Annotated in this window: 101 protein-coding genes, 2 tRNA genes and 1 pseudogene (2 of these 104 running past the window's edge); 58 read left to right on the top strand and 46 right to left on the bottom strand. The window is 61.7% G+C overall.

All coding sequences use genetic code 11. From position 1 onward, the window contains the following. On the bottom strand, window positions 1–99 hold the 5' end (the start) of the coding sequence (locus tag KF757_12135) for a PH domain-containing protein (protein MBX3323728.1). It extends 474 nt beyond the left edge of the window; only the first 99 of its 573 coding nucleotides appear in the window; the start codon lies at window positions 97–99; its stop codon lies beyond the left edge, outside the window. A gap of 40 nt (window positions 100–139) precedes the next feature. After that, window positions 140–937 (bottom strand): thymidylate synthase, encoded by a 798-nt coding sequence (locus tag KF757_12130; GenBank protein MBX3323727.1) that lies wholly within the window; start codon window positions 935–937, stop codon window positions 140–142. 69 nt (window positions 938–1,006) lie between these two features. Between KF757_12130 and KF757_12125 the strand changes: the two genes are divergently transcribed. The 4 genes from KF757_12125 (at window position 1,007) to KF757_12110 (ending at window position 3,031) form a co-directional block, all read left to right on the top strand. Beyond that, window positions 1,007–1,378: a winged helix-turn-helix transcriptional regulator gene (locus KF757_12125; GenBank protein ID MBX3323726.1), complete on the top strand. Its 372-nt coding sequence runs from the start codon at window positions 1,007–1,009 to the stop codon at window positions 1,376–1,378. Beyond that, window positions 1,378–1,827, top strand: coding sequence for an SRPBCC domain-containing protein (locus KF757_12120; protein ID MBX3323725.1), 450 nt, complete (start codon window positions 1,378–1,380; stop codon window positions 1,825–1,827). Before KF757_12125 ends, KF757_12120 begins: the two co-directional genes overlap by 1 nt. Window positions 1,828–1,953: 126 nt before the next feature. Then, entirely contained in the window at window positions 1,954–2,433 is a 480-nt protein-coding gene (locus KF757_12115; protein ID MBX3323724.1) for a DUF1579 domain-containing protein, read from the top strand. Window positions 2,434–2,563: 130 nt separating this feature from the next. After that, window positions 2,564–3,031 carry an SRPBCC family protein gene (locus tag KF757_12110; protein ID MBX3323723.1) on the top strand — a complete coding sequence of 156 codons (468 nt, stop codon included), beginning with the start codon at window positions 2,564–2,566 and terminating at the stop codon, window positions 3,029–3,031. A 90-nt stretch (window positions 3,032–3,121) separates the two neighbouring features. Here the strand turns inward: KF757_12110 and KF757_12105 are convergent. The 3 genes from KF757_12105 to KF757_12095 form a co-directional block, all read right to left on the bottom strand. Beyond that, window positions 3,122–3,209 (bottom strand) — tRNA-Ser (locus tag KF757_12105). Between the two features lie 15 nt (window positions 3,210–3,224). Then, window positions 3,225–3,866, bottom strand: coding sequence for a hypothetical protein (locus KF757_12100; protein ID MBX3323722.1), 642 nt, complete (start codon window positions 3,864–3,866; stop codon window positions 3,225–3,227). Between the two features lie 11 nt (window positions 3,867–3,877). Beyond that, window positions 3,878–4,129 carry a DNA-directed RNA polymerase subunit omega gene (locus KF757_12095; GenBank protein ID MBX3323721.1) on the bottom strand — a complete coding sequence of 84 codons (252 nt, stop codon included), beginning with the start codon at window positions 4,127–4,129 and terminating at the stop codon, window positions 3,878–3,880. 185 nt (window positions 4,130–4,314) lie between these two features. On the opposite strand from KF757_12095, the gene KF757_12090 reads away from it, so the two are divergent. The 5 genes from KF757_12090 (at window position 4,315) to KF757_12070 (ending at window position 8,166) form a co-directional block, all read left to right on the top strand. Beyond that, the gene (locus KF757_12090; GenBank protein ID MBX3323720.1) at window positions 4,315–4,974 is read left to right on the top strand and encodes a DUF3553 domain-containing protein; all 660 of its coding nucleotides are present in this window, start codon (window positions 4,315–4,317) and stop codon (window positions 4,972–4,974) included. 239 nt (window positions 4,975–5,213) lie between these two features. Next, complete coding sequence (locus KF757_12085) at window positions 5,214–5,486, top strand: hypothetical protein (protein MBX3323719.1); 273 nt, start codon at window positions 5,214–5,216, stop codon at window positions 5,484–5,486. A gap of 163 nt (window positions 5,487–5,649) precedes the next feature. Continuing rightward, a tRNA-Ser gene (locus KF757_12080) sits at window positions 5,650–5,738 on the top strand. Between the two features lie 171 nt (window positions 5,739–5,909). Continuing rightward, complete coding sequence (locus KF757_12075) at window positions 5,910–6,485, top strand: rhodanese family protein (protein ID MBX3323718.1); 576 nt, start codon at window positions 5,910–5,912, stop codon at window positions 6,483–6,485. A 100-nt stretch (window positions 6,486–6,585) separates the two neighbouring features. Then, window positions 6,586–8,166, top strand: coding sequence for a hypothetical protein (locus KF757_12070; GenBank protein ID MBX3323717.1), 1,581 nt, complete (start codon window positions 6,586–6,588; stop codon window positions 8,164–8,166). Window positions 8,167–8,181: 15 nt separating this feature from the next. Here KF757_12070 and KF757_12065 read toward each other — a convergent pair whose 3' ends face one another. The 10 genes from KF757_12065 to KF757_12020 all read right to left on the bottom strand — a co-directional run bounded on the left by KF757_12065 (window position 8,182) and on the right by KF757_12020 (window position 20,998). Further along, window positions 8,182–8,520 carry a multidrug efflux SMR transporter gene (locus KF757_12065; GenBank protein ID MBX3323716.1) on the bottom strand — a complete coding sequence of 113 codons (339 nt, stop codon included), beginning with the start codon at window positions 8,518–8,520 and terminating at the stop codon, window positions 8,182–8,184. Between the two features lie 31 nt (window positions 8,521–8,551). Beyond that, window positions 8,552–9,172 carry a hypothetical protein gene (locus tag KF757_12060; protein ID MBX3323715.1) on the bottom strand — a complete coding sequence of 207 codons (621 nt, stop codon included), beginning with the start codon at window positions 9,170–9,172 and terminating at the stop codon, window positions 8,552–8,554. A 154-nt stretch (window positions 9,173–9,326) separates the two neighbouring features. After that, window positions 9,327–10,646: a hypothetical protein gene (locus tag KF757_12055; GenBank protein ID MBX3323714.1), complete on the bottom strand. Its 1,320-nt coding sequence runs from the start codon at window positions 10,644–10,646 to the stop codon at window positions 9,327–9,329. Between the two features lie 35 nt (window positions 10,647–10,681). Continuing rightward, the gene (locus KF757_12050) at window positions 10,682–12,016 is read right to left on the bottom strand and encodes a S1 RNA-binding domain-containing protein (protein ID MBX3323713.1); all 1,335 of its coding nucleotides are present in this window, start codon (window positions 12,014–12,016) and stop codon (window positions 10,682–10,684) included. A gap of 171 nt (window positions 12,017–12,187) precedes the next feature. Further along, entirely contained in the window at window positions 12,188–13,288 is a 1,101-nt protein-coding gene (locus tag KF757_12045; GenBank protein MBX3323712.1) for a Gfo/Idh/MocA family oxidoreductase, read from the bottom strand. Window positions 13,289–13,333: 45 nt separating this feature from the next. Next, on the bottom strand, window positions 13,334–13,666 hold the full coding sequence (trxA, locus tag KF757_12040; GenBank protein MBX3323711.1) for a thioredoxin: 333 nt from the start codon (window positions 13,664–13,666) through the stop codon (window positions 13,334–13,336). Window positions 13,667–13,726: 60 nt separating this feature from the next. After that, window positions 13,727–14,629, bottom strand: coding sequence for a dihydropteroate synthase (gene folP, locus KF757_12035; protein ID MBX3323710.1), 903 nt, complete (start codon window positions 14,627–14,629; stop codon window positions 13,727–13,729). Window positions 14,630–14,698: 69 nt separating this feature from the next. Further along, on the bottom strand, window positions 14,699–16,441 hold the full coding sequence (locus KF757_12030) for a hypothetical protein (GenBank protein ID MBX3323709.1): 1,743 nt from the start codon (window positions 16,439–16,441) through the stop codon (window positions 14,699–14,701). A gap of 148 nt (window positions 16,442–16,589) precedes the next feature. After that, window positions 16,590–19,262 carry a DNA translocase FtsK 4TM domain-containing protein gene (locus KF757_12025; protein ID MBX3323708.1) on the bottom strand — a complete coding sequence of 891 codons (2,673 nt, stop codon included), beginning with the start codon at window positions 19,260–19,262 and terminating at the stop codon, window positions 16,590–16,592. Window positions 19,263–19,348: 86 nt separating this feature from the next. Continuing rightward, window positions 19,349–20,998: an aldehyde dehydrogenase (NADP(+)) gene (locus KF757_12020; protein ID MBX3323707.1), complete on the bottom strand. Its 1,650-nt coding sequence runs from the start codon at window positions 20,996–20,998 to the stop codon at window positions 19,349–19,351. Window positions 20,999–21,113: 115 nt separating this feature from the next. Between KF757_12020 and KF757_12015 the strand changes: the two genes are divergently transcribed. The 3 genes and pseudogenes from KF757_12015 to KF757_12005 all read left to right on the top strand — a co-directional run bounded on the left by KF757_12015 (window position 21,114) and on the right by KF757_12005 (window position 24,462). Then, complete coding sequence (locus KF757_12015; protein MBX3323706.1) at window positions 21,114–22,637, top strand: YifB family Mg chelatase-like AAA ATPase; 1,524 nt, start codon at window positions 21,114–21,116, stop codon at window positions 22,635–22,637. A gap of 129 nt (window positions 22,638–22,766) precedes the next feature. Next, window positions 22,767–22,859, top strand: a pseudogene (locus KF757_12010) (IS1595 family transposase). Window positions 22,860–24,162: 1,303 nt separating this feature from the next. Continuing rightward, entirely contained in the window at window positions 24,163–24,462 is a 300-nt protein-coding gene (locus KF757_12005; protein ID MBX3323705.1) for a hypothetical protein, read from the top strand. Between the two features lie 160 nt (window positions 24,463–24,622). Here KF757_12005 and KF757_12000 read toward each other — a convergent pair whose 3' ends face one another. From KF757_12000 to KF757_11980, 5 genes are all read right to left on the bottom strand, one after another. Next, on the bottom strand, window positions 24,623–25,642 hold the full coding sequence (locus KF757_12000; protein ID MBX3323704.1) for an SUMF1/EgtB/PvdO family nonheme iron enzyme: 1,020 nt from the start codon (window positions 25,640–25,642) through the stop codon (window positions 24,623–24,625). Between the two features lie 165 nt (window positions 25,643–25,807). Then, complete coding sequence (locus KF757_11995; GenBank protein MBX3323703.1) at window positions 25,808–26,587, bottom strand: hypothetical protein; 780 nt, start codon at window positions 26,585–26,587, stop codon at window positions 25,808–25,810. A gap of 400 nt (window positions 26,588–26,987) precedes the next feature. Then, complete coding sequence (locus tag KF757_11990) at window positions 26,988–27,527, bottom strand: hypothetical protein (protein MBX3323702.1); 540 nt, start codon at window positions 27,525–27,527, stop codon at window positions 26,988–26,990. A gap of 203 nt (window positions 27,528–27,730) precedes the next feature. Then, window positions 27,731–28,054, bottom strand: coding sequence for a hypothetical protein (locus KF757_11985; GenBank protein MBX3323701.1), 324 nt, complete (start codon window positions 28,052–28,054; stop codon window positions 27,731–27,733). Window positions 28,055–28,970: 916 nt separating this feature from the next. Then, window positions 28,971–30,224 carry a tRNA-dihydrouridine synthase family protein gene (locus KF757_11980; GenBank protein MBX3323700.1) on the bottom strand — a complete coding sequence of 418 codons (1,254 nt, stop codon included), beginning with the start codon at window positions 30,222–30,224 and terminating at the stop codon, window positions 28,971–28,973. Between the two features lie 18 nt (window positions 30,225–30,242). Between KF757_11980 and KF757_11975 the strand changes: the two genes are divergently transcribed. Genes KF757_11975 through mgtE form a run of 3 tightly spaced genes read left to right on the top strand, consistent with a single transcriptional unit; the run spans window position 30,243 to window position 32,898 of the window. Further along, window positions 30,243–30,671 carry a hypothetical protein gene (locus tag KF757_11975; protein ID MBX3323699.1) on the top strand — a complete coding sequence of 143 codons (429 nt, stop codon included), beginning with the start codon at window positions 30,243–30,245 and terminating at the stop codon, window positions 30,669–30,671. 47 nt (window positions 30,672–30,718) lie between these two features. Further along, window positions 30,719–31,513 (top strand): PIG-L family deacetylase, encoded by a 795-nt coding sequence (locus tag KF757_11970; GenBank protein MBX3323698.1) that lies wholly within the window; start codon window positions 30,719–30,721, stop codon window positions 31,511–31,513. Continuing rightward, window positions 31,510–32,898 (top strand): magnesium transporter, encoded by a 1,389-nt coding sequence (mgtE, locus tag KF757_11965; protein MBX3323697.1) that lies wholly within the window; start codon window positions 31,510–31,512, stop codon window positions 32,896–32,898. The genes KF757_11970 and mgtE overlap by 4 nt, the downstream gene beginning before the upstream one ends. Window positions 32,899–32,976: 78 nt before the next feature. On the opposite strand, the gene KF757_11960 is transcribed toward mgtE, so the two are convergent. Beyond that, window positions 32,977–35,508, bottom strand: a complete 2,532-nt coding sequence (locus KF757_11960) for a matrixin family metalloprotease (GenBank protein ID MBX3323696.1) — start codon at window positions 35,506–35,508, stop codon at window positions 32,977–32,979. 266 nt (window positions 35,509–35,774) lie between these two features. On the opposite strand from KF757_11960, the gene KF757_11955 reads away from it, so the two are divergent. From KF757_11955 to lipB, 6 genes are all read left to right on the top strand, one after another. Continuing rightward, window positions 35,775–37,922 (top strand): excinuclease ABC subunit UvrB, encoded by a 2,148-nt coding sequence (locus KF757_11955; protein ID MBX3323695.1) that lies wholly within the window; start codon window positions 35,775–35,777, stop codon window positions 37,920–37,922. A 58-nt stretch (window positions 37,923–37,980) separates the two neighbouring features. Then, window positions 37,981–38,187, top strand: a complete 207-nt coding sequence (locus KF757_11950) for a hypothetical protein (GenBank protein ID MBX3323694.1) — start codon at window positions 37,981–37,983, stop codon at window positions 38,185–38,187. A gap of 251 nt (window positions 38,188–38,438) precedes the next feature. Next, complete coding sequence (uvrA, locus tag KF757_11945) at window positions 38,439–41,504, top strand: excinuclease ABC subunit UvrA (GenBank protein ID MBX3323693.1); 3,066 nt, start codon at window positions 38,439–38,441, stop codon at window positions 41,502–41,504. Between the two features lie 202 nt (window positions 41,505–41,706). Beyond that, window positions 41,707–42,207, top strand: a complete 501-nt coding sequence (locus KF757_11940; protein ID MBX3323692.1) for a hypothetical protein — start codon at window positions 41,707–41,709, stop codon at window positions 42,205–42,207. A gap of 154 nt (window positions 42,208–42,361) precedes the next feature. Next, window positions 42,362–42,931: an NAD(P)H-dependent oxidoreductase gene (locus tag KF757_11935; GenBank protein MBX3323691.1), complete on the top strand. Its 570-nt coding sequence runs from the start codon at window positions 42,362–42,364 to the stop codon at window positions 42,929–42,931. A gap of 9 nt (window positions 42,932–42,940) precedes the next feature. Then, window positions 42,941–43,645, top strand: coding sequence for a lipoyl(octanoyl) transferase LipB (lipB, locus tag KF757_11930; GenBank protein MBX3323690.1), 705 nt, complete (start codon window positions 42,941–42,943; stop codon window positions 43,643–43,645). Here the strand turns inward: lipB and KF757_11925 are convergent. Beyond that, a complete protein-coding gene (locus KF757_11925; protein MBX3323689.1) occupies window positions 43,636–44,292 on the bottom strand; it encodes an OmpH family outer membrane protein in 657 nt (218 codons plus the stop codon). The two genes, lipB and KF757_11925, sit on opposite strands and share 10 nt — an antisense overlap. Before the next feature lie 82 nt (window positions 44,293–44,374). Between KF757_11925 and KF757_11920 the strand changes: the two genes are divergently transcribed. Beyond that, complete coding sequence (locus KF757_11920; GenBank protein MBX3323688.1) at window positions 44,375–45,511, top strand: aminopeptidase; 1,137 nt, start codon at window positions 44,375–44,377, stop codon at window positions 45,509–45,511. 33 nt (window positions 45,512–45,544) lie between these two features. On the opposite strand, the gene KF757_11915 is transcribed toward KF757_11920, so the two are convergent. The 3 genes from KF757_11915 to ribF are packed head-to-tail and all read right to left on the bottom strand — an operon-like array spanning window position 45,545 to window position 48,341. Then, window positions 45,545–46,342 carry a hypothetical protein gene (locus KF757_11915; GenBank protein MBX3323687.1) on the bottom strand — a complete coding sequence of 266 codons (798 nt, stop codon included), beginning with the start codon at window positions 46,340–46,342 and terminating at the stop codon, window positions 45,545–45,547. Then, window positions 46,339–47,388, bottom strand: coding sequence for a DHH family phosphoesterase (locus KF757_11910; GenBank protein ID MBX3323686.1), 1,050 nt, complete (start codon window positions 47,386–47,388; stop codon window positions 46,339–46,341). The genes KF757_11915 and KF757_11910 overlap by 4 nt, the downstream gene beginning before the upstream one ends. Further along, complete coding sequence (gene ribF / locus KF757_11905) at window positions 47,385–48,341, bottom strand: riboflavin biosynthesis protein RibF (GenBank protein ID MBX3323685.1); 957 nt, start codon at window positions 48,339–48,341, stop codon at window positions 47,385–47,387. Before ribF ends, KF757_11910 begins: the two co-directional genes overlap by 4 nt. Window positions 48,342–48,449: 108 nt before the next feature. Here ribF and KF757_11900 point away from each other — a divergent pair, with 108 nt between their 5' ends. The 8 genes from KF757_11900 (at window position 48,450) to KF757_11865 (ending at window position 58,328) form a co-directional block, all read left to right on the top strand. Next, on the top strand, window positions 48,450–51,527 hold the full coding sequence (locus KF757_11900; GenBank protein ID MBX3323684.1) for a proline dehydrogenase family protein: 3,078 nt from the start codon (window positions 48,450–48,452) through the stop codon (window positions 51,525–51,527). 32 nt (window positions 51,528–51,559) lie between these two features. Then, a complete protein-coding gene (gene fahA / locus KF757_11895) occupies window positions 51,560–52,972 on the top strand; it encodes a fumarylacetoacetase (GenBank protein MBX3323683.1) in 1,413 nt (470 codons plus the stop codon). 178 nt (window positions 52,973–53,150) lie between these two features. After that, window positions 53,151–54,029, top strand: coding sequence for a PilZ domain-containing protein (locus KF757_11890; protein MBX3323682.1), 879 nt, complete (start codon window positions 53,151–53,153; stop codon window positions 54,027–54,029). A gap of 28 nt (window positions 54,030–54,057) precedes the next feature. Further along, window positions 54,058–54,936, top strand: a complete 879-nt coding sequence (locus KF757_11885) for a PilZ domain-containing protein (protein MBX3323681.1) — start codon at window positions 54,058–54,060, stop codon at window positions 54,934–54,936. 47 nt (window positions 54,937–54,983) lie between these two features. Next, window positions 54,984–55,949, top strand: a complete 966-nt coding sequence (gene cyoE / locus KF757_11880) for a heme o synthase (GenBank protein MBX3323680.1) — start codon at window positions 54,984–54,986, stop codon at window positions 55,947–55,949. Continuing rightward, window positions 55,946–56,863 carry an ABC transporter ATP-binding protein gene (locus KF757_11875; protein MBX3323679.1) on the top strand — a complete coding sequence of 306 codons (918 nt, stop codon included), beginning with the start codon at window positions 55,946–55,948 and terminating at the stop codon, window positions 56,861–56,863. The genes cyoE and KF757_11875 overlap by 4 nt, the downstream gene beginning before the upstream one ends. After that, window positions 56,860–57,615, top strand: coding sequence for an ABC transporter permease (locus KF757_11870; protein ID MBX3323678.1), 756 nt, complete (start codon window positions 56,860–56,862; stop codon window positions 57,613–57,615). The genes KF757_11875 and KF757_11870 overlap by 4 nt, the downstream gene beginning before the upstream one ends. 20 nt (window positions 57,616–57,635) lie before the next feature. Continuing rightward, window positions 57,636–58,328: an SCO family protein gene (locus KF757_11865; protein ID MBX3323677.1), complete on the top strand. Its 693-nt coding sequence runs from the start codon at window positions 57,636–57,638 to the stop codon at window positions 58,326–58,328. A gap of 91 nt (window positions 58,329–58,419) precedes the next feature. Here KF757_11865 and KF757_11860 read toward each other — a convergent pair whose 3' ends face one another. Further along, window positions 58,420–59,025: a sigma-70 family RNA polymerase sigma factor gene (locus tag KF757_11860; GenBank protein MBX3323676.1), complete on the bottom strand. Its 606-nt coding sequence runs from the start codon at window positions 59,023–59,025 to the stop codon at window positions 58,420–58,422. A 383-nt stretch (window positions 59,026–59,408) separates the two neighbouring features. Here KF757_11860 and KF757_11855 point away from each other — a divergent pair, with 383 nt between their 5' ends. After that, window positions 59,409–59,819: a hypothetical protein gene (locus tag KF757_11855; protein MBX3323675.1), complete on the top strand. Its 411-nt coding sequence runs from the start codon at window positions 59,409–59,411 to the stop codon at window positions 59,817–59,819. Here KF757_11855 and KF757_11850 read toward each other — a convergent pair. Genes KF757_11850 through tilS form a run of 3 tightly spaced genes read right to left on the bottom strand, consistent with a single transcriptional unit; the run spans window position 59,788 to window position 62,329 of the window. After that, entirely contained in the window at window positions 59,788–61,044 is a 1,257-nt protein-coding gene (locus tag KF757_11850) for an aminopeptidase P family protein (protein MBX3323674.1), read from the bottom strand. The genes KF757_11855 and KF757_11850 overlap by 32 nt on opposite strands. Then, window positions 61,041–61,427, bottom strand: a complete 387-nt coding sequence (locus tag KF757_11845) for a hypothetical protein (protein ID MBX3323673.1) — start codon at window positions 61,425–61,427, stop codon at window positions 61,041–61,043. The genes KF757_11850 and KF757_11845 overlap by 4 nt, the downstream gene beginning before the upstream one ends. Continuing rightward, the gene (gene tilS, locus KF757_11840) at window positions 61,424–62,329 is read right to left on the bottom strand and encodes a tRNA lysidine(34) synthetase TilS (GenBank protein ID MBX3323672.1); all 906 of its coding nucleotides are present in this window, start codon (window positions 62,327–62,329) and stop codon (window positions 61,424–61,426) included. The genes KF757_11845 and tilS overlap by 4 nt, the downstream gene beginning before the upstream one ends. Between tilS and KF757_11835 the strand changes: the two genes are divergently transcribed. Both KF757_11835 and KF757_11830 read left to right on the top strand, forming a co-directional pair. Further along, window positions 62,275–62,430: a hypothetical protein gene (locus KF757_11835; GenBank protein MBX3323671.1), complete on the top strand. Its 156-nt coding sequence runs from the start codon at window positions 62,275–62,277 to the stop codon at window positions 62,428–62,430. The genes tilS and KF757_11835 overlap by 55 nt on opposite strands. Before the next feature lie 28 nt (window positions 62,431–62,458). After that, entirely contained in the window at window positions 62,459–63,007 is a 549-nt protein-coding gene (locus KF757_11830; protein MBX3323670.1) for a hypothetical protein, read from the top strand. Here KF757_11830 and KF757_11825 read toward each other — a convergent pair. Further along, window positions 62,964–63,974, bottom strand: coding sequence for a serine/threonine protein kinase (locus KF757_11825; GenBank protein ID MBX3323669.1), 1,011 nt, complete (start codon window positions 63,972–63,974; stop codon window positions 62,964–62,966). The two genes, KF757_11830 and KF757_11825, sit on opposite strands and share 44 nt — an antisense overlap. Before the next feature lie 63 nt (window positions 63,975–64,037). Here KF757_11825 and KF757_11820 point away from each other — a divergent pair, with 63 nt between their 5' ends. From KF757_11820 to KF757_11775, 10 genes are all read left to right on the top strand, one after another. Then, a complete protein-coding gene (locus tag KF757_11820) occupies window positions 64,038–64,634 on the top strand; it encodes an RlmE family RNA methyltransferase (GenBank protein MBX3323668.1) in 597 nt (198 codons plus the stop codon). Continuing rightward, window positions 64,631–66,559 carry a BatA and WFA domain-containing protein gene (locus tag KF757_11815; GenBank protein ID MBX3323667.1) on the top strand — a complete coding sequence of 643 codons (1,929 nt, stop codon included), beginning with the start codon at window positions 64,631–64,633 and terminating at the stop codon, window positions 66,557–66,559. Before KF757_11820 ends, KF757_11815 begins: the two co-directional genes overlap by 4 nt. Window positions 66,560–66,569: 10 nt before the next feature. Further along, window positions 66,570–67,952, top strand: coding sequence for an alkaline phosphatase (locus KF757_11810; GenBank protein MBX3323666.1), 1,383 nt, complete (start codon window positions 66,570–66,572; stop codon window positions 67,950–67,952). 28 nt (window positions 67,953–67,980) lie between these two features. Then, a complete protein-coding gene (locus KF757_11805; protein MBX3323665.1) occupies window positions 67,981–69,213 on the top strand; it encodes a M20/M25/M40 family metallo-hydrolase in 1,233 nt (410 codons plus the stop codon). After that, a complete protein-coding gene (locus KF757_11800; GenBank protein MBX3323664.1) occupies window positions 69,210–70,640 on the top strand; it encodes an aminotransferase class III-fold pyridoxal phosphate-dependent enzyme in 1,431 nt (476 codons plus the stop codon). The genes KF757_11805 and KF757_11800 overlap by 4 nt, the downstream gene beginning before the upstream one ends. Before the next feature lie 68 nt (window positions 70,641–70,708). Then, entirely contained in the window at window positions 70,709–71,959 is a 1,251-nt protein-coding gene (locus tag KF757_11795; GenBank protein MBX3323663.1) for an arginine N-succinyltransferase, read from the top strand. Further along, a complete protein-coding gene (locus KF757_11790; protein MBX3323662.1) occupies window positions 71,959–73,497 on the top strand; it encodes an aldehyde dehydrogenase family protein in 1,539 nt (512 codons plus the stop codon). Before KF757_11795 ends, KF757_11790 begins: the two co-directional genes overlap by 1 nt. A 131-nt stretch (window positions 73,498–73,628) precedes the next feature. Next, window positions 73,629–74,198 (top strand): hypothetical protein, encoded by a 570-nt coding sequence (locus KF757_11785; protein ID MBX3323661.1) that lies wholly within the window; start codon window positions 73,629–73,631, stop codon window positions 74,196–74,198. 282 nt (window positions 74,199–74,480) lie between these two features. Beyond that, window positions 74,481–75,338, top strand: a complete 858-nt coding sequence (locus KF757_11780) for a hypothetical protein (GenBank protein ID MBX3323660.1) — start codon at window positions 74,481–74,483, stop codon at window positions 75,336–75,338. A gap of 6 nt (window positions 75,339–75,344) precedes the next feature. Then, on the top strand, window positions 75,345–76,487 hold the full coding sequence (locus KF757_11775; GenBank protein MBX3323659.1) for an RluA family pseudouridine synthase: 1,143 nt from the start codon (window positions 75,345–75,347) through the stop codon (window positions 76,485–76,487). A gap of 45 nt (window positions 76,488–76,532) precedes the next feature. On the opposite strand, the gene KF757_11770 is transcribed toward KF757_11775, so the two are convergent. Beyond that, the gene (locus KF757_11770; GenBank protein ID MBX3323658.1) at window positions 76,533–77,777 is read right to left on the bottom strand and encodes a hypothetical protein; all 1,245 of its coding nucleotides are present in this window, start codon (window positions 77,775–77,777) and stop codon (window positions 76,533–76,535) included. 103 nt (window positions 77,778–77,880) lie between these two features. Between KF757_11770 and KF757_11765 the strand changes: the two genes are divergently transcribed. Then, window positions 77,881–79,002, top strand: coding sequence for a hypothetical protein (locus KF757_11765; GenBank protein ID MBX3323657.1), 1,122 nt, complete (start codon window positions 77,881–77,883; stop codon window positions 79,000–79,002). 14 nt (window positions 79,003–79,016) lie between these two features. Here KF757_11765 and KF757_11760 read toward each other — a convergent pair whose 3' ends face one another. Continuing rightward, a complete protein-coding gene (locus tag KF757_11760) occupies window positions 79,017–80,516 on the bottom strand; it encodes a potassium/proton antiporter (protein ID MBX3323656.1) in 1,500 nt (499 codons plus the stop codon). 190 nt (window positions 80,517–80,706) lie between these two features. On the opposite strand from KF757_11760, the gene KF757_11755 reads away from it, so the two are divergent. From KF757_11755 to KF757_11730, 6 genes are all read left to right on the top strand, one after another. Continuing rightward, the gene (locus KF757_11755) at window positions 80,707–81,264 is read left to right on the top strand and encodes a lipid-binding SYLF domain-containing protein (GenBank protein ID MBX3323655.1); all 558 of its coding nucleotides are present in this window, start codon (window positions 80,707–80,709) and stop codon (window positions 81,262–81,264) included. A gap of 90 nt (window positions 81,265–81,354) precedes the next feature. Then, window positions 81,355–81,891, top strand: a complete 537-nt coding sequence (locus KF757_11750; GenBank protein ID MBX3323654.1) for a hypothetical protein — start codon at window positions 81,355–81,357, stop codon at window positions 81,889–81,891. Between the two features lie 98 nt (window positions 81,892–81,989). After that, window positions 81,990–83,387: a TolC family protein gene (locus tag KF757_11745; protein MBX3323653.1), complete on the top strand. Its 1,398-nt coding sequence runs from the start codon at window positions 81,990–81,992 to the stop codon at window positions 83,385–83,387. Between the two features lie 21 nt (window positions 83,388–83,408). After that, entirely contained in the window at window positions 83,409–84,851 is a 1,443-nt protein-coding gene (locus KF757_11740; protein ID MBX3323652.1) for an efflux RND transporter periplasmic adaptor subunit, read from the top strand. A gap of 20 nt (window positions 84,852–84,871) precedes the next feature. Next, window positions 84,872–88,162 carry an efflux RND transporter permease subunit gene (locus KF757_11735; GenBank protein MBX3323651.1) on the top strand — a complete coding sequence of 1,097 codons (3,291 nt, stop codon included), beginning with the start codon at window positions 84,872–84,874 and terminating at the stop codon, window positions 88,160–88,162. A gap of 67 nt (window positions 88,163–88,229) precedes the next feature. Then, a complete protein-coding gene (locus KF757_11730) occupies window positions 88,230–88,775 on the top strand; it encodes a hypothetical protein (protein MBX3323650.1) in 546 nt (181 codons plus the stop codon). Window positions 88,776–88,858: 83 nt separating this feature from the next. Here KF757_11730 and KF757_11725 read toward each other — a convergent pair whose 3' ends face one another. Both KF757_11725 and KF757_11720 read right to left on the bottom strand, forming a co-directional pair. Then, on the bottom strand, window positions 88,859–90,010 hold the full coding sequence (locus KF757_11725; protein MBX3323649.1) for an FAD-binding oxidoreductase: 1,152 nt from the start codon (window positions 90,008–90,010) through the stop codon (window positions 88,859–88,861). A gap of 27 nt (window positions 90,011–90,037) precedes the next feature. Continuing rightward, entirely contained in the window at window positions 90,038–91,162 is a 1,125-nt protein-coding gene (locus KF757_11720) for a PilT/PilU family type 4a pilus ATPase (GenBank protein ID MBX3323648.1), read from the bottom strand. Window positions 91,163–91,296: 134 nt separating this feature from the next. Here KF757_11720 and lhgO point away from each other — a divergent pair, with 134 nt between their 5' ends. Beyond that, a complete protein-coding gene (lhgO, locus tag KF757_11715; GenBank protein ID MBX3323647.1) occupies window positions 91,297–92,511 on the top strand; it encodes an L-2-hydroxyglutarate oxidase in 1,215 nt (404 codons plus the stop codon). A gap of 18 nt (window positions 92,512–92,529) precedes the next feature. Continuing rightward, window positions 92,530–94,053, top strand: coding sequence for a xylulokinase (gene xylB / locus KF757_11710; protein MBX3323646.1), 1,524 nt, complete (start codon window positions 92,530–92,532; stop codon window positions 94,051–94,053). 63 nt (window positions 94,054–94,116) lie between these two features. Here xylB and KF757_11705 read toward each other — a convergent pair whose 3' ends face one another. The 4 genes from KF757_11705 to KF757_11690 all read right to left on the bottom strand — a co-directional run bounded on the left by KF757_11705 (window position 94,117) and on the right by KF757_11690 (window position 98,651). Beyond that, entirely contained in the window at window positions 94,117–94,551 is a 435-nt protein-coding gene (locus tag KF757_11705; protein MBX3323645.1) for an Hsp20/alpha crystallin family protein, read from the bottom strand. Window positions 94,552–94,804: 253 nt separating this feature from the next. Next, complete coding sequence (locus KF757_11700) at window positions 94,805–96,394, bottom strand: sulfotransferase (protein MBX3323644.1); 1,590 nt, start codon at window positions 96,392–96,394, stop codon at window positions 94,805–94,807. Window positions 96,395–96,406: 12 nt separating this feature from the next. Next, entirely contained in the window at window positions 96,407–97,525 is a 1,119-nt protein-coding gene (locus tag KF757_11695; protein ID MBX3323643.1) for a site-2 protease family protein, read from the bottom strand. 31 nt (window positions 97,526–97,556) lie between these two features. After that, window positions 97,557–98,651, bottom strand: coding sequence for a hypothetical protein (locus KF757_11690; protein ID MBX3323642.1), 1,095 nt, complete (start codon window positions 98,649–98,651; stop codon window positions 97,557–97,559). A 169-nt stretch (window positions 98,652–98,820) separates the two neighbouring features. On the opposite strand from KF757_11690, the gene KF757_11685 reads away from it, so the two are divergent. From KF757_11685 to KF757_11670, 4 genes are read left to right on the top strand one after another with little or no spacing between them, the layout of a single operon-like run. Further along, a complete protein-coding gene (locus tag KF757_11685) occupies window positions 98,821–99,588 on the top strand; it encodes a hypothetical protein (GenBank protein ID MBX3323641.1) in 768 nt (255 codons plus the stop codon). Continuing rightward, the gene (locus KF757_11680; GenBank protein ID MBX3323640.1) at window positions 99,585–101,036 is read left to right on the top strand and encodes a RimK family protein; all 1,452 of its coding nucleotides are present in this window, start codon (window positions 99,585–99,587) and stop codon (window positions 101,034–101,036) included. Before KF757_11685 ends, KF757_11680 begins: the two co-directional genes overlap by 4 nt. Further along, a complete protein-coding gene (locus KF757_11675; protein MBX3323639.1) occupies window positions 101,033–102,304 on the top strand; it encodes a hypothetical protein in 1,272 nt (423 codons plus the stop codon). The genes KF757_11680 and KF757_11675 overlap by 4 nt, the downstream gene beginning before the upstream one ends. Then, window positions 102,297–103,010, top strand: coding sequence for an N-formylglutamate amidohydrolase (locus KF757_11670; protein ID MBX3323638.1), 714 nt, complete (start codon window positions 102,297–102,299; stop codon window positions 103,008–103,010). Before KF757_11675 ends, KF757_11670 begins: the two co-directional genes overlap by 8 nt. A gap of 86 nt (window positions 103,011–103,096) precedes the next feature. On the opposite strand, the gene tig is transcribed toward KF757_11670, so the two are convergent. Next, window positions 103,097–104,470, bottom strand: a complete 1,374-nt coding sequence (gene tig, locus KF757_11665) for a trigger factor (protein ID MBX3323637.1) — start codon at window positions 104,468–104,470, stop codon at window positions 103,097–103,099. 87 nt (window positions 104,471–104,557) lie between these two features. Continuing rightward, on the bottom strand, window positions 104,558–105,694 hold the full coding sequence (locus KF757_11660; protein ID MBX3323636.1) for a tetratricopeptide repeat protein: 1,137 nt from the start codon (window positions 105,692–105,694) through the stop codon (window positions 104,558–104,560). A gap of 92 nt (window positions 105,695–105,786) precedes the next feature. Here KF757_11660 and KF757_11655 point away from each other — a divergent pair, with 92 nt between their 5' ends. Both KF757_11655 and KF757_11650 read left to right on the top strand, forming a co-directional pair. After that, window positions 105,787–109,317, top strand: coding sequence for a valine--tRNA ligase (locus KF757_11655; protein ID MBX3323635.1), 3,531 nt, complete (start codon window positions 105,787–105,789; stop codon window positions 109,315–109,317). Then, window positions 109,314–110,252 carry a hypothetical protein gene (locus KF757_11650; GenBank protein ID MBX3323634.1) on the top strand — a complete coding sequence of 313 codons (939 nt, stop codon included), beginning with the start codon at window positions 109,314–109,316 and terminating at the stop codon, window positions 110,250–110,252. The genes KF757_11655 and KF757_11650 overlap by 4 nt, the downstream gene beginning before the upstream one ends. Before the next feature lie 19 nt (window positions 110,253–110,271). Here KF757_11650 and KF757_11645 read toward each other — a convergent pair whose 3' ends face one another. The 6 genes from KF757_11645 to clpX all read right to left on the bottom strand — a co-directional run. Continuing rightward, window positions 110,272–112,305 carry a penicillin-binding protein 2 gene (locus tag KF757_11645; protein ID MBX3323633.1) on the bottom strand — a complete coding sequence of 678 codons (2,034 nt, stop codon included), beginning with the start codon at window positions 112,303–112,305 and terminating at the stop codon, window positions 110,272–110,274. Window positions 112,306–112,352: 47 nt separating this feature from the next. Continuing rightward, entirely contained in the window at window positions 112,353–112,679 is a 327-nt protein-coding gene (locus tag KF757_11640) for a hypothetical protein (protein ID MBX3323632.1), read from the bottom strand. A 15-nt stretch (window positions 112,680–112,694) separates the two neighbouring features. Continuing rightward, a complete protein-coding gene (locus KF757_11635; GenBank protein ID MBX3323631.1) occupies window positions 112,695–113,528 on the bottom strand; it encodes a LysM peptidoglycan-binding domain-containing protein in 834 nt (277 codons plus the stop codon). An 87-nt stretch (window positions 113,529–113,615) separates the two neighbouring features. Further along, entirely contained in the window at window positions 113,616–114,581 is a 966-nt protein-coding gene (gene rsmH, locus KF757_11630) for a 16S rRNA (cytosine(1402)-N(4))-methyltransferase RsmH (protein ID MBX3323630.1), read from the bottom strand. Further along, window positions 114,578–115,024, bottom strand: coding sequence for a cytochrome c (locus KF757_11625; GenBank protein MBX3323629.1), 447 nt, complete (start codon window positions 115,022–115,024; stop codon window positions 114,578–114,580). The genes rsmH and KF757_11625 overlap by 4 nt, the downstream gene beginning before the upstream one ends. Before the next feature lie 73 nt (window positions 115,025–115,097). Beyond that, a protein-coding gene (clpX, locus tag KF757_11620) for an ATP-dependent Clp protease ATP-binding subunit ClpX (protein ID MBX3323628.1) crosses the window boundary here: on the bottom strand, window positions 115,098–115,343 show its 3' end. Its footprint extends 1,158 nt past the window's final position; only the last 246 of its 1,404 coding nucleotides appear in the window; the start codon falls outside the window, past its right edge; the stop codon is at window positions 115,098–115,100.

The raw sequence follows: 115,343 nt of genomic DNA, 5'->3' as shown, positions 1-115,343 counted from the left end.
CACGATCGAGAAGACACAGATGATGACCGTACTCACCATCCAGTAGTTGATAACCTTGTCGTCGAATTGGGCCCGGCGGAGAATGGCGTCCTGTCGCATGCCTGACAGTGTACAAAACCTTCGTTACCCGCGCTTCGGCTCAGACCGCGACGGGAGCCTTGATGTGCGGGTGCGGGTCATAGGCAGCGATCTCGATGTCTTCAAAACGGAACGCAAAGATGTCGCACACTTTGGGGTTGAGTTGAAGGACCGGCAACGGTCGCGGCGTGCGCGAGAGCTGTTCGCGAGCCTGATCGACATGGTTGGCATAGAGATGCGCGTCACCAAGGGTGTGAATGAACTCGCCGGGCGCGAGGCCTGCAACCTGAGCGATCATGTGCGTCAGGAGCGCATAACTGGCAATATTGAAGGGCACTCCAAGGAACACGTCGGCTGATCGTTGATACAACTGGCAGGACAATCGGCCTGCGGCGACGTGAAACTGGAACAAACAGTGACACGGCGGCAGGGCCATGCGCTCGACATCCGCAGGATTCCATGCTGTGACGATGAGACGCCTCGAGTCGGGGTTCGTGCGGATCTGCTCGACGACCCCGGCGATCTGATCGATCGACGCTCCGTCGGGCTTGGCCCAACTTCGCCATTGATGGCCATAGACCGGGCCGAGGTCACCGGTCTGCGGGTCGGCCCACTCGTTCCAGATGGTGACGCCGACATCCTGAAGGGACTTGACGTTGGTCTCGCCTCGCAGGAACCAGAGGAGTTCGTGGATGATCGAGCGTGTGTGGAGTTTCTTGGTGGTGACGAGCGGGAAGCCGGCTGCGAGGTCAAAGCGCATCTGATGGCCGAAGATCGCGAGCGTGCCCGTGCCGGTGCGGTCCTGCTTGCGAACGCCGGTGTCGAGGATGCGCTGGAGGAGTTCGTGGTATTGGTGCATCGTGGGATAGTAGAAGAATTGATGAGAGGCGGGCCTTGACGTATTCCTTTATGGGAATATGATACGATCATGGCCAGATCAGCGACGACATCGGATGTGTTCAACGCCATTGCTGAAGAGCGACGGCGCGACATCATCGAGGTTCTGGCTCGCAGCGGAGAGCAGCCGGTCGGGTTCATTGTGAAGGAACTCGATCTGGCGCAGCCGACGGTCTCGAAGCATCTGTCGGTGCTCCGCGAGGTCGGGATCGTGGCGGCGAGGAAGCGAGGGAGGGAACGGATGTATTCGCTCAATGCGGCAAAACTGAAGGCTGTGCACGAGTGGACGCAGTCATTCGAGCGGTACTGGACCCATCAGACGGATCGGATCAAGTCGCGTGCGGAGATGCTCGCCTTGGAAGAAGCCGGCAAGAAAGCAAAGAAGAGAAAGGGCGGTGAGTGATGACAAGTATGCTCGAAAGCGAGATCAGTACGCTGTGCGTGATGCGTGAACTGGAGATCAAGGCTGAACCCGAAGCAGTGTTCAAAGCCATTCTGGCAGAAGTTGGCCCCGAAGGACAGATGCCGGATGGATCGCCATTTCCGATGGTGCTCGAAGCGTGGCCTGGCGGGCGTTGGTTCAGGGATCTTGGAGAGGGTCGGGGGCACTGGTGGGGACATGTGCAGGTGATCAAGCCTCCGACGCTGCTCGAGATCAGTGGGCCGATGTTCATGTCGTACCCGGCGGTGTCGCATGTGCAGTATCGCGTCAGCAGCATGCCCGGCGGAGCGATGCTGAAACTGACGCACCGGGCGATGGGGCTTATCACGGCTGAGCACCGCGAAGGCGTGCATACTGGCTGGGATTTTGGGCTTGAGCGGGTGCGTCAGATTGCGGAAATGCGTACTTGACATATACCGTACAAATCTCTATTGTGTGCCGGGAACCGAGACAGAGGATGCGCAAGCCTCGCCTGGTTGAAGTCAAATCAGGCAGTCAATCTTGGAGAGTTCTCGAACGGATGAAGGAGTCGAGCGATGATGGAAAGTGCTGTCCGTGAACATGAGTGGCTCAAGCGTTTCGTTGGCAAATGGCGCTACGACAGTGAATGCCCAGCCGAGCCAGGCGGCCCGCCCGTCAAGTTCGATGGGATCGAGACCGTGCGCGCCATCGGCGACTTGTGGGTAGTCGGCGAATCGAAGGGCGAGATGCCCGGCGGCGGCGAGGCGACGATGATCATGACCTGTGGCTTTCACATCGGGTCGGGAAAGTATGTCGGCTCGTGGATCGGCTCGATGATGACGCACATGTGGGTCTACTCAGGATGGCTCGAAGGCGACAACACGCTCGTGCTCGAAGCCGAGGGGCCTCGATTTGACGACCCGAGCAAGAAGACGAAGTACCGCGACATCACCGTGTTCAAGACGCCCGATCATCGCGCGTTTCGCTCGGAGGTACTCGGAGAAGACGGAAAGTGGACGCAGTTGATGTCGATGGACTTCCACCGGGTGAAGTGACGTTGAGCATCGAGTCAGAGGAGAGACCGCGCCCGTTGCGAAAGCAGCGCCTCGCGGTTTGCAGGCGTTGAAGGCGGTCAAGGCTGCTGCAGAGCGATGACAGAGTTGGTCGAGAAACTGGAGGCTAGTCGTGAGTGAATCGGGATCGAATCATGTCGCGGGCAATACGGTTCGGTTGCATCGCGTGCTGCGTGCGCCGCCCGAGCGGGTATATCGCGCGTTTCTTGAACCGGAAGCGATGGTGAAGTGGTTTCCGCCGCATGGTTTTGTGGCGCAAGTGCATCACATGGATGCTCGCGTTGGTGGCGGGTACCGGATGTCGTTCACGAACTTCGGCACCGGACAAAGCCACGCATTTGGCGGCACGTTTGCAGAACTCACGCCCTTTGAGCGCATTCGCTACAACGATCGCTTTGAGGATCCGAATCTGCCTGGCGAAATGCAGGTTACGGTTACGCTGGGATCAGTGATGTGCGGCACGGAACTGACCATCGTGCAGGAAAACGTCCCCACGGCGATTCCGATCGAGTTCTGCTACCTCGGGTGGCAGGAATCGCTTGAGATGCTGGCGAAACTGGTCGAGCCCGAAATACCGTGATTGGGCCTGCGTGTTGGCAAACGCTGAGCCCCGAGAGAGGCGCATTTGCCTGCACCAGGCGAGATGCGCCGCGTTGACGATGTTTCGAAACGGAGAGGGGGGGATTCGAACCCCCGATGACGGAAACCGCCATACCGGATTTCGAATCCGGCGCATTCAACCGCTCTGCCACCTCTCCTGGTGGGGTCTGAGTTTAGGCGTGGTTTGAAACTTTCGGAAGGGCTTCGAGCAAGGCTTGGACGATGTGCTCAGGCTCTGCCATGCGCCCGCTGCCGATGTGGCGACAGGCTTGCCATCCGTCCCCGGGGCCGACAAGCGTGAACCCGTCATCTGCCAGTTGGCGGGCGTTGCGCTGCGTGGCAGGCTGGGCCCACATAACCGAGTTCATGGCAGGCGCGAGCAGAACGGGCGTGCGGGCCCGATCGATGGCTGAGAGAATGAGGCAGACGACATCGCTCGTCAGGCCATTGGCGAGACGGGCCATGCAGTCCATCGTGCATGGGGCGACAATGGCTGCGTCAAGAGAACTCGCAAGTGCGATGTGCTGCGGATCCTTGGATTCCACATGCTCCCAGGCCGAGGTGTAGACATGCCGGGCCGATAGCGCTTGGAACGTCAGCGGCGCGACGAAATGCGTGGCTGCGTCGGTCATGGCCACCGTCACGTTGCAATCGGCCTGCGCGAGACGACTGACGATGGTGCAGGTTTTGTAGGCTGCTATGCCTCCGGTGACGCAAACAAGCACCCGCCTGCCAGCGAGTTTGGGCGCGAGGGTCTTGGGGTCGAGTGATGGGCTCGAAGTGTGGTCCTGCGATTCGGAAGGCTGGGGTTGCACGGGCAGTCGCGTCAGAGGAGGAGGTCATCGTTGGCCGAAGCTGACGTGGTCGAGGTGGCCGCGTGGTTGTCGATGAACTCGAGGGTGATCTTGTCCTGAATAATTTCTTCGATGACGAGTTCGAGGTCGGTACGTCCCTGTCGTTCGACGAGAGGACGTGAGCCATCGAGGATCTGGTTCAGCCTGCGCTGGATGAGTGAGCAAAGTTTGAAGCGGCCACCGACTTTGTTGATAATGTCGTCACTTTTCAATGCTTCGATCATCTGCTACTCTCTTGATTGAGGACTGGGCACCCTTTTCGGGATTCGACCCCCGGACGCTCGAGGGGGCGGTGCCTGTGCCGGTGCAACAGAGACTGTAGGCCGATCGGCGGGTGGAGGCCAGAGGGGTCCTGCCCGCAGCGGGGGTGCAGCGGAAGATCGTGCGGGGTGACACCCAAGGAACGCACATGACCAATGACGTGAAGTGGAAGCCTGGGGACCGGATTGTTCACCGCGGCAAGCCCGAGTGGGGAGTCGGAGCTGTAACCGCTGCTGTCAGTGCCATGCATGAGGGGAAACCGTGTCAGCGCCTGACTGTGCGATTCGAGAACAGCGGCCTCAAAACGCTCACCACGGCTCTGGCACAACTGAAATCGGCCAAGCCCGGTTCCGGTGCGGCTGCGAGTGTTGACGTTGTGAGTCCGCGGCCTGAGGCAGATCTTGCCCGCGCCAACCCCTCGGGAAGCGATGTGGGTGCATTCGAGCAGAACTCCCCAGAATCGGGAGATCCGAGGGAAGACCTTCGCACGCTGCCGGAAGAAGCAACGGATCCGTTTCGGTCGCTTGAATCGAGGATTCTGGCGACGCTCGCGCTCTATCAGTTCGAGGGCAGAGATCGGGGTCTCTTGACCTGGGCTTCGGCACTGACGGGGCTGAGCGACCCACTATCAAGACTGAACCGGCATGAGTTGGAAGTCGCATTCGGCCAGTTTCAGATTTTGCTTGACCGAAATCTGGGGTATTTGCTTCAGCAGGCGGCAAAAAACCGGGTCAATGTCGAGGCCTTGCTCCGCGACGCTCCGCCTCAGGCTCATCAAGCGTTGCAACGAGCCAACCGCAGGCGTTGATTTTCTGCAACATCCGTTAGAAGCCTCCCCCCACTGTTTCTGGGGTGTTTGCGGCTGCGGCACTGACTGTTCCGGCCCTGCCCTTCGTCAGAGCGGTTCTTATAGGACGACCTGATCGCGAGCCTTCCGCGCGTGTGATTGGCCCGTTGGTTGAAGCGCTTGTTGCAGAGACGAGGACAGGTCTGATGGAGTGTCAGACCTGTGAGAGAGAGCAAAACTCGAAGATCAGGAGCCGGAGCATGAACGATCAGGACTTTCAGAGCAAACTCGGAGAACTTCTCGATCAGATCGAGCATCTTCCTGAGAACCAGAGGCCGAAACTCGAAGAACTCGCGCACGAAACCCGGCGCCGGCACGAGCGGATGCGCCAGACGCTGGCGGAGCTTCAGGAGAGCCTGGATTATTTGAGGCTTTCGGTAAAGTACCTCGTTTTCGATCTTGAGGCGACACGTCGTGAAAACAAATATCTGCGCACGCTGCTCAGTCGTGATGATGAACAGCAAGGCGAATGAGTCACACTCCTTCCTGATGCCGGCCTTGGTGGCAGGCTCGAGCGAACCCGCTCTCCGCAGGGAGGGCGGATTCGTTTTTTTGGGTCCGCTTTGAGCGGGCACGCAAGTTGATTTGGGCGGTTTGTTCGCGGGGGGCGCAGGGGCTATCGTCCTGTCCTGATTTGGAACGGTGCCCGAGAGGCTGAAGGGGCCGGATTGCTAATCCGGTGTACGGGGTCACCCGTACCGAGGGTTCGAATCCCTCCCGTTCCGCTTGTTTCCCTGCAAGGCCCCGGGGCTTGTGGGGATGTGTTTTTTTGTTGCATGGCATAAACCTGATCGCACTTGGGTCTGGAGTCGAGTGCCGCTGGCCCGTTTGGCAGTCCGCAGGTAGCACCATGCGATGAGCGCCCCAAGAATCACAGATACACAGAGGGCTCGACCATGATCTCAGAAACATCGAAGCACACCGACCAATCAGGGATCGGACAGGCCTGTACTGAACTTGACCCGCGCACCGCACACGATTGGCACAAGGCGGGCAAGTGCATGATCGTCGATGTCCGCGAGCCCGACGAGCACGCGCACGAACACATCGAGGGTGCGAAGCTGGTTTCGCTGTCCACGTTTGACCCTGCGAAGATCGGCGCCAGGCCCGGTCAGAGCGTTGTGTTTCAATGCCGATCGGGCAAGCGGTCGCAGGATGCGGCACGACTCGCGGCGGGGCTTGCTTCCTCGGGCGTGCAGCTCTTCAACCTCACCGGCGGCATCAACGCGTGGAAAGACGCGCAGTTGCCCGTGTCTACAAACAAAAAGGTGACTGGGATCAGCGTCATGCGGCAGGTACAGATGACGATCGGTGTCGGGGTGCTCGCTGGCTGCGCGCTGACATGGTTCGTACATCCGCTGTTCGTTCTTCTGCCGGCGTTCTTTGGCGCGGGGCTGCTGTTCGCGGGTGCGACGGGCACATGCGGCCTGGCGGCGGTGATCGGCAGGATGCCATGGAATCGGGCTGGGTAGGCTGTGAAGTATCGAATAAAACTCGAAGCCGATAGTGCTTCGAGCATATTTGAGAGGGATACGAGTGACGGACAAGACGCCAAAGGAATTGATGGAGGCGTTGAGTGAATTGTTGCAGCCTCAATTGCAAGCCTCGCCAGCCTTGCGCAAGGTGCTGCGACTTGTCGGAGAACTGTTGATCGCCGAGGCCAATCGCGCCGAGCAGTCGCTTAGCAGACCAGAGACAGGCAGCGCACTTGCGGTTGACAATTCAGTAGAGTTGAAAAAGGCGGCACTCCCGTCGACACCACGGGAACATATCGAAACAGTGCCCTTGCAGATCGGCGACGCTGCGATGCCAGTGGTTGTCACCGGGTCGATGGACGAAATCAAACGCGCAAGACTCGCAGCATCCGAGAATCAGGCCCGCAGGACGGAAGTCGATGGATCGAGGGAGTCATTCCCTGATCTGGCAGAGATCGATTTGGCCCAGATGGAGCGTCGTTGCCGACTCAAGGCCGAATCCTGCCGCTCGTTTGCAGAGTTGAGGCAGGCAGGTCTTCGGACCTCTGAGTATCAATCGGGGTTGCAGCGACGGGCCGAACTGATTGAGCTGGCCAAGACCATGCAGCCTTGCTTTTTGTGGGTCTATATTCCCGGTGCTTCGAACCCGGATGATGAGTCACTCGAGACAATCGCGGGGTGCTATGAAGCATTGGCCGATGTTGCCGCCCTGATTCGTCGCCTCTGCGATCCGGAAAGTAAGGCACGTCGCGAGCAGATGGAATCGGCGATGTCGCTGATGGCTGAGGCCAACTCGGCCCTGCGCGTTGCATTGGAATCGACCTGGCTCACCAAGCCCGACATTGATCAGGATCAAGCCCACCTGTGGCTTCGCCGCGAAACGCAGGAACAACGTGTCTTCATTGCGCGGCATATGAAAGTGGATGACCCTGCCGATCCGCATCAGCATCATGACGTGCGGCAACGTACAGCCGCCCTCGTGGCTGAACTCGAAGCCGCGGCAGGACGAGCCCGGGAAATCTCGAAACTCGAAAAATTGATTCAGTACCACGCCAAGATGATCAATGGCAAGGGAGTCAGTGATCACGATCTGAGGAAAATTGGCGACGCTGCAACTGCTTTGGTCCTTGAAGGAGTTGCGCCAACAGACCGGCGGTGGGCGAACTTGCTGCCGATATCGGCTCTGGAAGTGCTGGCATCGCGTGATGATCTGCCGTCGGCGTTGCGCAGCGCTGTGCTGGCCATTCAATCCAGGCGTGAGGCCAATGAACAAGTCGCTGAACGTTCGACACAAGAGACGCGAAAATCGTACAGCGCTCAGGTGGCGCAGGTGCGTTTGCTGCTTGAAGGCAAGTCGCTGGTGATGATCGGTGGCGAGCCGTATCCGGAGGCGATGGGTCGTATTGCGGAGGCGTTCGGGCTTGAAGAGGTACTCTGGCCGGAGATTACGGAGCACGGTACGAGCGAACCGATGCGTGGGCCGATCTTCAGGCCGGGTGTAGCCATGGTGTGTGTGCTGGTGAAACTTGCGGGGCATCTTCATGCAGCCAATGCGCGCGAGTTTGCGCGCAGTGCCGATAAACCATGTCTGATGTTGACAGGTGGATACAACCCGGAACAGATCGCGCAGGCCGCGCTCGATCAGGCCAGTCAGCGGCTGGCGAACAACGACGAATGATCGCAAGAAACGGCTTCAGATGGGCGCAGGGCCTGGCACGCTGGTGAGTTTGAGACCGACGATCGAGACAAGCAGCAACAGCACGAAACAGACGCGCGCCGGGGGCACAGGTTCGGCATAGAACACGGCCCCGAGGATGACCGCGCCGAGTGCGCCGATGCCAACCCAGATCGCGTATGCGGTGCCGATCGGAATCGAACGAGCAGCGACGGAGAGCAGGAACATGCTGACTGCGATGGCCAGGATGGTCAAGACGCTCGGCCAGAGTCTCGTAAAGCCGTCGGTGGTTTTGAGCCCGATGGCCCAGCCGGCTTCGAGCAGACCGGCCACGACGAGCAGGATCCATGGCGTCATGATGCCGGTTCCAGACGAAGGAAATGAGCGGTCATGACCCGCTGCCGAGGCGATGAGGTGCAAAGACGGTCGGGCCTGCTCGCTGGCCTGTGGTTGGGTCGGTGCCGTACCAGTCCTGGCGCACGGATCCATCGACGCCGATTGTCAGGATCATTTCGTCCATGACGCCATGCTGCCCTTCGCGACGGTTTGAAACGCTGTCAACCTTGAAGTGGTAGACACGCGCGCCATCGACATACTTGACTTCGCGTGCGATCATGCGAGGCTGGTTGCCAGCGGCGCAGTAGTGAGTGATGACGAGGTTCGGGCCATCCATGTGATAGAGGTTGGTCATTTCGTGCGGATGTCCGGGGAACATGACCTCGCGGATGACGGAGTTGCTGCTGGAGACCGCGAACTGATTGGTCAGCAGTGTGGTGCCATTCTCATCTTCCATTCCCCAGTCGCCAGCGAGGGTTTTGAGCGGCTCGAAGAACTCGGCATCGCGAGCCGTGAGCGTCGCGGGCGCAGGCGGAGTCTGGGCAGAGGGATCGCAGCAAGTCTTGTTGTTTGCCGATGCGCAACAGGCCTTCTGGCTGGACTTGCACCCGGTCAGGCCGGCAGCAGCGGTCGTGAGGGCGACGAGAGCAAAGGCGACGCGGCGAGTATGCATGGCAGGCTCCTGATTTTGTATGAAAGTGGGTGTGGTTACCCCGTGGCTTGTCGGTCTGGCAGCCAAAACGATATCAGATCGCATGGGCGGTGGCAAGCCCTGTTTTTCTGGTCAAACGAAACGCCTTGGTCCTTCAGCAGCGACGACACAAGGCTTAGTCGCGTGGTGCAACCACAAGCTCGTGGCGCAACTTCACATGCTCGACATGGAGCACGCCCGACGGAATTGCAGGCGAACCATCCGGATTCCATGCTCGCCCGAATGACAGTGCGGGTCGCGGAGCAAAGCACGCCCAGAGTTCGGCCTCGATCAGTATTGTGCCTTCGACCTCGGAATGAAAAGTAAATTTCGGCGAGGCATGACTGAACTCCGCAGTGTGGGTCGAAGGGTCGAAAGCGTATACGGTCTGGTATCGTTCGATGAGCGAGCCTTCGATGTGCTCGCCTTGAACGCTAAAGCCGGCAAAAATCATGCGCGCATCGATCATGCCAAATGGCGCAGTGCGGTTGAGAGCGTAAACGGTGAACGTCGCCTCCGAACCAAACTCGGTGGTCGCTGGGCCCTCGATGCGGAACACGATCATCTCGACGAAATAGCGGTGGATGAGATCGGGCGCGACAGCGCTGGCGATCACCTGCTGGTCGAGCCAGGCAGCCTCAGCCGCATCGATGTGCCTGCCAGAAGAGCGGAGAGTCACCAACCCTTCGAACAGTTCGGCGGTCTGTTGCGGGCTGAGCGTTCGAGCCATGAGTTCCTGCCATGCGTTGACACCGAATCCGGACGAAGATGACGTGCCATTGGTCACGTTGGCGATCAGGAATTGAGTGGGGATGGCGGGGGTGATCGCGCCGAAGTAAAACGGGCGGAGAATGAGAGCGACCGACAAGACGAGCAGGGAAGCCCCGGCAAAGACCATTGCGGGCGAGCGTTTGACCTCTCCGATGATGGTGCCGCCGCGCCTCTGCCATTGTGAGCCACACTCAGGACAGCGTTCGCCCACAGCCTGTTCATGCGCATACCCGCATGTGGCGCAATGCCTGGTGTCGCCTGCCCTTCGTGTCAGGCCAGTGGTTATCAACACGATGCCCGCAGGAACGAGCGGACTCCAGGCGAGTTGCAGGATGACGATGGCCCGCAGACCCCAGACAGCAAACGCGAACAACCCGACTAAAATCGCCCACACCGTCAGAGCGATCAACCAGGTCAGTCCCCGCTCCCACTCCATTCGACGGCCGAAGCGGCGTGTCAGGACAACACATGGGACGGCCAGAATTGCCGAACCTGCAAAGTAGACCGCCGTGCGAAGACTGAATAAGTCCTGGGCGAAGTGCGATACGCCACGAGCGCCCGAGCCCATCGAGATGAGCAGCACAATCATCACGCCGAAGACGGCAACGCAGACGCCGATGACACCAAAGAGCGCGACTTGAGTCGTGCGCGAGATTGATCTGCTTGAACGGTCGAACTCGAGCATGACTCAATGCAGTCGGGCGCTACGGCGTGCGGGCGTCAACTCAAGCCGCCCTTGAGCCCCCCGCCCTGCTTGAACTTGGCTCGCAGACGGCGCAGTGCCGGCGATTCTTCGAGGATCTGTTCGGGCGTGCGCGGATCGTGGTCAGCGCGGCCTTTGCCGCCTCGCGATGATTGCTCGCGCTCGGGCTGGGGCTTGGTTGCCTTGAGGCTGAGCGAAATCTTGCGTCCGCCCTGATCGATCTTGAGGACTCTGACGCAGATGACTTCGTCCTGGCGAACGACATCATCGACCTTGTTGACGCGTTTCCAGTCGAGTTCGGAGATATGCACGAGGCCTTCGACACCCGGTGCGACTTCGACGAAGCACCCGAATTCGAGAATCTTCGTGACTTTGCCGGTGACTTCAGCGCCTTCCTCGATGGCGGTTGCGGCTGCTGCGAAGGGGTCGGCTTCGAGTTGCTTGAGGCCGAGGCTGATGCGATCGTTCTCCCAGTCGAGTTTGAGAATCTGCACGCGCAGGTGCTGACCCTCGGAGACGTGCTTTGCGATCGCTCGCTCGCCATGCCCGATGCGATCGTGCGTGAGATCGGAGAGGTGGATGAGTCCATCGACACCGCCGAGATCGACAAACGCACCGAAGGGCATGATCTTGCGCACGGTTCCTTCGACGACCATACCTTCAGCGAGCGTTTCGCGCAAGACAGCAGCCTTGGCGGCACGTTCCTTGGCCAGCACATCGCGCCGACTGAGCACGATATTGCCCTTCCCGCGCCGATCGAGTTTCTGGACCCGACAGACCATCTTTTCGCCAATGAACACCGAGAGATCCTTGACGTGGTCGTAGGAGACCTGCCCTGCGGGCATGAAGGCGCGATGCCCAGCGACCTCGAGTTCCAGGCCGCCCTTGTTGACGCCGACCACGCGAGCCTCGACATCCTGCCCGGTTTCGAGCATTTCCCAATCGGCTTTCTGGACTGCACCCGGACGAGCGCAGACAAAGATGCCTTCGTTGGGGTCAAAGCGCGTGACGACGAGTTCGAGCGGTTCACCGACTTTGGGAAGCTTGTCCTCGGGCCAGCCGGCTCGCTCGACGACGCCGAGCTCCTTAGGCCCGAACTCGACGAAGATATCGGTTGGGCCGACCGAGACGACATTGCCGGTACGGTGTTCACGACCTGCCTGCACGACACGCGGGCCTCGGATCGCGCGGCGCTGGCCCGCTCCTTGACCGGCGAAGCCGCTCTCGGCAGCGAGTTCATCCATGGCCGCTTCGATCTCGCGATTCATCTGGTCCGACAGCGTTGGCGCGTGCGCTTCGCTGCTGGTCTGGCCCGATGCTGAATCCGCCCCGGTGTTTGCGTCCGTATGCATTGCTCTTGGCTCGTTGTGCTTTGGAAATGTTCCAAAAGGTTCGTGATCTACCCTCTCGATCCCCGCAGTGTACGCACACTGCGCTTCGAAACCATGAAGTTTGGGTGAGTTCACATAGTTTGGAGTCTGGTCTGCGTGATTGCGGACGAGAACCGTCCGAGAATCTCTCCATCATGTGTTGGCATCGAGCGCCTGCCCGGAACGAATGAAGTCCTTGATCGACGCGACGATGCGTTCGGCTGTGCGCACATTCACAAAACCTGCGGTGGCGTCGATCTCAGGCCTGCGCCCGTCGCGGACGGCACCGAGAAACTCCTCGATCTCAAGGCGAAGAGGTTCGGCGTCATCGATTTCGAGCGGCTCGATGTTCACGAGTTCGGTCCAGTCGAGGCTAGTGAGGTCCATCCCCTCGCGGATCTGCTCCGCGACTTCCCGCAACTGAATCTCGTTCGCAGTTCGCCGGATGATGGTTCCCTTTTTGGCAGCGTAGTCGATCTTGATGTATCCGTTCTCGCCGGTGATACGGGTGACGCGCTCGGTTTTGAGCGCCAGTCGGCTTGCGGTGATGTTTGCCACGCAGCGTCCGCGTTCATCGGGCAGTTCAAACGTCAGCCGAGCATTGCACAGATCCTCGTGTTCCGTGACGACGGCGACTCCTGCTGCCTCCACACGATCCGGTTCGCGCCCGCCCATGAGCATGAGGACCACATCAAGATCGTGGATCATCATGTCCATGACAACGCCAATGTCGACCGAACGAAACGTCATGGGGCTGACACGGTGCACTTCGATGAATCTGGGCACAACCTCGAACCCGCCTCGAGTCGCTCGCTGCATCGCGCGCATGACAGGGTTGAATCGCTCGATGTGCCCAACCATAAGGCACGCACCCTTGGCCTCGGCGAGTTCCTTGAGCGCCTGGGCTGTTGCCGCATCGGGAGCCAGTGGCTTTTCAATCAGGCATGCGATGCCTTCGCGCAGAAACGGACTTGCGCTGCGCTGGTGGCTGGTTGTCGGCACAGCAACACTGACCGCGTCCACTCCCGCTTCGATCAGGTCCTGCTCGGTGGCAAAGGCCCGCGTGTTGTGGCGTTCGGCGATGAGTTTGGCGCGGTCGAAGTCGGCATCGACCACCCCGACGAGTTCAACACCGGGAATCTGCGTATAGACGCGCGCATGGTGCTGGCCCATGCGCCCGACGCCGACAGCCCCGCAGCGGAGAACCTTACTGTGGGAGTTGAGGCCATTGTCGCCCGACTGGGAATGTGGCATGACAGATTTCCGCGAAGTGCCATTCGGAGAAAACGAGAGTCGACCTCAGCCAAGCGCCCTTTCGAGCACGCTGCTCAGATCGGCCTTGTTGCGCAAGCCACTGAACCGATCGACGACCTGACCGCCCTTGAAGATCATGATCGTCGGAATCGCCTGAATCCCATACTGCATCGCGATCTCGCGCGCATTTTCTATGTCAACCTTGCCAACCTTGACACGCCCGGCGAACTCCTCGGCCACGGCGTCAACAGTCGGGCCCAAAATCCGGCAAGGTTGACACCACTCGGCCCAGAAGTCGACCATCACCGGCTGACTCGACTTGAGCACTTCGGTCGCAAAATTCTCTTCCGTCAGTTCAAGCACATGCGGGCTTGCCATGTCAACTCCTTCACAACATCTGGGTGCGTACGCACGCATGCGCGGGCGCCTGGCACCGGGTTACATCCTATCACGCTCGATGCCGATCGGCGAATCCGGCAACCCCGCCGCAGCTGAGAGGGCATGAACATGCTCCTGCACATCGTGAACCCGAAAGATGCGGGCACCACAAAACCAGTGTGCCACGCTCAATGCGATGCTCCCGATCAGCCGTTCGCTCGGCTCGCTGTCACGACCGAGCGCGATTCGGCCGACAAAACTCTTGCGACTCAGCGCGCTCAACACACCCGAACCCAGATCCGCAAACCTTGCCGAATGTCGCAGCAACTCCATGTTCTGAGACACTGATTTTCCGAACCCCAACCCCGGATCAACAACGATACTGCCTGGTCTTATTCCCGCTGCGCAAGCAGCACGGACACGCTCGGTGAGGAACGTGTGAACCTCGGTCACGATGTCGTCAGAAACCGGATCCTGCGCATACTGATCGGAATACGAGTCGAGAGCAGGCTCGACGCGCCGGTGCATGAGAATCACACCCAGATCACGTTCTGAAGCCATTGCGAGCAGCGACGGGTCTTCGACCCCTGCCGAGACATCGTTGACAACAGCGACATCGGGCGACGCGGCGAGCGCTGCTTCGAGCACCGAAGCGTGGGTTGTGTCGATGCTGATCGGAGCCTCGACCCCTGCGCGATGAATCCCTTTGAGCACGGGCACGAGCCTGTCGATCTGAATCTGCGCCGGCACACTGACTGCGCCTGGTCGCGTACTCTGGGCACCGATATCAAGCAGATCCGCGCCGTCCTCGACCGCCTTTCGTGCAGCGTGCACAGCCATTTCGACGCTCGACAGTCTTCCACCATCAAAAAAACTGTCAGGCGTGATGTTGAGGATCGCCATGATGCGCGGGCGATCGAGGGCGAGGCGTCGCGAAGTGCCGATGAGCCATTGCTGCGTCATGAAAAAGTCGTCGTGCGAGTTCTCGCGCGACGACTGTGTGTAATTCGATCCAGCGCTCGGGCGCGGCTTCTAGAACCTCGGGCGGCCGCCGGCAGCGGGCTCGTCGTCGAAGCCGGCGTTCTGCATGTCATTGGCGATCTTCATCACGCCCTTGATGACATCGAGCGGCATGTGAATGCTCGTCTGCATGCCATTGTTGCCCAAGCTCATTCCCAATCCGATCGGAGCCATAGCCGGCATCGGCTCAAACGCGGGCAGCACCCCGAAGGTTGCGGCCATCGGACCTGCGGTGTTCATGATCTGGTCAATGCCGATGTACACCTCGAACACGCGATTCTCTGGGAGTTTCGCGGTGACCGCGCGAAGTGCGGCGTTGGAACCGATTCCCCCACCTTTGCGTGCTGATTCAATGGCTTTCTCCATCAGAGGCGTGTTCTGGCTCATCGTCTGGATGATCGTGCCATCGACGATCGCCATGAAACCATTGGGCCCACCCGACGGTCCAAAGAGCACGGGCAACACCATGGCTGCGGGCCCGAAGGCGTCGCCGCCGGTGCCGTCGGGCTGCATCGCTACACCGTAGCGTGAGATATCGACGCCTGCGACGCTCGAAGCCTTGTCTTCCCACGTAATCGCGTACTTCATGCCTTCGATGGACTGTCCGTCCATGTCGGTCATCAGCTTCTTCATGTTGGCAAGGACAGACTTCGCATCGTTGGACTGCGTGAGCGTGATGGTGTTGCTGAACAGGCCCGCCCCCATCATCGGGACGGTACCTACCGCCCCAGCCATGCCTTTGCTGTTGGCAATCATCGAAGCAATGTCCATCCCGCCCATGCCGGGCATTGTCTGCGAGATCTTGGCCACATCGGCAAACATCTTCTGAAGGCTCGCGTTGCCTGCGTCGAGGGCATAGGCGAAGAGGAAGTTGGTTCCCGGAACCTTGTCGAGCATGGATCCGGTGCTGCCTGAGTTCGAGAAGAACGTCGCTGCACCGCTTCCTTCCTTGAAGTTCAGGCCGGTGTGGAATGTGAGGCCTGACGTATCCATCTGAGCACCAAATGCAATCGACTTGCCGTCATTGGCCAGGGCCGTCATGGCGCCATTCATCATGTCGAGCATCGGGCGCATCTGGGCTGCCTGATCACCAGCCATCATCATGATCATGTCCATCTGCTGGCGCATCTGCTCTGCGCCTTCGCGAATCTGGGGTGCCATCTGCTCGAGATTGACAATGACTGTGAAGTCGCTGTCGGCAAGGACCCGCTCTCCGTTGCGGCCGAGCATTGAGGTGTGTGTCCCAAGATTGCCGGCCGTGCCGCTGAACTCCTGGACCAGTTCGGCAAACGGACCAACCGCCATAAATCCGCCCCCAAGGTCACGCATGTAGACCGGGTTGTTGTTGATGTCGGCTTCGAGGACCGTGCCGGTGCCGGTCGCGCCGAGCGCTTCGCGGACCTGCTTGAAATCCGTCACCGGAAGGACAACGACAACGGGCGGACCAAAGAACGCGTCCTGATCGTTTGTATGAATCACCGCAACCGCCGAGCCATTGGCGTTCATGCCGGGCATGTCAAGGAAGGTCTGTGCCAAGGCCAGACCCATGTTCATCTGAAGCACCTGATCGGGGGGGAGGATACTGCGCCCAAACGACTTGGTTTCGTTCAGAAACTCCTGGAGGTTCGAGATCACGATCGTGACCGGGGCGTCGGCGGGGACGCGATCAAGGGCGGGTGGCGGGGCTGCGAAGACCAACGAGACGCACGCCGAACCACTACAAACCATCATCATGAGTTGCTGACAAACGCGCATGTGCTTCCTTTCCATACCTTGAAGAACCATCGCCCCGCCGCCATCGGGACGGGTATCCCTGTACATTCGGATTTTCACCCCAACCCATTGCGAATTTCAAGCCTCTGGGCTTGGATCCCGTCTGGGGCGGTCTCACTGTAGGACGATATCAACCCTCGTCAGACGCAGAATCCTGACGGGAAGTTCGGGCGAAGTCGTCATCTTCGTCGTCGATATCCCCCGATTCCGGGTGTTCGTCGCCCCCGTCCGGGTGCTCCGCGCTGTCTTGAGTCGGGAAGAGTTGCCCGCCCTGGACTGCGGCCAGTTCGCCCGCCATGCGCTTGATCTCGACCCATTCTTCAGGCGTGATCATCACTTCGCGGGCGACGGAACCCTTGTGGTCGCCGATGATCCCGGCGATGCCCATGAGGTCGATGAGACGGCTGGCCCGCGTGTACCCGATGGCGAGGCGTCGCTGGAGCAGACTGACGCTTCCGCGCTTGGTTTCGAGGACGATCTCGACCGCCCGGTCGAACATCGGGTCTTCCTGAGCGGCGGCCAGTGAGGCAGAGGAGTTGTTCTGGCTCTGGAGGATGCGATCCTCGTCGGACCCCTCGGCTGCGGAGCGCAGCTGCACAAGTTGTCGTTCAAAGCTGGGGGCTGCGATGGACTTCATGAACTTGACGACCCGACGGATTTCGAGGTCATCAACGAGGGTGCCCTGCGCGCGCATGACTTTGTGGCTCTGCGGGCTGAGGTAGAGCATGTCGCCCTGGCCAAGCAGCAGTTCGCCGCCGCGCTGGTCGAGCACGACGCGGCTGTCGAGGTTGCTGGCGACCTTGAACGTGATGCGACAGGGCATGTTGGACTTGATAAGGCCAGTGACAACATTGGCCTGTGGTCGCTGCGTGGCGAGGATCAGATGGATGCCGACAGCGCGAGCCTTCTGGGCGATGCGAATGATCGAACTCTCGACTTCCTTGTTGGTCATCATGAGGTCGGCCAGTTCGTCGATGATGAAGACCATGTACGGAAGTTTGCGTGGGATTTTGGCTTCTTCCTGCTCGGAGCGAGGGTTGAAGCGTTCCTTGAGTTCCTCCCATTCGAGGTTGTTGTACGCCGTGATATCGCGGCAGCCGGCTTCGGCGAGCAGTTCGTAGCGTTCGTCCATTTTCTGGCATGCCCATTCGAGAATGGCAGCGGCCTTGTGCATCTCGGTCACAACTGGGCACATCAGGTGCGGAATATCGCGGAACTGACTCATCTCGACCATCTTCGGATCGACCAGCACGAGTTTGAGTTCGTTGGGTTTCTTCGTATAGAGGAAACTCATGATGATCGTGTTCATGCACACGCTCTTACCCGAGCCGGTGGTCCCGGCAATGAGCATGTGGGGCATCTTGGTCAGGTCGGTGATGAGCGGGTCGCCCGCTGCGTCCTTGCCGAGGAACATCGGGAGTTTCATGCTCGCGAACAGATCGCGATTGCTCATGAGTTCCTTGAGGCGGACCTTTTCCTTGTTGGGATTCGGGACTTCGATGCCGACGGTGTCGCGTCCCTCGATGTTCGAGACGATGCGAATGTTGACCGCGCGGAGCGAGCGGGCCAGATCGCTGGAGATGGTGTTGAGCTGCGCGACCTTGGTGCCGGGTGCGAGGCGGACGTGAAAGAGCGTGATGACCGGGCCGGACTCGATATCGACAACCTCGCCGTTGATGCGGTACTGCTGAAGTGCGGATTCGAGCGATTCGGCCTGTTCGCGCACGAGCGATTCGAGTGTGTCGTTGAAGCCTTCTTCAGGCTCTTCGAGCAGGTCCAGACCTGGGAATCGGTAGCCTTCGAGTTCGATGGCGTTCTGGATGTCTTCGAGATCTTCGTCGGTCGCGCTCGACTTCTCTGAGCCGGAGAAACGCACATTGAGGGCTGCGATCTTTTCCTTGAGTTTCTCGCGGTCAAAGACCTGGGGTGCACCGGGCAGATCGTCGTCCTCGGCGTCATCATCATTCTGGGCGACAGCCTCGTCGTCATCATCCTCCATCTCGTCGAGGGGTTCCGCCTCGATGCGCCTGGGCACGGGCACGACGGTGACGCGGCGCTTGGAGCGAGGTGTGACAGCGACCTCGATCGGGTCGTCGATGTCGTTGAGCCTGACTTCTTCGACCTTGGTGCGGCGGCGCTTGAGGCGGGCGATGAATCGCGCGAAGACACCTCTCGAACCTTCGCGTGTGGCTTCGGTCGCGGCAGCGGCGACGGTGCGCGTCGTCGCGGCAGCGGGAACGAGCCCGCGCCAGATCAGTCTGGGCAGGGCGAACATGAGTCGATCGGCCGCGACGACCATGCCGATCAGACCCACCAACCCCAGCCAGAGCACGGACCCGACGCTTCCAAATCGGGGGATCATGAGCGTCTCGGCGATCAGGAGCCCGAGGGTTCCGCCGGGCAGACCCGGCAACAGGCCCCCCTGCGGCCGAAGCACGGCAAACAGGCCTGCGATCCCCGCCGAGACCAGGACCACGCCAAAGAACCGAAGGAGCGGATGGTCAAGCCGGCGCTTCCACCCTGTCTGAACCAGTGCGGCGGCAGCAAACACAATCGGGATAAGAACCGCCCAGCCGAGAAGTCGCAGGAGCGTGTACGCGGTGGCAGCACCAACCGGGCCTCCCCAGTTTGCCGGCGTGTCATTTTGCGGCCAGGTGACGTGCCCGGGGGCGTCGGCGCCGTTGTAACTGACGAGACTGACCACGACGAAGCCGAAGACGGCGGCCACTGCGAGCCAGACGGGGACTTTCCAGATCCTCCCGGACATCGGCACTTCGGGTTTTGATCGAGGCTTCTTGCTCATCGTGTCGCGTCGCGCTCAAGCCTTGCACGTGGCCTGTTCGTTGGGACAGGAACGCTCCATCCGTGGATCTCCTGTCGCGATAGACATTATCCGGGTGTCGGGACAGAAGCGCGTTGCCCGCGCCGGATGGCTTCCTTTGTGCGCACAGAGCCGATGATGCGCTCGACGCCCAGCGGGTTGGCGTCGCGCAGTTCGGGCGGCAGGATCGCATCGGGCGCGTTCTGGTAGCACACCGGGCGGCACCAGCGCTCCATGGCCATGATCCCCTGGGCGGTCGAATGCGGCGCTGAGGAGGCCGGGTAGGGACCGCCATGGATCATCGCAGCGTTGACTTCGACGCCCGTCGGCACGCTGTTGAACACGATCCGCCCGACGCGCTGTTCGAGCATCGGCACGGCCCGCGTTGCGAACGCAGCGTCGTACGGACCCGCGAAGATCGTGCCGGTCAGGCTCCCCGAGATGGCACTGAGGCAGGCGAAGAGTTCTTCTTCGTGCTCACAGACGACCAGCACCGTGCTGGGGCCGAAGACTTCGTTGCGCAGGATCGGCTCGCGCAGGAAGACCGTTGCGCGTGTGCGCAGCAGGACTCCGGTCGCGGTCGCGGCGATCTGGCTTGACGCCATGCTCGGGACAGCGCCGGCGATGGCGTCAACGCCTTCGATCCGCAGCAGTTCTTCGATCCCCAGGACAAAGGCATCGCGCAGGCGCGTGCCAAGCATGATTCCCGGCTCAGCCGCGTTGAAGGCTGCGGACAGTTCGCGTGTGAAGGCGTCGGTGTGCTTGTCGCGCAGGGCCAGCAGCAGCCCCGGGCAGGTGCACATCTGGCCGCAGGCGTTGATGACGGACTGGGCGATGCGGGTGGCGATGGCGGGCCCCTGCGTCTCGAGTGCGTGCTTGAAGAGAACGACAGGGTTGATCGAGCCCATCTCGGCAAAGACAGGGATCGGATCGGGGCGGGCGCGGGCTCGGTTGGTCAGCGCCATACCACCGACGTGCGAGCCGGTGAATCCGGCGGCCCGGATGCAGGGGTGGTCGATGAGTTCCTCGCCCACCGTCCGCTCGCGGGCTCCGCCGGCCTGGAGAAAACTGAAGGTCCCGGGCGGGAAAGAGTGCTCACGCACGCAGTCGGCCAGCACCGAGGCGAGCAGTTCGCCAGTGGCCGGGTGCAGCGGGTGGCTCTTGACGACGACCGGGCAGCCGGCCGCCAGAGCCGAGGCGGTATCGCCGCCCGCTGCGCCGTAGGCCAGTGGAAAGTTGCTCGCCCCAAACACCGCTGCGGGCCCGAGCGGGCGGAGCATGCGGCGAAGATCGGGCTTGGGGTTTGGCCGACGGGCGGCGTCGCCGGGCTCGATGCAAGCGCGGCTCCACGAGCCTTCACGCACCACCTCGGCGAACATGCGAAACACTCCGGCCATGCGCTCGCGTTCGGAGATGACGCGCGTCGAACTCAGCCCGGTCTCGGCCGAGACGGTGTCGGTCAGCGTTCCCCCGAGCGTCGCCAGCCGACCGGCGATGTCGTCGAGCAGGTCGGCGCGGGCTGCGGCGGGCGTGGTCTGCATCGCATGAAAGGCGTTCCAGGCTTCAATGCAAGCCTGATTCACGTCGGCGGGCGAGGCGGCTGCGAACTCGGTCGGTCGTTCGCGGCCTGTGGAAGGATCGATCGCGCGGAACAGCACGGACGCGGCGTCGGCCTGAGCGACGCGGCCTGCAATGATCGAACGGCCATGAACTTGCACGGTTTTCTCCGGGGTGGTCTCACCCTCAACATCGGTCCCCCCGCCCGAAATCAATCAACGGCGAAATGAGAATTCGCTCGACATGATCGCTTCGCGTTCGGTATGCTTGTGCCGCATGATCGCTCGCGTCCAGAGTTTCCTGCTGACCGGCATCGACGCCTCGCCCTGCGAGGTCGAGATCGACTTCGACCAGAACGGGATCGATCGCCAGACGCTGGTGGGCCTGCCTGATATCGCGGTGAAGGAATCGCTCGAGCGCGTGCGTTCGGCTCTGGGCAACACGGGCTATCTGTTTCCGGTCGGGCGATTGCTGATCAATCTTGCCCCGGCCGATGTGCGCAAGGAAGGGCCGATGTACGACCTGCCCATCGCCGTCGGGCTGCTGCTGGCCCAGGGGGTGGTGCGTCCGGCGCCGGGGGCGATGGATCCGAAGCGGACGATGTTTGCGGGCGAACTGGCGCTTGATGGGCGGGTGCGGCCGGTGCGCGGGGCGATCGCGATGGCGCTGCTGGCGCGGCAGCAGAAGATGAGCGCGATCGTCGTGCCCGCCGAGAACGCGGCCGAGGCGGCGGTGGTGGCGAGCGTGCCGGTCTTTGGCGTGCGCACGATCGCGGAACTGGTGGGCCTGCTGGCGGGTGAACTTGATCTCGAGCCGTTCCCCGCGCCCGATGTCGAGGATCTTTTGCGGCGAGCCGAGCCGGAGATCGACTTTGCCGATGTGCGCGGGCAGGAATCGGTCAAGCGTGCGATTGTCGTCGCGGCGGCGGGCGGGCACAACCTGGTGATGCTCGGGCCGGCGGGCACGGGCAAGACGATGATGGCCAAGGCGCTGCCGGGCGTGCTGCCGCCGCTTTCGGCCGAGGAAGCCCTCGAAATCACGCGGATCTATTCGGCGGCGGGGCTGCTGCCGCTGGGTCAGGGGCTGGTGACGGCGCGCCCGGTGCGCACGCCGCACCACACGGCATCGTCGCCCGCGATCGTCGGGGGCGGGGCGACGCCCAAGGCCGGGGAGATTTCGCTGGCCCACCGCGGCGTGCTGTTTCTCGATGAACTGCCCGAGTTTCCGCGGCCGGTGCTCGAGACGCTGCGCCAGCCGCTCGAGGATCATGTTGTCACGATTGCGCGCGCAAGCGGCACGATCCGCTTCCCGGCCAGTTTCATGCTCGTCGCGGCGATGAACCCGACGCCCAAGGGGGACATCGCGCCCGGCGCGGCGGGCCAGCGCGACATGGACCGTTACCTGTCGCGCTTGAGCGGGCCGTTGCTTGATCGCATTGATATTCATGTCGAGGCGCCGGCGGTGCCGTTCAAGGAACTGCGCAGCGCCCCGATCGGCACGAGCACGGCACAGATGCGCGAACTGGTCGAGCGTGCTCGGGCGCTCCAGCACGCGCGGCAGGGGGCGCTGACGCCCAACGCGCGCCTCTCGGGCCGCCAGCTCGATCGCTTCGCACCGCTCGAAGAGCGGGCCGAATCGCTGCTCGGGGCGGCGCTGACGGAACTGAAACTCTCTGCCCGCGCGTACGACAAGATCCGCCGCCTCTCGCGCACGATCGCGGACCTCGATGGAGCGGAGGCCATCGGGGTGTCGCACGTGAGCGAGGCGATCAGTTATCGTCTGCTGGATCGGAAGATCTGAGCGGCGAGCTCGGCGAATCTGGAGTGATAAAACCCGACTCGCGGAACATACCCCGGGCAACAAGAAACGTATGAAAGATCAGAACATGAGCCGTCCTCAAGGAGGATGCACCCGGACACCATCCTGTTCCATCTCAAGGAGTGCGAGTTTCGATTCAATCACCGGCATGAAAACCTCTACCAGGTTCTGCTCACACTGAGCCGAGAGAACCCGCTCAACTAGTCATGACCCTTCTGCCTTTATGGTGCCAATATATGCCAATCCTCCTCCCCTCCATTTCTTATACATAAGAACAAAATCATCTTGTGAAATGATATTCGAGAAACCAATGCCTCCACAGGGCAGGGTATTGCCTCTTCTGATTGACTCTATCGTGCCTCCTTCATGACGCGGACCAGCACACAGATATCGATATTCAGTGTCACAGTAAATGATGGGGTGGTCGAGCAATATCAAGGCCATTCCTCCTTGATCGCCATTGACCAATCGAACCAACTCGCCGTGCAAAGGTTGCCAGTGCGAACTCTCGCCAAGTTCCCATGGGTCACTAACTGTAATAATTGCGCGCACTTTACTTTATTTCTCAATACTCATGAACATTGAGGATGCGTATTGGTACGCTACCTGTCGCCGTCCGTTCCATTCCACCGCCGGGCATGGAGCAAAGCCTGTCCGCAAACTGACGCATGATCAGTCCCACATCCAGATCACAAACCTATCGGGAGCTATTCTCGAAACATATCGGCCATAGGATACACTCCCCGGTCCATCTGGATTGCGTAGCCGTGTCATCACAGAGAGACGATGATCACCTGGAAAACTGGAGTCACATTTGTGATAAATCCGCAGTTCTGGCCAACATTCGTCACGCATGGAGTTGAAATCTCGTGTAATATGTTGAACGAGTAGATGAAATGCTTCCGAAAACGGCGCTTCAACAGCTGCATCACGCCTCCGGAGGTGTTTCCGTTTGACCCCTCGCTCTCGAGAGTTGTATTCAAGGCCCAAAAGACACTCTCGCAATTTCAGCCAAAGTACTTCGTCGATATCATAGAAAGAATATTCTGGCATTGCTTACCACATGTAATTGCGGCGGGGTGGCACCGACCACCGTTTGTTCCACGCTCTCTGTGCCACCGATCCGCGGCTTTGAGCGGTCGGTGTGTCTTTGTCCTTTCCAGCACATCCGTCACCAACGTTCTCTGCCCCATCTTCACCGCCCGCATCGCTCCCGGCTGCTGCTCCGCATTCTGCCAGCCTACCGATTCCACGCCCGCGCGTCAACAGCATCGCGGCCGGCGGGATGGGTGGGGTGTGCGGGGATCCGGGGGGGTCCGCCTCACGCGGCGCCCGTGACATTCGCACCACTGCGCGACCTGGGCACAAGGGTTACTGTACGCGATTGGTGGCCATCCCTACGGCGATTCTCCTGCTCGACAGAATTATGGATAGCATGGGTTCACAGCCACGGATACACGGAATTCCGTTGAATCAAGTGCGAGGAATCAAGTGTCAGGGAGGCAAGATGGGAAGGAAACTAACGCCCAAGGAACGCGAGCTCTACAAGAGGTGCGGTGAAGTCCTCCATTACATCTGGGACCCTATCGGCGTTGCAGGCGTTCCCGGCGCCCGGGACGAATACGATTCGTACGTGCCACAACTCTTCAAGCTTCTTCGCGACGGGGCCGGGGAGAGTTGGATTGTCGACTACCTTTGCAGGATCGAGAACGACATGATGGGGATGTCGCTCAACCGTGCTGGGGCCAAGAACGCAGCAGCCGTTCTTCTGGAATGGCGTGAGTGGCTTGCGGGCGAGACTCCCTAGCAAGCCATTGCAGGCTGAGGGCGGACGTGTACTGTGGTCATGTCTCTCCATGACTACGGCGGGTGACACCGATGATTTTTTGTCTATGCCACCTCTATGAAGGCTTGTTGAAAGTCATTGGGTCGGTGCCGCCTGCCCTTTCTGGTTGACTCTCTCCTCTTCAATCTGAAACTGGTTGTCCTGCCAGCCGAAGCCCTGTAAACGGCCGGGTGCCCGGACGCTCGGACGCAATGCCGAGCACACTGTCTGCACTCGTCATGATCTCGCCATACAGGGGTCCGCCCGCGCGATTTCCTTCAACCCCGCGCCAACGACTTTCGATGGTCTCTTCCGTCCATTCTCTCGTTCCGCCGCTGACGTCGTAGAGTCCCCAGGGCGAGGTTGATTCGTAAGCTCCGAGCGGGATGAAGTACGGGCAATACGGAATGATGTCTTCACAGCCCTGCACGCCTGCACTGGTATCGCCCGCGCCCGGAAGCCCGGTGACGGGAAATCGTCCGTCGCGCGTGGGCCACTTGTACCATCGCCTTGCCTGCGGATCGTAATGTGCCGCCTTGAGCCACTCGTCCCACGAGGGGATCCAGAAACGGGCGCCCTCGCTGCGGGTCACCTGGTCGGTGAACGTCCAGCCGTCGGGCTCGTAGCCGAACGTGCTCGTGTCGTACGCCCCGCTTTCAAGCGATATTGGATCCGATGATTTATCATTGTGCAGCCAGTTGCAGAACCTCGCCGCGTCATGCCACACTATGCCGAAGACCGGCATCATTTCGGCACCGGGCAAGTCAAGCAGCACGTAGCGCACCCCCGGGCCGTTATAGGTGAAATCAACATCCGCGCCCCACCATTCGGGCCGTGCGAACCATCGGAACTCGTCGCCCTGCGGGCCGAAGGTGTTGAGAAACTCCAGCCATTGTGCGGTGGTCACTTCGTATTTGCCGATGCGATAGACGTACGGCACAGAGCCGCGCCCGACCACCGGCCAGGTCCAGCCGGGCGAGAGCGTCACGGGCGGATTATCAACATCATCGATGATGATCCACTCAATGCCCCCGCCGGCATCAACAGGCAGCCTCGCCGGCTCGCCGACGTGCGAGCCCGGCATCGCACCACCCTGGGTGCTCACTTGGGCACAAGGCATCACGCTTATCATTCCAACCAGAACGAAAACATACACCAGCATGACCGGTCTCCTTGCGTCATCTCTCTGCTTTGGCAGTATACAAACTTCGGCACCAACCAGAGCGGGCGAGTTCGTTCTGCAAGCGCAGACAAACTCCGCCTCTCCGTGCGAGACGGAGCCTGTGCTGGTTGAAACCGAGTGGTAAGGCCGGGCAGCGGAGTGATGTCAGCGGCGGCGGCGCATCGCGAGCAGGCCCCCGAGCGCCATGAGGCAGGCTGACGACGGAGCGGGGATGCGGATCGTCCAGGTTGAGTCAAACTCTGTTGGAAGGATGAGCGTTTCGGTGAGGCGATCCCAACTGAAACTCCACTCCTCGCTGAGGCCGCCGCCGGCGAGCTGGATCAGGTGCGTGCCCTGCGGGAGGCAGCCGCTCCACGATTCCCACGTGCCATCGGGCGTCGCTTCGAAATCGACTTCGAAGATGTTGGCGGGGAGGCACACGCTGCAATCATCGACAACGACTTCGAGGAGAAAATCGGTTCCGGCACCAAGTTTGCCGCTGAACGAATCAACATTGTTTGCGACCAGCCACGCGACATCGGGCTGGATGTTGTAAAGAGTGCCATTGATGTCGGCGATGCCGAGGTTGACCCGTGCGTTCATGGTAATATCGAGTTTGCCGCAGGCGGGGCTGTTGAATGCGAGTGTGGCCTCGGCCCACGGCACGACTGAGGCATTGTTCGGGCCGAAGGTGCCGTAGAAATATTCGACGCGCGCGGTGCCCGATGCGCTGCCGAGCCCGACCGGAGGCGGAGCGAGCGTGGCTGTGTCGGTGCCGAACCAGATCGACGGGCCGGCCTGGCTGGGGTTGTCCCACAACTGGCCTCCTGCGGCGGCATAGCCATTGAGCAGGCGGAAACCAGTCTGGGCTTCAGCGCTGTGCGTGCAGAGCGCGGCGGTGCAGGCAGCAGCAACAAGGGCCAGTGAGGGGCGAGCGGGTGTCATGTGAGTCTCCTTTTCAAAGCGGGGAAAGCAGTGAGCGGCGGCGGCACGTTGCAGACGCCTCCTGCCCGTCTTCTGCTCGAAAAGGCGAAATCTCTCAGCGGTGGAAGAAGTTTTTTTGGCTTCGCATCAGGGTTGCGGGCGAGGTTGTGCGGATGTGCTGCGTCGCGCGAGCTCGATGCTGTGGCCCAGCCTTGCCGCTGCCGCTTGCCTTCCGCCTTCTTTGCGTGCCCGAGGTCCGAACTTGACGCGAAACAGCCGATTCAGTATGCTGGCTCCGTGACCGATCGCGTTCTCGTGCTGCCATCGCCCCGCGCTTCCGGGCTCCACCACGCACCGAAGCAGCCAAGCCGCCTTTGGTGGCACGGCGGAAGAGGATTTCGGTGCCAACCCGCCCGCTCTCTCAGAATATGCCGATTAACGCTCGTATCTTCTCGTCCAAGGCCAGGCGCGCTTGCGCGATCTTGTTTTGCAGCAAAGAACGCCCATATTGTCGCTTCTGGACATCTAGGCCGGTGCGAGCATCATCCAGCGCATAGCCTGTATCTTTGTACAGGTTCCATATCTCGTCAAACGATGCGATGGTGGTCTTGTTAAACAAGAAACTGCTGCGCTGCCATTTCATGCGGAAGGCGTTGGCTGCGCTCTGGAAAACTCGCTCTCGTCGCGCAGCTTCATCCCCGGCGGCGTCTGGGCTGGCGAAGTCCTGCAGCGCATCATGCATATCCTGAAGTGCAGCGTAGACGGCCGATAGGACTTTGATGCGCTGCTCATCGATTCGCCGAAGCGACTCGGTCTTGCGGCTAAGTTTTGCCTGGACGACGAGTGTGACTGCTGCGCCGACCGCAGCTCCGAGAGTACCGCCGAGTCCAAGGAGTTCAATTGCGTCAAGCCAAAACTCTTGCCATGACATAGCGGATGCTATGCCGGACGCAATGCCCATGGACGATTTCTCATGTAGGCTTGATTCTGAGGTCATGGCTTTGCATGACCATGACTGACATCCGCTACGGCCATGTCGGAATCCGAGTCAATCAAGACCGGGTGCCTTGCCCCGGCTTTGCCACTGATCGTGGCCATGCAGAGCCATGTCCACGGCACCCGGCTTCTTGACGAACCCCTTGATTCACTGGCAGTTCTGAGTCTTCATGGACAATTCTTGGCAGTCTTGAGTTCCTGCAACTGTTCGCGCCGTTCTCGGGCGCTCTTCTCAGCGGCATTGCGTTCCATTGCGTTGCCGATACCGAAGTCGCCGAGGAAGCCGAGGACCGACCGACCGTCGATCTTGGCGTTCTCTGAAATCTGATCGAGAAAGGCATCGACTTTGGCCAGTTCAAGATTGATCTCGCGGCAGGTGAGTTCCCGTTTCTCAGCCTCGCTCAGGAAGGTCATGCGACCGTGGTTCTTGGTCGAGCAGCCTCCAATAGTGATGACTCCGACACACGAGATCAATGCAACAATTCGGTTCAAGGTTCAACTCCTTTCCAAGGCCTAGTGAAAAATCACGCCTGAGGGTGTTTCCCATGCATGATAGTCATACAGGGTGTTTTCTTCCCCACAATTCGTCCACTCCTTGACAACGGCCTGTTCATTGACGCGCGGGTGGCACCGACCGCCACCGTTGATACATGCCACCCGTGCTGCCGACCACGGCTTTGAGTGGTCGGTGTGCCTTGGTTCTTTTCCAACCGAACCACCATTCTGCGTTCCACCGCTCACCGGTTCCTCCGGCGAGCGGTGGCACGGCCTCTCGCAGACGCGCGAATAGATCCCGCACCAAAACCGATCATGGCATTTCTTCTCGGGCCTTTGGATGTTTGCGTTCTGTTCTTTTTGACCCGGGCCGGAGAGTGCCGCGATGGAGGGGGGGTCCGCTGGGTCCCCTTTTGGAGTGTGGTCCGTGAAAAACTGCGTTTGTGCGCCGCGAGGCGCGATTCATGGGCTTGAGTGCGTCGAGTTCGGGCTCGAGCGCGGCCGTCAACGTCCGGATGTGGCGAATTTGACACGATCTTACATGCGTGCAACAGAGTCTTACATCGATGAAACCTTCTGTTTGATCGATCACACCGCGCCTTTCATCGTTGCAACCGGATCTTTCACGCATCAAAAGTCCTGTTGTAGCGGTCAAACAGCCTCTTGGATCGATCAAACCTCCTCTCGCATCGATCAAACCTTCTCTTTGATCGATCTAACCTTCTGTTACATCGATGCAATTGAATGTTGAATCGATGCAAGCAGCCCCCGAACGCACCAAAACTCGTCTCAGACGACCCAAACAGAGCCGCGCAGCGAGCAACGACTCGCCCGCCCGCCCAATAATCCAGAATTGGCGACCCGAACAATCACTCACGCGGGACCTGTCAATCCTTTTCGTCCCCACGATCGGTCAGGCGTACTGCGCCTCAAGCACCGCGCGCCAGTCGTCGATGCTCTTGCAGGCGATGAATGCGCGGCGGACTGTGTCGGCGCTGGGGTGGTGCTCGCTGAAGCGGACGCCGAACTTGCGCATCATTTTGGCGGTCTGGATATCGGGGTCGCGCATGCGGCGGTTGACGGCCAGCGCAAGGGCGTAGTGCTCCTCGAGCACGGCGCGCTGCTCGGCGAGGGTCGGGGCGGCTGGCGCAGCGCCAGCGAGGATCTGCCGCGCCTGGCGGAAGATCCACGGGTTACCGATGCACCCGCGCGCGACGCTGACGGCGCTGACGCCGGTGTAGGCGAGCATGCGAAAGATGTCGGCGACGTTCCAGACATCGCCCGAGCCGAAGACGAGGCGCTCGCGACAGCGGCCGGGATGGCGACGCTGGACAATCTCGCGCAGCAGATCCCAGCGGCTCGGGCCGATGTATTTCTGCTCGACCGTGCGGGCGTGGACCGTGACCCACGCGACACCGAGGTCGTAAGCCGCGTCGAAGATGCGCAAGAAGTTGTCACGCATCGCGGGCGTGTCGTCGAAGGAGCGGCGCATCTTGACCGTGACGGGGATCGACGCGGGCAGTGCATCGCGCACGGCCTCGAGCATCGCGATCGCGCCGTCGGGCTCGGCGAGCCAGTGCCCGCCGCGGGCCTTGCGGGCGATCTTCTTGACCGGACAGGCAAGGTTGATGTCGATCGCGGCGAAGGTGCGCTCGGCGTGCGACTCGACCGCGATGGGCCCTGCACCCGCCCCGACCAGCGCGCGGTAGGCCTTCTCGCGGCGCGCGCCCTGTTCGATCATCTTGACCGCGGCAGCAGCCATCTCGGCAGGATCCGAGCCCATGATCTGCCCGACGAGCGGGTGATCGTCGGGCCCGCCCGGGATATTCTGGTCGATGTCGCCCAGATCGGCCTTGGCAAACCCGCGGCCTCCGGCGAGCAGGGTGCGGTCGAGCAGGGCTTCGGTGACGCACAGCGGGCAGCCGTGGCGGCGGGCGATGAGGCGCATGGCGGCATCGGAATACCCGGCCAGCCCCGCCTGGACAAAGGGGGCATCGAAGCCCGGGACGAGAGCGGGCAGGCGCGGATCGACGCTTTGGCCGTCGAAGGTGTGAATAATCGAGTCGGCGATGCGACGCGGGTCGAGTTCGTGCGCGCCCGGATCTGGCCCGAGGCGCGGAGCAATGGCGGGAGATGGCGGCGTCGCGTTGTTGCCGTCGCAGGACATGACATGGACGATAGGAACATGATGAGAATGATCGTGCCTTGCTGCGTCGGGATTGTGCTCGCGGGCCTGCTTGCGGGGTGCGCCGGATCGCGCAGCACGCTGAGTGCGGAACAGACACGCCCATATCCGACCGAACTGGCACGCCAGGAGACTGCACCCATCCAGGTGATCCGTCGGACAACGCACATCGAGTTGACCAACACGACCGCGCAGAACTTCGGGCCTTCGACCGTGTGGCTCAATGGCCGATTCTCGAATGCGATCGAGGGATTCGAGGTCGGGCAGACGCTGCTGCTGGACCTGCGCGAGTTTCATGACCAGTGGGGCGACCGGTTCCGGGCGGGCGGGTTCTTCGCGACGCGCGACCCGGACGCGCTGGTGCTCGTGGAGATCGAGTCGCAGGGCGTGCTGACCGGGCTGGTGATGGTCGGCAACGTGTACGAATAGCCCGCGATGGTCTCCGATGGCCGATGCCTTCGCCCCTACGCTCAGGCATGAGAATACTGGTTGTTGGGCCTCATCCGGATGATCAGGAACTGGGCATGGGCGGCACGATTGCGCGCTTCGCCCGGCAGGGGCACGATGTGCTGCTGCTCGATGTCACCAACGGTGAGCCGACGCCGTTTGGTGATGAAGCGACGCGCAAGGCCGAGGCACAGGCAGCGTTGAAAGTGCTCAGCCCTGACCCGCAGGCGTTCCCGGGAAGCAAACCGGTGCAACGCCTGCTGCTCGGCCTGCCCAATCGGTTCGTGGAGCACACGATCGAAGCGCGGCATGCCGTCGCGGGCGTGATTCGGGCGCATCAGGCCGAGGTGATCTTCGTGCCATATCCGGAAGACGCGCACCCGGACCACCGGGCGGTGACACGCATCGCCGAGGATGCCCGCTTCGATGCGAAACTGAGCAAGGTCGAGATGCCCGCGCCGGTGGATGGCTGGACGGGCCGGAGGTTTGAAGTCGGGCCTCCGATCTACCCCAGGTGGATGTTCTACTACTACGCGACGCACCTGCGATGGGTGGCTGACCCGAGTTTCGTGATTGATGTATCGGGGCTGCTGGATCTCAAGATCGACTCGATTCGTGCGTATCACACGCAGTTCGTGCTGCCGGAGAAGAACCGCGCAGTGGTCGAGTGGGTGGCGGCGGCGGCGCGCTACTTCGGCAGCCGCATCGGAGTCGAGTCGGGCGAGGCGTTTCATACCAGGGAACCCATCGGGCTCTGGAGCCTTGATTCGCTGGTTGCAGACCGACAGGATGGGGTCAAGGTGGGCTACCCTCCGGTGTCATGACCAGCCCGATGACACATCTTCTGGTGCCTGACATCAAGGAACTGCTCGAGGCCGGGGAGTATCGCGAGGTGCGCGAAGGGCTTCGGTCGCTTGCGGCGGCGGATGCTGCGGAACTGATCGAAGAACTTGATGGCCCGCACGCGGCACTTGCGTTTCGGGTGCTCCCTCGCGATGAGGCGGCGCTGGTTTTTGCGGAGCTCTCGCCGGACCATCAGGAGCATTTGATCGAACTGCTCGGCGATGAGCGTTCGGCGCGCGTGATCGAGGAGATGGAGCCCGACGACCGGGCGAGACTGCTCGATGAACTTCCGGCAGAAGTGGCGCAGCAGATCCTGCAGAGGCTCGATCCTGAGACGCGGCGCGTGACGCAGACCATTCTCGGCTACCCGGCCGAGAGCGTCGGGCGACTGATGACGCCGGATTATGTGAGAGTGCGCCCGGAGTGGACGGTCGCGCGGACGCTCGACCACATCAGGGAATGGGGCCAGCACGCAGAAACTGTGAACTGGGTGTTTGTGATCGATCGAGGAAGCCGATTGATCGACGACATCAAAATCCGTGACATTCTGCTCGCTAGGCCCGAGGACACCATCGAATCGCTGATGGACGACGAATATGTCGCGCTCAATGCGACCCATGACCGCGAGGAAGCGGTTCGGCTGATGGGCCGGTATGACCGGACCGCCCTGCCGGTGGTCGATTCGCGAGGCGTCCTGGTCGGAATCGTGACCTTCGACGACGTCGCGGACGTGGCCGAAGAAGAGTTCACGGAAGACGTGCACAAGCTGGGCGGTCTGGCGGCGCTCGATGAGCCGTACATGAACGTCGGCTACCGCACGATGATTCGCAAACGTGGCGGATGGCTGTCGCTGCTGTTTGTGATGCAGGTCGGCACAATCGGGGTGATCAATATCTTCGAGGATCAACTGAACAAGGCGATTGTGTTGGCCTCGTTTATTCCGCTGGTGATCAGTTGCGGCGGCAACACGGGCAGCCAGGCTGCGACGATCCTTGTGCGGGCACTGTCGCTTGGCGAAGTGGGCGTTTCGGATTGGTGGCACGTAGTAAGGCGAGAGTTGCTTACAGGTCTGGGACTCGGGTTTTCGCTGGCGGTGCTTGGATTTGTGACCGTGGCGGTTGCCAGCGCGTTCGGTTTTGTGACCACAACGGAAGCCACGGCCATTGGTGCCACCGTGGGGCTCTCGGTGTTGCTGATCGTGTCGTGGGCAACGATTGTGGGTTCGATGCTGCCCATTCTTTTGCGGCGGGTGGGGCTTGACCCGGCGACTTCGAGCACGCCACTCGTGGCGACGCTGATGGATGTGAGCGGACTCACGATTTACTTCGCCGTGGCCATGCTGCTGTTGCGAGGCACGGTGCTCTGAGGTGAGTGCAGAGTTGAGCGCATGAAAAAGCCCCCACGAAGGGGGCTTGAAGGTCGATTGATCTGAAGTTTCAAAACATCACGGACAACCGGCTGCGAAGATGCCCAGGAAGATCTGCACGTCGAAGAAGTCGAACTTCTGATCGCCATTGAGATCGGCAGCGGGCTGCTGGGCCGTGAACGCACCCAGGAAAGCCTGAACGTCGAAGAAGTCAACTTCGCCATCACCATTGAAATCTGCCGGGCAGTCATCCTGCTCGCAGGTGGTTGCAGCCAGACTGATGCCGTCGACTCCCGCTTCGACGACCGATCCGCCGCCATTGTCGCAAGCGATGAAGCGAACGCGGAACTGGTTGGTCGATGCGACAAAGTCAGCGACACGGAAGGACTTGTAGAACCAGCCTCCACCAGATTCAGACGTTGCGGGGCCGACGATTTCGAGAGTGGTCCATGTGGAGCCGTTGTTGCTGGAGACTTCGACGGTCATGGTGTCCTGATTGGGGTTGGCGCCGAAGTTGTTGGAGAACCAGCGCCAGTATGAGAGCACTGCTTCGGGGTTGGATGCGTCGAGAACGGGGCTGGTCAGGACTGTGCATCCGTTGTCAATATCGCTGTCCCCTGCGCGATTTGCGGTGAGCCAGCACGCGCCTGAACCATCTGCATCAGTTGGTGGATCGCCGCGGGTGCCGCCTCCGACGGGTACGCCGCGCTCCCAAGCGCCGTCCGTGACCGAGCCGCTGACAGTCCAGCCGGGGTTGGTTTCGCCGTTGTCATTGAAGACGAGGTCGACGACGCCGACGAAGAGACCGAGCGGATTCGTGGCCCCGTTGTCGGGAGCAGTCACAACGAACCCGCCAGAACCAGTCGCCTGGACATAGAACTCGGGCTGATCGTCGCAGTTGAACGCGGGAAGTTGCGCGAGGTATGCCCCGCCACCAAGATCGGTCAGGTTTGTCGCCTGATACGAACCGCCATTGACGCGCGTGAAGAGTTGCGCCGAGGCGACCGTCTGCGAGACGCTGGTGATCTGAACATCGAATGATGCACTCACGCCAGGGGCAACGAGGTCCGGCGTGCCGTTGGGAATAGTGAGCAGCAACGGGGGCGCGGGCAAGAGATTGATCGAGATGTCATAGAGCTGGATGCTGTTGGTGTTGTCGCCCGCGACGCGAACGTAGTAGGTTCCTGGTGTGGAGACGAGAACTGTTGCTGTTTCGGAACCTCCCGCGGGATTGTCGTTGACGTTCGCAAGCACCGTGGTTCCGTCGGAAGCGATGATCTGAAGGCTGAGGTTGTGGATATTGTTGTAGTTGGTCAAAGTGCCGGTATTGCAGGCCTGGGTCTGCGTGCCCTGCTGGTATTCACCGCCGCGGGGCGTGATGAGCACGAAGAGTTGCGCCGGCACATTGGCCTGCACCGCGAAGTAGTCGATATCGGAGTTGTCGTCGATGCTGATGTTCTGAATAAGCGTGCCAAACGCAGGCGGGGTGCCGATGTTCGTGGCGGTTGCGATGGTGTCGTTGTGCTCGTACGGGTCGCCGTAGTGGCGCTGGCCATTGAGAATGTCGTCAATCTGAGGCCCGACGTATGCGGTGCTGACAAACGGCTCCATGAGTTTGGTGCCATTGGCGGGGCAGACGTGAAGCATGCCCAGGCCGTGACCGTGCTCGTGAGAGATGACATTGCGAAGGCGAAGCGAGTTGCTGCCGGTGTTGTTGTAAAAGGTGTCAAAGGCGTCAAAGACCATGTCGCCGTCTTGCGGGAAGTTGTTGTAGGCAAGAACACCGCCATTGCCGTCGTTCTGAAAATCGAAGGCACCGATGCGGACATCGCCGCGAACGCCTTGAACACCGGCATTCTGATTCATGTTGACGCCGTCGTCATTGGGTTCGTAGACATACGAGAGGCCGGTGAGTTGTGCCCAGCGGTCAAAGACGCCGTGAAAGTGAGGGAGCCAGACCGATGAGTTCCCGTAGATTCCGTTGAGCCATGCATTGAGAGTGTTGGGCCCGCTGCCGACCCCGACGCCGATGTTTGGAATAAACGTGCCGTCAGGAGGGAACGAGTAGGAAATGATGGTGGGTGTGCCCTGCGAGAGTCCGCCCCCGCTGTATGCGGTGCTGGTCCAGCGACCGGTCTGCTGAAAGCGGGCATTGTCGCCAAAGAGTGCGAGGCTGAATGCCCAGGCTTCTTCTTCTGTGACACTGCCCGGCTCGAAGCAGAGGGCCATTGGAGGCATGCCATCGATGGCCCGGCGGACGGAACTGGCGAGCATGAATCGACGGCCGACCGGCATGCCCTCATAACCAGCTTGACTGATGTACCCTCGCACGTGCTCGTAGCGGACATCGGCAGGCTCGGCGTCATCGGGCAGACGCTCACAAACAGCTGAGGGCGATGCCGTCAGGATCGCCGCCTGATGGTCGCGTGGCAACATTGAGAACAGCTGACGCTCGAGTTCTGCGGTCAGAAGATCAGTGAACTGATCAGCCTCGTGCTCGCAGGCAATCGTGCAGGCGGGCGCGGGTTCGAGCAGTTGCGCGCACGCTATTGGAGCAGCCAACCCTGCATACAGGGCGACCGCCGGGAACAAAGACGTCCGATAATGCATAAGACTTCCCCTTCAAGCGATGAAACGAGACAGATTCCGCCCACTGACCAGATCCCCCTCGGATCGTGCGTCGGTAGAAACGGAATCGACAGAATCCCTCAACAAGCGCGCTTGATGCGTGCTCCCCTGCCACACATTCGAAACTATCGGGCTGGCGGATCCGCGACAACCCGAAGAACGTGAGTGATGGGCAGAACCTGACTACCGTAGACACGATGGAGCCCGCGACGCACAGTTTGTACCGCTTGGAGAGCCCGTTTCGCCCGATGGGGGATCAACCCGAGGCGATTGCTCGGATCGTGCAACGTGTGCGCTCGGGAGCGCAGGCTTCGTGTCTGCTTGGCGCGACGGGCACAGGCAAGACCTTCACGATGGCGAACGTGATTGCGGAGCTTGGCAAGCCGGCGTTGATCGTCAGTCACAACAAGACGTTGGCAGCGCAGTTGTTTGAGGAGTTGCGGGCGTTCTTTCCGCACAACAGCGTCAACTATTTCGTAAGTTACTACGACTTCTACCAGCCCGAGGCCTACATCGCGGCGCGCGACATCTATATCGAAAAGGACTCGAGCCGCAACGATGATCTTGACCAACTTCGCCTTGCTGCCACGAGCAACCTGCTGAGTCGGCGCGACACGATTGTGGTGGCGAGTGTCTCGTGCATTTTCGGCCTCGGTTCGCCGCTGGCGTACTCACAGAAAGTCATGACGATCACGCGAGGATCGGCGATTGATCGCCGCGAGTTCTTTCTGTCACTCAGCGCGATGCAGTATCAGCGCTCCGAGATCGAATGGAAGCGCGGGCAGTTTCGCGTGCGGGGCGACACGGTCGATGTGTGGCCTGCATACGAAAAGTTCGCGATCCGCCTCGAGCTCTTTGGTGACGAGATCGAAAAGATCGAACTCATCAACCCCGTTTCGGGCGAGTTGCTGGCTGAAGAAAAGCAGGTTTTCCTCTTTCCGGCGGTGCATTATGTGATGCCCGAGGACCAGTTGGGAGCCGCGATTGAGGGCATTCGCGCTGAGCTCGATCAACGTGTGATGGAGCTTCGCAGCCAGGGCAAGTTGCTCGAAGCTCAACGGCTGCTGGCGCGTACGAAGTACGACCTCGAGATGATTCAGGAGATGGGATTCTGCTCGGGGATCGAGAATTACAGTCGATACATGGATGGACGCGAGGCGGGCGAGAGGCCATACACGCTGATGGACTACTTCGACTTTGCGCCGCCAGCATCCGCGCCGATGGTCGGCGCTCCGGTGATCGAGGGCGGAGATATCGTCCGGCCGGGTGCGTCGCTCGATCTGCGTCGAAACTACAAGGACTGGCTGCTGATCATCGACGAATCGCACGTTACGCTGCCGCAGGTACGTGCGATGTACAACGGCGATCGGGCGCGCAAAGTGGTGCTCATCGAGCATGGGTTTCGGCTGCCTTCGGCGCTGGACAATCGGCCGCTGCGATTCGAGGAGTTTGAGTCGATTGTGCCTCAGGTGTTGTATGTCAGCGCGACGCCTGGCCCGTACGAACTGGAGCGCGTGGGGGGTGAGATCGCCGAGCAGGTGATCCGTCCGACGGGGCTCATTGATCCACGCGTGGAAATTCACCCTGCACGCGGGCAAGTTGCGGATCTGCTGTCGCGGTGTCGCGAGCGGGCCCAGCGCGGCGAGCGCGTCCTGGTGACGGCACTGACGAAACGGTTGTGCGAAGATCTGACGAACTATCTCGACAAGAACGGCGTGCGCGTGCGGTATCTGCACTCGGAGATCGAGACGCTCGAACGGGTTGAGATTCTGACGGACCTGCGCGAAGGCGAGTTTGATGTGCTCGTGGGTGTAAACCTGCTGCGCGAGGGGCTCGACCTGCCGGAGGTTTCGCTGGTGTGTGTGCTTGATGCCGACAAGGAAGGGTTTCTGCGCAGCGCGACGAGTCTGATCCAGCAAATGGGACGAGCAGCACGCAACGTCAACTCGATGGTGGTGATGTATGCCGACAATATGACCCCCGCGATGCGGGCTGCGATCGAGGAAACCGAACGCCGGCGTGCGAAGCAGATCGCCTACAACGAGCAGCACGGGATTACACCCAGGACAATCGAGAAATCGATCCGCCGCGGTATCGAAGCAGAACTGAAGGCTCGCAAGACTGCGCGGGCGGCTGTCGATTCGGACGAGCCTTTGCTCGAAGCGTCGATCCTGCTTGCAGAACTGGAAGCCGAGATGCTCGAAGCGGCCGAATCGCTCGAGTTCGAAAAGGCGGCGTCGCTGCGCGATCAGACCGGGATCGTGCGAGAGTTGATCGGACAGGCGCAGGCTGAGGAAGGCTCGCTCATGCTGCGTCGATCGCAGGTGGTCGAGTCGCTCAAGCGTGTCTCGCAGGGTGGAAAGCGACCGAGGCGTCCGAAGAAGAGGCCGCATTGAGCGGACTCGTTCTGGAGGAGGCAATGCTCGCGAGGCAGGAAAGGGGCTAATCTTGAGCATGACCACTGCACCACCTCAGGAATCCGGGGGCTTCTTGCGACGCCTGGGGTACTACGCGCTTGGCATCGCGGTCGGGCTGATGCTACTGGGGATGTTCCAGGCGAAGAAGCAGATGGCGTTGCGGGCGCAGGAGGCTGAGTCGCGACAGATCGAACAGCGCGAGGATTCGACCGGGTCTACGCCTTCGGTCGAGCAAGGCCCCTGAAGACCACCCCGACAATGCCAAGAATGAGAGCCGGCGCAGCTAGCAAAATGATCGCGATCAGGCTGCGGTATGCGATTGAAAGATATCGCGCAGCGTGCTGACTAACGACTATTGGCTCGAAGAATTGAGAGTGCCCGGGCATTGTGAAACTCCTTGGCTAGTGTTTGCTAGCTGGGATTGTGTTGCATTTGGTTTCACCCACTCGCCCTCCCCGACCAACGACCTACCCTCAGCGTCGAGGAGATCCGTGCATGACCACGCGAACCACTTCGCGAACCAAGCGACAAGCAACCCAAGCCATGATTGAACCCAAACCGGTTGAACCCATGCCCGCACCCGCGCTGGTGCCCACCCAGAGCGAGCGGTTCATTCATGTGCGCGGCGCACGCGAGCACAACCTGGCCAACATCGACGTGACGATCCCGCGCGATCGGCTGGTGGTCATCACTGGGCTCTCGGGATCAGGCAAGAGCTCGCTGGCGTTCGACACGATCTTCGCTGAGGGGCAGAGGAAGTACATGGAGTCGCTGTCGGCCTACGCGCGGCAGTTTCTCGATCAGCTCAAGAAGCCCGATGTCGATGAGGTCGAGGGCATCCCCCCCACCATCGCCATCGAGCAGCGTTCGAGTGCGCACAACCCGCGATCGACCGTCGCGACGACGACGGAGATCTATGACTATCTGCGGTTGCTATTCGCACGCTGCGGCGTGCCACGCAGTTGGGCGGTGACCAAGACAAAGAAGGACGGGACAGTTGTCGAGCGTTCGGGGCGGCTCATCGAAGCGACGAGCGCTTCGCAGATCGTGGACGCGGTGATGCGCCTGGCTGAAGGGACGCGACTGATGGTGCTTGCGCCCGTCGTGCGCGGGCGCAAGGGATTGCATCGCGATGTGCTCGAAGACCTGTTCAAGCAGGGGTGGACGCGTGCGCGAGTCAACGGAGACATCGTGGACCTGCGCGAAGTGCTCAAAAACGAGAACGAGAACCCGCTGAATCTGCATCGGCACAAGAAACACGATGTTGATGCAGTTGTGGATCGCATCACGATCAAGGCCGATGCACGCCAGCGGCTGGCCGAGTCGATTGAAGCAGCGATCAAGCTGGCTGCGGGCACTGTTGTGATCGCGACCGAAGCCGCCGCCGAGAGTGAAAAAAACGGGTGGACAGACCAGACCTATTCAACGAACTTTGCAGACCCGGATCATCCGGAGATATCGCTCGATGAACTCAGCCCGCGGCTGTTCAGTTTCAACAGCCCGTTCGGCGCATGCCCGACCTGTCACGGACTTGGTTCGATTCTGGAGTTTGATGAAGATCTCGTGGTCCCGGATATGGACAAGGGGCTGCTTTCGGGAGCGATCGCGCCGTGGAAGAAGAATGGCCCGGGCGGGATGATCTACCCCCGCGCGCTCAAGCGCTTCTGCCGGGCGCACGGCGTGCATGGCTCGACACCGATCGGGCAGCTCGAACCCGCAACCTACGAAGTGCTGATGCGCGGCGGCAAGGGCTGGGACGGCGTGATGCCGATGCTCGATGCGTGGTTCCACAAGACAGAATCGACGTGGGTGAAGGAGCATCTGCACCAGTTTCAGGCTGAGCATGTCTGCCCTGAGTGCAACGGTGACCGGCTCAAGATCGAGGCGCTGCATGTGCTGGTTCGGTCGAAGCATGGTGCGGATACGAGCCGTGCTCTGAGCGCGAGTGTGATCGGCAGGCCGAAGCACGACGGACATGAACTGAATATCGCGGAACTGAGCCGACTGAACATCGATGATGCCATTGCGTTCATTGATGGGCTTGAACTCTCGACAGAGCAAATGGTGATCGCGGAACCGATCGTGCGCGAAGTCGGCAATCGTCTGCGGTTTCTGACGAGTGTCGGGCTCGAGTACCTGTCGTTGGATCGGCGCACGGCGACGCTCTCGGGCGGCGAGGCCCAGCGGATCCGGCTGGCGACGCAGGTCGGCAGCGGGCTGGTCGGCGCGTGCTACGTGCTTGACGAGCCGACGATCGGGCTGCACCAGCGCGACAATGACCGCCTGATCCGCACGCTGCGTCACTTGACCGACATCGGCAACACGGTGCTGGTGGTCGAGCACGACGAGGACATGATCCGCGCGGCCGACTGGGTGCTGGACATCGGCCCGGGGCCAGGTGTGCATGGCGGGCGCGTGGTGGCGCAGGGAAGCGTGTCAGATGTGTGCGCGACGCCGGGCAGCATCACCGGCGACTATCTGAGCGGCCGGCGCCACATCGCGGTGCCCGCGCAGCGGCGAACGCTGAGTGAGAAAAAGGCCGTCGTCATCAAGGGCGCGCGCCACAACAACCTCAAGGGCATCGATGTCGCGTTTCCGCTGGGCGGGATCGTGTGCGTGACCGGCGTGTCGGGCTCGGGCAAGTCCACGCTCGTCAATGACATTCTGCTCGCGGGCGTGCGACAGAGCCTGCTGGGCGGCTCGCACAAGCCGGGGGCGCACAGTCGCATCACGGGCCTGGCGCAGGTCGATCGCGTGATCGAGGTCGATCAATCGCCGATCGGCCGCACGCCGCGCTCGAACCCCGCGACCTACACCGGCATCTTCGACGAGATCCGCAAGGTCTTCAGCCAGACCAAAGAGTCTAAGATCCGCGCCTATCAGCCGGGGCGGTTCAGTTTCAACGTGGCGGCCAAGAGCGGCGGCGGGCGATGCGAAGCCTGCCAGGGGCAGGGGCTCAAGAAGATCGAGATGCACTTTCTGCCCGATGTGTACGTCGAGTGCGAAGTCTGCCGCGGCAAGCGCTACAACCGCGAGACGCTCGACGTGCTCTACCGCGGCAAGTCGATCGCGGACGTGCTGGCGATGACGGTCGAAACCGCGTGCGAGTTCTTCGAGAACCATCCGAAGATCCTGCGCTTCACGCAGTGTCTGCGCGACGTGGGGCTCGAGTACATCACGCTCGGACAGCCTTCGACGCAACTCTCCGGCGGCGAGGCTCAGCGTGTCAAGCTCGCGACCGAACTGGGCAAGGGCACACGCCACGACGGCACGCCCGGCGTCGAGCACACGCTCTACATTCTCGACGAGCCGACCACGGGGCTGCACTTCGAGGACATCCGCAAGCTGCTGGAAGTGTTTGGACGACTCGCCTCAGCGGGCAACACGCTGGTGGTGATCGAGCACAATCTCGATGTCATCAAGTGTGCGGACTGGATTGTCGATCTCGGCCCCGAGGGCGGGGACAAGGGCGGCACCGTGATCGCGACGGGAACTCCCGAAACGGTCGCGCGCACGCGCGGCAGCTACACCGGGCAGTATCTCAAGGCAATGTTGCGCTGAGGCGCGCGACCTCAACCCCGGCCCTCTGCTCGAACGACCATTGCCACAGCGCCTTGTCGAGCCGGCGCATGTCCATCCCGGCGCGGTGCGACACATCGCGGCAGTGTGTACACATGCGGCTGCTCGCTGCCGACCCGGGAGCGAGCTCGACCTCACCGCACTGAGCATCGCTGCTGCGGCGCGCGGCTTATCATTGCGGCTCATGCACAACGCCATCAGCAACCGGCTCGAACGCATCCGACGCGGCGACGACCCGCAAGTGCTCGCGCGCCTGACCAGCGGCTGGGCGATCCTCGCTAACGCCCAGCCGCTCGCCCTGCGCGGCTGCTGCATGCTCATCCCCGACCCCGTCGTGCCCGCACTCAACGATCTGGCGCCCGCGGCGCGGGCCGCGTTCCTGACGGATCTGGCGCTCGTCGGCGATGCGGTGCTCGCGGCGACCGGGGCCGAACGCATCAACTATCTGATTCTGTGCAACCAGGTGCCGCAGCTGCACGGCCACGTCGTGCCGCGCTTCGCCGCTGAAGAATCGCTCAAGCGCAGGCTCGGCCCGTTCGAGGCCTACGACTTTGCGGGAGCCCCCCAGGCCGATGCGCGCGGTGCCGACCGCGCCCTGTTCGAATTGCTGCGCGCCGCGCTCGAGCGCGCGCTCGCGCAGGCCGCACCTCTCGTCGATCGCCAGCACAACCCGGCGCAAGCATGATCGGCGCGCGGCGTGTGCGGCGCACGCGCGACATTGGCGCCCCGCGCCCGCGGATCACGCCCCCTCGCCGCAGCCAGCGCGCCCGGCCCGCCGTAGCGGAATACTGTTGCAACAGACACGCCTGACCCCCGCACTCTCACCCAAGGAGCACGCCATGGGACATATCCTCGCTTTTGCGGGCAGCAACCGCAAGGACTCGTTCAACCGCAAACTGCTCGCAGTCGCCGCCGCCGGAGCCGAGAAGGCCGGAGCGAAGGTCACGCTCGTACACCTGGCCGACTACCCGATGCCGATGTTCGATGAAGATGCCGAAGCCGAAGAAGGGTTGCCCAAGCCCGCACAGGCGTTTCGCGACCTGATGCACGCGGCCGACGGCTTCCTTATCGCCAGCCCCGAATACAACAGTTCGTTCAGCCCGCTGCTCAAGAACGTCATCGACTGGGCCTCGCGGCCGAGAGTCGGCGAAGCGCCGCTGGCATGTTTCAAGGGCAAGGTCGCCGGGCTGCTCGCCGCGTCGCCCGGTTACTTCGGCGGCTACCGCGGACTGCAGCAGGTGCGCTACGTGCTGGGCAACATCGGCACCATCGTCCTGCCCGATATGTTCAGCCTGCCCCAGGCCCACGAAGCTTTCAACGCCGACGGCTCCATGAAAGACGACAAGAAAGCCGCCGCAGCAGCAGCGATCGGCGCGGGCCTGGCCCAGTTCCTGGCGCAGAAGCGATAGACTTCGGACGTGACCACATCGTCAGACCTGCTGCCCTTGCGCGTGATCGAGTGTGGCCGCGTCGAATACCAGCGCGGTCTGACGCTCCAGCGCCAGCACCACGCGGCCGTGCTCGCAGCCCGAGCCAGCGCAGCACCCGAGATCGGTCGCCTGCTGCTCGTCGAGCACGACCCCGTCGTCACCGTCACGCGGCGGCCCGGCGCGGCCGAGCATGTGCTGCTCGCGCCCGAACTGCTCGCAGCCCGAGGCATCGCGGTCGCTCAGACAGACCGGGGCGGGGACGTGACCTTCCACGGCCCGGGGCAGATCGTGGCGTATCCGATCGTGGACCTCAACGCCATCGGCCTGCGCCTGCACGAGTACATGCGCACGCTCGAAGAGGCCGTCATCGCGACACTGCGCGGCTTTGGGATCGAAACCGGCCGCGAAGCCTCAGCAACCGGTGTCTGGACCAAGGCGACCGGCGAGCGCGACGCGGCCAAGATCTGCGCCATGGGCGTACGCGTGCAGCGATGGATCACGCTCCACGGCCTGGCGCTCAACGTGACGACCAACCTCGATGACTTCGCCGTCATCGTGCCGTGCGGTCTCGCGGGCAGGCCTGTGACCAGCATGGCATCCGAACTCGGTGCGCACTGTCCACCGATCGACGCCGTGCGAACGGCACTGGCGTCCGAACTCGTCGCGGCACTGTCGCCCAAGGCTCAGGGCTGATCGGGCTGGCCGACGTTCCCCTCCGCAGCCCCCGGCTCGCTCTGGCCCGGAGCCTGACTCACCGGAATCGCAAGACGCTCGCGAACCTTGTCAGTCAGATCGTCCGCCGCCGGGAACAGGATCGCCGGACGCGCCAGCAACCCCTGGATCACCGCGGGCAGAGAGTCCGTGTCCTCGATGGCTGCACCATCGCGCGACGCCAGCACATGCGTGTATCCGGCCGCAAGCGCGACCGCCGTCGCGGCCTCGTGGATCCTGGCGTAGACCTCGGCGGCCTGCTGACCGCTGAGCGCCTGAAACTCGGCCGATCGACGCTGCGCCGCATCGCGGTAGTTCGCCTGCCGCTGCTGAAGATCAGAATACAACCTCTGCCCGCGCGCCTGGTCGGCAGGAGTCAGCATGCGCAGCTCAGCGTCGATGCGACGCATCTCGTCTTCCATCTCCGCGAGCTCGGCCACCGAAGTATTGCGGTTGGCATCGCGCGGCTCGGCATACTGCGGCGTCTGCAGCATGTCCTGGAGCAACTCGACAACATCGACCGTCGCGATCTTCGTCGTCTCGGCACGTCCCTTGCCCGCTCCGGCCAGTAGCCCGACACCCAGAGCCGCAGCCACCACCGTCACCACCGCCAAACGCGATGCATTCATCTCAGACTCCGATCTAAAAAAGAGGATGCGTTCACCCGCGAGAGTGTAGCGGGGTATCCTCTGTTTCGACTGGAGGCCCACTATGCGCGATCAACGCCTTGACCGACTCGCAGACGTCCTCGTGCGCTATTCGACACGTGTCAAGCCCGGCGACCTTGTCTGCATCGCCTCGGACCCGATCGGCTACCCGCTTGTCGAAGCCGTCTACGAGAAGGTTCTGGCCGCAGGAGCCAACCCGTACTGGCACGTCCGCTGCGAATCACTCATCGAAACGCTGCTGCTCAATGGCACCGAAGAACAGCTGCGCTACCTCTCGCCGCTCGACAACGCCCGCGTCGAAAATATTGATGTCCAGATCGGCTTCTGGGCCGAAACCAACACCAAGGCGCTCGGGCAGATCGACCCTGCCCGCATCGCCATGCGGCGTCAAGGCCTTCAGCCGTACAACAAGCGATTCCTCGATCGCGCAGCCAGGGGCGAACTCCGGTGGGTTGGAACCATGTACCCCACCGCTTCTTCGGCCCAGGACGCCGAAATGAGCCTTGCCCAGTATGAACAGTTTGTCTTCGCTGCCGGTCTACTGCATCTTCCAGACCCGGTCAAGGCGTGGGAAGAAATCCACCATCGGCAGGAGCGCGTGCGCGAGTACCTTCAGGGCAAGAAGGACATCCACTTCCGCGTTCCGCCAACAGCCGACCACGACGGCACTGACCTGCACGTCAATGTCGAAGGCTCGACATGGATCAACTGCGCAGGACGCGAGAACTTCCCCGATGGCGAAGTCTTCACCGGACCAAAAAACGCCGAAGGGCACGTCAACTACACGTTCCCGGCTGTGTACAACGGCCGCGAGGTTGAAGGCGTGCGACTGGTCTTCAAGGAAGGCCGCGTTGTGGATGCGTTCGCCAAGAAAAACGAAGAGTTCCTCATCGCCATGCTCGATCAGGACGCCGGCGCACGCGTCATGGGCGAGATCGCCATCGGCACGAACTATTCGATCAAGGAATTTTCACGCAACACGCTCTTTGATGAAAAGATCGGGGGCACTTTCCACGCAGCTTGCGGTGCGGGATACCCCGAGAGCGGCAACTCCAACGAGAGCGCCCTGCACTGGGACATGGTCTGCGATCTGCGCAGCGGCGGGACTATCTCGGCCGATGGCGAAGTCTTCCACCGCAACGGCCGCTTCACACGCGAAGGTTGGCCGGGCAATGCCTGAAATGGCCCAAGCCACAGCACATGCTGGCGGTGCTCACGCCTTCTTCATGATGAACAGATAGTTGAACCCTCGCAGGAAGAAGTTTTCCTCTTCCGCAGCCTTGTGCCAGTTGCCGCGCGAGAGTTTGGCGTTCTGACGCACGACGGTAATGATGTCCACCGGCTCGAAGCGCTTGCGCAGCCGGGTGAACAGTTCAAACCCGATCGGCATGAAGACTCGCTTGACCTTGGTCTTGCGAAAGGAATCGCTGACATAGAGCGCCATGTAACGCTTGGGCCTCAGGACGCGATGAATCTGACCGATGACGGCCTCCATCGCCTCGTAGTACGCCTCACCAGCATCATCACCACTCGCGTCGAGCTTGCCGATGCAGCGTGGGTCGTCGGAATACTTCACATGGGTCGAATATGGCGGATCGATGAACACAAAATCCACGCTTCGGCCTTCCATTGGTAGCTGACGCGCATCCGCCTGACCAATATCGCCGCGCGAAGGCGCGAGATCGAACCCGATGCCCTTGCGCTCAAGATCTCGCGCAACGTCAAGAGTTGTCCCGCTCCCGCACATAGGGTCGAGAACGGTGTCGCCCGCTCGGGTGTACCGCTGAAGCAATTGCCAGACCACCCAGCTCGGTGTCGCGCCGACATAGTCGCGATCGCCTTGCATCGTGCCCGATTTCTCACTGTCGTAGTGCTGACTCGGGTACTCCCACAGCGTGGTCGTGTTCAGTCGCATCGGTGGCTTTTTGGGGCGCTGCTTGCGCGCAGGCTCGGGTGGCATGTTCTTGACCGCCTTGGCGATGCGTCGTTCGATGTCGGACTTAGGCTTCATGACATGACCTCGATGAGTTTCGCCTTAGCCTGGGCTAGTGATAGATTGGTCCGTGCGCCAGCCGCCTGCGCGTGACCCCCGCCACCGAATGCTCGACTCACCACATTCACATCAATCATGCCCGGCCCACCCTTGCTGCGCATGCTGATCTTGGTCAGTGGCTCGCCCGTGCTGCGCTGCTCAGTGAGCAATGCCGAGACTCGCACGCTCTCGACACAGCGCGGCAGATCGACGATCCCGCCGACATCCTGCGGTGCAGCACCAGTTTCCTCAAAGTCCTTCTGCGTGAGAGTCATAATCGCTGCCGCACCGCCCAAGGCGAACTCCAGCGAAGTCAGCGCTCGCGCCATGAGCCCCAGCCGAGCCGCGCGGTCGCGCTGCTCGATGTTCTGGAACAGCTGCTCATGTTGTACACCGGCCTCGACCAGATCTCCCGCGAGTCGAAAGACCGCAGGCGAAACATTCGAATGTCGAAACCAGCCCGTATCAGTCGCAAGACCGAGATACAAAGGCTCGGCAATCGACTCATTCAGCCGCGCCGGGCTTGCGACGTTCAAGAGCCTCGTGCACACTCCCGCGACCGGCTCACACGCCGCAGCAGCGCCGGTGTCGATATAACGCATGGCCGCGACATCCGCATCCCCGGCAAGATGGTGATCGATCACGATCACATCCCCTTCGAACGCGCGCACCCAGTCCGCCAGCCGATCCAGTTGCGTCCATGAGCCAGTGTCAACGATCACCACGAGATCCGGCTCGTGAGGCGGCAGTTGATCTCCGCCATCGAGCGACCGCATGCGTGTCTGACGTTGCACAGAGCCGAACCAGATCGGCATCGGCCCCGTGTACCAAGCCTCGGCCGGACTCGCTACCGAACTGGCCGACGTGTGCCGGCTTGCAGCAATCGCCCGCACAAGCGCCAGCGACGAACCGATCGCATCGCCATCGGGTTTGGTATGTGTGAGAACAGCCGTGTTAGGCGATCGCGCGATCCGGGCTGCGATGTCGTCGAGCGTGCAGTTGGTTGACCAGGTCTGGCGTGTCACGCAATCGCTCCCAAAGGGCTGTTCACAATGCGGCGCACGCACTCCACGTCGCGCCGAATCTGATCCGTCAGGGCATCAAGCCCGGCGAATCGCACCTGATCGCGCATCCACGCAACCAGATCGAGTTCGAGTCCCCAACCATACTCCGGCTGACCGGGCACAGGTTGCCATCCCTCACCGCGCATCGTCGGCATGTCGATCAGGTGCGCCTCGACAGTTCTTCGCAAACAATCAACCGTCGGCCGCGTCCCCACGTTAACCGCTGCCGGGCACAACGCACCATGCGAAAGATGTGCAATCGCGGCATACACCCCGTCGGCAGGGAGCATGTTCTGCGTTTGAAGATTGGCTGTTGGAAAACCGATCGTGCGCCCACGCCGATCGCCACGCACCACGACTCCGCAGAGTCGATACGGACGCCCAAGCACCGCACGCGCATCGATCACTCTTCCGTGTGCGATCAGCCACCGTGCAATAGTGCTCGACGCCCGCACAACCGTGTGATCCACCAACGTCACATCGACGGGCGGCACAACAACGAGATCAAAGCCCAACACCTTGCCAGCTGCCCGCAAGAACGCCACATCGCCAAGCCTCCCGCGCCCGAATCGAAAATCAGGCCCCTCCACCACCACCGCCGGGCTGAATTGATCCACCAGGGCATCGACAAAAGCGTGCGGACTCATCGACAGCAACTGCCTCGTTGGCTCAAGCCTGACAACTTCATCAGCGCCAGCAGCACGCAAAAGTGCCGCCCGCTCATCGAGCGTGGTCATTGCAGCCGGCACCTCGCGACCGTCAATCAGCGATGCCGGGTGAGGATGGAACGCAACCACCACCACCCGGCCTTCCGGCCCCACACGATCCCGCGCAGCCCGCAGCAGCGACACGTGCCCGACGTGCACGCCATCGAAGTTTCCGATCGAAACCGCCACTGGGCCTTGGCTCGCCATGCACCGACGGTAGCCGCTGCAAGCGCGAGCGGCGCGAACGGGAGTCTCCGCGACGCCCGGACTATGATCGCCCGGCCGATGCCCAACCCGGCCCCACAGGACACATCCATGGCCATTTTTGCCCGAAAGAACAAGCCCGCCACCACCGCCACGCCCACGCCGCCCCCCTCCCAGGACGGCTCAGACGAACAGCGCATCCTCTCCCTCGGCCGAGACATGCTCGACCGCGCCGCCAAGCACCGCGCAGGGCTGCTCAGCGCCAAGTTCTATCAGGACAAACTCATGGATTGGTCCATGAAGGACCACGCATTCAAGGTCCAACTTTTCCGCTTCGTCGATGCTTTCCCCGTCCTGAACACGCCCGACATGGTCCACGACCACCTCGTCGACTACCTCACCCAACCCGGCGTCAAGACCCCCCCCGGCATGGACCTCGCCCTCAAAGCTGGCGGCGTCGCAAAAGGCATTGCCGCAAAGACCATCTCAAGTCAGATCAAAGGCATGGCCTCCAACTTCATCGCCGGTATCGACGCCAAAAGCGCACTCCCCGGTCTGCGAGATCTCTGGAAGGATGGCATCGCTTTCTCTGTCGATCTTCTCGGCGAAGCCTGCGTTTCCGATGCCGAAGCCGACGCATATCTCGAAAAGTATCGCGATCTGATTGTCAACCTTCCGAGCCATGTCGCACAATGGCCCGCGAACAACACCCTCGAAACCGACCACCTCGGCCCAATCCCGCGCACCAACGTCTCGATCAAGGTCTCCAGCCTCTCCGCACGCCTCGACCCGATCGATCACGATGGTTCAATTACCGATCTCATGGCCCGACTTGTGCCGCTGCTCGAAGCAGCCCGCGATCGCGGCGTCTTCGTCAATTTCGACATGGAACAATTCGCCGTCAAAGATCTCACACTCGACCTGTTCATGCGATGCTGCGAGAAAGTCGATTTCCACGCGGGCATCGCCATGCAGGCCTACCTCAAGTCCGGACCCGCCGACGCCAAACGCATCAGCGACTGGGCACGCCGCACCGGTCGCATCGTCACTGTCCGCCTGGTCAAGGGCGCCTATTGGGACTACGAAACCATTCACGCCGAACAGCAAGGCTGGCCATGCCCGGTCTGGAATGAAAAGTGGGAAACTGATCGCTCTTTCGAGGACATGACCGAAACTTTCCTCGACGCTTGCCCACGCAATGACTCCCCCACGCCCGCATCCCCACTCACTCGGCTCGATCCCGGTCGCGGAGGCATCAAACTCGCGCTCGGATCGCACAACGTCCGCTCCATCGCAAAAGCCCTCGCAGGGCTCGAACGCCGCAACCTCCCCAAGAACGCGCTCGAGCTTCAGATGCTCCACGGCATGGCCGACCAGCTCAAGCACGCCGCCAAAGAAATGGGCCTGCGCGTGCGCGAGTACGTCCCCGTCGGCGAGATGATCCCCGGCATGGCGTATCTCGTCCGCCGTCTGCTCGAGAACACATCCAACGAATCCTGGCTCAAGGCCGGATTCCTCGACAACGCCTCCCCTGAGCGACTCCTCGCCGCCCCCGCTGCACCAGCCGGTTCGACACGCAAGGAAGACCTCTACAAACTCGCGCCCGAACGCCACGCTCTCACACCGAGCGCCAATGGTGTTGGCAACGGCCGCCCGTTCTTCTCCGAACCGATGCGCGACTTCTCGCACAGCGATGTCCGCAACACCTTCGCCAAAGCCACGACCGCTGCTGCTGTGCCTCAGATCGCCAACGACACCAGCGTTGATGCCGCGATGAAGATGCTCGACGCCGCGCACCGCGCATTCCCCGCGTGGCGAGACTTCAGCCCGCTCGGGCGTGCCGACGTGCTCGTTCGCGTTGCAGCCGCGATGCGTACTCGCCGCGATGAACTCTCGGGCGTCATCATCAAGGAATCGGGCAAGCCCTGGCGCGAAGCCGACGCCGATGTCTGCGAAGCCATCGATTTCTGCGAGTATTACGCGCGCCTCGCCGTGCCGATGTTCCAGCGCACGCGCCTCGGGCGATTCATCGGCGAACTCGACGAACTCTGGTATCAGCCTCGTGGCGTGACCGTTGTCATCAGCCCATGGAACTTCCCCCTCGCGATCTGCGCCGGCATGGTCACCGCCGCCCTCGTCACCGGCAACACCGTCATCATCAAGCCCGCAGAGCAGACTCCCGGCATTGCAAAAATCTTCTTCGACATGCTCGCAACTGCCCTGCGCGATGTCGGGGCACCGGCCAACGTAGCTTGCTTCTGCCCCGCGCCCGGCGAAACCACCGGGGCCGCGCTCGTCCGCGACCCGCGCGTCGCCATCATCGCCTTCACCGGTTCCAAAGCCGTCGGGCTGAACATTCTCGAAGCTGCCGGCCGCACACCAGAAGGTCAGGAACACGTCAAGAAAGTTGTCTGCGAAATGGGCGGCAAAAACGCCATCATCATCGACTCCTCAGCCGATCTCGATGAAGCCGTACTCGGCGTTCGCTACTCGGCGTTCGGTTTTCAGGGGCAGAAATGCTCCGCATGTTCGCGTTGTATCGTCGTTGATCCCCAAGGACCGCAAGGGCCGCACATCACGACCTTCGTCCGCAGACTTGTCGAAGCTGCTCGCGCGCTGGTCGTGACCGACCCTCAGAACCCTGGTGCCGACATGGGCCCTGTCATCGACGACGAAGCCGCAGCCAAAATCCGCCGCGCCATCTCCGATGCGCAGGCTCAGGGCTGCACGCTCGCCCTCGGCGACGCAGACTTCCCGCTCCAGCACGCCACTGACTCCGGACGAGGCACAAAGCCGCGAAACTACATCTGCCCACACATCTTCACCGGCGTCACCACCGACCATCACATCTACTGGGACGAAATCTTCGGCCCCGTCCTGGCCGTCATTCACGCTCGCGACTTCGATCACGCCCTCGAACTCGCAAACAATCACACCTACAAACTCACCGGCGGCGTCTTCACACGCAAACCCATGCACATCGAACGCGCCAAGCAGCACTTCCGCGTCGGCAACCTCTATATCAATCGAGGCTGCACCGGCGCCCTCGTCGGTCGTCAACCCTTCGGCGGATTCGGGCTTTCGGGCGTCGGTTCCAAAGCCGGTGGCCCCGACTATCTCGCACAGTTCGTCGAACCTCGCGCTTCATGCGAGAACACCATGCGCCGCGGCTTTGCGCCCGAACTCTGAACCTCTCTTCCGCCAACACCCAGGAGCCGACCATGCACTACCCAATCGACGAAACGCACGACCCTTCCCTCGAATCCTGGGTCGAAAGCGCAAACTCCCCCGATGCCGAGTTTCCAATCCAGAACCTCCCGCTTGGCTTGGCCGCACTCCCCCTCGATGAAGACGACGAAATCTGGCTCGAACAAGTTGTCGTGCCCATTGGTGATCGACTGCTCAACATCAGCGGATGTGTTCAAACTGGCCTCCTCGGGCGCGACGGCCCGTACGCCGAGGACTTCCACACATACATCGGCGAAGCCGGGCGACTCAACGCGCTCGGTGACCCCGACGTCACGCCGGGCTTTCGCGCCGAACTTCGTCGCGCCATCAGCGCCCTACTCCGCAAGGACAACCCGCTCCTGCGCGACAATGCCGAACTGCGCGAACTTCTCTTCCTCGATCCGCAGGCGGTAGCCCTGATCCCTCCGATGGATACCTACGACTACACCGATTTCTACGCCTCTGTCTTCCACGCTACCAACGTCGGCTCAATGTTCCGCCCCGACAATCCTCTGCTGCCCAACTACAAGTGGCTCCCTGTCGGATATCACGGCCGGGCCTCATCTATCGTGCTCTCAGGCGCCGAAATCCGCCGCCCTATGGGTCAGCAGACTCCCGCCGATGACTCTTCCCCGCCATCCTTTGGTCCGTCACGCATGCTCGACTACGAACTCGAACTCGGGATCGTCATGGGCAGCGGCAATCCGCTCGGCGATCCCATCGATCTCGATGACGCCGAATCACACGTCCTGGGCATCTGTCTCCTCAACGACTGGTCCGCACGCGATATTCAAAAGTGGGAGTATCAGCCCCTCGGCCCATTTCTCGCAAAAAACTTCGCCACCACCATCAGCCCCTACATCGTCACGATGGAAGCACTCGCACCATTTCGCTGCCCGGCCATGAAACGCAGCCCCGGCGAGCCGCACCCACTTGCGCACCTCGACAGCCCCCACAACCGCGATCACGGCGGACTCGACATCACACTCGAAGTCTTCATCTCAACCCCCGCAATGCGAGAGAAGGGAATCTCGCCCGCTCGCCTCAGCCGCGGCACATTCCGCGACATGTACTGGACCATCGCCCAACTCGTCACACATCACGCATCCAACGGTTGCAATCTCCAGCCCGGCGACATTCTCGGCTCGGGGACCATCTCCGGCCCGACACGCGAATCACGCGGATGCATGCTCGAACTCACATGGGACGGCGATCCATTCGCTGCGCCCCCCAAAGTCGTGCCCGGTACACAACGAACGCCCATCACACTCCCGACCGGCGAGAAACGCACATTCCTGCAGGACGGCGACGAAATCATCCTCAAGGGCTATTGCGAGCGATCCGGATTCAGGCGAATAAGCCTCGGCGAAGCTCGTGGCATCATTCTGCCTTCACACGCAGTCTGATAATTATCAAGGTACGTCCTTCAAAATTTACGCTCACGTCCAATATCCAAATACAAATTTCCCCCAACCAACCCAACCGTACGGCTACCGGTGACGCGCACCCGCTGCTTATGCATATGCCGTCATCACTGCCCGATCATCTATTGGACGGGCGTTCGCCGCACACGGGGGAAGCGGAATGGATATCAAGGACACGCTTCGCATCGACGCTGCGACATATCAGCGCATTGTCGATGAACTCTCATCTCAGCCGCCTGGCGGCTTTGACATCGATCGTCGCAAGTCCGAACGCTTCGTGTTCTTCTCCGGAGCGCCCTCAGTCGCGATCATCAACTATCGCAGTCGCAGCCAGCGCATCGCCGTCGCCGTCAGACCCGTCGATGTCTCCGAGCAAGGCATCGCATTCCTCCACGGCGGATTCGTCTATCGCGGCACCCCAACCATCCTCCTCATTCGGGATCGTAACGGAACAACTCACAAGATCATGGGCAAGGTCGCATGCTCACGACTCATTTTCGGGCGAGTTCACGCCATCGGCCTCCACCTCGATGCCCCGATCAATGCGTCACTCTTCGCTCGATCGGCAAGCGACGGCGACAGCGAGTCCGCAGTCTCCCTCGCTGACAAAAGTTGGACCGACCTCCTCAACATCACCGACGACGAAATCGAGGACGTCTTCTGTGAACTCGAAGAACGCGAAAGCCACTCCACCGGAATTCGACGGCGCACCGCCGACCGCGCCGCCTATCGAGAAGGTGCCATCATCGTCACAATCCACCCCGAAGACCGCCAGCAGCGCCACCGTTACCGCGTCATTCCCACCAACATCTCCGAAACCGGCATCGGCTTCCTCCACGGCGCGTTTCTCTACCCCGGCACGCATTGCAACGTCCACTTGACCAAGATCAATGGCCAGACCGAGATCGTCCGGGGCACCATCGCACGCTGCGAGTTCGTGCAACGCAAAGTTCACGAAGTCGGAGTCCGCTTCACCAAATCCATCGTCGTTGACGACTACCTCGCTCCCCGCAAGTTGGACTCCAGCGATGCCGCCTGATACGCCAATCTCTGCGAGGAAATAAACCATGGACTGCAAAGATCTCCTCCGCATCGATGACGCAACTTACCGACGCATTCTCGCTGAGATTCACTCCCGCAGTTCGTGCGGCACCCACAGCGGCAAACGCATGGCCGAACGCTTCGGGCTCGCCGTCGAAAAACCCTTCATCGCCGTCTTCAACTACATGAAACGTGCGAACCGCGAAGCCTTTGTCGTACGTCCATTCGATGTCTCCGCCTCGGGGATGGGTTTCCTCCACGGACGCATGGAGTACACCAGCACCCCCGTCCTTGTGCTCGCCCGCGATCTCGAAGGAATCATGCACAAGATCGAAGGAAAGGTCGCACACACTCGCCTCGTTGCCGGCCGCATTCATGCAGTTGGCATCACAATTTCCCAAAGCATCAACCCGCTCCAGTTTGCTCAGGACTCCACCACATCCCATCGCGACCGCCTCCAGTCGTCCTGGCAGATGAAATGGACCGATCTCCTCCAGATCTCCACCGAAGAAGTCGACGAGATCATCGCCGACATTCACCTCGGCGATGACCCCCGCCGCAAATGCCGACGCAAGGATATTGATCGCGTCGAGTTCCGCGAGGGTGCCGTGCTCATCGTCACGCATCCCGACGAACCCGACCGACGCCATCGCTATCGCGTCATTCCCATGAACCTCTCCGAAACCGGCTTCGGCTTTCTCCACGGCATGTTCCTCCACCCGGGAACTCCCTGCGACATGATGCTCATGACACTCTCCGGATCGCTCGAAGTCATCCGAGGCAAGGTCGTCCGCTGCGAACACGTACGGGGGAAAGTCCATCAGGTCGGGCTCCAGTTTACCAGAACCATCGACCTCACCTCCTTCATCGCAAGCGGATCGTCCTCTCACGATGCCGCTGCCTGAACAGTCCAAATCCGGGCTAGAATCCTGCCACGTCGGAGCCGTTCCCGTTGAGCAGGACTACCGCGATTCCAAACCCCGCACTCGATACGCGCGCCTCCGGGCTTGCATGGTTTCGTGCGCTCATCGAGACCACCAAACCCGGTATCACACGCCTCGTCACGATCACCGCTGTTGTCGGATTCCTCCTCGGTGTTCTTGCCCGTGAACAATCCACCGTCGGGCTCGCGCTTTCCGTCGGCCTCATCGTCACCCTCGGCACCGCCTTCTCCGCTGCAGGCGCCAACGCACTCAACCAATGGTGGGAAGCCGAACGCGATGCACGCATGGCCAGAACTCAGCGCCGCCCTCTCCCCGCTCTCAAACTCGCTCAGTCAACCGTAGTCAAACTCGGCATCCTCCTGACTCTTCTCGGCACCGGCATCCTCTTCCTCGCAGGACCCGTCCCTGCACTCATCGGCCTTTCGTGCACACTCACCTACGTCCTCCTCTACACCCCACTCAAAACCTGCTCCGCATGGTGCACGCTCGTCGGTGCCATCCCGGGCGCCCTGCCCCCACTCATCGGCTGGACCGCTGCGCACAGCGACGCCGGCATCGCTGCCGCTTTCGAACCAGGCGCGCAGTCCCTCTTCTGGCTCATGATGGTCTGGCAGATCCCCCACTTCATGGCCATCGCGTGGATGTATCGCGACGACTACCAAAAGGGCGGAATGCGCATGCTCCCCGTCATCGATCGCAACGGCAAGGGAACCGCATTCGTCGTGCTCTTCACCGCTATCCTGCTCATTCCAGCAACCCTCTGGCCCGCTATCACCATGCACAATCTGATCGGCATGGTCTACCCCATTGTCGCTCTGGTCAGTGGCTTCATCTTCCTCTGGCTGTGCATTCAACTCGCTCGCTCGCGAACCATTCCCGTGGCTCGCAAAGTCTTCTTCGCCTCCATCATGCACCTCCCGCTCCTTCTCCTTGTCATGGTCGCAGAAGCCTTCGTCCGGGTCGTCGTGCTATGACCACAGCGCCCGCACACCACACATCTCCTGCGATCGAAATCTCCAGCCTCGAAATCTCCTACAGCAGGCACGCACCCAACCTCGCCCTGACTCCAACAACACTTGCTGTTGACGCTGGTCAATGGCTCGCGCTGCTAGGCCCGAATGGATCCGGAAAGTCGTCTCTCCTTCGCGCTGTGGCAACACTCACCAGGCCTACTGCAGGCTCCATTCGCATCTTCGGCCACGATCCCGCAACTTCTCCTGATGCCCAAGGCCGAGCGCGCGCCGCGATGGGCATTATCTTCCAATCCACCGCACTCGACGCGCTCCTCACCGTACACGAAAATCTCGCACTTGCTGCTGCGGCGTATGGTGTATCCAAGGCTCAAGGCCGCATCCGCGACGTCGCCACCTCGCTTGGCATCGCCGATCGCCTCGATGACCGCATCGGCACACTCTCCGGAGGCCTCGCACGCCGGGCAGATCTCGCGCGGGCCTTGCTCCATCGCCCGCGCCTCCTCTTGCTCGATGAACCCACAACCGGTCTCGATCTCGAATCGCGCCTCCGATTCCTCGATACGCTCACAGCCCTTCACCACCGCGATGGACTCTCCATTGTCTACGCCACTCATCACATGGACGAGGCCGAACATGCCGATCGCGTCATCATGTTGTCCCGAGGCTCCGTCGTCGCTGATGACTCACCAGAAGCACTCACAAACCGACACACAGGCGTCCGCATCCATTGCGACGATCCAGTCTCACCCGAACTCGCATCGCGACTCAAGAACGCACCCATCGCACACCCTGACGAACTCCAGCAGCTGGTAGCAGAACTTCTCCACGCAGGCGCACGCTTCCGCGTCGGCCCCGCAACGCTTGCCGATGCATACCTCGATCTCACCGGGACGCCACTGGAGCAGCCCTCGTGAACCTCCTGGCCATCCAACTTCTGGTTCGGCGAGATCTCGTGCGATTGGTGCGCCAGCCCGCGCGCATCGTCGCCACCATCGCCACGCCACTCCTCCTGGGTTTGTTCCTCGCCAGCGGATTCGCACGCGCAGCCTCTCCACTCGGAGCCGACTATGGCCAATACCTCCTCGCCGGCATGCTTGTCCTTGTCGTCATGTTCAGTTCAATCTTCAGCGCCATCTCACTGATCGACGATCGTGAGCGTGGCGTCCTACAAGGACTCTTGGTCAGCCCGCTGCCATGGCGTTCCATCGCTCTGGCACGCCTCATCGGTGCTGCAATCGCCGCATTGGCGCAGGCTTGTGTTCTGCTGCTCGTGGCCGTCGCGTTTGGTCTGGCCGAATTCAGTTCGCGTCTGATGCTCGCCTTGCTCGCGCTCACACTCGTTTCCATTGGAACCACCGGCCTCGGACTCACCATGGCGTGGTTTGTTCGTTCCAAAGAAGGCTTTCACGGCATCATGAACCTCGTCCTCATGCCCATGTGGCTTCTCAGCGGCGCATTCTTCGACACCGACTCCGCGGCACCCTTCCTCAGCGCGATCATGTCGCTCAATCCGCTTATGCACGCCACCGAAGCCCTCCGCGCCTCCACTCTTCACAATGCCGATGCATCGGCCATCAACTGGATCATCGCCGGCGTCTACGCTCTTGTCGGGTTTGGCCTGGCGATGCAATCCATCGGCCGACCCACGCGGCCCGGAACCATCTGATTCAAACGGAGAACCCACGCATGTCCAAACAACGCGCACCAATCGGAATCATCGCTGCCTGTGCTGTCGTTGTTGCAAGTGCCGCCACTGCCGTCGTCATCCTGCTCGGCCCTTCGCGCCACCGTAGCACCGAGGTCATTCTCGATGCCGCGATCATCCCGGGCCAGACCCCTGACCTCCTTCAAGGCATGGAGATTCCGCCCTTCAATCTCATCGATCAGAATGGCAACCCGGTCGACCAAACCATGTTCGAAGGCAAACTCACTATCGTGGACTTCTTCTTCACGCGTTGCCCAGGGCCATGCCCGATGATGACGCAGCAGATGCGGCGCCTTCAACAGGCACTTGCAGGCACCAGTGTCCAGTTTGCCAGTTTCAGCGTCGATAGCCAGAACGAGCCGCCCGAAGTCCTCGCCGCATACGCCCGCGCAAACGGTGCCGACACCTCCAACTGGACATTCATCACCGGCGACGATGCACAAATCTATCGCATTGCCACCGAAGGGCTCTACTTCGCTCTCGAACGCGACCCGTCAATTCAGATTGATATCGGCGGAGGACAGACGACCGACAACATCATCCATCCCACACACCTCATTCTCATCGGCCCCGGCCGCGAAGTCTGGGCGCTAGCCGGGTTCACCAACGAGGAGCACATCCAACTGCTCATCGATCGAACGCGGACGCTCGCAAAACGAATCGAGCGCCGCTAGAACGCCCGGCAGAAGTGCGTCCGCAGCCTCGCGAGAGCGCAAAGTCGGCGCCGGCGACATGCGCACCATCAATGTATCCAGAAGTCTTCGCCTAGCCCGCTCTTTGGCCAAACCGGACTCGACCTGACTGATCTCGCTCTGTGCTGTTTCGTCCCTTGCCATCCGCACTCCGCCCCGGCTTATCTTCTAGCGGACCCGCATGATGCTTCATGCGTTGCAGCCCGCGAAACTTCCAGTTGTTCACCGACGATGTGTTGACACCCAGCGACGCCGCTGCCTCCTCATAACTCAGGCCACGCAGCACAATCAGCCGCACCGCCTCCTGCTCCCGCTCGCTCAGGGTGTGCATCTTCTCGCGAACCGATTCCCCCAGATCAAGGCGATCACACTCGGGCTCCTGAGGATCAATACCAAACGCCCCGCGAGCAATTCTCTGATCATTCACATGCCGCTCGAACTGCTGTCGGCGGCGGTACGAACGCTTGATCAGATTGTCCGCGATCTTGAGAAGATAACTCACTTCCACCACGCGCGTTTCAAGATCCACAACATCGAGCAATCGAACGAACACTTCCTGCGCCACATCCTCGGCTGCCGAAGCATCCACCGATCTTCGGGCAAAGCAGTACACACGCTCGTAGAACTTCTCGAACAGTTTGAGTACCAGAAGCGCCTGAGACTCCGAAGCAAACGCCATGGATTCCTCCCTGCTGCAGTGGCGACGCCCAACTCGTCACCCTCGGCCTGATCCACTCGCCCAGAACAGGCATGTCCGAAAAACGAACCAGTCGGATACACAGACAGGGTCGCACAATGAATCCTCGGCAATGTCCGCTTCCCACTTGATACTCAAGACATATGCCGACAATATGGACAATACTCGATAAGCGGATCCTTTTCTACGCTTTGTCATTCCCTCGTACATCAATCCCGCAAATTGAGGCTTTTTCCGAGAAAGATCCAAGAACCGGTTCGATTGTTCTAACAGAGATTCACTTCGCTTGTCAAGTCACACCTGACTTCTTCACGCCCACATCTCGGTTGGTGGACAACTCAGACATGAACATTCCGGATGACGAAATGTCAAATCACGGACGCGCACCGAACCTGAGCGCAAAAACTGCCGACACCCCCCTTGTCGCCTGGGCACGATCCCTCAGCACATCGCGACGCGCGAGCCTCATCAGTGAAATTGTCCGCTCCGCTGCCACGATTGTGCGCGACTCGCGTGTGCGGCAACGCGTCGATGGCAACGAATCGGCCCTCGCGGTTTCGCTCTTCTTCGCCTATGCCCGCGCGCACAATCTCGGCCCAGCCGAAGTCGAAGCCCTGCTCGAACGCCCCGGAAGCGACGGCATCGAAGCCCTCGAAGTCCTCGGCATGTCGCGCAAACCACTCGCCTCGCCGGGTCGGTCTGCCTCTCGCGTGGACGCTCGTGATGCTTCTGGCAGCCGCTGCACTACGCCCGGGCGGAGCGAGAACGTGAACTGAGCGCACGCCGAGCGGACTTCATCGCCGCCTCAACCTCGTCAGCCGTGCGCGCAATCTCGCGCGTCAGATTCACCCGCCCATTCGAGGTGACCAGAACATCATCTTCGATCCGGATGCCGATGCGCTGGTCCTTCAGGTAAATTCCGGGCTCGACTGTCAAGATCATCCCCGGTTCGAGTTTGCCATTGGTCTGCGGATCATGCACATCGATGCCGATGTGGTGTCCGATCCCGTGGATGAACGCATCACCAAGCCCGGCGTGCTCGATCACGTCGCGGCTGGCGCGATCGACATCGACGAAACTCGCCCCGGGACGGACAGCACGAATGCCGGCATCGAGCGCGCGCAGAACGATGTCGTACATCGCGCGCTGCTCCTTGGTGAATCGGCCGCTGACGGGAATAACCCGTGTCACGTCGGCGCAATACCCGCCGAACTCCGCACCAGCGTCGATCAGGAGCAACTCCCCGTCGCTGAGCGTTGCATCGTTGTCGTGGTAGTGAAGCACAGTGGCGTTGAGCCCCGACCCCACGATTGAGTTGTATGCGGGGCGCGAGGCACCTCCAGCGACAAACCCCTCTTCGAGTGCCCGTTGCACATCGCGCTCATTCGCGCCGGGAGCGATCGTGCGCATTGCGGCTTCGTAGCCGACCTGAGTTGCGTGCACAGCCTTGCGCACAAGAGTCTGCTCTGCGCGCGATTTAACAGCACGCATCGCTGGAAGTACATCCGTGCGGTCCTCAATCGCGAGGCCCGGCACCCGCTCGGCCACCTTACGGAAGATCGTGAGGTCCGATGTCGGCGGCGCGTCGTACACCGCAAATGGGTGGAGGCAAGCGGCACGCTTGGTACGCGTCAATGCCTGCGTCAGGAGCGTCGGGAGCGACGTTGTGCGCATCACGGTCTCGAACCCGAGACCCTCGCGCATGTCCTCACCGATCATCTCCCGATAGCCGTCCCAGCGTTCGAACTCGGGGTCGATGGGCTTGAGAAACAGGATCACCCGCCGCTTCGGATTCGGGTTGGTGCCATCAAAAAGGATCGAAGCACCAGATTCACTGCGAATCCCGGTCAGGTAGTAGAAGAAGGAGTCGGCTTCCCATATTCCTCGCAGAGGCGGAGCGCCGTTGCCCGACTGGACCAATCCGACGGCGCCTTTGAGCGAGCGAAGCACGCTAGCCCTCCGCGATTGAAACTCTTCGACTTTGATGGGGCTGTTGATCATGCTTTCTCCGTTTGGATAGCACTGCGTATGCGCTCTTTGGTTTGAGGTGAACGAAGGGTGCTTTTGCCAATTCCTGGCAACGCGCCGCGCTCTATGGCCTGCTGCTGGGCGTCAGCAAAGTTGCTGACGAGCATGACGCGTGCCTGAGGCGAAGCGGTGACTACTGAATCGATCAGGTCGAGTCCGCTCGTGTTCGAGAAATTGCCATCAAGTACGCGGTTGATGAGCAGGAGGTCTGCCCGGTCGACTGCAGCGTGGACATCGGCATCAGTTGTGACTGAGACGAATTCCGCTTCAGGCACCGCAGTTCGAACGGCGGACTTGAGCATGGAGGAGTCCGCACTGCAATGCCCGATGAGGACGATGCGTGGAGTCTGACTCACGGTTCATTCCCCTTGATGATCACACGTTCACGGTCAATGACGATTGTAACGGCTCCGACCTGAAAACTTCGAACACCACCCACTGTATCCTGGATAGCGGACACGACCCGATCCGTCACGGCGGTTCCGATTCGGTCGAGCCGAGCACCTGCCGAGTGTGTGCTGATTGCGCGGCGTACGAGTTCACCGACAATCCACGGATTGGCGTCGCGCAAAGCAGCTCGATCCCATGCATAGGGGGCGTTGCCCGATTCCTGCGCAGTTGACATCAGGCTGCGAATCTGCGGCTCGATCAGGTTCGTGAGGCGACGAACCTGCTCGGCGGTGCGGCCAGCACCGGCCAGTACGCGCGAGTCGATCTGTTTGAGGGCGGGCACAACGCTCGCACGAATGGCTGCGCGTGTGTGAGCAGGATCCATGTTGGTCAAATCAACCCGCCAGACATAACCACAGGCGGCGCACAGGTTCTCGCACTCGGCCCGCGAGAGCCCGAGCATGGGCCTCACGAGCGTGGACCCATTCATAGACCGCGTTGGAAGAATGCCGCGCAGCCCCCGCAGGCCGGAACCGCGAGCCAGGCGCATGAGGATAGTTTCGAGTTGATCATCGGCCTGATGGGCGGTGGCAACGAATGGACAGCCCGATGCCTGCGCCAAGTCGTTCAGGGCGCGATAACGAGCCGCTCGTGCTGTGGCTTCGCAGTTGCCGGGCAAATTCCGCACTTGGACTTGCGAGTGCACGAAGGGGAGGCCGAGCGAACGCGCAAAATCTGCGGTGGCATCGCGATCGGCCATCGCTTGTGGTTGTTCACGCAGATCATGGACGATGTGTGCAACGACGATCGGGCGTGAAGCAAGTGCCAGGACCAGTGCGGCAGAATCTGCGCCCCCTGAACATGCCACCAGAGTTGCACGTTCAGAGTCTCGAACTGCCGAACCACCTGTCAGGCATCGCCACGCCTGACGCACCCGCCGAACGAATGGATGACGTGGCGAAGGGGTAGTCACAAGGTCGGAGGACGACATCGCACGATGATAGGTCAGGAGCTCCAACATACTGAACTGATTCCGACAGCCGTCGATGGAGAAGCAAAGAGCGAAAGCCAACTTCTGCCCACCATGCTGCTGGCGTTCGGAACGCTCATTCTGGTGATCACGATCACGAGGCTGCTGCGCAAGGCGACAAACCGGCAGCGCACGCAAGTCGCGGAGTCGCCTCGCGAAGTCATCACCCGGGTGCGTACCGAAGCGACTGCCTCGCGCGAGCCCCTGTCAACGATGATGGCCGAGGCGAGCGAACTGAGCAGGACTTTGGCCAAGACGCTTGATGCCAAGGCGGCGCGATTGGAGTTGCTGATCGAACAGGCGGACGAGCGGTTGCAGACTCTGCGTGAACTCGTCGCCAGTGCGCAAGCGCATGAGACAGGGCCATCCGCATCAGGACAACTTGATCGGCAGGTGGTGAACATGGCTGACGAAGGATGCGATGCCATTCAAATTGCTCGTAAACTGCATTGCAGTATCGGCGAGGTTGAACTCATTCTCGCTCTGCGTCAGTCGACGTATCGGAGCGGCGGATGAGGTTGCGCAGCCTCGCCCCAAGCCCCGGGCGGGGGGGTTCATCGGTGGGCAAGCGCACAACCGTGCCTCGAATCGGCTGGCCGGCGATGAGCCGACGTACTTCGTCCGCGAGGTCCGCAGCATTTTTGTAGCGATGTGCACGATTCGGAGACATCGCAACGAGCATGACGCGTCGATGATCTTCGGTAAGGTCGCCCTCGAGCGATGGAAAGTTTGGCTCGCCCTGGCGAATCTGTTGCAACAGATCGGCGGCTGCCTTCTTTGAGCTGTCGTATGGCAACTGTCCGAAGATAAGCTGATAGAGCACCACGCCGAGGGCGTAGACGTCGGCGGAGGCATCGAGCTGGCCGTGCAGGCCGAGGATCTGCTCGGGCGGCATGTACTGCACTGTGCCGAGCATTTGTCCATCCTGGGTGTGCATGGTTGAGGTGCCGTCGGCGGTGAGACGTGCGACGCCGAAGTCGAGAATCTTTGGCCCGCCTCCCATCTCGATAACGATGTTCTGAGGCTTGAGGTCGCGGTGCAAAACTCCCTGCCCATGCGCGTAGGCCATTCCATCGCACACGCGCGCGAAGAGTTCAACCTTGAGTTTGACAGTAAGGTCGTTGATCTCGGCGTGTCGAACGAGGTGGTAGCCCGGGACATACTCCATGGCGTAATAGTGACACGGCGCGATGCCGAGGGTTGCAACGCCAGCGTCGTAGATCTTCGCGATCGCGGGATGCTCGAGTCGCTGAAGAATCTCGATTTCCTGCACGAAGCGACGACCTGCACTTGCGGATTCAAGACCCGGGCGCAGGACCTTGAGGGCCGCGACCTGATTGGTGTCGCGATGCTCGACAAGGTAGACGATGCCCATTCCGCCCGATCCGATACGTGCTGCCACGTTCCATGGTCCGATGGAGGTGGGATCGAATGCCTTGGATCGCTTTCTGGCGGCTGCGGCCTGGGTTCGCGCGGCGTGCACGGCATCGGATTGTCCCGAGTCGGGTTGATCCACGGTTTGAACTCTCGCTCCTACAGTGCTTCGATGCCTCAAAAGCGGCAACTTCACGATAGGTTCTTTCGGCAGGCCAAGAGTGAGGGTTATGTCGCGCGTTCTGCGTACAAGCTCATCGAGATTGATGACAAGTTCAAACTGCTGGGCAAGGCGAGGAAGGTTCTGGATCTTGGGTGTGCTCCAGGCTCGTGGCTGCAGGTTCTGGCCGAGCGGTGCGGGCCGAAAGCCGAGATTCTGGGGATTGATCTCAAAGCGATCGAGGCCTCGGTGCCGACGCATGTGCGCACATTGATCGGCGATGTGACGAAAATTGATGCCGTAACGCTGCCGATCGCTCCGCCATTCGATGTGATCATCTCGGACATGGCTCCTAACACGACGGGTGCGGGGGATGATCTGCGGTCGGCAGCGTTGTGTCGCGAGGTGCTGAGACTGTGCCCGGCGCTGATGCGGACGGGCGGATCGCTGGTGATGAAGATTCTGGAGGGCGCCGAGACGGCCGAGGTGCTGCGTGAGGCGCGAGGCATGTTCGAGCAGGCCCGGATGTTCAAGCCGCAGGCGAGCCGCGATGTCTCGCGCGAGACGTTTCTGATCGCGCAGCGATTTCGGGCACAGGATCAGGCATGACGCTGCTTGCGCCTATTCCAGCGTTGATTGCTTTGGCTGTGACACTGCCCGTGCTGATCGGGCTTTATCTGCTCAAGCTTCGACGGCGGCCGATGACGATCAGTTCGACTTTGCTGTGGGAGCAGGCGGCGCATGATGTGCAGGTGAATGTGCCCCTGCGTTGGATTCCTCCATCGCTGCTGTTGTTGTTGCATGCGTTGATTCTGCTGTTGTTTCTGGTTGCACTGGCTCGGCCTGCGATCGAGGGTTCATCGGCGGCGGTCGCGCGATGTTTTCTTCTGGTTGATTGCTCAGCCTCGATGAGCGCGACCGATGGAGTCGGCGGGCAGTCGCGGCTTGATGCGGCCAAGGAAGACGCGGTCGCGTTCGCGCGGGATCTGCTCTCGTCAAGCGGTCAGGTCAGTGTGAGTGTCGTGTCGTTTGCGCATGAGGCGGCGGTGGTAGGGCGGCCGGTAATGACGCTTGGCGAGGTACGTGCCGCTCTTGCAATGATCGAACCGACAGATCAGCCAGGACGCATGGCACCGGCGCTGCGGATGATCGAGACCCTCTTGCAACACTCAGCACAAGAGGAGAGCCTGGATGAGTCACCGCTGGTTGTGGTGTTTTCGGATGGGGGCTCAAATGATGAAGGGCCGCTGGCAATCGCGGGAGCACAGGTGAGTTTCTCGGCTGTGAAGACAGCGCGCGATGCGATTGACAACGTCGCGATTGTCAGTTGTTCGGCCATGCGCAGCGATGAGGATCCGGCTAGCGTGACGATGTTCGTCCAGTTGCAATCGACAAGCATGGAGGCGATCACGGTGCCCGTGTCGCTGCTGCTTGATGGGCGGGAAGTTGCACAACATGCGATGCGGGTGCCGGCCGCATCGCGAGAGGAACCTGCCCAGACGGGACAGAGTTTCAGACTGCGCGTACCTGGCAATGGGCTCATCACTGTTGTGATTGGGCGAGCCGATGTGCTTGAGGCCGACAATGTTGCCAGCGTGTACCTGATGACCCCAACGAGGCCAAGGGTTTTGTTGGTGCATCCGGATGCAAGGGCGGGGAATCCGTTTCTTGTCGATGCACTTGGGGAGTTGCCGCTTCGATCGTTGCGGGTGATTCCTGAGTCACAGTTCGAGGCTTTTGCGGCGTCGGGGGCTGATGCGTTTGATCTGGTCGTGTTCGAGGGTGTGGCAAGACGCACTCTGGGAGGTATTCCGACACTTTCATTTGGCGAGCCGCGCGATGGGGTGGCGATGCGTAATGGTGGATTCGTACTGTCGTGGGATCGTCGTTCGCCGGTGCTTCGCCATGTGGCGCTGGATGCGATTCAAGTCGGGCGTTGGGCTGGGCCTCCGGACGCGGAGGAGCTTGCCCGAGTTGGTCGCGTGTCGGATATTGCGCTGCTGTCGGACGGCCCTGCCATGCAGGTTGTTGAAGGATCGGGCGGGCGGCACCTGGTCGTTTCGTTTGGGTTAGAGCAGTCGAACTGGCCTCTGCATCACAGTTTCCCGATCTTTCTTTTCAACGCGGTCGAGTTTCTGACCGACGCGGAACGTGGCCGGACATCGACGAGCTGGAGCACGACCGAGCCGGTGATTGTCGGGACACGGGGCACGCGCGGGGATGTGCGAGTGCAGGGACCGATCAACGTGCAACTGTCGCGGCCCGAGCATGCTGGCGCGATGTCTCTGGGCGTGCTGCCCAAGGCTGGGGTGTATCGTGTGGAAGGGGCCGATGTTCCTGTTCTGGCGATCAACATGTTTGACGCTCGTGAGAGCAGGCTTGATCGGCGTGAGCGATTGACGATCAGTGGCGTCGAAGCGGTCCCGCTCGACGAGGTGCAAGGATTGCGCGAAATCTGGATGTGGTTTGTTGCTGCTGCGGGTGTGCTGCTCATCATCGAGTGGTTCGTGTATGCTGTTCGGGTGAGGCTGTAGGAGGAATGACATGAGACATGGACTGGGGCGTCGTGAGTTTCTGGGCATTGGTGCAGCCGGCGGGCTGCTGGCTGTGGGGCCTGCGCTTGGTCGCGCCCCGACGGTGCGACCTGCGCGAGCGGGAACTGCGCGAAATGTGATCTTCATGGTTTCGGACGGCATGAGCCAGGGCACGCTGACGATTGCCGATGTGATGCTGCGGCGGGTTCATGGCCGAGGATCGCACTGGGCTGAACTCTGGTTGCGCGAGGGTTCGCGGCGGTCGGTGATGCAGACGTATTCGGCGGATGCGCTGGTGACGGATTCGGCAGCTGCGGGTTCGGCCTGGGGGATCGGAGAGCACGTTCATAACGGCGCGATCAATGTCACGCCGGATGGACGCAAGCCCGAGCCCCTGCTTGTGACCGCTTCAAAGGCCGGCAAGGCGACAGGATTGGTCACGACCACGCGTGTGACGCACGCGACGCCAGCGTCGTTCATCGCCAATGTCGCATCCCGCAGCAGCGAACAGGAGATCGCAGATCAGATCATCGAACGCAAAGTGGATGTTGTGCTTGGTGGTGGAGCGCAGTACTTCGCGGACTCGGTCATCGCACGCGACCCGGATTTGCGCGTGGTGCGCACGGCCAAGGAACTTGCCGACATGCCAAAGGAAGGTCGCGTGCTTGGGCTTTTCCAGAACAGTCACATGAGTTACACGCTGGATCGTGAGGCGCACGAGCCGACGCTGGCCGATATGACGCGCGAGGCTCTTGAGCGTCTGGGTTCGCGAGCAGGTGGGTTTGTGCTTCAGGTTGAAGGCGGGCGTGTGGACCATGCTGCACACAGCAACGACGCGTGCGCGCTCATTCATGACCAGATCGCGTTTGACGACGCGATTGGAGAAGCTGTCAGATTCGCTTCTTCACGCGATGACACGCTGCTCATCGTGACCACGGATCACGGCAACGCTAACCCGGGATTCACGCTCGGCAGGAGCGCGTGCAACCGTGGACTTGAGCGAATCGCCCAAGCCAAGCACTCGCTCGACTGGGTTTCTGCGCAGGTGTCGAGCGGGCCACAGGATGAAGCGGGGCTCGTGAGTACAGCGGCCCAAGCCCTGCACGCGGCGACCGGAGCGACACTGACCAAGGATGAAGAGGCCTGGGTGAGCCGAACGATCATCGAAAAGGCGCGCGTCGACGGGTTTAACGCGGCCAACGGCACAACCGGTTCGATCGGAGCCTTGCTCGCCAATCATCTCGCGGTTGCCTTTCTCAGCCCGAACCACACGTCGGACATGTGCGAGGTGACGGCCTTGGGACCGGGTGCGGAGCTGGTCAAACCATTCATCGACAACATCGATCTGCACACGATTGCATTACAGGCGTTGGCGCTGGCTGAGCGGCCGTGAATTTCGAGATCCGGCCTACAGTGTCTGCATGACGCTTTCGGCTCGGGAACAGCAACTGTGTCGGGTGATCGAGTCTCGCCGCGGTGCGCTGCTTGATGATCTGCAATTGCACGTTTCGATCCCGACCGGAGGGTTCAACACGAGCGCTCTGGATGAGACACGAGAGCGGTTTTCGACGCGGTTGTCGGCGCTTGGCGCGCGATGTCGCCATGTAGCGGGTGACCCGAAACCCGAATGGCTCCCGGGCGGCACATCAACGCAAATACCCCCCACGGCCATCGCGGATCGCACACGGCCCGAACTCCCGACGCGAGTTCTGATCGCCGGACACCTCGACACGGTTCACGATCCTGGTGGAACTTTTCGCACTTTGTCCGTGAGTCCTGACGGTTTGACCGCGACAGGGCCGGGATGTGTGGACATGAAGGGCGGGCTGGTGATCGCGGTCGCTGCGCTCGAGGCACTGGAAGAGGCAGGGCTTGAAGCGTCGTGGTCGTTCCTGATGAACTCGGATGAAGAAACGGGAAGTTACCATTCGGAAACTGCATTGCGGGCTGAAGCGGCGCGGCACGATGTGGGGCTCGCGATCGAGCCTGCGCTCCCGGGCGGTGCGCTGGCGATCGAGCGGATGGGTTCCGGGCAGTTCATGATCGAAGCGCGAGGGCGGGCTGCCCACGTCGGGCGCGAGTTCTGGTCGGGAGTGTCGGCGGTGAATGCGCTGGCGCGGGCGATTGTGGCGATCGGTGAGATGCCCGACGAGCGCGCGGGGCGGATTGTGAACGTTGGTCCCCTGCAGGGCGGAACTGCGACCAATGTCGTGGCGGACCTGGCCCGGGCGTGGGGGAACGTGCGTTTTCCGAATCAGGGCGTCGCGGATGAACTGGGTACCATGATGGACGCACTGGCGACGGGACCCGATGTCCTGCCGAGTTTGAAAGTGTTTCGAAGTTTCAATCGTCCCGCCAAGCCCGAAACAGGGGGGGTCTCGGCTTTGGCGAGCCTCGCGCGCACAGCGGCGGCGGATCTGGGGCAGGCGTTACCCTTTGCGAAAACGGGTGGAGTGTGCGATGGGAATATACTCCAGGACGCCGGCCTGCCGACGATCGATACGCTGGGGGTGCGAGGCGGTGGGCTGCATACCCCCACCGAATGGATTGAAATCCCCAGCCTGGTGGAACGGTGTCAGTTGCTGGCGATCGTGATTCATCGCCTGTCGATCGGGTTGCCGATGTCTGGCATGAACGGAAGGAAACCTGAATGACTACGACAGTGATGAGTTCGATGTGTTCTCTGCGCGATGATCCGGCGGTTCGTTCGGCGATCGATGCGCTGGTGGCGAAGGCTACGGCAGCGGGCGCGAGGCTCACGGATGCGAAGGGTGCGGACCCTGCGCTGGTTGAGGACTACAAGGCGGCACTGGCCGACGCGGGCGCGGTGAAGGGTCGGGGCCTGTTGTACCCTTATATCGGTTCGGGAGTGGGTCATGGGCCGCTTGTTCAACTGGCGGACGGGTCGGTGAAGTGGGACATGATCTCGGGAATCGGGGTGCACTTTTTCGGGCATTCTCATCCGGAGATGATCCGTGCTGCGCTGCTGGGAAGTCTTGAAGATACGACCAAGCATGGAAATCTTCAGTCGGGTGCGGACGCGTATGGCTTTGGGAAGAAACTGGTGGATCTGGCGAGCCGGAGTTCGCGGCTCAAGCATGCGTTCGTGACGACCTCGGGCGCGATGGCCAACGAGAGCGCGCTGAAGGTGTGCTATCAGAAGCATGTGCCGGCGTCGCGGGTGATTGCGTTCAATGACTGCTTCATGGGACGAAGCATCACGATGTGTCAGATCGGCGATTCGGCTGCCGGTCGGCAGGGCATTCCGCTGAGCACGCTGGTCGATTACATGCCGTTCTATAGCGAGGCCGAGGCTCGCCGCATGGGCGGGACGACCGCATTCATCGATCGTGCGTGCAAGGAGCTTGAACATCTGATCGAGCGTTACCCGAAGCAGCATGCGTGCTTCATTTTCGAACTGATCCAGGGCGAAGGCGGGTTCAACGTCGCGAATCGAGACTACTTCAAGGCACTCATGGACATCTGCAGGGCCAATGGCATTGCGGTGTGGGATGATGAGATCCAGAGTTTCGGACGTACGGAGTCGATGTTCGCGTACGAGATGTACGACCTCGGGGAATATGTGGACGTGTTCTGCGTGGGCAAGATGACTCAGGCGTGCGCAACGCTGTTTACTGAAGAGTACAACCCCAAGGCCGGGCTTTTGAGCGGGACGTTTACGGGATCGACGACAGACTTTACGGTCGGGCTTCGCGTGCTGGAGATGCTGGAGCAATCGGACTTTTATGGTCGCGATGGGCGTTTTGCGCAGCAGCACGCCGAGTTTCGCAATCAGGTCAAGGGGCTGATGGAGCGCAATCCGTCATGGTTCCCGCCTGCACCGGATGTTGTGGAGTTGGCGGGCGGCATCGGCGGCATGATGCGGTTCACGCCATTCGGCGGCAACAAGGACAAGGTGACCAAGGCATGCCGGACGTGTTTTGACGAGGGCGTCGTGCTGTTTTACTGCGGGCACGGACCGTACCACCTGAGGCTGCTGCCGCCACTGCCGGTGATGGAGCCTGAGCATTGGGGCAAGGTGTTTGCGTGCATTGAGCGTGGACTTGCGAAGGTGTCGTGAACGTCGTCGGGTAAGGGGTCAAGGCGTCCCCATCAAAGACGCACGGGTTGGTCTGCGGAGAGTGTGACGTGTTCTACATCCGACGCGCGGTGATTGAAGATCTGGGGACTCTTCTCAAACTTGGGAAGATGGTGCACTTCATCAATCTTCCGGCCGATCGCGACATCATCTCGCAGAAGGTTCTGCGCAGCCGGAACTCGTTCAAGGCGGTGGCAGAAGGAACGGCGGCGTGTGCGGACGATGTTTCGCCTTCCAAGCCGAGTCGCATGACGAAGGGTGCGGGGCTTGGGGATGTGACGGCCTCGGCGGAAATGTTCATGTTTGTGCTGGCCGAGACGGAAAACCCCGGATGTCTGGGTACAAGCCAGATCATCAGCCGCATGGGCGGACCGGGAAATCCGAGTGTGTGTTTCAAGCTCGAGCGGCGTGAGATGTTCAGCCCTGGCCTGCAGACGGGAACCAGCCACACGGTTGCGAGGCTGTATCTTGATGATTCGGCGCCGACGGAGATCGGGGGGCTGATCCTTCAGCCTTCGTATCGCGGGCACTCGCAGAAACTCGGGCGGTTCATCAGCCTCGTGCGGTTTCACTTCATGGGTTTGTATCCGCATGTGTTCCGCGACACGGTGCTGGCCGAGATGATGGCGCAGATTACTCCGGACGGGCACAACCTTTTCTGGGATTATTTCGGGCGGCGTTTTATTCCGTTGTCGTACACCGAGGCGGATCGGCTGTGTCAATACTCGCGCGAGTTCATGACGTCGCTGTTGCCCAAGGATGACATTTATTTGTCGCTGCTGCCGCCCGAGGCCCGCGCTGGTGTCGGGCAGGTGGGCGTGGAGACGGTTCCTGCGCGGCGGATGCTGGAGAATCTGGGGTTCGAGTATCGGGGGTTTGTCGATCCGTTCGACGGCGGGCCGTATCTGCATGCCAAGAGCGCGGATATCTCGATTGTGAAGCAGACGCGGCGGGCCAGACTTGGGCCTGCGGTGGCGGCGAGCAAGTGCACGACGCCGGGGATCGTGAGTTTCCTGCGCGATGACGGCGACTTTTTCGCGGTGAATCAGCCTTTCTTTGTCAACGCCGCCGGGCAGGTGTGTCTGACGCGCGAGGCGACGCAGACGCTGCAGGCCGAGGTGGGTGATCAGATCGGGGTCACGGACCTAAGCGAAAAAGCCGAGCAGGCGGCGAGCACCTCGCGCGAACACGCGGGTGCGGGTGTGAGGCGCAAGAAGACTGCGAAAGGTGAGGCACGCGCCCCGAGTGCGGGTGCTCGCAAGGGAACCAAGCGCACAGGCAAGGGCAGGAGTGCGAAGTGATGCACGCATCACTGACGAAGGTGCCTTCGAATCTTGTTGGGGGATCGTGGATCGCGCTGGACGCTGGAGAGTTGCGCTCGATCAACCCGGCCAGGCCGAGCCAGATCGTGTGGCATGGTCGAGGCGAGGTCGGGCATGTGCGGCAGGCGGTGGACGCGGCGCGTACAGCGTTTGAGGCATTTCGCGATGTAACATTCGAGAGACGAGCCGCTCTGCTGCGCAAGTACGCGGAGCTTTGCAAGGTGCATGCCGAGCGCATTGCGGCAATTATCACCGACGAAACCGGCAAGACGCTGTGGGAGTCGCGGGCCGAAGCGGCAGCATTGGCCGCCAAGGTGGAGATTACGCTTGATGCGGGCGCACACAGCGGTCTGTCGCGCGTGTCACCATTCTCGTTTGATCTTGCGCCGACGCGGGCGGGGTGGTGCGTGTTCCGGCCTCACGGCGTGATGGCGATCATCGGGCCGTACAACTTCCCGGCGCATCTTCCCAACGGGCACTTTGTGCCGGCGCTGGCGATGGGCAACACGGTGGTGTTCAAGCCTTCGGATAAGGCGCCGGGAGTCGGCCAATTGCTCGGCGAGATCATGCTCGAAGCGCTCGAGGCCGAGGGCTTGCCGCCGGGGGTGTTCAACGTCGTACAGGGCGGGGCGGCGGTCGCGCAGGCGCTGGTGACGCACGACGACATCGACGGGATTCTCTTTACCGGGTCGTGGCCGGTGGGGCGAAAGATCCTCGAGGCGAATCTTGACCGGCCGGGGCGGATTGTCGCGCTCGAGATGGGCGGGAATAACCCGGCGGTGGTCCTGGCCGATGCCGATCTCAAGCAGGCGGCGATCGAGATCGCGCGATCGGCGTTCGTGACCACCGGGCAGCGCTGCACCTGCACGCGGCGGGTGATCGCGCACGAGGCGATCGCGGACCGGCTGTTTGCGGGCGTGGCGAAGATCGCGTCGAACCTTCTCGTCGGCGACCCGCGGGCCGAGCATCCGGTTTTCTATGGGCCGATCATCAGCCAGGCATCGCGGCAGGCGGTGCTTGAGTTTCAGTCGCGTGCTGCGCGCAGCGGTTCGCGTGTGTGGGTCGAGTCGAGCGCGATGAGCGGCGAAGGGTTTTATGTGACGCCCTCGATGATCGAGGTCGAACGCTTCAGCGCGACCGACGGTGACGATGCGGGCTGCGATGTCGAGGTCTTCGGGCCGCTGCTGCGCGTGACACGCTGCGGCGACCTTGACGAGGCAATCGCGCAGGCCAATGCGACGCGCTACGGGTTGGCGGCGTCGATCTTCACGCGCGACCAGCGTGCGGCCGAGCGGTTTGTGTCGCGGGCCCGCGCCGGGTGCATCAATGTCAACACGGGCACGGCGGGGGCGAGCAGCAAACTGCCGTTCGGCGGGCTGGGGCTCAGCGGCAACCACCGCCCGGCGGGCTCGTTCAGCCTCGACTACTGCGCGATGCCGATTGCGCAGATGATCGAGCGCGGCGATGGGGCGTCGCTTGCGCCGGGCATGACGTTTGAACCCTCGTGGCTTGGCTGAGCGAAGTTGAAACCGGACCGTTGCGGTTCCCAAGAATGACTTGGCCCGGCTGCCGATCTGGTTCGAGAGCAGAGCGTCGGGATTGACCAACGGCCAGAGACGGAGCGACAACCAAAGAAGGAAGGATTGCCATGACCAGACGCAAGACGATTTCAGCTGCTGCCTTGTTGTTGACCGCGGCGGTTGCCACGGGGTTCAGTGCGATGGCGAACAAGCCGCTTGCCCAGCAGGAGGCTGCCACCGGGGTGCCGCAGGACGACATGGGCAGGATGCTCATCGAAGGTCTCAAAGCGACTCCTGGCTGCCTTGGCGTCGACACGGCCCAGACCGGTTCGAAGAAACTGGTCATCATCGCCTGGTTCAAGGATGCGCGTGCGGCGCGGAAGTGGTATTACAGCCCGGTGCACGAGCGCATGGTAAAGATGGCTGGCGGCGATGTGATGGAGAGCAAGCCGCTCGAGCATGTTGCCGACAACGTGCCGGTGATGGTGCTGGCGTCGCTCACGCCGAGCGACCGACCGGAAGTCGAGGGCATTCCGATGCCGATCAGCCAGATCTCGATCGAGCTGTACACGCCGCTGCCGGGCGGGGCGGCGGTGGGCGGACGGCTCGCACCGGACAAGTTCCCGGTCAGGCACATGAACGGGTATCCGGAGCCTGAAGTAGAAGTGGAGGCGGCGGAGGCGGCGAAGATCCCATAATTGCTGCGGCCAGAGGGTCGCACACGCACATCGGTGGCTGGACGGGGGCCGCCCGCAGATTGCGGGAAGCCGCCCGCAAGCCTCAGGGAGCCGCCCGCAGACTGCGGGGAGTCGCCCGCACACCTCGGGGAGCTGCCCACAGACTTCGGGGAGTCGCCCGCATACCTCAGGGAGCAGCCCCTGCTGCACAGAGGGCCGCACCGGCTGAGCGGCCAAGGGTCTTCGAGCGCACTAGACTTCCCTTCGCCCTGCGCCCGGCAGCGGCAGGCTGGAGCATCGCCCATGGACGATCGGATCAAGGACCTCAAGGAAGGTGCGGGCCGCGAGGAGTCGCGGCTCAATCAGGACTTTATCGATTTCCTGCAGAAGTGGAGTTCGCCGGTGCTGCTGCTCATCGCGGGCGTGGCGGTGGCCTACTGGGGCTGGGGGCAGTACAAGACGATGCAGGTGGCCAAGGTCAACGAGGCCAGCCGCGAGTACGCGTCGGCGTCCGAGACGGGGAATCCTGACCGCCTCGGGCCGGTGGCTGAGAAGTACAAGAACGTGCGGAGTTTCGGCCTGCTTGCCAAGCTTGATCTGGCGGATGTGTACCTGCTCAGCGCCCAGCGCGGGCTGGCGCCCGGGCTGGTGTATCTGGGCACGGAGAATCTGATGGAGGGCGACGTGCTCGACGAGGACGCGCGGCGGTCGAATCTCGACAAGGCTGCGCGGCTCTACCGCGAAGTTCTTGATGCGGCGGGCAAGGGACGCGAGCAGCTGGGTGTCGAGGCGGCGTTCGGGCTGGCGGCGGTGGCCGAATCGCTCGATGATGTGGACGGCGCGCGGCGGCACCTGGACAAGGCGCGCGAGATTGCGACGTCGATCGGGTATGACGCGCTGGCGCTGGCGGCCTCGGCGCGGATGGACCGGCTGGCGTCGCTGGCCGAGCGACCCCGGCTCTATGACGCGGCCTCGCTGCCGACGCTGCCGACGCCCAAGGCGCCCGAGATTCGGTTGCCCGACGGCACGGACTTTCTGCTTTCGCCTGACCTGGACACCGAGCCGGGCGACCAGCCGGCCGACGATGCTGAAGCGAGCGATGGTGGCGGTGAGTCCGGCGACGGGGGCGACGGGGGCGGCGCTGACGACGACGGGCGGTGAGGCGGCATGAGCGAGCTGATCGGTCCCGGCGGCAAGGTCGATCCCGAGGCGGTGCGGCTGGCCTATGAGCAGGCGGGCGAGGCTGATGACGCGGCGGCGCTGGGGCGCGTGCGCTTCGAGCTGCAGCGCGACACGCAGGGCAGGCTCGACAAGTATCTCACGAGCCGCATCACGTTCATGAGCCGCACACGGCTGGCGGCACTGATCGACGAGGGCGGCGTGAGCGTCAACGGCCGCGCCGCCAAGGCCTCGACGAAGCTGCGCGTGGGCGATGTGGTCGAGGTCGTGATCCCCCCGCCGCCATCTTCAGACATCGCGCCCGAGGCGATGCCGCTCGAGGTGCTCTACGAGGATGACGACCTGATCGTGGTCAACAAGCAGGCCGACCTGATCGTCCACCCGGCGCGGAGCGAACTGAGCGGCACGCTGATCAATGGCCTGGCGCATCACTTTGCGGGGTCGTCGGGCGGGGGGCTGTCGCGCGTCGGGCAGGAGTTCGCGCGGCCCGGCGTCATCCACCGGCTCGACCGCAACACGACCGGGTGCATTGTGGTTGCCAAGACCGACGAGGCGCACTGGAAGATCGCCCGCCAGTTCGAGCAGCGCACCACCGACAAGCGCTACCTCGCCCTCGTGCATGGGCATGTGAGGCCTGACTGCGTGGTGTTTGATCAACCGCTCGGCCCGCATCCGTCGCGCGAGAAGGGCTACCGCGAGAAGGTGGTCGTGCGGCACGACGACCTGGGCAAGCCGAGCCTGACGATCGCGCGGGTGCGTGAGCGCTACCGCGACCACGCGCGGCCCGTGGGGAATCAGGAGTTTTCGCTGGTCGAACTCGAACTCAAGACAGGGCGCACGCACCAGATCCGCGTGCATCTGTCGCACGCCGGCTGGCCGATCGTCGGCGACGACATGTACGGCGGACGGGCGCTCGAGGCGGCGGGCGGGCGCGCGATCATCGCGCGTCAGGCGCTGCACGCGGCGCTGCTGGCCTTTGAGCATCCGCGGCGGACGGGCGAGGCGATGGTGCTGGTCGCCCCGCTGCCCGCAGACCTGATCGCGGCGGTGTCGCTGCTGCGCGCGAGCAGCGCGGTCGAAGCGGTCGAGGTGGGCGGCACGGTGTCGATGAAGCGGCTGGGGCTGGGGTGAGGCGAGCGGCCAGTGTCGTCCGCCGGGCCTCGCGCTGACTCGCGTTCAACCGGCCGGGGTCAGGTGCGCCACTTCGGCGGCGCGGGTGTTGAGCACGCTGATGAGGCGCGACAGATCCTGCTGGTTGAATCGCCGCGTCTGGAGTGTCTTGACGACTTTCCATGCCGCGGCAACGAGCATGAGCACCAGCAGGCCCACGATCCAGTGCATGGCGATGCCGACGCCGATGGCGATCAGCCAGCCGGGCAGGAACAGCGGCGCGACGAATCCGTCTGACACCTGCTGAACCTGCGTCGTGTGGTTGATCAGCAGCAGGTGGTCGCGCGTCTTGCGGCCTTTCTCTGGCCAGGCGCACGACACGACGTGCCCGTCGCCGACGAGCAGATTCGAGTTGCGCAGGTGAAAGGGGTACGCGCGTTCGGCGGTGTGCACGACGAACTCGCGGTGCGAGGTGTGGACATCGTGCGAGCGGACGACATCGGGGCGATGGTCGTTGAAGCGCTCGCGGGTGGTGTGGCGGGTGGTGGTGGTGTAGACGCGCGAGTCGGTGGTCAATCCGGTGCAGGCGGCCAGCGTCCAGCCCGCGCGGCGGCCGGTGACGATGAACGGATCGCGCGCGTCAAGGCGCGTCGAACGCCAGGTCAGAATGGTCCAGCCGATGCCCGCCAGCATCACGACCAGGCCCAGCGCGATGCGCAGCATGGCCTCGCGCCGGCGCTGTGCGGCGGCCTCGCGGCTGCGCTGGGCGTTGGCGTTGAGCAGGTCGAGGCCCTGCTGCATCTGGGCGCGGGCCGCCTCGGCCTGCTGGGTCTCGCGGGCCACCAGCGGCTCGTACCACTGCTCGACCCACGCCTGGCCCATGGCGAGCGTGAAGACTTCGCGCTGGAACGTGCGGCTGTTGCGATAGCGATATTCGAGATCGGCAAACGGCGTGCTCGGACGATTGCGTCCCAGTTCTTCGAGGCGCTCGGGCGACAGGCCGCGGTTGAGGTGAGCGGCGTAGTCCAGGCTGAACGACTGGTAGAACGCGCCGTACGACTCGAGCAGGGCCGACTCGCGCGCGCTCAGGCGCGGCGGGTTGCGGAACTCGTTGCCGCTCATGCGCAGGATCAGCTGCGTGATCGCGTAGAGCGCGGCGCCCTGTCGCGACTTGGTGTCGAGCTCGCTGTCACCCGAGATCTTCTCGATCGCGCGCTGCGGCTCGGGGATCGCGTCGATCCACGCTCCGCCCGACTGACCCAGGGCCTGCGAGACCAGCACACACAGCACACAACACAGCACACGCACCATATTTTCTCCCCTCCCTCTGCACGGCCACAAGCGTAGACGCGATGCGGGGTTGTTGTCGCGACGGAGCCGGGCCTGTGGCGATCGAGCCCGTCTCACTCGGGCGATGGCCTGGTCTGTTGAGCAGCGGGACCGTTGGTGCGCTGCGCGATGCCCGTGCGGCCCCGACCGCCCGCACGGCTGGCGGAGAGCCGGGTCGGCGCACTCGATGGGTGTGGCGCGAGCGGGTGCGGATGCGTACGGCGCGGGCGCGGTTTCATGCCGCGCGGGCGCGATGCCGGACGGCCCGCAAGCGCATCCACCCGGCGCGGGCGCGCAGCCGGGTCGCGCGGGAGCTCTTCCGCGGCGCGCGGGCGCGATTCCGGGCTGCGGTGTTGCGCTTCCCAACGACAGGGAAGCGTTCAAAACGCCGTTTGACCCCTCCATACACCGGACAGTCGCGCATTTTCTGCGCTGTGCGGGCCCGGCGCGCGGCGGCAGGAACGGGCGTGAGCGCCATCAGGCCGCCCGGCCGATCGAAGATGCAGGAGCACCGATCATGAATGTTCTGCCGCGCACCGATCGTGAACTGATCACCTGGGTCCGGGCCCGTCTGGACACCTGGGAGAACGAAGCCGCCGCCATCGGGTTGCGTGAAGAAGATCTCAGCGAGCTGTCGGCACGACTCGTCGCGGCGACGGAGGCCTATGAGGCGATTCTCAGCGCGCGGGCGCACGCGAAGAATGCGACTGTCGGCTGGCGGTTTGCGGGCGGCGCGCTGCGCGAGCTGGCGGGCGCGCTGGTCGCGAGCATCAAGGCCCAGGCCGAGCGCACCGGCAACCGCAGCGTGTACACCGACGCGCTGATCCCGCCCGCGCGGCGGCGCAGCGCTCTGGGGCGGCCACCGATGCCGCTGATGCGCGGGCTGTCGATGCCGCACTCGGGGATCATGGAGCTGCGCTGGACGGGGACGCGCCGCGGCGGGACGATGTTTCTGATCTACCGCGGGCTGCACTCGGCGGGCGCTTCGACGCTTCTGAATCCGACGCTGCTCGACTCGACGACGAGGTTTGTCTACCGCGACCGCACGCTCCCGCCGGGGACGCTGAGCGTGTCGTATTACATCGTCGCCCAGCGCGCCGGCGGCCGCAGCGAGCCATCGGGCACGTCCAGCTTCACCTTCAGCCACGAGCCGGTCGCGGTGGGCGAGGTTTCACGGCACGCGGAGACCCGCAGCGCGGCGGCGTAGAACGGGGGAACCGCTCAGGCCTCGATGTTCTCGCCGAAGAGCAGGCCCACGCGCCCCTCATCGCCGTGGGCGCAGAAGACATAGACAAAGTCGCCCGGCGCCAGGCGCGTTGAACCGCGCGCGGGGATGAGTGTGTCGCCGCGGATGACCAGCAGCACCGAGACGCCCTCGGGGAACTCGATCTCGCGCAGATGCGCCCCGCTGACCGCGACCGTCTCGTGGATGCGGTAGATGTGGATGTCGCCGTTGAGCCGCCGCAGCGAGTGCATCTCGAGCATGGCCGCGGGCGGGGGCGGCGTGCGGGTTTCGAGCCTGAGCATGCGCGTCAGCGGCACGATGCTCGCGCCCGGCACCAGCGCGCTGACGACGACGATGAAAAAGACGATGTCGAACACGCGGTCGCCGCCGGGGATGCCCGCCATGATCGGGATCGTCGCCAGCACGATCGGCACCGCCCCGCGAATGCCCACCCACGATGTGAACAGAACATGCCTCAGCGGCCAGCGGAACGGCAGCAGGCAGGCGGCCGCGACCATCGGCCGCGCCACCACCGCCAGCAGCAGCCCGAGCATGAGCCCGACGCCGGCGACATCGAGCAGGCGGCTGGGGAAGACGAGCAGGCCGAGCATGAGAAACATCGAGACCTGCGCGAACCAGGCGATGGCGTCGTGGACGCGCGTCAGTCCCATCTTGTAGGGCAGCGGGCCGTTGCCGAGCACCGCCGCCGTCGCGAACACCGACAGAAAGCCGCTGCCGTAACTAACCGTCGCCACGCCGAAGGAAAGGAACGCGATGGCCAGCGTCGCCACGGGATAGAGGCCGGTGGTCGAGAGGATCGCGCGGTTGAGCAGCCAGCGGCCGCCGATACCGATGCCGACGCCGACCACCGCACCGATGAGCAACTGGAGCGGCACGGTCAGGGCCAGGTGCCACGTCAGACCGCCGCCCAGTGCCGGCCCCAGCGTGCTGACGACCGTCATCGTCAGGATCACGGCCATCGGATCGTTGACGCACGACTCGAGTTCGAGGGTGCTGCGGACGGGCTCCTTGACGCGCAGGCTCCCGCCGCGCAGGACGGCAAAGACCGCGGCGGCGTCGGTCGAACTGACAATCGCGCCGATCAGCAGCGCCTGGGCCCACGACAGCCCCATCAGGCGGGCCAGCACCGCGACCATGCCTGCCGTGCCCAGCACTCCGGCCGTCGCCAGCAGCGAAGCGGGAGCCAGACTGCGCCGGATCGACGAATGAGCGGTGTTGAGTCCGCCATCGAAGAGAATCAGGACCAGGGCGATCGTGCCGAAGCGGAAGGCCAGTTCGTAATCGTCAAAGACAATGCCGCCCAGGCCCTCGGACCCGCCGAGCATGCCCAGCACGAGAAAGAGCAACACGACGGGGATGCCCATGCGATCGAGCGCGCGCGTGAAGAGCACGCTGAAGGCGATGAGCAGGCCAAAGACCAGCAGCAGCAGGCCCGTGGCCATGGGTTCGGTGATGGCGAGTGAGAGCGATGGCATGGCAGGGGAGAGTGTATCGCGGCGCTGCGCGAGGCAAGCCTATGACGCCGCGGGCAGCGCGCAGTGCCGTGTATTCAAGACCTGCGGGTCCGCCGATCTGAAATCGCAGCGCAGTTTCGAGGGATCGCGGACTACCATTGTGCAGTTCACCGCCCGTTTGCCGGGCTGACACAACAAGGGAGGATCAACCATGCAACGCCTGACACTGCTTGCCGTGCTCGTGGGGCTGACGTGCCTGTTCCTGCTGACCATCGTGCCGGGTTGTTCGACCGCGCCGCGCACCGTCGGCGGGCGCTACGACCTCGAGCGCGATGCGGCCCGCACGCTCAGCATCGCCAAGCGCAACGATTCATCGTTGTCGAAGTTTCTTACCGACGCGCGAGGCTACGCGGTGTTCCCGACCGTGGGCAAGGGGGCCATCGGCGTCGGCGGGGCCTACGGACGCGGCGTGCTCTATGAGGGCGGCAAGATTGTCGGGTACTGCGACCTGACGCAGGGGACGATCGGGCTCCAACTCGGCGGACAGGCCTACAGCCAGATCATCGCCTTCGAGACGCAGGACGCGGTCGATATCTTCAAGAGCGGCAACTTCGCCTTCAGCGCGCAGGCGACAGCGGTGGCGCTGCGGTCGGGCGCGGGCGCCAACGCCAAATACGCCGACGGCGTGGCTGTGTTCACGATGGACGAGGCCGGGCTGATGTTCGAAGCGGCCCTGGGCGGGCAGAAGTTCAGTTACGAGCCCAAGTGAATGCGGCGGGGCGCACCTCGACGGCCGCGACCGGGAGGCCATACACTCTTGCGACCGATGGCGTGTCGAAATCAACAGTCTGCGCCTGGTGTGCGCCGGATCCTGCGGTCTGGCGTTATGCACGCGCTGGTGCTCGCGGCCATGGTGCCGCTGTTGCTGCTGAGCCCGCTGTGCGGCATCACGATCGTGGCCCACGCTCACCATGAGCACGGGATGCATGTGCATACGGCGGCCACGGATCAAGCGGCCCTGCACGCGGCTGAGCAGCATGTGCGGCGTCACAATGACCGCACCCTTGAGTGCCCCGATCAAACGTTCGGCAGCGCCGCTGCCACCGACTGTCAGACCCGCCACCACCATCACCCCGATTCGAGTCAGGCCCCGGGGGAACTGGCGATCACGATCCCTGACCTCGAGCCGATGGCTGGACGCGGGATAGTGATGCTGGCCCCGCTGAAGATCGCGCAGGGGCCCTACATCCAAGCGTGTCGGCTCTGGGCACCAGTTGATGTCACGCTCGAGCGCGAGGCTCCGGGCGGCACGGGCACCAGCACGCGACCGTGTCATCTGAGCATGCTGTGCGCGGTGGAACGACTCGTGCGCACCAGCGGCGCGCTGCTGCTCTAGAAGACGGAGCCCTGATCGCTGCGCCACCAACGAGTGGCCGTGTGTCTGGTCGGCTGGCCCGGGTGCGCCCAGCGCCCATCTTGCATGAGGAATGACCTGTGAACGATCAACCGTGCCCTTCTGCGCGCCGGCGCAGAGGCCATCGCGACGTGAGCGAGGGTGTGCTCATCGCCGCACTGCTGCTGAGCATTGCAGCTGCGTTCGGCTGCGAACGCTACGAACGACGCCCGCTTGATCTCGACGCTGCGCGCAGCGACTGGCTGGAGCGCAGCCTCGTCGAGGCGAGCGTGCTGTCGTACGAGAAGGAGACTGGAGTGTTCGACCCGAGCGACGGGCTGTCGCTGGCCGAGGCCGAGGCGGTGCTGCTCGTGTTCAACGCGCCGCTGCGGCTGGCGCGGCTCGAAGCGGGCGTCGCGCGGGCAACGGCCAAGCACGCCGGCCAGTGGGTGGACCCGGTGCTGGGCGTGGATCTCGAACGCATCGTCTCGGGCGGCGGGGGCGGATGGGTGACGGGAACGGTTTTGGGGTTGACGATCCCGATCTCCGGACGGCTCGAAGCCGAGAAAGCACTGGCCGGGGCCGAACTGGCCGTCGCGCTCGATCGGCTCGCGGCGCTCGAGTGGGCGACGCGCGCGGCCCTGCGCGAACGATGGATCGAGTGGTCGGCCGCGCGCCTTGAGGCCGACCTACTGGCCGAACTGATCGAGCGACTGGGCGAGGCCGCGTCGCTGGCCGAGAGACAGCTCGAGGCAGGTGCAATGACGCGCGTGTCGGCCCGGCTGTTTCGCGTGGAACTGGCCGGGCGCGAGGCCGACCTGATCTCGCTGCAGGCGCATGTGTTGGAACTTGAACTGCACCTGCGCGACATGCTCGGACTGGTGCCGCACAGTCCGCTGACGCTTGTGCCCAGTGTGTCGTTCGCGGCGCGCGCGACCGAGGCGGACACGCTGCGTGAGTTGCTGGAAACATCCAACCCCGAACTGGCCGCGGTGCGCGGCGCGTATGAAGTGGCCGAACGCGCACTGCGCACCGAGGTGCGGCGGCAGTACCCGGACGTGACGATCGGGCCGGGTTATGGCTCGGATCAGGGGGACAGGCGGATCCTGCTGGGACTGTCGGTACCGGTGCCGCTGGTCAATCGCAATCAGCAGGGTATTGCGATGGCGCAGGCCCGCCGCGAAGTTGAACGCGGCCGCTTCGCGACGACATATGAGCATCTTTCGTCGCAACTGGCCATTGCGTTGATGCGGCTGGAGGCGGGCCGCGCTCAGCGATCCGCGGTGGAGACAAGCGTCATTCCACTCGCGGGCGAACAGGAAGCCGACGTGCGTCGCGCAGCGTCGCTGGGTCGCGTGGAGCCGTTGCTGCTGCTCGAAGCGCTCAAGTCGCAGCACGATGCACAAGTCCGGTTCGTTCAGGCTCGAGCGGCCGAGGCCCTCGGTGCGATCAGGCTTGATGAACTCATTGGACCACCCTCGCACAGGTCTGCCGACTGAATGTCGATTGAAAGGACTCCGATGCCCGACACTGCTGCACTCCGTTGCTTCCCGCCAGACTTCAAGGCTGCTCTGGCGGTGGCCCTGCTTCTGCTCGGTGGCTGCACGCCAAGGCCCGACACCCCACCTCCTGCGGCTGGCCAGGGCGACGCAGACCGGCCGACCAATCGCGTGGACATCAACGCGAGTGTGCGGCAGAACCTTGGGATCACGTTTGCGTCCGTCGAGCGTCGCAACGTTGCGAGCACGCTGCGCGTGCCTGGGCGCTTCGAGCTGCTGCCGACGGCGCAGCGCGAGTATCGCTCGGCGGCTTCGGGCACGGTTGAACTGCTCGTCGAGCAGTATCAGGCCGTCGAAGCGGGGACGCCGCTTTACAAGCTCGACGCGCCCCGCTGGCGCGAGATGCAGAGCGAACTGGTCGATGCCGAGGCCGCAGAGAGGCTTGCGCAAGCCGCAGTGGACAGTATCGGGCCGCTGCTGGATGCTCATCATCATCATCACCACGAGATCCAGAACATCGTCGATCTGTGGTCAGCGCGAGTGACCACGCTTGAACAGCTTCAGGCCAGCGGCGGCGCGCTGAGTGAAGAAGTGGCGCAGGCCCGTGCGGCCATGGCGACCGCCCGCGCCGACCTGGCCGAGACACTCGAGACCGAAGCCGAGCTGCTCGCTCGCCGCAGTCAGTCAGATGCTCAACTCGAGGCGGCCAGAGCGCGACTCGACTTTCTGTACGAAGCTGCGGGAACGCTGGTGGGCATGAGTGCCAGCGATCTTCGCGCACCTTCGGCGTCCAATGCGAGCGTGCCCAGATGGCGCACCGTCGGAGCCATCGAAGTCCGAGCCCTGGCACCCGGAGTCGTCGAGAGCGTGCATGTGGTTTCGGGAGGCGTGATAGACCAGCAGGCCCGGGTGCTCTCGACGGTCGAGCCGCAAAGGGTGCGGTTCCGGGCCGTGGCGCTGCAGAGCGATCTGCCTCGGCTGGCCGACGGGCAGAGGGCCAGCGTGGTCCCGGCGCAGGCGACGAGTGTTTCCCATCCGTTCGCGGGTACGCTGCGTTTGGCACCGACAGCCGACCCTGAACGGCGAACAGTGGATCTGATACTGGTGTCTGATGATGGCGTAGCGGCGCCGCTGTGGGCCAGAGCGGGTGTGTCGGCGTTTCTCGAAATCGTCCTCAGCGGAACAACCCATAAAGAACTGGCGATCCCGCTGCGTTGTGTGGCGCGCGATGGCACGCAGGCGATCGTCTTCCGTCGCGACCCTGCCGATCCTGACAAGGCAATCCGCCTCGAGGCGGATCTTGGTCTTGATGACGGCCGCTGGGTGGTGATCAAGAGCGGGGTCGCGGAAGGCAATGAAATCGTACTTGACGGTGTCTACCAGCTGATGGTGGCCACCAGCGGCAGCATCACCAGAGGGGGGCACTTTCATCCTGATGGTACGTTCCACGAAGGCGACGACTGAACCGACACGAAGGACCCGCGATGCTCAGGCACCTGATTGCATTTTCGCTCAAACAATCGTCGCTCGTGCTGCTCTGCGCTGCGGCGATGCTCGTCTACACGGTGGCGCGACTGCCGACGATGCCGGTCGACGTGTTCCCTGAACTCAACGCCCCCACCGTCGTGATTCTGACGGAGGCTGGAGGTCTGGCAGCAGACGAGGTGGAGCAGTTCGTCACATTTCCGCTCGAGTCAGCAGTCAATGGGCTGCCTGGAGTACGGCGGGTGCGCAGCGCGTCGGCCATTTCGCTTTCGTTGATCTGGGTCGAGTTCGACTGGAACACCGACATCTACCGCGCGCGGCAACTGGTGGGCGAACGCATGGCCGGAGTACGCGGTGCGCTGCCTCCTGGCGTCGAGCCGACCATGACACCGATTGCGAGCATCACGGGCGAGATCATGCTGCTCGCGCTGTCCTCGCCCGATGGCAGCGTGAGCCCGCTGGATCTGCGGGCGTATGCCGAGTTTGAACTGCGGAGCAAGCTGCTGGCGATCTCGGGCGTGTCTCAGGTCTCGGCGATCGGGGGCGAACTGCCTGAATATCAGATCAACGTCAGACAGGATCTTCTGACGCTCTATGGCCTGACGATCGCGGATGTGGTCAAGGCCGCCCGCGAGGCGCACAGCACCGCGAGCGCCGGATATCTCTCGGATGTGGACCGGGCGGAGCTGCCGATGCGACAGGCGGCGCGCGTGAGCAGCGTGCGGGATATTGCGGCGACGATGGTGACGATGAACAACGGCCTGCCTATTACCATCGGTGAAATTGCGGATGTGACGCTGGGGGGTGCACCAAAGCGCGGCACGGCTGCCAATCGGGGTGTTCCCGCGGTCGTGATGTCGATCCAGAAGTCTCCGGGCACCAACACGCTGAAGCTGACGCAGACGATCGATGAAGCACTGGCGCAGATCGAACGGACCCTTCCGCCCGGCATGATGGTCGACAAGGACGTCTTCAGGCAAAGCCACTTCATCGAGCGATCGGTCAACAACCTGATGCATGTTCTGCGTGATGCGACGATCATCGTTGCTGTGATTCTGATTCTGTTCCTGCTCAACGTGCGCACGACGATCATCACGCTGACGGCCCTTCCGCTCTCGCTTGCGGCGGCGCTGCTCACGCTCGACGGCCTCGGACTGACACTCAACGTCATGACGCTCGGCGGACTTGCGGTGGCGATCGGCGAACTGGTTGACGATGCGATTATCGATGTCGAAAACGTGCACCGTCGCCTGCATGAGAACGCGCAGCTGCCCGAAGCGGAGCGCAAGGGCCGCGTCGAAGTGATTTACGCTGCGAGCAACGAGATTCGTTCGTCGGTGGTGTGGGCTACGGTCCTGATCTGCATTGTGTTCCTGCCGCTGATTCTTCTTGAGGGTCTTGAAGGGCGGTTTTTCAAGCCGCTAGCGATCACATACATCGTTTCAATCTTGGCGTCTCTTGTCGTCGCACTGACGGTGACGCCAGCATTGTGCAAAATTCTGCTGCGGCCGCGTAATTCTGCAGGTGGAGCCGGGAACCAGAGCCCGGTGAAGCGCGCTCACGGCGACCGGTTTCTCGTGCGCTGGCTCAAGCGTTTCTATGAACCCTCGCTGCGGTGGTCGCTCCATCACCGCGTGCTGGTGCTGGGAACGGCTCTTGCCGCCACGGGGCTGTCCCTGCTGCTTGCTCGTTCGTTTGGAACGTCGTTCCTGCCGGAGTTCAACGAGGGTTCGTTCACGGTTTTTGTGTCATCGCCACCGGGAACTTCGCTCGAAGAGAGCCATCGCGCGGCCATGGCGATCGAGCAGCGGCTGATCCTGATTCCCGGTGTGCACAGCGTGACGCGACGCACCGGGCGGGCCGAGCGCGACGAACACGCTGAGCCCGTCAGCAACAGCGAACTGGACATACTCGTGGCTTCCGATGGCAACATGATTGCCATTCGCAAAGAGATCGCTGCGATTGCAAAAGCTGTTCCGGGCGTGACAGTGCAGATCGGCCAGCCCATCGAGCATCGACTTTCGCACATTCTCTCGGGCACGCCGGCTGCTATTGCAATTAACGTCTATGGCGAGGATCTTTCCACACTTCGCACCCTGGCCCGGCAGATCGAAACCGAACTCAAGAGCATCCCCGGGGCGCGCGATGTGGCCGCCAACCGCGAGGTCCTCATCACCAGCCTTCCGATCCGGTACCGGCATCAGGATCTCGCAGCCGCCGGGCTCACGCCTGCGAGCGCTGCTGAGCAGGTGCAGATGGCTCTCTATGGCGAAGTGGTCGCCGAGGTAAACCAAGGCATGCGGCGGTACGCGATGGTCGTCCGGCTCGACACGATTGAACGCGAAAGCATCGATCATGTTCGCAATCTGATGCTTCGCGGAACGGCGGAGGATGGCAAGCCTGGGCCGACTGTCCGGCTGCGTGATGTGGCCGACATCGGCCTCGAAAAGTCCCCCAACATCATCACCCGCGAAAACGCTCAGCGCAAGGCGGTGATTTCCTGCAATGTGGCCGACGGATCGAACCTCGGCGATCTCGTCGCGCAAGTGAAGCGCCGCGTCGAGCCAATTGTGCAGCGTTCGGGTTATCATGTTGAGTTTGGGGGTCAGTTTGAGGCCCAGCAGTCGGCCAGTCGTACGTTGCTGCTCGCGGGCGGTGGCATCGCGCTCGTCATGCTCCTGCTGTTGCAGATCGCGACGGGTTCACTCAAGGTTGCTGTTCTGGTGATGATCAATCTGCCGCTGGCGACCATAGGCGGGATCGCAGCGATCTTCATCACCGACTCGCTGATGCACACAGGACTCATCAGAAACACCATGAGCCTGTTTGGAGCGGGCTCAGCGCTGTATGTCGCACCGGTGCTGTCGATCGCTAGTCTTGTCGGCTTCATTACGCTTTTCGGCATCGCGGTCCGCAATGGAATCCTGCTGGTCAACCATTATCGTCACCTCATTGAAATCGACAGGAAGCCCATTGCCGAAGCAATCGTGCAAGGTTCAATGGAGCGGCTGGTGCCGATCCTCATGACCGCACTCTCGGCAGCGCTTGCTCTGGTGCCACTCGCGCTAGCTTCTGGAAAACCCGGAAGTGAACTGCTCGCGCCGCTGGCGGTGGTGGTGCTGGGTGGCCTGCTGACGTCGACGTTCCTGAATCTCATCGTTGTGCCGGCGGGCTATGCGCTTGTCCATCGTGTGGCCATGTCGTCCTCGCCTGATCTATCCAAATCACCGAAGGAGGTATCGCCGACCAAGATCGTCGTGAAGGAAAACCAAAATGACGTCGCAGTGTGATGCGAGCAGCACGGTTGCTGTCTCAAGATGTACTTAATAAATTTATTCCAAGAATGAAGGAGACCCAATGCGATCGAACATGATTCTGATCGGCGCTCTGACCTTCGCCCCGATTGCGACCATTTCCACTTTCACAGGCTGTGAAGAGAACAAGTCTGCACATCGCTCGACTCAAGGTGGTGCTTCATCAGCAGACAATGGCCATGGACATGACCGCGGCCCAGGCGGTGAGCACTTCGACGAGAAGCCAACCTCTCATGGTCATGGCGGCACTGTCATTGATCTGGGAGAAGCGACGTTTGGTTCGTTCCTTACCAAAGCCACACGCGACGAGGGCCTGATCGTCGCGGGCAAGGACGCGCCGATTGATGTCACCGTTACGCCAGTCCCGGGTTCAAGTGTGAAGGTGATCGCTGTACGATTTTGGATCGGTACCGAAGACGCAAGGGGCTCGGTCAAAACCCGAGCCGAGATCGAAAGCGCCAATGACCCGAACCGATGGCACACGCACGCTGAGATCCCGAATCCGCTTCCAGTTGGAAGCCGACTCTGGATCGAGATCGAGGATGATCAGGGAGAAACAACGGTCGGGAGTATGGATCTGAAGATGTGAATCAGCTTCGGCCAGGGTTCAAGACCACCTGCAGACACTGGTTCGGTCGGCTCCATATCGCATGATGCAACCACTGCACACACTCAACAGGCATAACCGATCCGGGTCATATCGAAGAGCGACGGCACGCCATCAACGATTGCGCCGACCGCGGTGCGTGCGGTTTTCTGCGCCATGCTCATGCCGTGGCCGGTGAATCCGCCGCAGAACCAGACGCCGGGGCGGACCTGCCCCACGAGCGGCTGACCATCCGGCGAGAAGCCCATGATGCCCGCCCATCGCGCGACGACGTGGTAGTCGTCGGCGATCCATTGCCGCGCGTACTGCTCGATACGGCCTTGGACGTCGTTGTTTGGTTCATCGACGAGCGAGCGCTCGGCAGCCTCGAAGTGCCGCCGCGCGCCGCCGATGATGACCAGTCCATCGGGCCCCTCGCGCAGATACTCACCGCCTCGATTGACGTAGTAGGCATGATTGAGTCGCACTCTGCCCGCCGGCCGCAGCGCAAGCATCTGCCCGCGATTGGGCACTACCACACCAGCAAGTTCAGGCAGCAGATTCGCTGCAAAAGCATTGAGGCACACGAGCACCGCACCCGCCTCGATCGTGCATGTCGATGAATGCACGCGCATTGCGCCAGCAGCCTGCTCGATCGCGAACACTTCCTCACCCGGGCAGACTATTTCTTCGGGCAGTTTGGAGGCAAGAAGCCCGAGCAAATCAACAGGGTTGATCACGGCGTCGTGAGGATTGATGAGCCCGACTCGAGGCTTAGCACGCGTCCAGAGTGTGTCGTCGATTGCGCCGGGCTCGACCAGTTCGACATCGAACCCATCATCTCGAAGCAGCGTTGCGCTTTGGCGCAGTTCCGATTCCTCGACTTCATCGAGTGCGACAAGGCACGAGGGCCTGGCTGCATATGAAGGCAGACCAGCGATCCCCAGCATCCGAAGTTCTTCGATATTCTCTTCGTTGAAGCGCCACAGCGCCCTGGCCCGCTCGCGCCCCCACAACCCGCAAGCCACCGCGTAGTTGTCGGCTGCACCTCGCATCAGAAACCCCGCGTTGCGGCCGCTCGCGCCACTGCCGGGTCGGCCGCGTTCAAGGACAATTGCGCTGCAACCGCGCGCCCGCGCGTCTATTGCTGCTGACAACCCTGCGATCCCGCCGCCGATGATCGCCAGATCGCATGAACGAGTTCGGGTTGCCCGCCTCTGCCACAGACTCACACTCATGCGCGTATAGCTCCGGTCTTGATTGCCTCACTTCTGGCGGATGCGCCCCACGAGCGAAGCCCCGCGCACTTCGAGCCCGCGAATCTTACTCTGCAATGCCTCGCGGTTTGGGGCGTGGTCCATGGCTGTCTGCATGTCGATCCACTCCGCCTTGACGAGTTCTGCAAGGGAGTGGGTGAAGCTGTGCATGCCTTCGCCTGTGCTCTGATCGATGATCGCCGGCAGGTCTTCATCACCCCCTTCGCGGATACGGTCTCGCATGACGGGGTTGTTGAGCAGCACTTCAGTCGCGGGCACCACGCCAACTTCGAATCCACTGACCGCGGGCAACAGCCGCTGCGCACAGATCGCACGCAGACTCGTCGAAAGGCTGCTGCGTACGAAATCGCGCTCATGCTCCGGGAAGAACTCGAGCATGCGCCCAAGCGCCTGCATGGTATCGGCGGTATGCAGCGTCGCAAAGACAAGATGCCCCGTCTCGGCAGCCTGAATCGCAGCCAGCACCGTTTCATGGTCGCGCATCTCGCCGATGAAGATGACATCCGGATCCTGCCTCACCACCGACCGCAGCGCGACTGCAAAGCTCTCGACATCAATGCCGATCTCGCGTTGCGAGACAATCGACTTGCCGTGGCCGAAGCGATACTCAACCGGGTCTTCAATCGTGATGATATTGACAGCCTGCGTGTGGTTGATCTGATCGATCATCGCCGCGATCGTGCTCGATTTGCCCGAGCCCGTCACGCCGACGACGAGCACGAGCCCTTCGCCTGTCTCGCTCACGAGTTTCTCATAGATCGGCGGCAGATGCAGGTCGGCATAGTTGGGGATCTCAGCCTTGACGCGCCGAACGGCCGCGTGCAGGTGGCCGCCTGCACGAAAAATGTTGATCCGGAACCGATCCCCATCAGGCAGATGGTACGAAAAATCGAGCGCCCCATTGCGATTAAAGCGCTCGGCTTGCTCAGGCTTCAAGAGCGAATCAAAAAGATGATCTGTCTCATCTTCGCCCAATGGCGGAGCATCCACCGCCTTGAGCCGGCCCGCAATTCGATACGTTGGCGGAGTACCGATCTTGATATGCAGGTCGGAGGCATCGAGCCTCTTCATCGCCGACAGCAATTTCTCAATCGTAAGTGTGCCCGTGAACATGGCTCGGTTCTCCGCTATAAGCGACCCGATCCCGGCAAGAGATCATAGCGGCTCTCGAAGCCCGCTTCGACGCCGAGTGATGCTCTGGATCATTTGCATTTCCTACACTTTCGCCGCAAACTCGGAGCGCACGTGTGGAAACTTCAGACATTGTCATCATCGGAGGCGGCATCGTCGGGCTTGCGACCGCACTCCAAACCTTGCGTCGCATGCCGGGCGTGTCGCTGACCGTGCTCGAAAAAGAACCCGCGATTGCCCATCATCAGACCGGACACAACTCGGGCGTCATTCATTCCGGCATCTACTACAAGCCGGGTTCACTCAAGGCTGTCAACTGCCGCCGCGGGCGCGACATGCTCATCGAGTTCTGTCAATCGACCGGCGTTCCCTTCGACATGTGCGGCAAGGTCATCGTCGCGATTGATGACAGCGAGCGGCAAGCACTTGCTCGCATCTTCGAGCGAGGGAAGTCCAATGGTGTCGAGTGTGAGATCATCGGACGCGAGCGACTGGTCGAGATTGAGCCTCACGCAGCAGGCGTCGAAGCCATCATCGTCAGAGATGCAGGAATTGTGTCATACCCGCACGTATGCCAGGCCATGGCACGCGAAATCGAGCGCCTTGGCGGCCGCATCATGTGTGACACTGTCGTCACCCACAGCCGACCGGAACAGGAATTTCGCGTGCTCGCGACGAGCCAGGGTGACTTTTCCGCAAGGCTCATCGTCAACTGCGCCGGACTTCAGTCGGATCGAGTCGCGCGGGCGCTGGGCGCATCGCCCGGACTCAAGATCGTGCCCTTTCGTGGCGAGTATTACGAGCTCGCGCCCGCTGCCCGTTCGTTGTGTCGCAATCTGATCTATCCAGTGCCCGACGCAAAGTTCCCGTTCCTCGGGGTTCACTTCACACGCATGATCGAAGGCGGTGTCGAATGCGGTCCCAACGCCGTGCTTGCACTCGGGCGTGAAGCGTACAGCCGAGGCGATGTGAACATCACCGATCTTGTCGAAACACTCGGATATCCTGCATTCTGGAAACTCTCCGCCAAACACTGGAAAACCGGCGCAGCCGAGATCTGGCGCTCGATCTCCAAACCCGCGTTTGTGCGAGCACTCCAGCGTCTCATGCCGGAAATTCTCAGCGAGCACCTCACGCCGGCACCCGCGGGAATTCGCGCTCAGGCGCTCGCCACAGACGGCACGCTGCTCGACGATTTCGCAATCATTGACGCCGAGCATGCCATTCATGTGTGCAATGCGCCGTCACCGGCTGCAACTTCGTCCCTCTCAATCGGGCTCACGATCAGTGAGCGCATCGAGGCAAGGCTGCCCTCGCGGGCGACGTTCTGAACACAGGAGTAAGGTTGCGTGTTCATCGGACTCGATATCGGAACCAGTTCAACCAAAGGCGTGCTCGTAGACACGGAGGGAACTGTCATCGCGACAGCCGTCAGCACGTATGACTTTGATCGCCCGAAACCAGGCTGGAGCGAACAGGATCCTGTGGCGTGGTGGCAGGCAACCCGCGAAGTCCTGCGAAACTTGTGCAGCCAGACCGATGCTCGGCAAATCCGGGGGCTCGGGCTCAGTGGACAGATGCACGGCTGCGTGCTGCTCGATGCTGCTTCTCTTCGCGATGCTGGTTCACGTCAAGTTAACGCACTTCGTCCTGCATTGATGTGGAACGACCAGAGAACCGCTAAGCAGTGTGCCGAGATTCTCGATCGCATGGGCGGTGCCCAACGCCTTATTACGCTGACTGGAAACACGGCCCTCACCGGCTTTACACTGCCAAAGTTGCTCTGGGTGCGCGAGCACGAACCCGAAGTTTATGACCGCGCTCGCTGCATGATGATGCCAAAGGACTACGTGCGCCTGTGTCTCTGCAGCGAGGCTGCGACCGATGTCGGCGACGCCGCGGGAACACTGCTCTTTGACGTCGAGCGCCGAGTGTGGTGCCGCGAGGTGGTTGACGCGGTGCAAATTTGTGACGATCTTTTGCCACGCGTGCACGAGTCAGGCGCGATCGCTGGCCACATCACGAAATGGGCAGCTGCGGAAACCGGCCTCCCTGTTGGCACACCGATCACAGCCGGATCGGGAGACAACCAATGCGGCGGCATCGGCGCAGGGGCCGCCTCTGCAGGCGCCATTGTGCTGACGCTCGGAACCAGTGGGGTCGTGTTTGCGCACACTGATGCGTGCCTCCGTGATCTCGACCCACACACCCCAGGCCGTGTTCACACCATGTGCAGCGCAACAGGCAATGAAACACGCATGGGTGCATGGACCATCACAGGCTGCATGCTCTCGGCTGCCGGCTCGCTCGAGTGGGCGCGCAGCGTGCTTGCACCAACTGTGTCATTCGACGAACTCATCACCGAGGCAAGCACGATCGCTCCGGGATGCGACGGGCTCATGTTCCTGCCACATCTCACGGGTGAACGTTGCCCGCACCCCGATCCGCACGCTCGCGGCGCGTGGGTCGGTCTCTCTCGCAGCCACACACGCGGCCACCTTGTGCGTGCGGTCCTCGAAGGTGTTTCATTTACCCTCGCTCAAGTTCTCGAACTTGTACTCAGCCTCGGCATCGAAGCCCGCGAAGTGCGCATCGGTGGCGGCGGCGCCCGCTCGATGCTCTGGCGACAAATCACTGCCGACATCATCGGCAGGCCCATCGTGACTCTGGCCAACGATGAGGGACCGGCACACGGCGCTTCGCTTCTTGCAGCTGTCTCTGGCGGCGCGTTTTCGTCAATTCCGGAAGCATGCAACCGCGCAGTTCGTGCAGCCGCCTCCACTAATCCCAGCCAGAATTCGCCCCACTACGCTTCGCTCCACGAGCGTTACGCCAGTCTCTATCCGGCACTGGCCGATTACATGCACCAATAGCTCTGCATCTCTCGGTAATCTCGGGCCATGCCACAGTCGGGCATGACCCGCTGCTTCGTCCATTCAGTTCACACTGATACGCTTTGGTGAGTCCTTTCTGCTCTTGGGCAATTTCAGCACGAGCACACCTTCATTGAGCTCGGCACTCGCCTCGTCTTCGCTCACTGCGGTCGGCAATGCGACCCTACGGCTCACTGATCCCATGCGCCGCTCGCGACGATAGAACTTCTCATCGCTCGTCTCGCTCGTTTCGTCGCGGGTAGCACTGATCGTCAGCACGCCATCATGCACTTCGACATTCACATCTTCCTTCTTGAATCCTGGCAGTGAAGCTCGCACCACAAGATGCTCAGGAGTTTCGGAAATGTCCATGGCCAGCGTACCTTCCTCAATCGTCGGCAAATCTGCAATCGTCGGGTCGGCGAAGATCCTGCTCATGATCTTCTCCACTGGCATAAACATCTCGAACGGGTCTCGACGGACAATTTGACGGGTCATGACATTCTCCTTTCAATAAGCCTGAAATACCGTCAGGCTCTCGCCGGGAGAAATTGCAAACAGCGTGCCGCGCTAGCGGCGCTGCCATCCCCCACTTCGTGCTGAGCCAGTGTCAGTGCGACATGAGACCCAAGGAATAGTTGTCAATTTGGCAGACTCCAGTCCACGAGATCGCGCCACACAAACGACGTCTGGAATCTGTTTGCAATTAAAGCCTTGCAGATGCGAGGCGCGGGGGCCGTTGTGGCAATGCTTATGCGTTATAACCCAGTGCGACCGCGATTCTTTCCAGACCAGGCAACGCCGGGGCCAGATAATCAGCATACTGCTCCCAACGCCTCACGGCTCGAGTATGCACCGCCTCACGCACATCGGCGTAGGTCGGGCTTCGCACTACGCGCTGACTCCGCACCTGCTGGAATCGCTCCTGCTCCTCAGCCCACGGCAGACCCAGCAGTTCAACAGCCGGCGTAACCGAGCACTGAAGATCGCTCACCAGATCTTCATACCGCACCTCAACCCAGTTTCCAATCATCTCTCGCAGTTTAAGCCATCCACCCATAATGATCTCGTAGAACGCGCCCCCGCGCGCGACATCGAGAAATGCCACATTCATGGCACTGACCTCAAACGGCTGCATGAGGTTGCTCAGCACCACATCACGCGGATCGCGCAATGCGACCAACACCGACGCGCCCGGTATCACACGCCTGAGCATCGGCACCATGAGCGTCCGCAACGGGTTTTTGTCGAGCAGCAAACACGAAGCTCGCTCCGCCCCGACGTGAGACCTCAAGGCAGAAAGGTACGATTCGCGAATCTTGAGCATCGTCGCGCGATCGACCTGATCGAGTGCTTGGGCAAACGATTCGTGCCCGCCTTGGGAACGCAGAATACCCGACACGATCAGCGACGACCAGTACGACGTTTCCTCAACACTGGCGATCTGCGGATGCGCGTCGAGCACTTGCTCGAGCAAGGTGGTTCCTGATCGGGGGAATCCAACCAAGGCAGCCACTCTGGCACCTGGAAAGTCGGCGCTTCGCTGCTCCCACTGACCAACACGCTCGGCAGTAATTTCCTGTATGAAGCGGCGCAGCGTGTACTGTGCTTCGTTCCCCGGCTGTTGCCACCTGCGAGCATCGGGCGCCAGCAAGGCTTTGGCTGCGTGAAGATCCTCAACGGCGGCTGCGTACTGCGCTGTACGATCGCGCACTGCAGCCCGCTCATAGTGCAGATTCGATCGCGTGACCGTGTTCGTGCTCGCAGACGCTGCGATAGCATCGCCAAGCAAACGCTCTGCTTCCTCAAACCGTTCGCGCCGCTTCAGCACACGTGCGCGGATCAGCATCGCCTCCGCACAGGCTTCATCGCGAGCAGCAGCCTCATCGCACAATGCGTCGGCCTCGTCAAGCAGCGACAATCGCTCTGCTGCCGATGCAGCACGAGACAGTGCCACCGCATCATCCTTGGCCAGTGTGGCTGCCCGTCGATACACCTTGATCGCGCGTTCAAACTCACCGAGCCTCGCGAACTGCCTTGCGACTTCGCTCAGCACGAGCGGGTCAGCACGCCCGATTTCGGCTGCGCGTTGCAACTCCTCGCTCGCCTCGGTCAGTTTGCCCGTCGCAGCCACAGCGCGAGCCAACCCGATGCGTGCACTCACATGCTTCCAGTCCGCCTGCGTTGCGGCACGAAACAGGCGCTCGGCTTCATCGGGCTGTTCCGCAAGCATCGCTGCGGCAGCGTTCCGCACGAGATCTTCCACAGGCGAGGTCTTGGGGCCCGCCACCGCCCGCTTGCCTGCACCGCCAGACTTTGATGGTCGTCGCTTTGGGTCCATGAGGCTCAGAGTCTAGACCACACGCGCCGATCGACGAGGCCCGCTGCTGTGTGGAGTCGCCATGGCCGAACGCACCATCATCAGTTCATGAATGTTCTCAAGCGTCAAGAGTCCCATTACTCGATCGTGCTCGACCACCATCGCTGCTCTGCACCGACTCTCGACCAGTACAGCAAGCGCATCGCGAAGCGAATCCTGCGGGCTGAAAATCGGGCACTCGGGGATCGTCCAATCCGTGACCGGAGTCTGGGCCTTTCCGTCAGCAAGAGCTTCGATCATGCGATCACGCGAGAGTAGCCCGATCGGCTTGCCCTCGGCCACGATCGGAAACTCAGTCTGCGAACCCGCCAGCAACAACTTCGCGGCATGAGCAACCGTATCCGACGGCGCAAGAACCATGAAGTCACGCATGGTCGCATCACGGACGCGCAAGCCGGCAACTGCGCTACGGGCTTCGACCGCATTGGCCTCCTGCTGCGCAGCAATGAACACGAAGACCGCAATCAGCACCAGAAACGGATGCGCCAGCCAGAGCCCGAGCAGCCCGAATCCCACCGCGCACACTTGACCCACCCTCGCCGCGATGCGAGTCGCACTCACCATCGGCATCTGCATCGCCAGCAGCGACCGAAGCACACGCCCGCCGTCCATCGGAAACGCCGGAATCATGTTGAAAGCAACGAGGAGCACATTGACCGCCATCAGTTTGAACAGAAATCTGATGTTCGCAAACTCGACATTCTCGAGCTTCGGCCAGTCACCGAGCACCGTCAGCACCACCGCGAGCACGCCGGCAATCACGACATTCACCGCAGGACCAGCCAGCGCAACGACGAGTTCCTGCGCAGGTTTCTCGGGCATGCGATCCAACCTCGCGACGCCTCCGATTGGAAGCAGCGTGATGTCGCGCGTCCCGATGCCGTACCGCCGTGCTGCCAGAGCGTGCCCGAGTTCATGCAGTACCACACAGGCAAAAATCGCTAGAATCAGCCCCACAGCTTCGACCGCAACTGCTACATTGTTCTGAATGCTGAGGTTGATATAGAACACCCACGCCACAAGCAGCCAGAACGTCCAGTGGATATAGATGCCAATTCCAAAGGCAGTCGCGATTCGAATGGACCAACGCATGGCAGGATACCTCTCTAGTCCTGTAAGACGCTCAATAAATCTTGCCGAATGGCAGGAACGGCAACACGATCGAAACCGCGATCAAGACGATGATGATGATCTCCAGAACTTCCATGCGCCGGATTGACACCGCATCCGAAAGTTTCTGATACACGCTGTCTGTCGCTGCCAGTTTCCGCTGCACGCTGCTGTGCCACGCCGGAAGATCCAGACGCCCCGCTGCCAGTCGATACACGCGCGCCAGGTACTGATTGCCGAGTAGTTTGATCGCGTTATTCACCCCCTCAAACGTGACAACTGCATCTGTTTGTACCGATGCAAACTCTCGCAAAAGTCGAGGTTCGACCAGCACCGGCCACGCACGACGCCGCGAAAGTTTCGCAAGAGTCTCATCCGCACGTTCGAGCAACTTGTCGAGTTCCTGATCGAGAATCCTCAGCTCAAGCAACTCTACGTTCGCATGCGCAAGAAGCGCCACAATGTCGCCCGGCTCAGCATCAAACAAAACAGCACCGTTCCAGTCCACGATCGCCAGGTCATTCGGTCCGTAACTCAATCGTGGCTCCAGCGTCCGCCGCACCTGCTCGGGCGAGAGCGAATCTGTCTCTCCTTCGACTGCCTGTGCGAAAAACTGCGCGCACGCCTCGACAAGTGATTCGGGCGAGACCCCATCGGCCCATCGCTCGATCGCGAAGACCACATAGTCTTCAACAACATCACGCAGACAGGGTCTCTCGATTGCGGCCTCGATGCCTTGCAGGAACCGGCCTACTGCTTCCTCCGCCTTGCGTCTGAGAATCTGATTGTTCAGGAGAAGTTCGCCAAGGCCCGGCAATTGCTCCGCCTCGACCCGCATCGGAAAGCGAAAGCTTGCAATGACCGCCCCGAAGTCGTACATCACGATCTCGATGCCAGGCTCGCTCCGCAGCGGACCCACAGCCACCGGCTCGGATTCCACCACCTGACCTAACGGAAGTGGATCAAAGTCGAACCACCCCGGACTTGGCCTCCCCGCCCGCTTGAGACCCACCGGCGACGCCCCCGCCAGCAGCGAACCCGCCTTGGGCAAATCAATCTGAAACCCCACATCAAAGGCAAACAAAGCGACACAGGTTCCCTCAAGCATCTCGTGCTCCAGTACCAAAGCGTAGTGCGATTTGATCAGTGGCAGACCACCGGTTTCCCCGCTCCCCGGCAAGTCCGTGCATGCGTCTCGACAATCCCCCAGGCACGCGGATACGCTCATGTTCCCGGATGGGTCGCGCACGCGCCCTCACCGGTTCACAGGTGACTCTATGGACCCCGTAGAACTGGGCGTCGACATCCAATGGCAACCCAATGACATCACGTGCGGCCCAACGTGCCTGCACGCTGTCTACCGATTCTTCGCCGATCCGGTGTCGCTCGAGGAAGTCGTCGCTTCAGCGCGTGCTCTCCCCGGAGAACAACTCGGACGCGGAACTCTCGCCGTCATGCTCGGTATCGACGCTCTCAGGCGCGGCTACACCGCGCATTTGATCACCTTCAACCTTCAAGTCTTCGACCCAACCTGGTTTGATCGCACCACGGGCGAAGCCGATGAACACCTGGTGTCAGCCCGCCTCACTGAGCAACTCGCTGCAAAACGCAGCCTCGGACCAAAGTTCGCTTTGGCGACCGAAGCCTACCTCGAATTTCTTTCCCTCGGCGGCACCATCGCAACGCAGGATCTGACAATCTCACTCTTGGCCAGATACCTCACTAAGGGACTCCCGATCCTCACAGGACTCAGCTCAACCTACCTCTACAAGTGTGCTCGCGAGTATGGCGATAACGACGACTATGACGATGTTCGAGGCATGCCGCAAGGGCACTTCGTTATCCTCCATGGGCTCAATCGTGCACGCAGACTCGTCTCCGTCGCCGATCCCCTCGGCGATAACCCCGGATTTGGTGCCGCTGACTACAAGGTCCCTATGTCACGCCTCACATGCGCCATTCTGCTTGGCGTCTTGACCTATGACGGAAATCTGCTCGTCATCGAACCCAAATCCGGACACATACTCAAGGAACACTCCGCATGAATGCCCTGGTTGTTGTCGACAATCCCAAACGCTGGCCACTTCGCATGGCTGGTACGGATGTCGTCGCGGCACGCGAATACCTCGAAGATCCTCAGTTCGCAGTTGAACCGGGAACAAAAGTCTTCAATCTCTGCCGCTCATACAAGTATCAGTCCGCAGGTTACTACGTCTCGCTCCTGGCAGAGGCACGTGGACACAGGCCGCTGCCCTCCGTTTCGGTTATGCAGGATCTGAAAATGTCCTCGGTCGTGCGCCTCGCCAGCGATGAACTCGACGATCTGATTCAGTCGAGCCTCAGCGCGATCAAGTCCGACGAGTTCGTGCTCAGCATCTACTTTGGACGCAACCTCTCGCCCAAGTACGAAAGACTCTCGCTCGCCATCTTCAACGCATTCAGCGCCCCGTTGCTCCGCGCGTCATTCGAACGCGATGGCAAATGGCGCTTGACAGGCCTGCGCGCCATCGGCGTCGGCGAAGTCCCCGAAAACCACCGCCCATTCATCACCGAGCAAGCCGAGCGATACCTCAAACGCAAACCCAGCCGAGGTAAGACGAAGAAGCCTGCTCGCTTCGATCTGGCGATCCTCTACGACCCAAAGGAGGCACTCCCGCCTTCGGACATGCCAACGCTTCATAAAATGTGCGACGCCGGTGAGGAGCTCGGCATCGACTGCGAACTCATCACCAAGGACGCCTATGGCCAGATTGCCGAGTATGACGGCCTGTTCATCCGAGAGACGACCAGCGTCAACCACCACACCTATCGCTTCGCCCGCCGTGCTGCAGCGATGGGTCTCTTCGTCATCGATGACCCAGTTTCGATCGTGCGCTGTTCCAACAAGGTCTTTCTGGCTGAACAGTTGACTCGTCACAAGATCCCCATGCCGCACACCGTCACATTCGGGCGCGAAGGTGCGCCCACAGTGCCAGAACGCACTGGTCTGCCGTGCGTCATCAAGAAGCCCGACAGTTCTTTTTCCGTCGGTGTCATCAAGGCCGAGTCGCTCGAAGAATTCGAACGCGTCACCAATGAACTCTTCGAAACAACCGATCTCCTCGTGGCACAGGAATTCGTTCCAACCGATTTCGACTGGCGTGTCGGCGTGCTTGGGGGTAAGCCCCTTTTCGTCTGCCGTTATTTCATGGCTCCATCGCACTGGCAGATCCTCAAGCACGAAGAGGACGGACACAAGTTCGGCAAAGTCGAGACCATCCCGGTCGAACGCGCACCAAAGGACGTCGTTCGCTGCGCCGTCCGAGCGGCAGGCCTCATTGGCAACGGTCTCTATGGCGTGGATCTCAAAGTCGTCCGCGGCGCAGCAATGGTCATGGAAGTTAATGACAACCCGAACATTGACTGCGAAGTCGAAGATCGTATTCTGGGCGATGCGCTCTATGAAGCGATCATGCGACACTTCCTCAAAGGCATGGAGGCCCGTCGCCAGTGACTCAAAATGACCCAAATCCGTCGCCAAAGCACTATCACTATCCGCGAGGACAACTCAGCGCAACAGGCATCGAACTTGAGTATATGGTCGTCGATCGTGACACTCTCGATGTGCGACCAATCGTCGACCAGCTCATGCACGATGTCACCGGAGAGTACCGATCAGACTTCGACCCACACGGCCACGACACCATCATCGGCTGGTCAAACGAACTCGCACTCCATGTCGTCGAACTCAAGACCAACGAACCTGTAGCATCGCTCGAAGGCGTCGATCTACTCTTCGCCACGGAAGTCGAATCAATCAATCGCTCGCTCGAAGCACGCAACGCCATGCTCATGCCCACAGCGATGCACCCATGGATGGACCCGTTCCTCGAAATGAAACTCTGGCCGCACGAATACAACGCGGTCTACGAAGCGTTCAACCGCATCTTCGACTGTCGCGGCCACGGCTGGGCCAACCTGCAAAGCACACACATCAACCTCCCCTTCGCCAACGACGACGAATTCGGCCGCCTCCACGCAGCCATCCGGCTCGTCCTGCCATTGCTCCCCGCGCTCGCAGCCAGTTCGCCAATCCACGACGGTCGTATCACTGGCTACATCGACAGCCGCCTCGAGGTCTATCGCTCGAATGCTCGCCGCATCCCCGAACTCTCCGGGCTGGTCATTCCTGAGCCCATTTTTACACGCCGCGACTACGAACACGAAGTCCTCGGCTCGGTCTATCGCGCGCTCGCGCCCTTCGACCCCGATGGAATTCTTCGCCACGAATGGGCCAACAGTCGAGGCTGTATCGCTCGCTTCGATCGAGGCTCCATCGAGATCCGCGTCATCGATGTTCAGGAATCACCCGCAGCCGATCTTGCTGTCGTCGCCCTGACTGTCGCTGCCGTGCGATCATTGATCGAAGAACGGTGGATGGGGCTCGCAGCCCAGCAATCCACCGACACTGAATCACTTCATTCCACCCTGCTCGACACCATTCGCCATGGCGAACTTGCCCGCATCACGCATCCTCAACTACTCTCAGCCTTCGGTCTCTGCTCTCCTACTTCCGCTGCAGAACTCTGGCGGCACATTGCCTCCCACACCATCGCAAGCGATGCTCCCCACGCGGCGACCATCGCGCGTTTGCTCCGTGCCGGCACGCTCTCGACCCGCATCATCAAAGCGCTAGGCAGCGACACAACCAGGCCACGCATGCTCGATGTCTACCACGAACTCGGAACCTGCCTCGCACATGGAACCCTCTTCCATGCCTGAATCATCGCGGTGGTCGATCATCATCACCTGCGAGCACGGCTCAAACCGGGTGCCTCATGGCTACGAATCGCTCTTTCAGGCAGCCCCCGCAATTCTCCATACCCATCGCGCCCTCGACATCGGCGCGCTTGACGTTGCACTGCATTGCGCAGCCAACCTCGCTGCTCCTCTCTACGCAGCCACAATCACTCGCCTCCTGATCGAACTCAACCGCTCACTCGATCACCCACAGTTGTTCAGTGAGTTCTCTCGCACTCTCCACCCAGCCGCACGCAATAATCTCATCGAGCAGTTCTACCACCCCTATCGCAACGCCGTAACACGGTTCATCGACGACTGCATTAAGCTCGACCGAAACATCTTGCACATTTCTGTCCACTCATTCACTGATATCCTCGACAGCGTCGAACGTGCTCTTGACATCGGTCTCCTCTTCGACCCGGCGCTTGAAGCCGAAGCCGCATTTTGCCACGCCTCCATGCACCATTTCAACGTTTTGGCCCCGTCGCTTCGCGTTCGCTTCAATGAACCCTACCTCGGCACCGACGACGGCTTCACGACCCACCTGCGACTGCACTTCCCACCAGAACGCTACATCGGCATCGAACTCGAACTTCGCCAAGGCCTGCTCCATCAGGCGACTGCACGGCGCAACATGGCCGATCTAGTCAGCCAGGCTTTCCAGGCCGCGATGACTTCTCTCTAGACCACTCCCGCTCACATCACAAAAAAGCGTCGCGCCCAACCGAGCGCGACGCATGAAGTCAAAGTTCATCATTCCACAATGCCCGCTCACACCGCGCCAGACATCTCCGCCTTCATCGCTGCATTGAAGTCCTCAGCCGACATCTCCTCGAACTCCGCCTTGGCAAGGATCGCATCAAGCGTCTTGTGCTCGCGAATCTGCTGATAGATCACCCCGACCTGACGAGACCGGATCAACTCCTGCCGCATTTTCTCAGGCCGTTCGCCTCGCTCCATCGCGAGACGTGCAATGCGTCCGTTGATTTCGGACTCCTCAACACGCACATCCAGATCGTCTCCCACCTTCGACAGGATGAAGAACAGCTTGAGTTCGCGCGCCGCCGCCTCGGCCGACGCCGCACGCAACTCCGCAATGTGCTCCTCGATCTGCAGAGGCTGCACCCCGCGATACATCAGTTCCATCCGCCGACGCTCCAGAAGCCTCAGGCTCTGCACCGCCGTAAGACGCTCTGGCAGATCAAAAGTCGTGTTCGTCATCAGATGCCGTGCAACCTGCTGACGCATCACTGTGGCCTGATTCACCAACGCACGCTCGTTGAGTTTCGACTTGACCATATCATGCAACTGATCCACGTTCGACAGGCCATAGCGCGACACCACGTCCTCCTTCGAGGCCGCAATGATGCGATCGACTCGATCAACTCTGAACGTAATCGTCAGATCCTTTCCACGCACATCCTCGATCTCGTGATTTTCGGGGCCCTTGGCACGCACCGTCACCGTCTCCCCCGGCTTCGGCAGGCCCAACTGCTTCGCGAAATCTTCCACCATCACACCGAGAATCATGCCCTTGCCCTGCTTGTCCGCCGTCGGAACCTGCACCACCGCCCCCTCGATGTTGTGAATCTCCTGGTCTCCAGCCTTCATAACACCGTGGCCGGTCAGGTAGTCGCCAGCCTCCGCGGTTTCGCGTTCCTGCAGTTCGCCCTCGTTGATGAGGATCTTCTGAATCTCGCCATCAACCATCGCTTCGGAAACTTCCGGAATCGGCTTGCGGACCTTCAGCCCATCAAGTTTCGGCAACTCGAACTCGGGCATGACTTCCACACTCACCTCAAAAACCAGAGGCTTGCCGCTCTCAACAACAACCTTGTCCATCGAATCCGAAAACGGTTCACCGACGATCTTCAACTTGTGCTCATCAAGCGCTTGTTGAAACGCCGTCGCAATCAACTGATTCTTGGCCTCATGGCGCACCGTCTCGCCAAAGCGCTTCTCGATCAGCCTCTTGGGCGCATGCCCCTTGCGAAACCCCGGCATTGCCGCTTCGACCGCCAGTGTGTCCAGCGCATCGGTCAGCTTCTCCGTCACCACATCCGCAGGAATCTCGATTGTGAGTTTCTTGCGACACGGACCTGCGTCTTCAACCTGCACCTTCGTCTCAATTGTTGCTTCTGCCATGATGCTCTCCGCGCGTTAATGTGCCGCTGCGCCAGGACGCGCCCCCGACCCGCAGCGACGAACCGGCAAGTGTAGTCCCCTTGCCTCTCAAGGTATTCTCTCAGGCCTATCTTCCGCCGAACGCAACCTCGCGTACAACCGCTCCGACGCCTGATGACCCGCCATGCTCCCCTGTCGTGCCAATTGCATCGCGCGCGCAGTGTTTCCAGCCCGTTCCGCCCACTCCGCCGCTTCATAGACGATCTGAAAGTCACCGCCCGCACCGGCCGCCAGTGCTTCCTCATACAACGCCAAAGCCTGCTCCGGCTGTCGCATCAGCCCATACGACTGCCCCGCAAGTCGAAGCACCGTTCCAGAGTGCCTCACGTCTCTGGACAGCCCAGCCAATGCCCGAATCGCTTCGGCTGGCTCCATCAATCGATTGTGCGCACGCGCCTGGATGATCGGATACGCCGACTCGCGCCCATCGAGTGCGATCGCCCGCGCAATCTGCTCGAGCGCTATTCGAGGCGAGCCCTGAGTCAGCGCAATCTCCGCCATCATGCCCCACGCAACCGCCTGATCCGCATCAAGCGCTATCGACATCACCAGCATCGCCTTGGCGTTCTCAAACTCCTGCTTCTTCAGATGCACCTGCGCAAGATGCAATGGATACGCCGCAACCGTGCGGTCTCCCGCCATGGCCGCCGAAAAGTGCAAAGCCGCCGATTCAAGATCATCGAGCTCGCGAGCAAGATTCCCCGCCGTGAACTCGATCTCTGGCGTTCGAGGCCCAATCGCCAGCGCCGACTGATATTCCGCGTATGACAACCGCACAAACTCACGCTGCTCGTCTGTCAACTTCTCCGACTTCTTGAGTTCATCTTCCGGGCGGCTCAGATTCAGATACAGGTCACCCAGTGCGAGCCTCAAAGTCTGATCGCCCGGAAACTGCTTCACCGCAGCGACCAGCACTGTCCGCGCTTTGGACAACTCCCCAGCACTCACCGCCGCCTGAACTGTCTCCAGAATTGCCTCGACAGCCCGCAGTTCCGCAATTCCAACAGTCACAGCTACCGTTGGCGCCTGTATCGATCGCTCGAACCGACCCGGAAACACCGTCGGCCCAATCTTCCACACCAGCACGCCATATCCGCTGATCACCGCGACAGCGCACACCGCAAGCACCCCAGGCCTCGCAAGCCCACGTTGAAATCTCGCTGTCCCGCTGCCCGCGTTTCGCATCGCTGCCACCCTTACCAAGACTCTATCGGCCCGCGTAGACTCACATCCCAAGCCACTCGCCGCCACGTCCCATATTCGGAAACGCCCAGCCCATGTCGAGCCCTTCCCTCACCAAAGCCTATCGCCCCGAGGAGCACGAGCCTCGAATCTGGCAAAAATGGGTTCGTCACCGTTCCTTCGCAGCCGACCCTGCCCGCGTTCTGTTTGCAGGCGCAACACCCTACACCATCCTCATTCCACCACCCAATGTCACCGCTGCTCTGCACCTCGGGCACGCCCTGAACAATTCGCTCCAGGACGTGCTTGCTCGCGTTCACCGTATGAAGGGATACGAGACCCTCTGGATGCCGGGCACCGACCACGCCGGTATCGCCACACAGACCGTCGTCGAAAAGCGTGTTCTGGCTGAAGAAGGAAAACGCCGCACCGATTTCCCGCGCAACGAATTCGTCGCCAGGATCCAGACCTTTAAAGACGAGTACGAACAGCGCATCACCGACCAACTCAAAGCCCTTGGGTGCAGCTGCGACTGGGATCGCCAGCGTTTCACAATGGACCCCATATGCGCTCGGGCCGTGCGCGAAGCCTTCTTTCGCCTCTTCCAGGAAGGGCTGATCTATCGCGGAAAACGCCTGGTCAACTGGGACCCCGTCACACAGACCGCGCTGGCCGACGACGAAGTCGAAATGACCGAGGTCCAGGGCTCATTCTACTACTTGCGCTATCCGCTCGTCCATCCGCCCACCAATCCCGACGACCCCAAGGACGCGCAGGAAGTCACATGGTCCGAACTCGCCGCGCGCGGCTTTCCCTCTGCCGACCAGTATCCCGAAGATGATCCCGCATGGGTTACCGTCGCAACCACGCGACCCGAAACCTACATCGGCGACACCGCTGTCGCGCTCAACCCCGCCGACCCGCGCGCCCCCGCGCTGCGAGGCCTCATGGTCCAGCTCCCCATCATCGGCCGCATCATCCCCATCGTCACCGACGACTATGTTGTCATGCCCGCCCGCTTCCCATGGCAGCCCGAGCGCGAGCCCGACGACCAAGCCCCTGATCCAAAAGCCCACTTCGCCACCGGCTTCCTCAAGGTCACGCCTGCTCACGATCCCAACGACTACGAACTCGGCCGCCGACACAACCTCGAAGCCATCAACGTCATGGCACCCGACGCCAGCATCTCCGAATCGCACGGCTGGGACCGCGCCGCACGCAACGAAGGCGGACACATCTTCGTCGGGAAATCGCGCGAAGACGCCCGAAAGCTCGTCATCAAGGAATTCCAGGTCCGAGCCCTTCTCGAAGGCATCAAGCCCTACACCCACAGCGTCGGTCACAGCTATCGCAGCCACGCCGCCATCGAACCCTACCTCTCCGATCAGTGGTACGTCAAAGTCTCCGACGACCAACTCCGAGGCCAGGCACAGCGCGCCCTCCCCATCGACCAACGAACCACCGAAAGCCTCAATCACTGGCCCGACTCTAATCCCGCGTCATCACCATCCGATGGCTCCCTCACGTTTTACCCCGCCCGCTACGCCAAAACCTACGAGTCCTGGCACGACAACCTCCGCGACTGGTGCATCAGCCGCCAACTCTGGTGGGGACATCAAATCCCGGTGTGGACCTCCTCTACCACACAACCCATCACAACAGGCGCCAACCCAAGTCAAACGGAACAAATCGACGGGGTTCCTGTCAAGTTCCAGTTCCTTGATGATGCACAGCACGAACTGATCCACGTCACCAGATTTGCCAAAGCCGAGAGAAACTCACTGACGACAACCGTCCAAGTCTGTATCGCGCCCAACGATCAAAACATCGAACAACGATTCATTGACAACGGCTTCACACAGGACCCCGACGTCCTCGACACATGGTTCTCCTCTGCACTCTGGCCCCTCTCCACACTCGGCTGGCCCAACGACGATCTTCCCATCGTCATGCCACACCAACTCGATCCTCGCAACTTCCGCGATATTCACTCCGTCTATCTCAAACGCGTCGGCACATGGAAAAACTTCATCGGCAAAGGCGACGATGCCGCTGATCAACTTGTTGAACGCCTCCTCCACCTCCGCGATTTCGCCCGCACCGACAATGGAACATCGCCGATCTCCTACCAGTTCTTCAGCGAATCCACGCTCCACGAACTCGGCTACAAAACCACGCCCCTCACCAGCCCCGACGACATCGCCACCGCAACCGACCTCGTGTGTGCCGTAGGCCTTCGCACCACCGAGCCCGTCCAGACCGCGCCCTTCGGCCCCATCGACCTCCGCCACCTGCTTCTCTCCCACAACTTCGTCAATACCGCAGGACTTTTGGCCGCATTCAACCCCACCAACGTCCTCTGCACCGCGCGCGAAATCATCACCCTCTGGGTGAGTCGCATGGTCATGTTCAACCGCTTCTTCCTCGACGATTCTGCCGGCTCCCCGCCATTCCGCGATGTCTTCATCCACGCCATGATTCAGGACGGCGAAGGACGCAAAATGTCCAAGTCGCTCGGCAACGGCGTCGACCCGCTCGACATCATCCACTCGCACGGTGCCGACGCCATGCGCTTCACCCTCGTGCAGATGACGACGCAAACTCAAGACGTCCGCATGCCCGTCGAACGCGACCCCCAAAGCAATCGCAACACCAGCCCCAAGTTCGACATCGGCCGCAACTTCTGCAATAAACTCTGGAACGCCGCCCGCTTCGCCCTCTCCAACCTCGAAACAACCGATTCCACCTCACCCACGAACACACCTATCGACCCAGCCTCACTCTCGCTGGCCGATCGATGGATGCTTGCTCGCGTGGCGCAGACACTCCGCGAAGTCGACGCCGCACTGGCCTCCTACCAGTTCAGCACCTACGCCCAGCTCATGTACGACCTCCTGTGGCGTGACTTTTGCGATTGGTATCTCGAAGCCATCAAACCCACCATCCGCGAATCGGCCGCACAACAAGCCTGCCTCCGCGCCACACTCGATTCCATACTGCGCATGCTTCACCCCATCACCCCCTTCATCACTGAAGCCATTTACGAACAGGTCTCGACCCTCCGCACCGCACCCATCACAGCACTTGACCTCGGCGAAACTGTCGAAGATGCCGTTCTCTGCACCTCCGCATGGCCGCAAGCCGACGATGCCCTGCTCGATTTGGCCGCAGTCTCTCAGTTCGATCGCCTCCGCGAACTCGTCACCACGATCCGCGAAGTACGCTCGCAACACTCCGTGCAGCCCAAGCGCCGCGTCACCCTCCACCTCGACTCGTCCCTCGCCGCCGACTTCACCTCGGCCGCCAGTCTGCTCGAAGTCCTTGCCGGACTCGACTCAATCACTCCCGACGCCCCATCCTCCCCTGCAGTTCCCTTCACCTTCGATGGACGCGAACTCCACCTGAGCAACCTTGCCGACTCTGTCGATACCGCTGCCGAACACGAACGCCTCACAAAACAGCGTGTCGATCTCGAAAAATCCGTCACCGCCCTCACCACCCGCCTCTCAAACCCCGGCTACGCAGACCGCGCCCCTGCCCATCTCGTCGAACAAACCCGCGCCCAACTCGCACGTGCCCAAGCCGATCTCGACGCTGTCCTCCAATCGCTGGAACGCCTCGCATGATGCGCTGGCTCGCGCTCGCCGCCACTCTCGGCACCACCATCGCGAGCCCCGGCTGCGCCTCGCTGCGCCCCGCCACCCCGCTTCCCACAAGCACCCTGACCACCACGCAGTCGCCATGGACCTATCAAGGCCGCCCCGGCGTTGCCATCTCCACACCCCGCGTGCAACTCTTCACAACTCTCCCGCCAGGTTTGCTCCGCGACCGCCTTCCCATCGTTCTCGAACACACGATCTCCAGCTTTGATCGCCTCTACATCACACCTCCCGTCCTGACCCACCGCGTCGAAGTCGTCGTTTTTCACGATGTCGCCCTCTGGCGCACAGCCCTCAGTCAGCGCTTCGGTGTCTCGTATGCTCTCGACCTCGATCGAGGCGCAGCAACCAGTCGTGGTGTCTCCCTCCTCCACGATGTCGGAACCGCAGACACCCTTCGCCTCGCAGCACACGAAGTCTGGCACGCCCACGCACAACTCGTCCTGCGCCGCCAACTCCCCACAGCCATCGATGAAGCAATCGCGTGTTGGGCCGAAGGCATCTCATGGGACGAATCCATCGCCTTGCCTGTCCGTCGCGCACGCGACAATCCCGCACGCAAACACCACCTCCGCAATCTTCTGCAATCCGATCACCTCGGTTCACTCCACGATCATCTCGCACAGCAACCCGAGCGCCTCACATCCTCACCCGCTGCAATGGATGCGTACTACACAAGGGCATGGGTTCTCGGCCTGCTGCTCATCGAATCTGGAGACGCACACCTGCACAATAGCCTCGCGACCCTCATCGCTGAATCGCACAAACATCAGCCACCAAGCGGACAACCACCAACGCCAATCACGTCATCGCTATGGTGGGAAACCAACTTCGGCCGCTCCCTCACCGAGATCGATAACCTCTGGCAACAGTTCGCAGCACTTCTCGCCTTCACCCCCTGACGCACTCGCCGCCAGAGCCTCACCGCGCCGCGACCTTCTCCTTCTCCGGCATATCTGGAAGCACGCCAAGGTAGCGCAGCGACCTTTCCACCACACGCCGCGTCACCGGACCCGCAACCGACGATCCATACGCCCGCTGCAATCGCACCAGGTCCGGCCCAGGATCATCAATGATCGCCAGCACCACCAGTCGTGGCTCATCCACCGGCGCCGCTACCAGAAAACTCGCGTTGTACTGCTTGTCAAAATACCCCTTCGCCCCGCGCGGCAGCCGATGATCCTTCGGTGCCGACACCGCAATCTTCGATGTCCCGGACTTCCCGAACATCGTGTACGTCGCCGGCACATCATCCGGAAAACGAATCTTTCGCAGCGCTTCCATTCGATCCACCACCCCCACGATCGAATGTCGCACATCCATCGCCGCCTGAGGCTCATACACCCGCTCCACAAGATTGGCCAGCGGATCGCTCGGATCAAACGCCGTCAATCGCATCGCAGGCACTGTCCCCGCAAGCTCCCCATTGCGCGCGAACGCACTGAACGCCCGCACCATCTGCACCGGCGTCACCGCAACCTCGTACCCGATCGCTACCGATGTCTGCGTGTACTGCGTCCAGTCCCGTGCCCGCGTCACCAACCCCGCCGACTCGCCCGGCAGCCCAATCCCCGTGCGCTGCCCGAAGCCCAACTTGCTCAGCGTCTGTTGCACATCCCGAAACGACACACGCTCCGCAACTTTCGACATCCCGATGTTCGATGAATACAGCAGCACGTCCGACCACTTCATCTCCGCACGATACGTCACATCCTCAAGCCTGCGACCATACGGCGTCACATACCGCCTCGACTCGATCCGGATCATCTCCGTATCCGGCAACTTGCCCTGCTGCCTCGCCACCGCCCACACAAAAGGCTTGAAGGTCGAGCCCGGCTCGTACACATCTTCCACACACCGATTGCGCCCCAGAGCAGGGTGCACGCTCCGCCTCTCATCCGGATGAATCACCTGATATCGAGGCCACGTCGACCGATCCGGATTCACCCACGCATCCGAGTTCGAGTCCTTGGGCACCCACGGAAACGGCACCGCCTTGACCCCGTCTCGAATGTAATCCACCATCGCCAGGATCTCGCCCGTACGCGGATCCATCAGCACAATGCGCCCGCCCGCCGCATCCGCGTCATGCACCCCACGCACGATCTCCTCCGTCGCAATCCGCTGCAACTCGAGATCCAGCGACAGCGCAATGTCCTCGCCTCGCGTCGGGCTTTCCCAGTCCCCACGCCCCACCCACAACGCATGGCCCACCGCATCGCGCACATACCGAAAGTGGCCCGGCTCACCTGTCAGACGCTGGTCAAGCGTGCTCTCGACCCCGATCAGTCCAACATGCTCGAACCCAACCTTGCCGATCAACGACGCAGCAAGTCCGCCACCCGGATACTCCCGCACCGGCCACCGTTCAAGCCACACCCCACGCACCCGCGCCTCGCGAACACGCCGAGCACTGTCCTGATCCAGTAACTCCGAGAACGGCAGATACCGAATCAGCGGCTTGGGCCGACCAGCGACCTCCGCCCACTCCGTCAGACCATTCTTCTCTTCCTCTCCGCCACGCCACAGCGCCTTCAACCGCGACCACACCAGCTCCACCGACGAAACCTGTGGCTCCGTCTCTTCATCAACCGACATCCACTCATTCAGCGCCTGCCTGCGCAGATCATTCTCGCCAAGCGCCGCGATGATCCGAGGCCCAAGCACATCCGCACCCAACCCCGACGCAGCCGACAGATTCACAATCGCCTCATCCGGCGGATCGACAAACGTCGCAGGATCCACCACCAGCCGATACCCAAAACGAGTTGTCGAAATCACACGCCCGCGCCGATCCAGAAGATCGCCACGAATCGGCTCAATCGACCGCCGGCTCACACGATCACTCACAAACGGTTTGAGTTTTTCCGGCGGATCGAGCTGCAACTGCCCAATCCGCAAACCCACCACCACCAGCACAACGCTGAACACCGTCGGCAGCAACCATACGATCACGCGCTCACGCGACCAGGCCCTCCGACTCCATCGCAACCTCCACAATCTCACGGCTCGCGACCCCGATCTTCGTTGCGCACCGACCACGTCGGACTCATCTCCAGAGGCCCGTCATCGATCAATGGATCCCACCCGACATCGACCGCCGGCTCGAGCACCAGCCCATGCTGTTGCACCTGCGCCACCACCTGGTCCGGCGATATCAAATTTGCAATTTCCGCGTACAGCACCAGCAACCGGTCATCGTGCTGACCGATTCGCAACTGCGCTTCCGCCAGTTCGTGCGCCGCCTGAAGCCGCGCCTGCCGCATCGCGAGCATCGCGCACCCCGTCAGCCCCACCACCACAATGATCAACGCCAGTTTCGCGAACACACCCGTCAACCTCCGTCACCGGGCCGGCAGTCGCAGCGACAATCCCACATAGATCTCGTTCGGATCGTCGATCTTGTCCTTGTTGAGCGCCAGAATCTCGTTCACCCGCTTCGATGAGCCCAGCGTCTTCTGCGCAATCTGAGACAGCGAATCATTCGGCTGAACCACATATGTCCGCGTTGTTTCCACAGCCTTGGACGCTGCCGGTTTCTGCTCGGGCACCTTCACCTCAGGCTTCTTGACCTCAGGTGTTGTCGAAGTCGTCCTCGCCCCGCTCCCCGCGACAAGCGGTATGCGAAGCACATCGCCCGAACGGATCTCCCCGTTCTTTCCAACCTTGCCCGGATTCACCGCCGCGATCTCGCGCCACTTGGCCGCGCTCCCCAGATGCTGCCTCGCAATATCCGAAAGCGAGTCCCGAGGCTTGACCGTGTACAGCGCATAACTCGGCCCAGTCGCGATGCCCTGCACATTGCCACGCTCCGGCTTCTGAATAACCGGTACCTGATTCCCATTCCCGATCCCACCCAACCGGATCACCAGCGGATCGATCCTCACTTCATCAGGAGCCGGTCCCACCGGCACAAGCAAAGGACTGTCCGTTCCCAACGCAATCTCGGGCTTTGGTTCTTCAACCACCTCCCCACTTGTGGGTGTGCTCTCGCCACGACTCATCACGCCCGGAACGATCGCAGGCGGCAGTTCGCGCCGTCCAATCGGCAACTGCACCGCCACAAAATCGACCGGTTCATCCAGCGATGCCGGCGACAAATGGTCGCTGATCAGGATTCCAACCACCAGAACGAGGGAGAATCCAACAATGATGGCGAGTTTATGTTCACGGGTCACAGCGGAGCGTCCTTGCTTCCTTGACGCCTGAGGGACGAATAACCTGCCACCGTTGTTCATCCTGAACCGGGGGGCAGCACGACATGATCACGAATCCGGAAGACTCTTCGTCAACTTGAGTGATCTCAGTTTAGCAGATCTTGCGCGTGTGTTGCGCGAAACCTCGTCCTCGGATGCAGAAATTGGACGCCGCGTGAGAATTTGTCCGAAGCCCCTGTCCGCAATTTCCCGCAGTGCGATCTTGATCGGGCGATCTTCGAGGCTGTGAAACGAGATTAAGGCCACCCTTGATCCAGAATTCAGCCACCCCTGCCCCGGCGCGCCTGCCCGCCCCGCCTCTCGCGCGATCGCCGCAAGCAGGGCTTCCAGATTTCCCAGTTCGTCATTCACCGCGATCCGCAAGGCCTGAAAGGTCCGCGTGGCAGGATGGATCGGCCCATGACGGGCTTGAACCGGGTATGCCCTCGCCACGACCTCAGCAAGCCGGTCAGTGGTTTCGATCGGGCTGTGTGCGCGCGCCTCGACGATGGCCCTCGCTATGCGACGACTCAACCGATCCTCCCCAAATCGATAAATCAGGTCCGCCAGTTCGCGTTCCGGCAAAGTATTCACAAGTTCCGCTGCCCGAATCGGACCCGCCGGGTCAAGCCTCATGTCCAGAGGCCCCGCCCGACGAAACGAAAATCCCCGCGCCGCATCGTCCATCTGCGTCGAAGCGAACCCGAGGTCCGCCAGCAGCATGTCGGCACGAAGGCCCCGCCCAACCAATTCACGCCCAACGCTCGCAAAGTTGGCCTGAATCGCTATCACCCGGGCACGCCAAGGCTCGGCTGGCGTCAGCGCTGCCCGCACCGCAGCCTCGGCCCGCGCCAGATTTCCCGGATCGAGATCAAGCAGCACCACCTGCCCGCTGGGCCCGACCCGCGCCGCCACCGCAGCCGCATGCCCCCCCAGCCCGGCTGTGCAATCGACCAGAGTCTCGCCAGGCTGCGGGTCAAGGACTTCGAGTACCTCGCTTAGCAGGACCGGCGTATGGGTCAGTGACTCGCTCACGGCTCAGAGGGTAGCGGCTGGTCCGACATGCTTCCCTCGCTGGTGTCATCCACCGACGCTGCACCATCCGCCCCAAGCGTGCGCATGAAAGCGACGATGTCGTACAAATGGCGATCGGTCAGATCAAGCCTCCCACCTTTCGGGGGCATGGCGGGCCGATCGGCCTGAGCAGGGCGACCCTCTTTGAGAAATGCCACCAACTCCCGATTCGATCGCTCCGCAACCCAGTCGCTGGCGATCAGGCGCGCCCCCATGAAATCGACCCCTTCGCCGTTCATGCCGTGGCACTGAGCGCAAATCTGAATAAACAGGCGATGCCCGCGCACCGCGGCCTCGGCCTTATTGCGTTCGACGGGCACCGGCTTCGAGCGTTCACACCCCCCTGGCGCAACGAGCACAGCACACACACCCAGGACACACACAACAACGCGCACCAACATCATCAGTGCACAAGCGTACGCGCACGTTCTGCCGCCCGGCACATGACAACCCCAGAGCTTCCGTCAGCGGGTCAAATTACGCGCTTTTGGTGCGTGGAGCCCGAAGTTCCTTGAGCGTGCGAGGGTTCTCGATGGCGGCCGAATCGATAACGTACTCCACGCCATCGTTCTTCTGGTCCGGCAACTCGTACATCAGGTTGAGCATGAGCTCTTCCATGACGGCCCGCAACGCCCGGGCTCCGGTCGCACGCTTCGAAGCACGCTTGGCAAGTGTGACCAGCGCGTCATCCGTGAATGTCAGCTGTGCGCCTTCGAGCGTGAA

Source organism: Phycisphaeraceae bacterium (assembly GCA_019636795.1).
GTDB lineage: Bacteria > Planctomycetota > Phycisphaerae > Phycisphaerales > UBA1924 > JAHBWW01.
Note: the sequence above shows the minus strand (reverse complement) of the source record. Positions and strands in the feature narration are given on the sequence as shown.

Bases quoted from the DNA above. Each gene is read 5' to 3' on its own strand.
- KF757_12055 (MBX3323714.1), bottom strand. From the start codon at position 10,646: ATGCTCGAGTTCGACCGTTCAAGCAGATCAATCTCGCGCACGACTCAA.
- KF757_12090 (MBX3323720.1), top strand. From the start codon at position 4,315: ATGACCAATGACGTGAAGTGGAAGCCTGGGGACCGGATTGTTCACCGC.
- KF757_11800 (MBX3323664.1), top strand. From the start codon at position 69,210: ATGACTACGACAGTGATGAGTTCGATGTGTTCTCTGCGCGATGATCCG.
- KF757_11785 (MBX3323661.1), top strand. From the start codon at position 73,629: ATGACCAGACGCAAGACGATTTCAGCTGCTGCCTTGTTGTTGACCGCG.
- KF757_12075 (MBX3323718.1), top strand. From the start codon at position 5,910: ATGATCTCAGAAACATCGAAGCACACCGACCAATCAGGGATCGGACAG.
- uvrA (MBX3323693.1), top strand. From the start codon at position 38,439: ATGACCACGCGAACCACTTCGCGAACCAAGCGACAAGCAACCCAAGCC.
- KF757_11830 (MBX3323670.1), top strand. From the start codon at position 62,459: ATGATAGGTCAGGAGCTCCAACATACTGAACTGATTCCGACAGCCGTC.
- KF757_12015 (MBX3323706.1), top strand. From the start codon at position 21,114: ATGATCGCTCGCGTCCAGAGTTTCCTGCTGACCGGCATCGACGCCTCG.
- KF757_11805 (MBX3323665.1), top strand. From the start codon at position 67,981: ATGACGCTTTCGGCTCGGGAACAGCAACTGTGTCGGGTGATCGAGTCT.
- KF757_12095 (MBX3323721.1), bottom strand. From the start codon at position 4,129: ATGATCGAAGCATTGAAAAGTGACGACATTATCAACAAAGTCGGTGGC.
- KF757_11900 (MBX3323684.1), top strand. From the start codon at position 48,450: ATGGCCATTTTTGCCCGAAAGAACAAGCCCGCCACCACCGCCACGCCC.
- KF757_11760 (MBX3323656.1), bottom strand. From the start codon at position 80,516: ATGCCATCGCTCTCACTCGCCATCACCGAACCCATGGCCACGGGCCTG.
- KF757_11850 (MBX3323674.1), bottom strand. From the start codon at position 61,044: ATGATCAACAGCCCCATCAAAGTCGAAGAGTTTCAATCGCGGAGGGCT.
- KF757_11960 (MBX3323696.1), bottom strand. From the start codon at position 35,508: ATGCATTATCGGACGTCTTTGTTCCCGGCGGTCGCCCTGTATGCAGGG.
- trxA (MBX3323711.1), bottom strand. From the start codon at position 13,666: ATGGCAAGCCCGCATGTGCTTGAACTGACGGAAGAGAATTTTGCGACC.
- KF757_12045 (MBX3323712.1), bottom strand. From the start codon at position 13,288: ATGCCACATTCCCAGTCGGGCGACAATGGCCTCAACTCCCACAGTAAG.
- KF757_11820 (MBX3323668.1), top strand. From the start codon at position 64,038: ATGCCTCAAAAGCGGCAACTTCACGATAGGTTCTTTCGGCAGGCCAAG.
- KF757_11740 (MBX3323652.1), top strand. From the start codon at position 83,409: ATGCCCGACACTGCTGCACTCCGTTGCTTCCCGCCAGACTTCAAGGCT.
- KF757_11810 (MBX3323666.1), top strand. From the start codon at position 66,570: ATGAGACATGGACTGGGGCGTCGTGAGTTTCTGGGCATTGGTGCAGCC.
- KF757_11690 (MBX3323642.1), bottom strand. From the start codon at position 98,651: ATGCTTGAGGGAACCTGTGTCGCTTTGTTTGCCTTTGATGTGGGGTTT.
- KF757_11720 (MBX3323648.1), bottom strand. From the start codon at position 91,162: ATGTTCACGGGCACACTTACGATTGAGAAATTGCTGTCGGCGATGAAG.
- KF757_12025 (MBX3323708.1), bottom strand. From the start codon at position 19,262: ATGAGCAAGAAGCCTCGATCAAAACCCGAAGTGCCGATGTCCGGGAGG.
- KF757_11625 (MBX3323629.1), bottom strand. From the start codon at position 115,024: ATGATGTTGGTGCGCGTTGTTGTGTGTGTCCTGGGTGTGTGTGCTGTG.
- KF757_11660 (MBX3323636.1), bottom strand. From the start codon at position 105,694: ATGCGAAACGCGGGCAGCGGGACAGCGAGATTTCAACGTGGGCTTGCG.
- KF757_11860 (MBX3323676.1), bottom strand. From the start codon at position 59,025: ATGGCGTTTGCTTCGGAGTCTCAGGCGCTTCTGGTACTCAAACTGTTC.
- KF757_11790 (MBX3323662.1), top strand. From the start codon at position 71,959: ATGCACGCATCACTGACGAAGGTGCCTTCGAATCTTGTTGGGGGATCG.
- KF757_12000 (MBX3323704.1), bottom strand. From the start codon at position 25,642: ATGCTGGTGTATGTTTTCGTTCTGGTTGGAATGATAAGCGTGATGCCT.
- KF757_11655 (MBX3323635.1), top strand. From the start codon at position 105,787: ATGTCGAGCCCTTCCCTCACCAAAGCCTATCGCCCCGAGGAGCACGAG.
- KF757_11775 (MBX3323659.1), top strand. From the start codon at position 75,345: ATGAGCGAGCTGATCGGTCCCGGCGGCAAGGTCGATCCCGAGGCGGTG.
- KF757_12030 (MBX3323709.1), bottom strand. From the start codon at position 16,441: ATGCGCGTTTGTCAGCAACTCATGATGATGGTTTGTAGTGGTTCGGCG.
- KF757_11980 (MBX3323700.1), bottom strand. From the start codon at position 30,224: ATGTCCTGCGACGGCAACAACGCGACGCCGCCATCTCCCGCCATTGCT.
- KF757_11970 (MBX3323698.1), top strand. From the start codon at position 30,719: ATGAGAATACTGGTTGTTGGGCCTCATCCGGATGATCAGGAACTGGGC.
- KF757_12085 (MBX3323719.1), top strand. From the start codon at position 5,214: ATGAACGATCAGGACTTTCAGAGCAAACTCGGAGAACTTCTCGATCAG.
- KF757_11730 (MBX3323650.1), top strand. From the start codon at position 88,230: ATGCGATCGAACATGATTCTGATCGGCGCTCTGACCTTCGCCCCGATT.
- KF757_11705 (MBX3323645.1), bottom strand. From the start codon at position 94,551: ATGACCCGTCAAATTGTCCGTCGAGACCCGTTCGAGATGTTTATGCCA.
- KF757_11670 (MBX3323638.1), top strand. From the start codon at position 102,297: ATGCCTGAATCATCGCGGTGGTCGATCATCATCACCTGCGAGCACGGC.
- KF757_11915 (MBX3323687.1), bottom strand. From the start codon at position 46,342: ATGAAGCCTAAGTCCGACATCGAACGACGCATCGCCAAGGCGGTCAAG.
- KF757_11780 (MBX3323660.1), top strand. From the start codon at position 74,481: ATGGACGATCGGATCAAGGACCTCAAGGAAGGTGCGGGCCGCGAGGAG.
- fahA (MBX3323683.1), top strand. From the start codon at position 51,560: ATGCACTACCCAATCGACGAAACGCACGACCCTTCCCTCGAATCCTGG.
- KF757_12060 (MBX3323715.1), bottom strand. From the start codon at position 9,172: ATGCATACTCGCCGCGTCGCCTTTGCTCTCGTCGCCCTCACGACCGCT.
- KF757_11920 (MBX3323688.1), top strand. From the start codon at position 44,375: ATGCGCGATCAACGCCTTGACCGACTCGCAGACGTCCTCGTGCGCTAT.
- KF757_12005 (MBX3323705.1), top strand. From the start codon at position 24,163: ATGGGAAGGAAACTAACGCCCAAGGAACGCGAGCTCTACAAGAGGTGC.
- KF757_11865 (MBX3323677.1), top strand. From the start codon at position 57,636: ATGTCCAAACAACGCGCACCAATCGGAATCATCGCTGCCTGTGCTGTC.
- KF757_11755 (MBX3323655.1), top strand. From the start codon at position 80,707: ATGCAACGCCTGACACTGCTTGCCGTGCTCGTGGGGCTGACGTGCCTG.
- KF757_11955 (MBX3323695.1), top strand. From the start codon at position 35,775: ATGGGGGATCAACCCGAGGCGATTGCTCGGATCGTGCAACGTGTGCGC.
- KF757_11890 (MBX3323682.1), top strand. From the start codon at position 53,151: ATGGATATCAAGGACACGCTTCGCATCGACGCTGCGACATATCAGCGC.
- mgtE (MBX3323697.1), top strand. From the start codon at position 31,510: ATGACCAGCCCGATGACACATCTTCTGGTGCCTGACATCAAGGAACTG.
- KF757_12050 (MBX3323713.1), bottom strand. From the start codon at position 12,016: ATGCATACGGACGCAAACACCGGGGCGGATTCAGCATCGGGCCAGACC.
- KF757_12120 (MBX3323725.1), top strand. From the start codon at position 1,378: ATGACAAGTATGCTCGAAAGCGAGATCAGTACGCTGTGCGTGATGCGT.
- folP (MBX3323710.1), bottom strand. From the start codon at position 14,629: ATGACGCAGCAATGGCTCATCGGCACTTCGCGACGCCTCGCCCTCGAT.
- KF757_11725 (MBX3323649.1), bottom strand. From the start codon at position 90,010: ATGAGTGTGAGTCTGTGGCAGAGGCGGGCAACCCGAACTCGTTCATGC.
- KF757_11735 (MBX3323651.1), top strand. From the start codon at position 84,872: ATGCTCAGGCACCTGATTGCATTTTCGCTCAAACAATCGTCGCTCGTG.
- KF757_11885 (MBX3323681.1), top strand. From the start codon at position 54,058: ATGGACTGCAAAGATCTCCTCCGCATCGATGACGCAACTTACCGACGC.
- KF757_11765 (MBX3323657.1), top strand. From the start codon at position 77,881: ATGGCCTGGTCTGTTGAGCAGCGGGACCGTTGGTGCGCTGCGCGATGC.
- KF757_12115 (MBX3323724.1), top strand. From the start codon at position 1,954: ATGATGGAAAGTGCTGTCCGTGAACATGAGTGGCTCAAGCGTTTCGTT.
- KF757_11975 (MBX3323699.1), top strand. From the start codon at position 30,243: ATGATGAGAATGATCGTGCCTTGCTGCGTCGGGATTGTGCTCGCGGGC.
- tig (MBX3323637.1), bottom strand. From the start codon at position 104,470: ATGGCAGAAGCAACAATTGAGACGAAGGTGCAGGTTGAAGACGCAGGT.
- KF757_11695 (MBX3323643.1), bottom strand. From the start codon at position 97,525: ATGCGTTGGTCCATTCGAATCGCGACTGCCTTTGGAATTGGCATCTAT.
- KF757_11925 (MBX3323689.1), bottom strand. From the start codon at position 44,292: ATGAATGCATCGCGTTTGGCGGTGGTGACGGTGGTGGCTGCGGCTCTG.
- KF757_11770 (MBX3323658.1), bottom strand. From the start codon at position 77,777: ATGGTGCGTGTGCTGTGTTGTGTGCTGTGTGTGCTGGTCTCGCAGGCC.
- KF757_11875 (MBX3323679.1), top strand. From the start codon at position 55,946: ATGACCACAGCGCCCGCACACCACACATCTCCTGCGATCGAAATCTCC.
- KF757_11855 (MBX3323675.1), top strand. From the start codon at position 59,409: ATGTCAAATCACGGACGCGCACCGAACCTGAGCGCAAAAACTGCCGAC.
- KF757_11950 (MBX3323694.1), top strand. From the start codon at position 37,981: ATGACCACTGCACCACCTCAGGAATCCGGGGGCTTCTTGCGACGCCTG.
- KF757_11685 (MBX3323641.1), top strand. From the start codon at position 98,821: ATGGACCCCGTAGAACTGGGCGTCGACATCCAATGGCAACCCAATGAC.
- KF757_11995 (MBX3323703.1), bottom strand. From the start codon at position 26,587: ATGACACCCGCTCGCCCCTCACTGGCCCTTGTTGCTGCTGCCTGCACC.
- KF757_11940 (MBX3323692.1), top strand. From the start codon at position 41,707: ATGCACAACGCCATCAGCAACCGGCTCGAACGCATCCGACGCGGCGAC.
- KF757_12125 (MBX3323726.1), top strand. From the start codon at position 1,007: ATGGCCAGATCAGCGACGACATCGGATGTGTTCAACGCCATTGCTGAA.
- KF757_11650 (MBX3323634.1), top strand. From the start codon at position 109,314: ATGATGCGCTGGCTCGCGCTCGCCGCCACTCTCGGCACCACCATCGCG.
- KF757_11815 (MBX3323667.1), top strand. From the start codon at position 64,631: ATGACGCTGCTTGCGCCTATTCCAGCGTTGATTGCTTTGGCTGTGACA.
- KF757_11680 (MBX3323640.1), top strand. From the start codon at position 99,585: ATGAATGCCCTGGTTGTTGTCGACAATCCCAAACGCTGGCCACTTCGC.
- KF757_12065 (MBX3323716.1), bottom strand. From the start codon at position 8,520: ATGACGCCATGGATCCTGCTCGTCGTGGCCGGTCTGCTCGAAGCCGGC.
- KF757_11700 (MBX3323644.1), bottom strand. From the start codon at position 96,394: ATGGACCCAAAGCGACGACCATCAAAGTCTGGCGGTGCAGGCAAGCGG.
- KF757_11935 (MBX3323691.1), top strand. From the start codon at position 42,362: ATGGGACATATCCTCGCTTTTGCGGGCAGCAACCGCAAGGACTCGTTC.
- KF757_12130 (MBX3323727.1), bottom strand. From the start codon at position 937: ATGCACCAATACCACGAACTCCTCCAGCGCATCCTCGACACCGGCGTT.
- ribF (MBX3323685.1), bottom strand. From the start codon at position 48,341: ATGGCGAGCCAAGGCCCAGTGGCGGTTTCGATCGGAAACTTCGATGGC.
- KF757_11990 (MBX3323702.1), bottom strand. From the start codon at position 27,527: ATGGGCATTGCGTCCGGCATAGCATCCGCTATGTCATGGCAAGAGTTT.